100 protein-coding genes and 4 pseudogenes are annotated in these 115,343 nt (G+C 61.3%); 41 read left to right on the forward strand and 63 right to left on the reverse strand.

Annotated elements, in window-relative coordinates:
* The first annotated feature begins 134 nt into the window (after nt 1-134).
* The gene (locus SB659_RS06620; RefSeq protein ID WP_410549874.1) at nt 135-368 is read left to right on the forward strand and encodes a hypothetical protein; all 234 of its coding nucleotides are present in this window, start codon (nt 135-137) and stop codon (nt 366-368) included.
* Nucleotides 369-581: 213 nt separating this feature from the next.
* Here the strand turns inward: SB659_RS06620 and SB659_RS06625 are convergent, their stop codons facing one another.
* Both SB659_RS06625 and leuA read right to left on the reverse strand, forming a co-directional pair.
* Nucleotides 582-953 carry a hypothetical protein gene (locus SB659_RS06625; protein WP_410549875.1) on the reverse strand — a complete coding sequence of 124 codons (372 nt, stop codon included), beginning with the start codon at nt 951-953 and terminating at the stop codon, nt 582-584.
* Between the two features lie 132 nt (nt 954-1,085).
* The gene (gene leuA, locus SB659_RS06630) at nt 1,086-2,819 is read right to left on the reverse strand and encodes a 2-isopropylmalate synthase (RefSeq protein WP_410549876.1); all 1,734 of its coding nucleotides are present in this window, start codon (nt 2,817-2,819) and stop codon (nt 1,086-1,088) included.
* A gap of 1,302 nt (nt 2,820-4,121) precedes the next feature.
* Between leuA and SB659_RS06635 the strand changes: the two genes are divergently transcribed.
* The 10 genes from SB659_RS06635 to SB659_RS06680 all read left to right on the forward strand — a co-directional run bounded on the left by SB659_RS06635 (nt 4,122) and on the right by SB659_RS06680 (nt 16,519).
* On the forward strand, nt 4,122-5,120 hold the full coding sequence (locus tag SB659_RS06635) for an NAD(P)H-dependent flavin oxidoreductase (protein ID WP_410549877.1): 999 nt from the start codon (nt 4,122-4,124) through the stop codon (nt 5,118-5,120).
* Nucleotides 5,121-5,345: 225 nt separating this feature from the next.
* Nucleotides 5,346-6,131, forward strand: coding sequence for an enoyl-CoA hydratase/isomerase family protein (locus SB659_RS06640; protein ID WP_410549878.1), 786 nt, complete (start codon nt 5,346-5,348; stop codon nt 6,129-6,131).
* A 799-nt stretch (nt 6,132-6,930) separates the two neighbouring features.
* Entirely contained in the window at nt 6,931-7,443 is a 513-nt protein-coding gene (locus SB659_RS06645) for a hypothetical protein (RefSeq protein ID WP_410549879.1), read from the forward strand.
* A gap of 121 nt (nt 7,444-7,564) precedes the next feature.
* Nucleotides 7,565-8,458: an oxygenase MpaB family protein gene (locus tag SB659_RS06650; protein WP_410549880.1), complete on the forward strand. Its 894-nt coding sequence runs from the start codon at nt 7,565-7,567 to the stop codon at nt 8,456-8,458.
* Entirely contained in the window at nt 8,445-8,930 is a 486-nt protein-coding gene (locus SB659_RS06655) for a hypothetical protein (protein ID WP_410549881.1), read from the forward strand. The genes SB659_RS06650 and SB659_RS06655 overlap by 14 nt, the downstream gene beginning before the upstream one ends.
* The gene (locus tag SB659_RS06660; RefSeq protein WP_410549882.1) at nt 8,927-9,934 is read left to right on the forward strand and encodes a hypothetical protein; all 1,008 of its coding nucleotides are present in this window, start codon (nt 8,927-8,929) and stop codon (nt 9,932-9,934) included. The genes SB659_RS06655 and SB659_RS06660 overlap by 4 nt, the downstream gene beginning before the upstream one ends.
* Before the next feature lie 486 nt (nt 9,935-10,420).
* Nucleotides 10,421-11,452 carry a DUF4192 domain-containing protein gene (locus SB659_RS06665; RefSeq protein ID WP_410549883.1) on the forward strand — a complete coding sequence of 344 codons (1,032 nt, stop codon included), beginning with the start codon at nt 10,421-10,423 and terminating at the stop codon, nt 11,450-11,452.
* 621 nt (nt 11,453-12,073) lie between these two features.
* Nucleotides 12,074-12,412, forward strand: a complete 339-nt coding sequence (locus SB659_RS06670) for a hypothetical protein (protein ID WP_410549884.1) — start codon at nt 12,074-12,076, stop codon at nt 12,410-12,412.
* Entirely contained in the window at nt 12,409-15,972 is a 3,564-nt protein-coding gene (gene mobF, locus SB659_RS06675) for a MobF family relaxase (protein WP_410549885.1), read from the forward strand. The genes SB659_RS06670 and mobF overlap by 4 nt, the downstream gene beginning before the upstream one ends.
* A 19-nt stretch (nt 15,973-15,991) precedes the next feature.
* Entirely contained in the window at nt 15,992-16,519 is a 528-nt protein-coding gene (locus SB659_RS06680; RefSeq protein ID WP_410549886.1) for a hypothetical protein, read from the forward strand.
* Nucleotides 16,520-16,586: 67 nt separating this feature from the next.
* On the opposite strand, the gene SB659_RS06685 is transcribed toward SB659_RS06680, so the two are convergent.
* The 9 genes from SB659_RS06685 to SB659_RS06725 form a co-directional block, all read right to left on the reverse strand.
* Nucleotides 16,587-16,868, reverse strand: a complete 282-nt coding sequence (locus tag SB659_RS06685) for a hypothetical protein (RefSeq protein ID WP_410549887.1) — start codon at nt 16,866-16,868, stop codon at nt 16,587-16,589.
* 98 nt (nt 16,869-16,966) lie between these two features.
* Nucleotides 16,967-17,473: a single-stranded DNA-binding protein gene (locus SB659_RS06690; RefSeq protein WP_410549888.1), complete on the reverse strand. Its 507-nt coding sequence runs from the start codon at nt 17,471-17,473 to the stop codon at nt 16,967-16,969.
* Nucleotides 17,474-17,525: 52 nt separating this feature from the next.
* Nucleotides 17,526-18,674: an ArdC-like ssDNA-binding domain-containing protein gene (locus SB659_RS06695; RefSeq protein ID WP_410549889.1), complete on the reverse strand. Its 1,149-nt coding sequence runs from the start codon at nt 18,672-18,674 to the stop codon at nt 17,526-17,528.
* Between the two features lie 85 nt (nt 18,675-18,759).
* Nucleotides 18,760-19,260 carry a hypothetical protein gene (locus SB659_RS06700; RefSeq protein WP_410549891.1) on the reverse strand — a complete coding sequence of 167 codons (501 nt, stop codon included), beginning with the start codon at nt 19,258-19,260 and terminating at the stop codon, nt 18,760-18,762.
* Nucleotides 19,257-20,834 carry a type IV secretory system conjugative DNA transfer family protein gene (locus tag SB659_RS06705; protein WP_410549892.1) on the reverse strand — a complete coding sequence of 526 codons (1,578 nt, stop codon included), beginning with the start codon at nt 20,832-20,834 and terminating at the stop codon, nt 19,257-19,259. Before SB659_RS06705 ends, SB659_RS06700 begins: the two co-directional genes overlap by 4 nt.
* A 221-nt stretch (nt 20,835-21,055) precedes the next feature.
* The gene (locus SB659_RS06710) at nt 21,056-22,273 is read right to left on the reverse strand and encodes an ATP-binding protein (RefSeq protein WP_410549893.1); all 1,218 of its coding nucleotides are present in this window, start codon (nt 22,271-22,273) and stop codon (nt 21,056-21,058) included.
* A 239-nt stretch (nt 22,274-22,512) separates the two neighbouring features.
* Nucleotides 22,513-23,988 (reverse strand): SCO6880 family protein, encoded by a 1,476-nt coding sequence (locus SB659_RS06715; RefSeq protein ID WP_410549894.1) that lies wholly within the window; start codon nt 23,986-23,988, stop codon nt 22,513-22,515.
* A complete protein-coding gene (locus SB659_RS06720; RefSeq protein ID WP_410549895.1) occupies nt 23,981-25,396 on the reverse strand; it encodes a type IV secretion system protein in 1,416 nt (471 codons plus the stop codon). Before SB659_RS06720 ends, SB659_RS06715 begins: the two co-directional genes overlap by 8 nt.
* Before the next feature lie 6 nt (nt 25,397-25,402).
* Complete coding sequence (locus tag SB659_RS06725; RefSeq protein ID WP_050684098.1) at nt 25,403-25,702, reverse strand: hypothetical protein; 300 nt, start codon at nt 25,700-25,702, stop codon at nt 25,403-25,405.
* Nucleotides 25,703-26,109: 407 nt separating this feature from the next.
* On the opposite strand from SB659_RS06725, the gene SB659_RS06730 reads away from it, so the two are divergent.
* Nucleotides 26,110-27,609: an alpha/beta hydrolase domain-containing protein gene (locus SB659_RS06730; protein ID WP_410549896.1), complete on the forward strand. Its 1,500-nt coding sequence runs from the start codon at nt 26,110-26,112 to the stop codon at nt 27,607-27,609.
* A gap of 851 nt (nt 27,610-28,460) precedes the next feature.
* Here the strand turns inward: SB659_RS06730 and SB659_RS06735 are convergent.
* From SB659_RS06735 to SB659_RS06755, 5 genes are all read right to left on the reverse strand, one after another.
* Nucleotides 28,461-28,751: a hypothetical protein gene (locus SB659_RS06735; protein ID WP_410549897.1), complete on the reverse strand. Its 291-nt coding sequence runs from the start codon at nt 28,749-28,751 to the stop codon at nt 28,461-28,463.
* Entirely contained in the window at nt 28,748-29,827 is a 1,080-nt protein-coding gene (locus SB659_RS06740; RefSeq protein ID WP_410549898.1) for a tartrate dehydrogenase, read from the reverse strand. The genes SB659_RS06735 and SB659_RS06740 overlap by 4 nt, the downstream gene beginning before the upstream one ends.
* Nucleotides 29,828-29,857: 30 nt before the next feature.
* Nucleotides 29,858-30,868 (reverse strand): phosphoglycerate dehydrogenase, encoded by a 1,011-nt coding sequence (locus SB659_RS06745; RefSeq protein WP_410549899.1) that lies wholly within the window; start codon nt 30,866-30,868, stop codon nt 29,858-29,860.
* Nucleotides 30,869-30,916: 48 nt separating this feature from the next.
* Nucleotides 30,917-32,287, reverse strand: coding sequence for a cation:dicarboxylate symporter family transporter (locus SB659_RS06750; RefSeq protein WP_410549900.1), 1,371 nt, complete (start codon nt 32,285-32,287; stop codon nt 30,917-30,919).
* A gap of 94 nt (nt 32,288-32,381) precedes the next feature.
* Nucleotides 32,382-33,548: a mandelate racemase/muconate lactonizing enzyme family protein gene (locus SB659_RS06755; RefSeq protein WP_410549901.1), complete on the reverse strand. Its 1,167-nt coding sequence runs from the start codon at nt 33,546-33,548 to the stop codon at nt 32,382-32,384.
* Nucleotides 33,549-33,770: 222 nt separating this feature from the next.
* Here SB659_RS06755 and SB659_RS06760 point away from each other — a divergent pair, with 222 nt between their 5' ends.
* Entirely contained in the window at nt 33,771-34,472 is a 702-nt protein-coding gene (locus SB659_RS06760) for a GntR family transcriptional regulator (RefSeq protein WP_410549902.1), read from the forward strand.
* 132 nt (nt 34,473-34,604) lie between these two features.
* On the opposite strand, the gene SB659_RS06765 is transcribed toward SB659_RS06760, so the two are convergent.
* Together SB659_RS06765 and SB659_RS06770 are read right to left on the reverse strand one after the other, a co-directional pair.
* Nucleotides 34,605-36,065 carry an MFS transporter gene (locus tag SB659_RS06765; RefSeq protein WP_410549903.1) on the reverse strand — a complete coding sequence of 487 codons (1,461 nt, stop codon included), beginning with the start codon at nt 36,063-36,065 and terminating at the stop codon, nt 34,605-34,607.
* A 509-nt stretch (nt 36,066-36,574) separates the two neighbouring features.
* Nucleotides 36,575-37,951: an MFS transporter gene (locus SB659_RS06770; RefSeq protein WP_410549904.1), complete on the reverse strand. Its 1,377-nt coding sequence runs from the start codon at nt 37,949-37,951 to the stop codon at nt 36,575-36,577.
* Nucleotides 37,952-38,196: 245 nt separating this feature from the next.
* On the opposite strand from SB659_RS06770, the pseudogene SB659_RS06775 reads away from it, so the two are divergent.
* Nucleotides 38,197-38,346 (forward strand): annotated as a pseudogene (locus SB659_RS06775) (MerR family DNA-binding transcriptional regulator); the annotation flags it as partial.
* A 277-nt stretch (nt 38,347-38,623) separates the two neighbouring features.
* Here SB659_RS06775 and SB659_RS06780 read toward each other — a convergent pair.
* Both SB659_RS06780 and SB659_RS06785 read right to left on the reverse strand, forming a co-directional pair.
* Nucleotides 38,624-39,178 carry a VOC family protein gene (locus tag SB659_RS06780; protein WP_410549905.1) on the reverse strand — a complete coding sequence of 185 codons (555 nt, stop codon included), beginning with the start codon at nt 39,176-39,178 and terminating at the stop codon, nt 38,624-38,626.
* 22 nt (nt 39,179-39,200) lie between these two features.
* The gene (locus SB659_RS06785; RefSeq protein ID WP_410549906.1) at nt 39,201-39,872 is read right to left on the reverse strand and encodes a GntR family transcriptional regulator; all 672 of its coding nucleotides are present in this window, start codon (nt 39,870-39,872) and stop codon (nt 39,201-39,203) included.
* Between the two features lie 148 nt (nt 39,873-40,020).
* Here SB659_RS06785 and SB659_RS06790 point away from each other — a divergent pair, with 148 nt between their 5' ends.
* The 4 genes from SB659_RS06790 to SB659_RS06805 all read left to right on the forward strand — a co-directional run bounded on the left by SB659_RS06790 (nt 40,021) and on the right by SB659_RS06805 (nt 46,931).
* Nucleotides 40,021-42,237 (forward strand): thiamine pyrophosphate-dependent enzyme, encoded by a 2,217-nt coding sequence (locus SB659_RS06790; RefSeq protein ID WP_410549907.1) that lies wholly within the window; start codon nt 40,021-40,023, stop codon nt 42,235-42,237.
* A gap of 26 nt (nt 42,238-42,263) precedes the next feature.
* Nucleotides 42,264-43,577 carry a dihydrolipoamide acetyltransferase family protein gene (locus SB659_RS06795; protein ID WP_410549908.1) on the forward strand — a complete coding sequence of 438 codons (1,314 nt, stop codon included), beginning with the start codon at nt 42,264-42,266 and terminating at the stop codon, nt 43,575-43,577.
* A 61-nt stretch (nt 43,578-43,638) separates the two neighbouring features.
* Nucleotides 43,639-45,324 carry a thiamine pyrophosphate-dependent enzyme gene (locus SB659_RS06800; RefSeq protein WP_410549909.1) on the forward strand — a complete coding sequence of 562 codons (1,686 nt, stop codon included), beginning with the start codon at nt 43,639-43,641 and terminating at the stop codon, nt 45,322-45,324.
* A 104-nt stretch (nt 45,325-45,428) separates the two neighbouring features.
* Nucleotides 45,429-46,931 (forward strand): NAD-dependent succinate-semialdehyde dehydrogenase, encoded by a 1,503-nt coding sequence (locus tag SB659_RS06805; RefSeq protein ID WP_410549910.1) that lies wholly within the window; start codon nt 45,429-45,431, stop codon nt 46,929-46,931.
* Between the two features lie 96 nt (nt 46,932-47,027).
* Here the strand turns inward: SB659_RS06805 and SB659_RS06810 are convergent, their stop codons facing one another.
* Together SB659_RS06810 and SB659_RS06815 are read right to left on the reverse strand one after the other, a co-directional pair.
* Nucleotides 47,028-47,567, reverse strand: a complete 540-nt coding sequence (locus tag SB659_RS06810) for a nuclear transport factor 2 family protein (RefSeq protein WP_410549911.1) — start codon at nt 47,565-47,567, stop codon at nt 47,028-47,030.
* A gap of 238 nt (nt 47,568-47,805) precedes the next feature.
* Complete coding sequence (locus tag SB659_RS06815) at nt 47,806-48,522, reverse strand: NADPH-dependent F420 reductase (RefSeq protein ID WP_410549912.1); 717 nt, start codon at nt 48,520-48,522, stop codon at nt 47,806-47,808.
* A 152-nt stretch (nt 48,523-48,674) separates the two neighbouring features.
* On the opposite strand from SB659_RS06815, the gene SB659_RS06820 reads away from it, so the two are divergent.
* Entirely contained in the window at nt 48,675-49,025 is a 351-nt protein-coding gene (locus SB659_RS06820; protein WP_410549913.1) for an ArsR/SmtB family transcription factor, read from the forward strand.
* Here SB659_RS06820 and SB659_RS06825 read toward each other — a convergent pair.
* The 7 genes from SB659_RS06825 to SB659_RS06855 all read right to left on the reverse strand — a co-directional run bounded on the left by SB659_RS06825 (nt 49,013) and on the right by SB659_RS06855 (nt 57,160).
* Nucleotides 49,013-49,555, reverse strand: a complete 543-nt coding sequence (locus SB659_RS06825; RefSeq protein WP_410549914.1) for an NUDIX domain-containing protein — start codon at nt 49,553-49,555, stop codon at nt 49,013-49,015. The genes SB659_RS06820 and SB659_RS06825 overlap by 13 nt on opposite strands.
* 35 nt (nt 49,556-49,590) lie before the next feature.
* Nucleotides 49,591-50,130, reverse strand: coding sequence for a flavin reductase family protein (locus tag SB659_RS06830; protein WP_410549915.1), 540 nt, complete (start codon nt 50,128-50,130; stop codon nt 49,591-49,593).
* A gap of 75 nt (nt 50,131-50,205) precedes the next feature.
* Complete coding sequence (locus SB659_RS06835; protein ID WP_410549916.1) at nt 50,206-50,955, reverse strand: SDR family NAD(P)-dependent oxidoreductase; 750 nt, start codon at nt 50,953-50,955, stop codon at nt 50,206-50,208.
* A 386-nt stretch (nt 50,956-51,341) separates the two neighbouring features.
* Complete coding sequence (locus tag SB659_RS06840; protein ID WP_410549917.1) at nt 51,342-53,042, reverse strand: flavin-containing monooxygenase; 1,701 nt, start codon at nt 53,040-53,042, stop codon at nt 51,342-51,344.
* Between the two features lie 246 nt (nt 53,043-53,288).
* On the reverse strand, nt 53,289-54,440 hold the full coding sequence (locus tag SB659_RS06845; RefSeq protein WP_410549918.1) for a MaoC family dehydratase N-terminal domain-containing protein: 1,152 nt from the start codon (nt 54,438-54,440) through the stop codon (nt 53,289-53,291).
* Nucleotides 54,437-56,563 (reverse strand): acetate--CoA ligase family protein, encoded by a 2,127-nt coding sequence (locus SB659_RS06850; protein WP_410549919.1) that lies wholly within the window; start codon nt 56,561-56,563, stop codon nt 54,437-54,439. The genes SB659_RS06845 and SB659_RS06850 overlap by 4 nt, the downstream gene beginning before the upstream one ends.
* The gene (locus SB659_RS06855) at nt 56,564-57,160 is read right to left on the reverse strand and encodes a VOC family protein (RefSeq protein ID WP_410549920.1); all 597 of its coding nucleotides are present in this window, start codon (nt 57,158-57,160) and stop codon (nt 56,564-56,566) included.
* Between the two features lie 118 nt (nt 57,161-57,278).
* On the opposite strand from SB659_RS06855, the gene SB659_RS06860 reads away from it, so the two are divergent.
* Nucleotides 57,279-58,100: an IclR family transcriptional regulator gene (locus SB659_RS06860; protein WP_410549921.1), complete on the forward strand. Its 822-nt coding sequence runs from the start codon at nt 57,279-57,281 to the stop codon at nt 58,098-58,100.
* On the opposite strand, the gene SB659_RS06865 is transcribed toward SB659_RS06860, so the two are convergent.
* The 4 genes from SB659_RS06865 to SB659_RS06880 all read right to left on the reverse strand — a co-directional run bounded on the left by SB659_RS06865 (nt 58,086) and on the right by SB659_RS06880 (nt 62,030).
* The gene (locus tag SB659_RS06865) at nt 58,086-59,648 is read right to left on the reverse strand and encodes a CocE/NonD family hydrolase (protein WP_410549922.1); all 1,563 of its coding nucleotides are present in this window, start codon (nt 59,646-59,648) and stop codon (nt 58,086-58,088) included. The two genes, SB659_RS06860 and SB659_RS06865, sit on opposite strands and share 15 nt — an antisense overlap.
* A 40-nt stretch (nt 59,649-59,688) precedes the next feature.
* Nucleotides 59,689-60,945 carry a M24 family metallopeptidase gene (locus SB659_RS06870; RefSeq protein ID WP_410549923.1) on the reverse strand — a complete coding sequence of 419 codons (1,257 nt, stop codon included), beginning with the start codon at nt 60,943-60,945 and terminating at the stop codon, nt 59,689-59,691.
* A 15-nt stretch (nt 60,946-60,960) separates the two neighbouring features.
* Nucleotides 60,961-61,098: a hypothetical protein gene (locus SB659_RS06875; RefSeq protein ID WP_410549924.1), complete on the reverse strand. Its 138-nt coding sequence runs from the start codon at nt 61,096-61,098 to the stop codon at nt 60,961-60,963.
* Between the two features lie 95 nt (nt 61,099-61,193).
* Nucleotides 61,194-62,030 (reverse strand): crotonase/enoyl-CoA hydratase family protein, encoded by an 837-nt coding sequence (locus SB659_RS06880; RefSeq protein WP_410549925.1) that lies wholly within the window; start codon nt 62,028-62,030, stop codon nt 61,194-61,196.
* A gap of 172 nt (nt 62,031-62,202) precedes the next feature.
* Here SB659_RS06880 and SB659_RS06885 point away from each other — a divergent pair, with 172 nt between their 5' ends.
* The gene (locus tag SB659_RS06885; protein ID WP_410549926.1) at nt 62,203-63,078 is read left to right on the forward strand and encodes an oxaloacetate decarboxylase; all 876 of its coding nucleotides are present in this window, start codon (nt 62,203-62,205) and stop codon (nt 63,076-63,078) included.
* A gap of 168 nt (nt 63,079-63,246) precedes the next feature.
* Here SB659_RS06885 and SB659_RS06890 read toward each other — a convergent pair whose 3' ends face one another.
* The 12 genes from SB659_RS06890 to SB659_RS06945 all read right to left on the reverse strand — a co-directional run bounded on the left by SB659_RS06890 (nt 63,247) and on the right by SB659_RS06945 (nt 74,541).
* Entirely contained in the window at nt 63,247-64,062 is an 816-nt protein-coding gene (locus tag SB659_RS06890) for an enoyl-CoA hydratase/isomerase family protein (protein ID WP_410549927.1), read from the reverse strand.
* 208 nt (nt 64,063-64,270) lie between these two features.
* Nucleotides 64,271-65,893: an FAD-dependent monooxygenase gene (locus SB659_RS06895; protein ID WP_410549928.1), complete on the reverse strand. Its 1,623-nt coding sequence runs from the start codon at nt 65,891-65,893 to the stop codon at nt 64,271-64,273.
* Entirely contained in the window at nt 65,890-66,804 is a 915-nt protein-coding gene (locus tag SB659_RS06900; RefSeq protein ID WP_410549929.1) for an SDR family NAD(P)-dependent oxidoreductase, read from the reverse strand. The genes SB659_RS06895 and SB659_RS06900 overlap by 4 nt, the downstream gene beginning before the upstream one ends.
* Nucleotides 66,797-67,426 carry a nuclear transport factor 2 family protein gene (locus tag SB659_RS06905; protein ID WP_410549930.1) on the reverse strand — a complete coding sequence of 210 codons (630 nt, stop codon included), beginning with the start codon at nt 67,424-67,426 and terminating at the stop codon, nt 66,797-66,799. The genes SB659_RS06900 and SB659_RS06905 overlap by 8 nt, the downstream gene beginning before the upstream one ends.
* Nucleotides 67,427-67,429: 3 nt before the next feature.
* Complete coding sequence (locus SB659_RS06910) at nt 67,430-68,620, reverse strand: acetyl-CoA C-acetyltransferase (protein WP_410549931.1); 1,191 nt, start codon at nt 68,618-68,620, stop codon at nt 67,430-67,432.
* A 42-nt stretch (nt 68,621-68,662) separates the two neighbouring features.
* The gene (locus tag SB659_RS06915) at nt 68,663-69,406 is read right to left on the reverse strand and encodes an NADPH-dependent F420 reductase (protein ID WP_410549932.1); all 744 of its coding nucleotides are present in this window, start codon (nt 69,404-69,406) and stop codon (nt 68,663-68,665) included.
* Between the two features lie 76 nt (nt 69,407-69,482).
* Nucleotides 69,483-70,406, reverse strand: coding sequence for an SDR family NAD(P)-dependent oxidoreductase (locus tag SB659_RS06920; protein ID WP_410549933.1), 924 nt, complete (start codon nt 70,404-70,406; stop codon nt 69,483-69,485).
* A gap of 42 nt (nt 70,407-70,448) precedes the next feature.
* Nucleotides 70,449-71,207: an SDR family NAD(P)-dependent oxidoreductase gene (locus SB659_RS06925; protein ID WP_234752179.1), complete on the reverse strand. Its 759-nt coding sequence runs from the start codon at nt 71,205-71,207 to the stop codon at nt 70,449-70,451.
* Between the two features lie 17 nt (nt 71,208-71,224).
* Nucleotides 71,225-72,175, reverse strand: a complete 951-nt coding sequence (locus SB659_RS06930; RefSeq protein WP_410549934.1) for an oxaloacetate decarboxylase — start codon at nt 72,173-72,175, stop codon at nt 71,225-71,227.
* Nucleotides 72,172-72,693, reverse strand: coding sequence for a cupin domain-containing protein (locus SB659_RS06935; RefSeq protein ID WP_410549935.1), 522 nt, complete (start codon nt 72,691-72,693; stop codon nt 72,172-72,174). The genes SB659_RS06930 and SB659_RS06935 overlap by 4 nt, the downstream gene beginning before the upstream one ends.
* A 35-nt stretch (nt 72,694-72,728) precedes the next feature.
* Nucleotides 72,729-73,931, reverse strand: coding sequence for an LLM class flavin-dependent oxidoreductase (locus tag SB659_RS06940; RefSeq protein ID WP_410549936.1), 1,203 nt, complete (start codon nt 73,929-73,931; stop codon nt 72,729-72,731).
* A gap of 73 nt (nt 73,932-74,004) precedes the next feature.
* A complete protein-coding gene (locus SB659_RS06945) occupies nt 74,005-74,541 on the reverse strand; it encodes a flavin reductase family protein (RefSeq protein ID WP_410549937.1) in 537 nt (178 codons plus the stop codon).
* Between the two features lie 324 nt (nt 74,542-74,865).
* Here SB659_RS06945 and SB659_RS06950 point away from each other — a divergent pair, with 324 nt between their 5' ends.
* Nucleotides 74,866-75,849, forward strand: coding sequence for a helix-turn-helix domain-containing protein (locus tag SB659_RS06950; protein WP_410549938.1), 984 nt, complete (start codon nt 74,866-74,868; stop codon nt 75,847-75,849).
* Here the strand turns inward: SB659_RS06950 and SB659_RS06955 are convergent.
* The gene (locus SB659_RS06955; RefSeq protein ID WP_410549939.1) at nt 75,846-77,639 is read right to left on the reverse strand and encodes a glycoside hydrolase family 15 protein; all 1,794 of its coding nucleotides are present in this window, start codon (nt 77,637-77,639) and stop codon (nt 75,846-75,848) included. The genes SB659_RS06950 and SB659_RS06955 overlap by 4 nt on opposite strands.
* A 68-nt stretch (nt 77,640-77,707) precedes the next feature.
* On the reverse strand, nt 77,708-77,857 hold the full coding sequence (locus tag SB659_RS06960; RefSeq protein WP_230116551.1) for a hypothetical protein: 150 nt from the start codon (nt 77,855-77,857) through the stop codon (nt 77,708-77,710).
* Nucleotides 77,858-78,185: 328 nt separating this feature from the next.
* Here SB659_RS06960 and SB659_RS06965 point away from each other — a divergent pair, with 328 nt between their 5' ends.
* The 10 genes from SB659_RS06965 to SB659_RS07010 all read left to right on the forward strand — a co-directional run bounded on the left by SB659_RS06965 (nt 78,186) and on the right by SB659_RS07010 (nt 88,519).
* Nucleotides 78,186-79,232 (forward strand): helix-turn-helix domain-containing protein, encoded by a 1,047-nt coding sequence (locus tag SB659_RS06965; RefSeq protein ID WP_410549940.1) that lies wholly within the window; start codon nt 78,186-78,188, stop codon nt 79,230-79,232.
* A 283-nt stretch (nt 79,233-79,515) separates the two neighbouring features.
* Nucleotides 79,516-80,979 carry an MFS transporter gene (locus SB659_RS06970; protein ID WP_410549941.1) on the forward strand — a complete coding sequence of 488 codons (1,464 nt, stop codon included), beginning with the start codon at nt 79,516-79,518 and terminating at the stop codon, nt 80,977-80,979.
* A gap of 127 nt (nt 80,980-81,106) precedes the next feature.
* Nucleotides 81,107-81,334 (forward strand): hypothetical protein, encoded by a 228-nt coding sequence (locus tag SB659_RS06975; RefSeq protein WP_410549942.1) that lies wholly within the window; start codon nt 81,107-81,109, stop codon nt 81,332-81,334.
* Between the two features lie 314 nt (nt 81,335-81,648).
* Nucleotides 81,649-82,734: a sugar ABC transporter substrate-binding protein gene (locus SB659_RS06980; RefSeq protein WP_410549943.1), complete on the forward strand. Its 1,086-nt coding sequence runs from the start codon at nt 81,649-81,651 to the stop codon at nt 82,732-82,734.
* 175 nt (nt 82,735-82,909) lie between these two features.
* Entirely contained in the window at nt 82,910-84,007 is a 1,098-nt protein-coding gene (locus tag SB659_RS06985) for a sugar ABC transporter substrate-binding protein (RefSeq protein WP_410549944.1), read from the forward strand.
* Nucleotides 84,008-84,088: 81 nt separating this feature from the next.
* A complete protein-coding gene (locus tag SB659_RS06990) occupies nt 84,089-85,657 on the forward strand; it encodes a sugar ABC transporter ATP-binding protein (protein ID WP_410549945.1) in 1,569 nt (522 codons plus the stop codon).
* Nucleotides 85,654-86,670: an ABC transporter permease gene (locus tag SB659_RS06995; protein WP_410549946.1), complete on the forward strand. Its 1,017-nt coding sequence runs from the start codon at nt 85,654-85,656 to the stop codon at nt 86,668-86,670. Before SB659_RS06990 ends, SB659_RS06995 begins: the two co-directional genes overlap by 4 nt.
* 58 nt (nt 86,671-86,728) lie before the next feature.
* Entirely contained in the window at nt 86,729-87,493 is a 765-nt protein-coding gene (locus SB659_RS07000) for an SDR family NAD(P)-dependent oxidoreductase (protein WP_410549947.1), read from the forward strand.
* Nucleotides 87,494-87,554: 61 nt separating this feature from the next.
* A complete protein-coding gene (locus SB659_RS07005) occupies nt 87,555-88,103 on the forward strand; it encodes a hypothetical protein (protein ID WP_410549948.1) in 549 nt (182 codons plus the stop codon).
* Nucleotides 88,088-88,519: an alpha/beta hydrolase gene (locus SB659_RS07010; protein ID WP_410550068.1), complete on the forward strand. Its 432-nt coding sequence runs from the start codon at nt 88,088-88,090 to the stop codon at nt 88,517-88,519. The genes SB659_RS07005 and SB659_RS07010 overlap by 16 nt, the downstream gene beginning before the upstream one ends.
* Before the next feature lie 698 nt (nt 88,520-89,217).
* Here SB659_RS07010 and SB659_RS07015 read toward each other — a convergent pair.
* From SB659_RS07015 to SB659_RS07045, 7 genes and pseudogenes are all read right to left on the reverse strand, one after another.
* A pseudogene (locus SB659_RS07015) lies at nt 89,218-90,120 on the reverse strand (IS982 family transposase).
* Between the two features lie 125 nt (nt 90,121-90,245).
* Nucleotides 90,246-90,992, reverse strand: a complete 747-nt coding sequence (locus SB659_RS07020; RefSeq protein WP_410550069.1) for a PfkB family carbohydrate kinase — start codon at nt 90,990-90,992, stop codon at nt 90,246-90,248.
* Nucleotides 90,993-91,804: 812 nt separating this feature from the next.
* The gene (locus SB659_RS07025) at nt 91,805-92,524 is read right to left on the reverse strand and encodes a FadR/GntR family transcriptional regulator (RefSeq protein ID WP_410549949.1); all 720 of its coding nucleotides are present in this window, start codon (nt 92,522-92,524) and stop codon (nt 91,805-91,807) included.
* Nucleotides 92,525-92,911: 387 nt separating this feature from the next.
* The gene (locus tag SB659_RS07030) at nt 92,912-93,919 is read right to left on the reverse strand and encodes an alpha-ketoacid dehydrogenase subunit beta (protein WP_410549950.1); all 1,008 of its coding nucleotides are present in this window, start codon (nt 93,917-93,919) and stop codon (nt 92,912-92,914) included.
* Nucleotides 93,919-94,914, reverse strand: coding sequence for a thiamine pyrophosphate-dependent dehydrogenase E1 component subunit alpha (locus SB659_RS07035; protein ID WP_410549951.1), 996 nt, complete (start codon nt 94,912-94,914; stop codon nt 93,919-93,921). The genes SB659_RS07030 and SB659_RS07035 overlap by 1 nt, the downstream gene beginning before the upstream one ends.
* Before the next feature lie 7 nt (nt 94,915-94,921).
* Nucleotides 94,922-95,164: a lipoyl domain-containing protein gene (locus tag SB659_RS07040; RefSeq protein WP_410549952.1), complete on the reverse strand. Its 243-nt coding sequence runs from the start codon at nt 95,162-95,164 to the stop codon at nt 94,922-94,924.
* A 167-nt stretch (nt 95,165-95,331) separates the two neighbouring features.
* Complete coding sequence (locus tag SB659_RS07045) at nt 95,332-96,327, reverse strand: NAD(P)-dependent oxidoreductase (RefSeq protein ID WP_410550070.1); 996 nt, start codon at nt 96,325-96,327, stop codon at nt 95,332-95,334.
* Between the two features lie 211 nt (nt 96,328-96,538).
* On the opposite strand from SB659_RS07045, the gene SB659_RS07050 reads away from it, so the two are divergent.
* The 4 genes from SB659_RS07050 (at nt 96,539) to SB659_RS07065 (ending at nt 99,293) form a co-directional block, all read left to right on the forward strand.
* Complete coding sequence (locus SB659_RS07050) at nt 96,539-97,060, forward strand: PCC domain-containing protein (RefSeq protein WP_410549953.1); 522 nt, start codon at nt 96,539-96,541, stop codon at nt 97,058-97,060.
* Between the two features lie 272 nt (nt 97,061-97,332).
* Complete coding sequence (locus SB659_RS07055) at nt 97,333-98,079, forward strand: MFS transporter (protein ID WP_410549954.1); 747 nt, start codon at nt 97,333-97,335, stop codon at nt 98,077-98,079.
* Between the two features lie 66 nt (nt 98,080-98,145).
* Entirely contained in the window at nt 98,146-98,655 is a 510-nt protein-coding gene (locus tag SB659_RS07060) for an MFS transporter (protein ID WP_410550071.1), read from the forward strand.
* Nucleotides 98,656-99,125: 470 nt separating this feature from the next.
* Nucleotides 99,126-99,293, forward strand: coding sequence for a hypothetical protein (locus SB659_RS07065; RefSeq protein ID WP_410549955.1), 168 nt, complete (start codon nt 99,126-99,128; stop codon nt 99,291-99,293).
* Here SB659_RS07065 and SB659_RS07070 read toward each other — a convergent pair.
* The 4 genes and pseudogenes from SB659_RS07070 to SB659_RS07085 all read right to left on the reverse strand — a co-directional run.
* Nucleotides 99,224-99,415 (reverse strand): annotated as a pseudogene (locus SB659_RS07070) (transposase); the annotation flags it as partial. The gene SB659_RS07065 and the pseudogene SB659_RS07070 sit on opposite strands and share 70 nt — an antisense overlap.
* A gap of 74 nt (nt 99,416-99,489) precedes the next feature.
* Complete coding sequence (locus SB659_RS07075; RefSeq protein WP_410549956.1) at nt 99,490-99,783, reverse strand: Dabb family protein; 294 nt, start codon at nt 99,781-99,783, stop codon at nt 99,490-99,492.
* 86 nt (nt 99,784-99,869) lie between these two features.
* Nucleotides 99,870-100,406: pseudogene (locus SB659_RS07080) on the reverse strand (SDR family oxidoreductase); the annotation flags it as partial.
* A 120-nt stretch (nt 100,407-100,526) separates the two neighbouring features.
* Nucleotides 100,527-101,261 (reverse strand): NADPH-dependent F420 reductase, encoded by a 735-nt coding sequence (locus SB659_RS07085; RefSeq protein WP_410549957.1) that lies wholly within the window; start codon nt 101,259-101,261, stop codon nt 100,527-100,529.
* 141 nt (nt 101,262-101,402) lie between these two features.
* Here SB659_RS07085 and SB659_RS07090 point away from each other — a divergent pair, with 141 nt between their 5' ends.
* Nucleotides 101,403-101,762: an ArsR/SmtB family transcription factor gene (locus SB659_RS07090; RefSeq protein WP_410549958.1), complete on the forward strand. Its 360-nt coding sequence runs from the start codon at nt 101,403-101,405 to the stop codon at nt 101,760-101,762.
* Nucleotides 101,763-102,739: 977 nt separating this feature from the next.
* On the opposite strand, the gene SB659_RS07095 is transcribed toward SB659_RS07090, so the two are convergent.
* Entirely contained in the window at nt 102,740-103,447 is a 708-nt protein-coding gene (locus tag SB659_RS07095; RefSeq protein ID WP_410549959.1) for an NADPH-dependent F420 reductase, read from the reverse strand.
* Nucleotides 103,448-103,493: 46 nt separating this feature from the next.
* The gene (locus SB659_RS07100; RefSeq protein WP_410549960.1) at nt 103,494-104,117 is read right to left on the reverse strand and encodes a TetR/AcrR family transcriptional regulator; all 624 of its coding nucleotides are present in this window, start codon (nt 104,115-104,117) and stop codon (nt 103,494-103,496) included.
* 184 nt (nt 104,118-104,301) lie between these two features.
* Here SB659_RS07100 and SB659_RS07105 point away from each other — a divergent pair, with 184 nt between their 5' ends.
* From SB659_RS07105 to SB659_RS07120, 4 genes are all read left to right on the forward strand, one after another.
* Nucleotides 104,302-105,780, forward strand: a complete 1,479-nt coding sequence (locus SB659_RS07105; RefSeq protein ID WP_410549961.1) for an MDR family MFS transporter — start codon at nt 104,302-104,304, stop codon at nt 105,778-105,780.
* Between the two features lie 61 nt (nt 105,781-105,841).
* The gene (locus tag SB659_RS07110; protein WP_410549962.1) at nt 105,842-106,330 is read left to right on the forward strand and encodes a flavin reductase family protein; all 489 of its coding nucleotides are present in this window, start codon (nt 105,842-105,844) and stop codon (nt 106,328-106,330) included.
* Between the two features lie 3 nt (nt 106,331-106,333).
* Complete coding sequence (locus tag SB659_RS07115) at nt 106,334-107,662, forward strand: NtaA/DmoA family FMN-dependent monooxygenase (protein WP_410549963.1); 1,329 nt, start codon at nt 106,334-106,336, stop codon at nt 107,660-107,662.
* Between the two features lie 83 nt (nt 107,663-107,745).
* Nucleotides 107,746-109,068, forward strand: coding sequence for an NtaA/DmoA family FMN-dependent monooxygenase (locus SB659_RS07120; RefSeq protein WP_410549964.1), 1,323 nt, complete (start codon nt 107,746-107,748; stop codon nt 109,066-109,068).
* A gap of 514 nt (nt 109,069-109,582) precedes the next feature.
* Here SB659_RS07120 and SB659_RS07125 read toward each other — a convergent pair.
* The 3 genes from SB659_RS07125 to SB659_RS07135 form a co-directional block, all read right to left on the reverse strand.
* Entirely contained in the window at nt 109,583-110,719 is a 1,137-nt protein-coding gene (locus SB659_RS07125) for an IS30 family transposase (RefSeq protein ID WP_410549965.1), read from the reverse strand.
* 1,802 nt (nt 110,720-112,521) lie between these two features.
* On the reverse strand, nt 112,522-113,319 hold the full coding sequence (locus tag SB659_RS07130) for a C40 family peptidase (RefSeq protein WP_410549966.1): 798 nt from the start codon (nt 113,317-113,319) through the stop codon (nt 112,522-112,524).
* Between the two features lie 1,067 nt (nt 113,320-114,386).
* Nucleotides 114,387-115,283 (reverse strand): sigma factor, encoded by an 897-nt coding sequence (locus SB659_RS07135; protein ID WP_410549967.1) that lies wholly within the window; start codon nt 115,281-115,283, stop codon nt 114,387-114,389.
* Nucleotides 115,284-115,343 lie beyond the last annotated feature (60 nt).

Here is a 115,343-nt window from a genome sequence, read left to right on the forward strand (position 1 = left end):
TGAGACAATAAAAAACGCGGCCTCAGCCACGTAAGAAAATATCAACCCCAGCTGTCAACTAAACCTTCAGCAGTCCCATTCGTCCGGAATCGCGTGGGACTGGAGCAAGACGACACAACATCACGGCACGATACTTGTTCAATCTCAGCGCAGACGGAACCTTTCCCCGGAAGCTCAGCGTAGTACGCCGCAGGCATGGATCCCCTTATCGGGCATCCATGGCAACCAGCGGCGCGGGCCTGGTCCTCAACCTAGTAGTCGCGGTTGCCGGTCTGGCTGCTATCGACCTGTGCGCTGCTTCCCTCGGGATCTCGAGCTTTGTTATTCTGGGCGTCATTTTGGTGGCCGGCATTGCCGTGCCGCTCTAACTCCGTAGGCACGGCCTAAGTCATACAGTTTGGAGCAGAGTGGTCTTTCCTGTTCTGGGAATCCTCGGGATGGTGACTAGGCTCGTTCTGGCAGCACTGAACTTCACAGCCCTTTTCGGAGGCTCATCAGTACTTAGCGCCGCTTTGATGACATTGATTGTGGGTCTTTTCGTTCTAGGATTCGTCATGGCCGTCTCTACCGCAGTACGAAGCCTAAAACGTACAGCAAGATCGGCCGGCAGTGACAGAGCCCGCATGGTCCCAGTCATGTTGCCACAGTGCCTTGTGGCTGATGCAGGCCCCTGTGCCTGTGGTGAAAGCAGTTCGGTGCCTGTTGCCTGTCAGTAAGGGGTGAAGGAGGTTTGCGAGGGTCCTGTCGATTCCGATGGTGGGTTTGCCTGTGCCGGTCTTCGGCTGGCCTGTGTAGTAGCCCGAATGGTTATCGCGTTTCGACGCTTTGGTGATTCTTGCGTCAGGCACTCGTGCTGCCAGATCGATGTAGGCAATTTGGATGGCGGGTGCTTCTCCGAGGCTGGTTCCTGTCGTGACGAGGAAATGCACGAACGTTTTGTGGTTTTCGTCCATGCCATGGAGGAGCAGACAGATCACAAAGCTGGGCCTAATGCAGTGACCGAGGTCGAGGGATTCCGGACACGACGGGAGGGAGTCCTGCCGTGTCCGGAAACACCGACGCCGTCGATGGACGCCGTCGCAGCCCTAAGCGTCGCGGATGGCTCGGTTCACGGCGGAAACAACAGCCTTGAGTGCGGCCGTGCTTGTGTTGCCGTCGACTCCGACGCCCCACAACACACGCTCCCCCACTGCGCATTCGACGTACGCTGAAGCCAGCGCGTTACCGCCCTCTGAAAGGGCGTGCTCGGTGTAGTCAAGCACCCTGAGGTCCACACCGTCCTCCCGCAAAATGTTCAGCAGGGCAGCAATTGGACCGTTGCCTGCGCCGGTGCGCTGAACCTGCACACCGTCCACGGTGAGTGAGGCGTGTAGCGTCGTGCCGCCGTCGTCATCCGTTTCCGTTTTAACATTGCCCAGCGAATAGCGGCCCCACTGCCCATCACCCCCGCTGGAGGGCAGGTATTCGTCTTGGAATATCTGCCAAAGCTGCTCGCCGCTGACCTCCCCGCCCACGGTGTCCGTGCGGCGCTGGATTACGCCAGAGAACTCGATCTGGGCACGGCGCGGCAGATCCAGGCTGTGCTCGGTCTTAAGCAGGTAGGCGACTCCGCCCTTGCCGGACTGGGAATTAACTCTGATGACCGCTTCATAACTGCGGCCCAGGTCCTTGGGGTCGATAGGGAGGTACGGCACCTGCCAGGTGAAGTCGGAAACATCCTTCCCCGCAGCGACCGCGTCCCGTTCAAGTGCTTCGAAGCCCTTCTTGATGGCGTCTTGGTGTGATCCGGAGAACGCTGTGAAGACGAGGTCACCACCGTAAGGGGAACGTTCCGGGACAGGCAGCTGATTGCAGTACTCCACCGTGCGGCGGACCTCGTCGATGTTTGAGAAATCAATCATCGGGTCGATGCCCTGGACGAAGAGGTTCAGGCCCAAGGTAACCAGGTCCACGTTTCCGGTCCGCTCGCCGTTGCCGAACAGGCAGCCTTCAATCCGCTCGGCGCCGGCCATGTAGCCCAGTTCCGCCGCAGCAACACCTGTTCCACGGTCATTGTGTGGGTGCATGGACAGAATAATGCCTTCCCGAGGATGCAGATTCCGGCTCATCCACTCGATCGAATCGGCATAGACGTTGGGAGTGGCCATTTCCACGGTAGCCGGCAAGTTTATGATGACCTGCCGGTCAGCGGAAGCTTCGAAAACATCGGCCACGGCATTGCACACCCGAACCGCATACTCCAGTTCGGTACCCGTAAAGGACTCCGGCGAGTACTCATAGATGATGTGAGTGTCAACGAGCGTTTCCTCGTACTTCTTGCACAGCCGGGCGCCCTGCAAAGCAATGTCCAGAATCCCATCCTCGTCCTGGTTGAACACCACTCGGCGTTGCAGCACGGAGGTGGCGTTGTAGAGGTGGACGATTGCCTGCTTGGCGCCGACCAAGGATTCGTATGTTCGTTCAATCAAGTGCTCGCGCGCCTGGGTGAGGACCTGGATGGTGACGTCGTCCGGGATGTGATTGCCCTCGATGAGCTGGCGGACAAAGTCGAAATCCGTTTGGGAGGCTGAAGGAAAGCCGAGCTCGATCTCCTTGTAGCCCATGCGGACCAGCAGGTCGAACATCTTCATCTTGCGGGCCGGACTCATGGGGTCAATCAGCGATTGGTTCCCGTCGCGCAGATCGACGGCGCACCAGCGCGGTGCCTTGGTGATGATTTTGTCCGGCCATGTGCGGTCGGGCAATTCGACACTGATCTGGTCCTGGAAAGGCAGGTACCGGTGAATAGGCATTCCTGAGGGTTTTTGTGCGTTGCGCATGACGTGGGGCCTTTTCTCTAATCTTGGTGGAAGATTGGCCGAGCATAGCTAACCCCGCGGCGAGGATGGGCCTTGCGCTAGATCGCGCCTGAGGCCTCGCCGCGGCAGCTAAGAAGAAGGAGCTCCGCACGCACCTTTGGAGTGTAGCACGGGTGTTCAAATGAAAGAGCGGTGCTGGACGCGTCGAGAATTGCCTACCGTCGCCAACACCAGCCGACCCTTAGTTCCGGCCCACTATGGAGGACTGCACTGCTGTCGTTCCTTGTGGTTTGGGGGAAACTTATCCGCCAGGGCGCCATTTACCGGTATCGGTGTGGACTTCGATTAGACGCCGCGCGACCGTTTCAACTATTTCTGCAGAAGCAGCCCTTGGGTACGAGAGCACGCCACAAAAGGAGCCCAACGGGAATCAACCAGCGAAACTGCTTATCCCGGAGCAGCGCACCCGCGGCACGCTCATGCACGAAGGCGGGGAAATGATTCAGGAATCTACTAAACAGGCTCGTCAAACCCAAAACTCCTGAGCTGGCGGCACCACTCCACGGCGCTCGTGGAAGCCCTCCACGCCACGCTCCTAACAGGCTTTGAGCACAAAGACACAGCGGCGTCGACCGTGGTACCGCCATCATCCGTCCGTTACCCGAGCCACCCCACAAAGCCGTTTTCTCAAAGCCCGCAACGCGGCGGAGCGGCTCCCGAGCTCCAAGAGCTGTCAGCCAGATGCTGTTTGCCCCGAGGACGGCTCCTCCTCTGCAGGTAAGTGCACGAGTTTGTCGGCGCGGGTTGTCAGGGCTCTCCACTGTTTCAAGGTGTTGAAGTTCCGTTCGACGACATTGCGACCTTCTTAGTCCTCTTTGGCGAAGCCCGGGGGCCACCCGCCAGCGAATCCTCGCCGCCTCCGGTGACCGATCTGATCGGACTCTGCGGGATAACAGCGACGATGCCACGATCGCGTAGATGGGTTCTGATGGCTCCGGATGAGTAGGCCTTGACGCCCCGAACCCGGTCCGGGCGGGTGCGCGGCCTGGACGGACCGGCACGGCTGACCTTCAACTGTCCCTTCAGGCAGGTGAACATCGGCCCGCATGTCTGCCAAGGTCAACGTATTCCATAAAGGGAGCGGCTTACGAGGCCGATTTGCCACTGACCACTGTTTTGGGACTGTGCCAGTCAAGCACTACGGCGGTCCACCTAAAACTAACTTACTTATTGACTCACAACTATATGGTCGTATGCTTGCTATCTCAGCAGTGAGAATCGAGATCGCCGGCCAAGTTCTTGGTCGAAAGAGCAGAGGATTACATGTCACTGGATCCAGCACAAAGTAGCTCGCTTGTTCTTCCAGTCGTGTGTGCACCTATGGCAGGGGTGTCCGGACCGGACTTGGTTCGGGAGGCATGCAAGTCAGGAATCATGGGCGTTTTGCCTCGACACAACGCCGTGGACATCGCGCAATTCGCGGATTGGCTCCGTCAGATCCGTAGAGATGTTGATAAGCATAAGGAACGATATCCTGCTGCGATCATCGGTCCTCTGGCAGTGAATTTCTCTCGACGCTGGGCCGCTGATGAAATGAGAGCAAACCTTGATCTCTGCGCTCGGTACGGTGTGGAGGTCATCGTCAGCGCTATGGGCGATCCCACCGAACTCACCCAGACTGTGCACGGGTGGGGCGGCAAGGTCTTTCACGATGTCACGAGCATGCGTTTCGCTGAGAAAGCGATCTCAGCCGGCGTTGACGGCCTGACGTGCATTGTGGGCGGAGGAGGTGGCCACTCCGGGCTACTCAGCCCGTTCGTCTTCATTCCGCAGGTGCGAAGTATGTTCGATGGCACTGTCCTGTTGGCCGGAGCCATTTCAACCGGCGCCGCGATTAGGTCAGCCGAGATCCTCGGTGCAGATCTTGCATATTTGGGGACTCGCTTCATTGCAACAAAGGAGGCGAATATACCTCCGGCCTATCGGCGGATGCTTGTGGAGGCGAGGTCGACTGATCTGATCTACACGAGCAGCGTAACTGCCGTTCCGGCCAATTGGTTGAAGCCCTCGCTGGCCTCAGTCGGCTTAGATCCTGAGGACCTGCCGGTCTCCTCCGGCCGCGGTAATTATGACCACCTGCCGCCCAACACCCGACCATGGCGTGACATCTGGAGTGCCGGCCAGGGCATTGACCTCATCGACGATGCTCCTTCCGTGGCGGAATTGGTTCGACGCCTGCGTATCGAGTACCAAGCGGCCTGCCAGATTCCCGAATTTCGCTCATTCCATGAGACTGGGGGTAGCTATGCCACTGGAGCTTAGCGATTTGGAAGCTGTGTGGGGGCTAAAACATGACGCGTTCGTCTATGCCGAAGTAGCACCGAGGATTTATTCGGCGGCGTGGATCGCTCCGACCGCGGCGGCCGTCCCAGGTGCGGACCGCCTACTCGGCAGCGGCGATCGAATGCGTAGTCGGCTCAGTTCAGCCGTCGGATTTCACCACTACCCGAACCACGTCGAGCGACGCTCTCTTTTGGGAGTGCAGCCATGACAGAGCTCAGGACCGACCACCCAGCACCGGGGGTTCTCCGCTGCCGGTTGGACGGGGTGGAGACTTTGAACGCGCTTGATGCTCCAGTCAAGCGTGCCTTGTTGGATCAAATTCTCCGGTCGGCTTCAGACCCGGAGGTCCGGGTGCTGATGCTGACGGGTGCTGGCCGCGCGTTCTGTTCCGGTGGCGATATTCGAGGCATGGGGCAACGCACTCCAGCCGAGATGAACCAAGTGCTGACTTATGGCCGCCAGATCACCGAAGGCCTGTACAACCTGCAGAAGCCGGTCGTAGCCGCCGTGAATGGCATCGCTTCGGGAGCTGGTTTCAACCTTGCCCTCGCCTGCGATGTCATTCTGGCCGCCCCGCCGGCCTGGTTCCAACAATCTTTCGTAAAGGTGGGACTCATGCCGGACATGGGGGGAACTTATTTTCTCGCCCGATCCATAGGGCTACATAGGGCCAAGGAGGCGGTGCTGAATATGCGCAGATTCTCCGCGCAAGAAGGCAAAGAGCTAGGTTTCGTTGCCGAGGTTCTGGAGGGTGAGTTTTTCGACGATCAAGCCGTGGCTTACTGCGCAGCGCTCTCCCGACGAGCCCCTCTGGCCCTGGGACTTACCAAGTTCCTTACCAACCGCTCTGTGGACGGCACCCTCCGCGATGCACTGGACCGTGAGGGTCTTGCGCAGGGAGTCCTGGCTGCCACTGACGACCACAAACGTGCCGTTAGCGCTTTTCATAACAAAGAAGACCTCGACACCATCGAGTTCACAGGTCACTGAAGCAACACTGGTCCCCGTCTAGAGGACAACGGCACTCCTCGTCCTCCATCGACCCGAAATGTGATTCTCAACAGGCCAAAGGCGTCCAATTCAGGTGCAGGGCGTGCCCTTGGAAGAGTTTTTGCGGGCCTGGGAACAACTCAGCAGCAGGACCCGGCCGGGAAGACAGACGATGCCTGTCCCCGACTGGGACCACTCAGGTACGGATGGTGGGTCCTAAAGATTCGAGACCGCTTGCGGTAGCTATGGTCCGTGGGTGTCCGTTAAGATCTCGAGCACGTTCTTTAGCATGGGTGGTGGCATCTTAGGGCATGCTGCCGATGCCCTTCGTGGTGGGTCTGGCGGTGACAGGTTCCCGCAATTGGTCGGTGTCGCCCGATGCGAGGGCTAGGAGGGCGTCCCGAATGAAGGGAATAACCGCCGTCGACCGGCACTAGAGCGCCTGTCACATAACGGACGGCGTCTAGAGCAAGGCGGTGGTCATCATCCACAGGCTTGCGCGAGGCGGGCTGCGGTTTTGTGAGCACCGCAAGGGATTTCAATCCGCTCAGGGGACTCATACAAGTCCCATTGGGATTTGGTGCACGTATAGGTGACATCTGTAGTGCCTGGTCAGACGCTCTGGGCTCGAAGGAAATCTACTATGACCACGACGAACCCGACGGAATTCGTTGATAATGTCGTCCCGGGTCGCTGCCTTCACCCAAAGTGATCGCAACCGTGGAACTAAGCCCTGACCGTGCATACCTCGGCACAGAACAATGCTGACTATCTCAATTAAAGCTGGGAAAATGTACCCATGGTCGCTCGCCTCTTTAACCTCAACTCCGTCTGGTTGCTCCCAGCAACACGAGAGGAAGTGTGGGCGATCATCGCAGATGCCGACATGAGCTGGCCGCAGTGGTGGCCGGGCTGCAGCCACGCCGCACCCATCGTGCGTGCCGATGCCGTATTGACATCACCGCAGGATATTCTCAAGGCAACAACCGCCTTCCTGAATTTCAAAACATCCTTGGGCTACACGCTCACCATCAGCGTCCACCCAACTGTCGTCGTCAGACCCCGGGAAATCGAGTTCGAAGCCAGTGGTCATTTGGAAGGGACAGGACGTGTCACCCTCACCAAGGAAGAGAATGGCGCAGCAACCCGAATGGACATCGAATGGCGGGTTCGACCCACCCAGCGCTGGATGCGCCATCTCACACCAATCGCGGCACCGGCTTTTACAGCCGCACACGCAATCATGATGCGCCATGGAGAAAGAGGGCTGGTCAAGGCCCTAGCAAGAACAAGTACCTCATCCCGCGAGTAGACCCGTCTACAGTTTCCCTAGCCACGCTACCGCATGGGTCTTACCATTTAAGTGGGAAGCATCGCTCGAAGCATAGCCTACGTTCCTGACGTGAACTTCGACAGGACGAACGGGGGCAATCTTGAAAATTAACGACACCCTCGCCATGAGCCTTCGCGGGCAGCAAACAGCCCCTCCAAGTGAGTGGGAATCCACATTCCGCCAGATGGTTCTCTTCGACCTCGCCGCAGATACGGAGCTCGGGTTCTTTCTCGCGTATTATCGCAACTTCGCGATCCCGAGCATCGCCGCAACTCTATGCGCGAATGCCGAGATACAGCTGCGCCCGATGAAGCGCTCCTACGATACGGCGATCGTCATCTATGAGCTCATCTCCTGTGGTCTCGACAGCGACCGCGGCCGAACCATGGTCGAGTTGCTCAACCGAATACATCGTCATGTACCCGGAAGCACGGATGACTTCCTCTACGTTCTCCTTACTCTCCTGGTCGTTCCTATTCGTTGGATTCGGGAACACGCCTGGCGCCAACCCACAGCATCCGAACTCGCAGCAGCTCATCGTTTCTTCATGGAACTGGGCGTCCGCATGAATATGACATGTTTGCCGGCTAGCTACTCTGAAGCCGAGGACTTTTTCGACCTCTACGAAGCCACTCACGTCGCTTCCTCCACTGAAGGCAGACTCCTCATGGCTAGCACGGTCCGAGTTTTCCGGAACCGGCTACCAGTTCTCCTGCGCCCCTTGGCGAAACAGCTCATCAGCACAATGCTCGACGACGACCGGCTCACCGACGCGCTCGGCCTCCCCCACGCGAGCCCGGCGTCCCGGACAATCCTCAGAACCGGGCTCACCGCACGCAACGCCATCCAGCGACGTCGTCGGCTGAAAACCAAGCCACATTTCGCTCCCGGTTTCTCCGGGTCATCACTGTACCCCCGCGGATACTCCCTGGAGCGGATCGGGCCTGTCAACGTTCCACCCTTCCCTATGGCGTCCGGCAATGAACTACCGTGAAGCCCGCAAGATAGCGAGGAGGGCGGAACACGCGTTCAGGTTGCCGCACGACGCCACCATCCAGCTCATCCATGAAAAGCTGGAGCGAAAGCGCGGCAGGACGATCACAGTGGCGGAGCTACCCGAATTGGCCGGCGAAGAGATCTGCGGGATTTGGCTTATCTGTAAGGACCGCGACATCATCCTCCACGCTCCGACCCAATCGGACTGGCATCGGCAGCACATCATCCTTCACGAATTCAGCCACATGATCCTCGAGCACGATGCCGATGGTCAGCGCAGCGAGATGACGAAAAAGCTCCTCCCCGACCTCAATGCAGAAGACGTTCTGCGCGTCCTCGCACGCAGCAGCTACACGGACAAAGCAGAACTGGCCGCTGAAGCGCTGGCGGACCAGCTCGCGACGCGCATTCTCAACAGCGATGCGGGCACGCCGCCGGAGCCGCTGGCGTTCCGCAAAGTGTTCGGATGATGGAGTACCTGCCGGCAGCTACTCTGTGGGTATTGACCATATTCCGGCTGCCCGCAGCGCTTGACCCACACCGGGGCAGCGTCTTCCGTGCCACCATCTTCGCTGCAATCGCCTGCACCCTGTACATTCCGAGGATTTACTACGGCCTCGATCCAGTGGTGGGCGGTCAGAATCACATCGGTCTTGTCACGCTTCTGTCGCTTCTGCTCGGATTCTGGCAATTCCGGACTGCCATCCTGCTCGCAGCCGTTGAACAGGCTGAAGCACGACGTCGGCAACTCGCCCTAGGTCGGTGGGTCGCGATCATTTCGTGTTGGGCAGTGACTGTAGGATTTCTCACGAGTCACGTACCAGCCACAGACCCCAACTTACCTCTCACCTACGGCGACCAACCAGGGATGGCAGTGTTCCTTTGGAGCGGGTCCGGGTTCATTATGTGGATCTGCATCGACATAGCGCGGGCGTGCCGCAATAACGTCCCTCGTATGAGGGCGCGCGCCTTCCGATCTGCCTTTGTCCTTATCGCCGCGGGATGCATCCTCTTTGTGCTGGTCCTCATCGACCGTCTGGTCTACGGAGTCCTAACAAAGGTCAATGGCGAGAACAGCCCACCTGCGGATTTTCTGACCGTCGCATATGGAGGCGGTGAAGCGTTCGCGGTCCTGCTTGTAAGCCTGGGGCTACTCCTCCCCCGGCTTGAAGGACGACTTACTCGCGGAAAATTCCTGCTCCACGTCCGGCTGTTGCTACTTGAAATCACGCCAATCTGGAACCGTGTGACTTCTACCCATCACGACCTAATCCTTCAAAAGTCGCGGACCCGTGCGCTCACAGTCCTCTCCCGCCACGCCGAAACACAACTCCATCGTTGCCTGGTCGAGATTCGCGACTGTGAGATGGTCACCAACGCGTCCAACGTGCGCCTCAATCCGCACGATCGTGCCGTTGTCGAACGGGCCGAATCCGCACTTGAAAGGCGCTCCGGGCCGCGGCTCACAGGATAGTTCAACAGTAGCTTCATCATGACGGCGGCCACCGAAGAAAAGCAGTCAGCTTTCGTGGACTTTCGATCGTTTCTGGACCTTCCCATGCTGCGATCCGACTTGGTTGCAGCTGTGACCGATCACCACACCAATACTGGCTTCCACCGACCGGGCGCCCACGCCGCCTTAGCCGGGGCTGCTTTCAACAACTGGCCAACCTGCACATCGGGGGACGACCCGGTGCGTGGAAGCTTGGGTTCAGATCAGTGATTCTTCGACGCCATCCTATTCCGATGCGCCGAATCCACTTGCTGCCCCTTCGAGGGGCCAGAATCCCGTTGGCTTCCGAATCGTCATGCGGCGGAATCATCGTGACGACATGAACAGACCGTAAGCAAACATCTGTTGTTGGCAATCTAATACTCACCCACGTCGGTCCCTCATCCCAAGGGCTATTAGACCCAACGACTTAAGGACATGCTGACAACAGCAACGAGGAAGCCGACAATGAACACGCTCACCATCAAGAATCCCGCCGACCTGCTTAGTTTCATCGGGCACACTCTCGGTTTCTGGCCCCGAGAAAGCCTAGTCTGCGTCACCCTCGACCACAACAAAGTCGGCGCCACGCTTCGCATCGACCTCCCCCGTCAACCAGGCCAGGAACGCCTTTACGCCCGAACAGTGGCCAGCTACCTCACCCACGACACAAATACGACCAACATCGTCTTCGCGCTCTACACGTCAGCCCAGGCTGAGCAAGGACAGCCAAGGCCTCACGCAGCCACCGTCGCGGCACTCACCGCGGTTCTCTCCGAAAACAGCATTACCATCCGCGATGGTATCTTCGTTGGCGGGGAGTCCTATGCTCCTTATGACGTCGACCCCGACCAAGATATTTCACTGCCGGTTAACGACACCGAGTACAGCCAGGTGAACGCCGAGTTTATTTACCGAGGCAGCACCATCGAGCCCACTAACAAGATCGTTCTTCCCCAGCGAACGCACTTGGCAGAAGAAGCCCTGGCAGTTGAAGAATTCTTAAGAGACCTCAGCACAATGCACCCTGAAGAGGCGATCGAGCAAGCCCGCCGTTCCTGGACCTCCTTGCTGGACTCCAAGGATTACCCAACCAACAACGACATCATCACGCTGATTGCGTATTTCCAGATCCCTCAAATCCGCGATCGACTGATGGCCTGCATCCCGGGAATCGACGAGCCACCCCACAGTGTCCTCTTCGCTCAAACCCACAGCGCTCCGCAGTGGTCTCGAATCGAATGGGCCCAACAGCTGCTCCTGCACGCTTACACCCGAACCAGCGTCGAACACTCGGCACCCATCCTCACCGCTATCGGCTACATCCACTGGTGGGAAGGACGCGGCTCCAAGGCTCACCAATACCTACAACTTGCCCTCGACGCAGACCCGGGCTACAGGTTCGCTAGGCTCAGCGACCATATGCTCGGAGCAGGCATCATCGCGGGCTGGAACACCGACCGCAACACCGCCTACAAGACCGCATGGGACCTACCTTAGACCGCAGTGCTGGGGCCATACGCGCGAGCAGTGCTGAGTGCCCTTCAAGGCAACTGCGCTGCAAAACCTCCCACCTCACGGAGCGCGACCGCCCATGACGGCTGAACCGATCCGTGACGCCCACCGGTTGATATGACAGGCAGACACCGTCCCCCAATCGATGCACCTCCGATAGCGTGACTGGCGTCAACCAGAAAGAAAACGGCGGATGCGGTCATCCGGTTTCAACCAGGGCGACGAGCTCGTGGTCACCCGACTCGAAGGGCTGGGGATGGCCTGCCGTGAAGCTACGAGATGCCAGATTGCGTGCGTTAGCGCCTCACGGTGACGGGCATATCTCGATCAGTTCGAGCTGGCGTGGGCACAGGTAGATCTGAGCGAACAATCCGAACACATCGGCTCCAGGTCGTTATCCTGCGCAAGAAGGCCTCCCACGTCGGCTCGCCGTCGTCCTTCATGGCCAACCACACGCGGCGGCCTAATTCCCTCGCCCAAACTAACCCAATAACCCCAGGGCCCCTCAACGCCTTCACACCTTCACACCTCTGGCATCCAAGGCCAGCATGGCCCGTAATGAGCGTGCTGTCATGCTGAAGTGCAAGATCGCCTCCATGAATAGCTGTGAACCAAAAGACCGCCGCAGCGTGCGACGTCAGGTGCCATCAGTGCCTGACCAAGATCGACCGCCTAACAACAGAACTCAGATCCCAGGCCTCTGAGCTCGAACGACTCCACGCGATTTACGACGAACTCGAAATCAAGAACAGCCTCCTCCACAACGAGGTCCTGCGGCTGAAGCGTGCCCAGCGAACAAACATCCAGGACTTGGCACACGTAGCGGCAGCTCTCGTGCACGTATCAAAAGTGAAGGGTGTCGCCCTCGACCCGACAACCGTCGGCATCCTCCGCCGCCGAGGCTGGCTGCCCAGCAAGAGCAGAACCGGGGCGCTTCGTGCATGACCATGTCCATCGCCCGACTGTCCGTGAAGTCCGGGCTGAAGTACCTGTTCAAGTCCACAATGTTGGACGACGCCATGCCCACTCCCCCGGACACCATCAGCTACTACATCACAGCGGGAAGTCCGCAAGGCCGCTGGCTGGGCAGTGGGCTAGCCGGAATAGGCCGCCAACCCGGTGACGAGGTCACTGATTCTGAGGCCAAGGCTGTCTTTCAAGACGCCGAACACCCCGACACTGCAGAACCGCTCGGAAGGTCCCACGGTCAATCCACAGTCGCGGAACAAGCCATTGGTCAGAAGGACACCAAGCACGCTGTCGCCGGCTTTGACCTCACCTTCAGCGTCCCCAAATCCGTCTCAGCACTCTGGGCTCTTAGCCCGCGCCAACTCCAGGAGCAGATCCTCCAAACCCATCACGAGGCCGTCAAGGCCACCCTCCGCTGGCTCGAGGACTTAGTCGTCAACACTCGCGCCGGTCGCAATGGCATCGCGCACCTCGGCACGCGCGGAGTCATCGCCGCGGCGTTCGACCACTGGGAATCAAGGGCCGCCGACCCACAACTCCACACCCATGTCGTCGTCGCCAATCGCGTCCAGCGCATTACGGACAACGCCTGGGTCACGCTGGACTCGCGAAGCCTTTATAAGGCCGTTGTCGCGGCCAGCGAACACTACAACGGACTCCTCTTCGATGCCCTGCAACAGAGCCTGGGCACTGACACGGACCTCCGGGTGCCGGCACAGAACACTCACAATCCGAGCCAGCAACTTACCGGCATTGAAGACGCCCTCACCCGCGAATTCTCCAACCGCGCCAGGCTCATCGACGTCGAAACCGACCGGCTCGTCAAACAATGGATCATCGAGCACGACAAACCCCCATCGGCCACCACCGTCGTCAAACTCCGTCAACAGGCAACGCTCTCAACCCGATCCCCCAAAGGTTCAACTCCGTCTCCCCTGCGCTTGCTCTCAGCTCACTGGAAAGAACGCGCAAAAGCCAGAGGCTTCGACCCTGAAACAGTCGTCGCCTCCACCATCCAACGCTCGCGATCTCGTCCCTTCCGTATTGGTGACATGGCCCCTGACTGGATTGCCGCCGTCGGACACGTCACCCGTCAGCGTGTCGCCGCAAAGCGATCCACATGGAATGGCTGGAACCTGATCGCCGAAGGAGAGCGAGTGTGCTCCGAGATACGGTGCGCCTCCCCTAAAGACCGCGACGCCATGATCGATGCCGTCGCCCGTGCGGCAGAGAGCCAGTCAGTCCCGCTCAACGAATACCGTTACACCCTCCCGGCTGATTCCTCAGACGATCTTCGCTTCGCTTGCCGCAGCGTCTTCGACTTTCACGGATCGCGCCTTTACACGGATGAAGGGACGCTCGCCTTCGAGGAAGAGGTACTGGCAGCGGCGAACTACGACGGCGGTCCCGCCGTCTCGGTTGGCCTCGCCTTCGAGGCGCTCACGTCGTATAGGAACGAGCAAGGGGCCGAACTTCACGAGGACCAACGTGCGGCTGCGTCTAACGTCCTACTGGGTTCCAGGGGCTTGGATGCGATCGTAGGCCCGGCCGGCACCGGGAAGACAACGACTCTGGGAGCTGTCAAGGCCGCTTGGGAATCTGCATTTGGTGGGGACAGCGTGGTTGGGCTTGCCCCGGCGGCTGCGAGCGCAGAGGTTCTTGGGCTTGAGTTGGGGATGGATACGGAGAACGTGGCTAAGTGGTTGCATGAATCTGCCGGCCAGGGAGCAATCGACAGGGCCGATCAGTTCTTCGCGACGGAAGCTAGGCTCAAGACCGCGGTTTCGGGCACTAATGTCAGGGCGTTGTTGGAGCAGAGGGTGGCGCGACTGGCCGCCGAACAGTGCCGATGGCATTTTCGGCCCAATCAGTTGGTGATCGTCGATGAAGCTTCCATGGTCTCGACCCTTCAATTGTGTGCCCTGGTCCGCCAAGCCCAAGCGGTTGGTGCGAAGATCCTCTTGGTAGGCGACCCGGCCCAGCTCGACTCCATCGACGCTGGTGGGGTACTTGGATGGCTCGACCGCGGGGGGAAGGCCGCCCATCTCAGCACCATCTGGCGTTTCAAGCAGGAATGGGAGAAGTCGGCTTCTTTGGCTTTGCGCGGAGGCAATCTGTCTGCGCTCTCGGAGTACGAGCAGCACGGGCGGATCAGCCACGGGAACTACCTGGAAATGGTCGATCGCGCATACTCCGCTTGGCACACCGACGTTCATGCGGGGAAGGTCTCCGTGCTGATTGCTCCTGATAACGAGACGGTCAGGATACTCAACGAGCGAGCCCAAGCTGACCGAATCAGCCTCGGGCAGGTCGATGCTGAACACACTGTCGGCCTTCGAGACGGGCTCCGCGCTGGGCGCGGCGACGTTGTCATCGCTCGACGAAATGACAGAGCCACTCGCGATGAACATGGCACGTTCATCCGCAACGGGACGCTGCTGGAAGTCACTGCACTTGCCCCGCGCGGCGGAAGTCTGTGTGCGGTCCGCAAGGACACGGGGGCAGCCGTGACGCTGACGCGCGAGTACGTGGAAGCCTCCCTTGAACTGGGCTATGCGACAACAGCCCACCGCTCTCAAGGCCTAACAGTGGATACTGCTCACACTGTTGCCACGCCTGGTCGGCTGACACGGGAGCTTCTGTACGTCAGCATGACCCGAGGCCGAGACTCCAACATGGCATACGTCAGTGAGAACGATCCTGACGAAGACGAGATCCTGGACCCAAGCTCACGCTCGGGATGGCGATCAATCCTGGGCGAGATCCTGGCCGCTGAAGGTGCCGAGCGCGCAGCCCACGAAGCCCGTGACTATGAACGCACTCACGCCGACAGCCTTGAGCGATTGAGCCGCGAGTATGACTATCTGGCCCAAATCGCAGCGAGGCTGGATCTCGCAAGGACCCTCGAAACCATGTCACCGGACCGCGCTAACTCAATGCAGGTCTCACCTGCATGGGGAGCTGCGGTAGCCGCATGGCGCCGAGCGGTGAACGCCAATCGCCCTGGAGCGCAGCGGGTACTCGTCCAAGCGCTAGAGTCAGAAGCCACCGCTGAAGACCTCGCCGCCGTCGTGCACTCCCGCCTTCGGCGCTTTAATTCCCTCGTTCCCGAAGTTGCTATTAACCCCTTGGCAGAAAGGCTGATCACCGAACGGGCGGACCTCAGGTCTATGATCCAGCAAGTCCGACGGCGGATTGGGAACCGGACAGAGCTAGTCGCCGGGGCGGTGCTACTCGAAGAGCCTGAATGGAAGACGGCGCTGCTCGATGAACTCGGCACTCAAACAGACGGGTTCGAAAACGCAACCCTGGTCCGCGAAGTAGCCATCTTTAGGGATCGTTGGGGTATCCATGAATCCCCGCTCCCGCTGGGCGCGGCCCCACCCGAGTGGGAGCGGGAGCAGAACTCGCAGCGGAGGCAACTCCTCGATGCCATCCGATTTGCATCCCACCCACACCCTGAACAACCTGGAGTTGGCGACTTCATCGGGTTGTCAGTTCAAAAAAACCTTACCAGCGTGGACTGGCAGCTTTAAACTGGGAATGGAGCAAAGCATGCAGATAAACCCAGTCCTAAAACCGAAGGTAGCCACACCCGCACTGATAGTTGCGAGCGCCGTGGCACTGGCTCTTGCCATCGTGCTGTTGCCACTTACCTTCACCTCTCCTTCTTCCGGCTGGGCTCTCCCGGCCTTTGTGGCTGCTGGTCTTGTGCTGCTCTACCTCTGGTTCGTGCGGCTGCGCGCCCTGCGCGTGTGGCTGCGCGCCCTGCGCGTGTGGCAGGCTGCGACCAATGCACAATGGTCACGACTCGAGTCCCTAAAGCACTCTGGTGAGACGACCACTGAGGTAACGGTGCTCAGCGTTGACTCACCTCAACCAACTGGAGCCTGGATTACGCTGCGCTGGAACCACTTTGACTACATTCAGCAGGCGTGGATCGAAGCACTCCCGGAGCCGATCTGGCCCGGGTTGGTTCTCCTTATCCGGCCGGATCCTGCTGAGGTGCGTCCGGGGAGTCCATGGCCCGCCACCTACCGTCTGGTGGCTGATCACGTTCTGGCTTGGGCGCCGCAGATCTGATCGAGAGGCCATCCTGCTCGAGCCGGAAGCCTTGCTTGCCGGCCACCGAATCAATGCGCAGTCAAGCCTAGAGTGGGCGGCCCCTCCATGAGTCTTGATCCACTCGCTTAATCTGTCCCGCCGGGAACCACTGAACGTGATAGGCCCGCTGCTCGTCAATCCATTCAACGAGCCCATAAGTCCGGGTGTACTTGATGGCCCGCCCGTAGATCTCAGTAACCCTAACTAGCGGCTGGTTGCCCCTGTCAAGATCGATGATCTTGCCATCGTCCCGCTGGGGATGATTGTCGTCGGCATCCGCCTGAGCCATCATGCGGGCGAACGCTGTGGAGTCTTGCTTCGGTCTCATAGAACAAGATTAGAACATATATTCGAATACGTGCCTTAGGCATGAGGAAGCCCACGTCACCGCGAATGGGACGTGGGCCGGGAAACGTACAGCAGGGGTCAGATAGTCATCTCATTTCCCCTACCTTGACCGAAAGGGGGCGTCACCACCGGACTCTTGGTGGTGACATTGAAAACAGGCCACCCGTCGGCGGTCGTCACTTGCGGGCCGCTGGCCTCAACCTGTGATCGGGGTTCGGCCACCGCTCGGGCTGAGCGTTGGTACGTAGCAGTTCCAAAGCGAAGATCCGGACCGATGGTATCGGCGATGATTCTTCTGGCCTCTCGACGCTCGCCATCCTTATCGTATGAACGGAACTCAAGCTCACCCGATACAGTGACCGGGTCTCCCTTCTTCAATGACGTAGCCGCATTCTCGGCGAGCATGCGGAAGGCAGAAACGTTATGAAAGACCGGCTCTCCGTCCCGCCAGGTTCCGTCCGGGTTCTGGATTCGCTGGTTCACCGCAACCCGCAGTTTCGCATGTGGAGTCCCGGACTCACCAATGGTGAGCTCGGGGTCCACAACCAGGTTCCCGGCTATGGTGATGGGAATTTTTGTGTTCATGGTCCTCTACCTTCCCAGCCGACAGGTCTCTCCCGTCGGACAACTGCTGAGCTCATGGCCCTTTCAGCTCCGGGCCGCTCATGGAGGCGCCCGGGCCAGGGACACCGGCGTAGGTAGCGCTGGCCGATAAGGGTCGGTCGACCGTCACGGCCGCGAATTTCCCTCCAAGTCCCGGAGGATCTGACATCGCCAGAATGTCCTTGGCCGCTGCTGTCACTCGCCCCAGGACGGACTTGGCGATTTCCACGCGCGACGCCGGAGCCAGCCCGACACGCTGAATGTCGTGCTCGGTTCTAATCACGGCGTCAGCCCATCCAGCAAGATAGGTGGCGGATTGCGGCCCACGGTCGATGCCATGAGCACGAAGGACTGTGTAAGCCACAGATTCTGCTTCCACTTCGGCTAGCCCTCGGTGATTCGCACTGCTGCCGTAAAGCCGACCAACGTTGTCGGCGGGCCCATGCAAGAGAACGTGTCCCAGCTCGTGGGCGAGGACTGCCACTCGCTCCTCGTGGTTCATCCAGAGACCGACTTGAATTCGACGGGCGTCAAAGTCGGTGTACCCACTCGTGTAGCCGTACTGAGATCCTGTTACCTCAACCCGGAAGCCGTGTTCTTTTGCCACGTCACGTAAGGAGTTCCACAAATCGTCCAGGTTCGCCGCCGTTTGAGCACCCGCCCGCGGCACGAGGATTGGCGTTCCCTCCGTTTGGGTTACGTCGAAGACAGCTTGTCCCCGCCACCCGGTGATGATGTTCTTCTTACCGATACGCGTAGCGCCAACCGGCACGGCCTGGGTTACCGGCAGCAGCTTCCGCTCGCCGCCCGCCAGTTTCAGTTCCTGCATAGTGGCGGTCCGGGGCGCGATCACCCAGAGTGCGTGCTCGCCCCGCAGAACCGTTCGCCCATGACGCGCCCATTCCTTATATCCGGCCACCAAAGTTGGCTCCTCAACACCACGCTGGGCCATTTGGGTCATCAAAAGGGCGACGTTGCCTCCTGAGTAGCGCCAGAGAGTGGCAGAGGTGTCGAGCAAAACCTGCCAGCGGGCCGGTGATTCGATTGCCTGCTCAAGGGCAGCGTGGAGTCCCTCGGTGAGACTCGCAATCCGCTCCTCCGGTGACATCCGGACGCTGGGCCCGGGGCCGCCGTCGTTAGTCACGCGAGATTCGCGAGTGTTCGATTCGGCTTCTGCAGCCACGACAGCCATCCTTCGTACCTCTGAGTCAGCCCTGACAAAGGGTTACCTATCCATGTCAGGATGGCGCCAAGACGTCATGACCCGATCAGCTTCCGAACTGGTGCGCACTGAACTTCCATTGGTCGAAGGCCGGTTCCGCCGGGACGATCCTCGGAGCCGGTTCCTTGTGACTCTGCAGACCAACGCACCCTGCAGCTCGTGTGTGGGTCCGAAGGCGCTCGACGCCGTGTGGGAGCCTTTCGTGGAATGCCAATGGGCCAAAGCCCGCATCGTCCGACGTGTAAGAAGCCATTTCGGCTCGCTGCAAGGCATACAGCTCGGCTACGACCTCCGAATGCCGCCACCAGCAGTCCGGCACCACTGAAGTCGTGAGCTGATAGGTAGCTACAAACCACCGGACCCATTCAAAGAGGCTCTGCCAGACAACCCGGGCCTGGTCAGGCGACATGTCCCGCCAGCGGTGAGTGACCCCAACAGCGCGGAGTGGTGACTGAAACGACGAGCGAAACAACTCGGCAGTTAGTTCGTCGTCCAAATCCGGAACACGGCCGACTTCGAAGTCGGAATCGTCAGCACGTGTGCTCATGACTCAACCTCACTGTTCGCTTCCTGCCGGTTCAAATGACCCGCAGCCAACTCCCGCTCTGTTTCAGCCTTGGAACGACCAAGTTCCGCCGCGTCCTTGCGGTTGTGCCAGTCGCGCAGGTCCAAAAGTATGGGGCGGGTTCTCCGTCCAAGCATGAGGGCGGTGCCGACCGGGAGCCGGCGGATCTCATCCAGGCGGATCACGGGGCTCTCACGTATTTGTTCGCCGTCCTGCCGGCCTTGGGACGACCACGATCTGGTGTTCAAGACGAGGCTTCGCTCCCCAAGCAAACCCGCCAGCGAGCGCAGATCACGCTCGTCAGAACCGCCTCCGAAGATCACCTTGATGATTGCTGAATCCCAAATTGTCGCCGCTTCCTCGATCGACCAGCCGCTGCGCGCTTGGGAAAGTGATTGAAGAACCACCAACGTCGATATCCCGATCCCTCCGCCGTCCGAAAGGACAACGGGAAGACCTGGCCACGGGGACAGGTTGGCGATCTCATCAAGGATCAGGGACAACGGAGGATCTAGCCGTCCACCCGGGGACACGAAGGCCATCTCGCGGGCGGCGTTGTCAATGTCGTCAATGAGGGCGGAAAGGTATGGCCCTGCGGCCGCGGCTCCTGATCGAGTGCCTATCAGGTACAGAGTCCCTCGGTGCTTGATGAAGGCTTTGGGATCGAATTCCTGAGCTTCATCCTGTGGGTTCAGTGCTGCCATCACCCGTGGGGATGACAGAGGCGCGACCGCAGCTGATACGCCAATCCAGGAGTTCGAGGTGTTGCGCGGACCGTCTTCCAGTATCCCCATCAAGTCGGCTTGCCATCCAAGGGCCGCTCCTGCGTTGCCGAGAATATCGAGCGCTTCCCGCGCCAAGACCGGACTGCATGACCATCGTCGGAACGCAGCGATCCCCTCCCCCGATAACGCCGCAGCGTGGAGAAGGCATTGAAGGATGATCAGAGACCGCTTCTGCCAGGCCGCGTTTTCGCCCTTCATTTCGGTGTCTGCTGTGATCACCAAAGCTCGACGAGTTGCGACATCCGGATCGCCACAACCGCGGACAGGTGACCATCGAAGGGTCGAGGGTAGTCCCGACATGCCTTGTGGGTCGAAGACAGTCACGGGTCGCCCTTCACTCATCCGTGCCCGCATCGTGACTACCAAGTTGTCGGCGCGAGTCGATGTGGTCACCACGGCCCCCGGCGCGTCGAGGATCGCATTGATGACGACGTATAAGCCTTTGCCCGACCGCGGCGCACCCTGGATGACCATCGATTCTTCTGTCGAAACATGAATGGTCACTCCCCGCGAGCGCCCGAGCGTCCAGGAGAGCTCATGGATGCTTGGCTTGCTGAGGCCAGGGCGAGTGTACTGTCCCCGACGTCGGACTGCCCGCGCGCCGAAGTCACGAACTATTTCCGCCCTCCCGGCAATACCGTCCCTGTTGAGGATGTCTTGCCGTAGCCACGCACCGGATTGTTTCCACATCCGCCAGCCGAGCACGCCCGCGACCACGATCGCGGCGACTACAGCAAGAACGCCACCCACGAGCCACCACAGTGCAGTCATGTCGATTACGCATCCTGTGGAGCGTCGTGTAATCCAGTCCGAACGGCCGACTACCAGCCCAATACCGGCTGCGGGATTGAAGAACGACGGCGGTCTGCTGCCACACTGCCCTGGTGCGGTTACGGTCGCAGACAGTTGTACGAGGAAGCAGAAGGCCACATATGCGGCGGCCGACCAAAGCCCGAAGGAGACCATCGGGCTGGTAACACCTGACCGGGTTTTCACAGGTGCATCCGATCGTCCGTACCGAAGACCTCCAGCTCGTCCGTCGTTACGCGGTTAGCGACGATGAAGGAGCGATTCCCCACCTTCCAGAGCCCGACGCCTTTGGGCAAGTTCTCCACGTGATCGCACTCAGCTTCGGTCAACCCCAATGCTTCCTTGGTCAACCGCATCGCGTCGTGCTTCTGACGGTAAATGATGCGAGTGTCCGCCTCGGTCAGCAGCCCAAGTGCCTTCTGCCTATGACCGCTCGTGCTGTCACCAATCTCATTGAGATCGGCCACTTTGTGCATGATCAGCAGATTGGCGATTCCATACGTCCGTGCGAGCCTCCACTGCTCGCTCATCTTCGCCAACATGTATGGATCCGCGAGCATCCGCCAACCTTCGTCGTAGACCACAAGACGCTTGCCGCCGTCGGGGTTTGTTACCGCGGCCTCCAGCCAGGTGGCGCTGCAAGCCGCAGCCAGCGACAGCGCCTGTTCGGATGCACCGATTAGTGCTGACGTGTCCATCACCATCATTGGCGCGTCCGCGTCGAAAGCTACAGTGGAAGGGGCGTCGAACATCCCTTCCAAGTCGCCGGATACCGTCCTGCGCAGTGAATGGCTAACCGCAGCACCTCCGTCTTTGCCAACAAGCGCCAGCGTCTCCGGGGACGGATTCAGCAGATGATCCAGCACCATGGGCAGCGTCGGCGTCGAATTTTCCGCGACCGTCTCCATCAGCGCCATGTCCAAAGCCGTGTGCTCAACCGGGTGCAGCGGGGTTCCCTGGCGCATCAGCGACACGAGAGCCACGACCAGTTGCCGGCGCCGTTGCCGCACGACGGCCTGCCATTGGGTGTCCGTCAGCGAGATCGGCCTCGGCCCAGCGTCCAGTGGATTCACTCTCGCCGAACGGCCTGGGCCAACGGAGATGACCTTGCCGCCCACAGCCTCGGCCACGGCGACCCACTCGCCCTTTGGGTCTGAGGCAACCGCCGCTTTCCTCCCGAGTGTGATCGAGCGAGCCACCAGTGACTTGCCGCACATGGACTTACCAGTACCGACGGTGCCGATGACAACTACTGAAGGCCCACTGATAATTCCTTTGTCGTAAAGGATCCACGGATCGTAAGAGAACGCGCCGGAACCAAAGACGTCAGTTCCTATGTAGGTTCCTTCGTGACCCAGACCTGACTCCGTGATGAACGGATAAGCAGCCGCGAACGTCATCGTCGAAGCGCGATGCGGAGCTGGCCGCAGACGATGAGGACCCCACAATGAGTGGGCTTCCCGACTCCCCCAGTCACCGCGAGTGCGCTCGCGGTCTTGGTTATCTACTCGTTTGTCCTTATCGCCGTGGAATAGTGTCCTTCTCGGCGCGGATCCACTTCTTTGCAGCGCTCGTTTGGCGTCTTTCCGCTCCGTGCGAGTGCCCGACGGCGTATAGGTCACCTCTTGGTTCTTGTTACTCATCGCACTCCCCTGCCCAAAGGGAGCCCACCGGCAATGAAAGCAGCCCACTGCTGGCCGGCCAGCAAACGCAGTTCAACGAATGCACCGGCAGCGGCAGACTCAAGTTCATGTCGATGCCGGGCTAAGTCCTCCAGCGACTCGGCCGTAATGGTGACGAAGGCTGCGGGTCTAACGTCTCCATGACCTGCAACAATTTCCTCTTCCCGTTGGGCAACCTCTTCTTCCTCGGCACGTTGTTCCCTAGTGGTCGGCCGATCGAAGCGTGCGTTAATCCGCCGTCGAGTTTCATGCGCTTCCTGCGCGGACCGGATGTCACGCAAGGCTTCGATAGTCGGTACAGCGCGAATCACCTGCGTTACCGTATGGCGGAAGTTCCCAACATAGACGAGCGGGTGCAGGAAGCCCGGATACACCTTCTGGCGCGGCCATTCAGCCACCCAGAAGGTCTGGTGGAACCCGGAATCTGTTCGAAGATAGGCCCAATGTTCGTCGACGGCCATAGGGCCAGAACCCTGCCGACCCGGCTCCTTGAACTCCTCGCGACGGTTTGCTTTGGCCGATCTGCGCGCGAGCGCTTCCGGGTCGAAGGCCCCGCGGAAGACGTCAAGGAGCGAGGACTCGGACAGCCACTCCTCGACCTTCACACCGTGCGTTGCCAACGATGTAGTAATTGCAGCAACTTCGAGACGCAGCACGCGCTCGATTCCATTCTTCCCGCCGCCGGACTCCTTGATCCGTCGTCGAGACTTCGATGTGTCCACGACCAACGACAACAACACATCGTGGCTCATCGCCGAACCCGCAGCCGAAATCAGGTCCTGATAAGCCACCTGCCCCCACGAACTGCGCTCGCCGTCTACTGCTGCGACGGTTCGATCGTAGAAATCCTGGAGCGCGGACGACGGGTAGGGAACCGTGTAGTCCTGGACAGCGATTCGGGCGATGTCCGATCGCTGGGCAAGCCCAGCTTGTACTCTGGACCACGCTTGCGCAGCCCAGGCTTTGTCGTCGTCGTCGAGCAACGCAAAGGATCGAGTGCTGCAGCGGAGCACTATGATGGCCTCTCTCCCCGGCGCATCAAGAATCACGCATTCACCGCGGGATAGCGGCTGGACTTTGAGGTTGCCCAGTCCTCCGGGCAAGGCGAGCTTTCCAGCCTTGATCGGTCGCTCCGGACGAACCAGATACCTGTTCTGCCCCACGACACTCCGCACGAAAAACAGGAAAATGAGGCTGCCCCAAATCGGATATGGAATCCGTGAGTATTGGAGCACTCCGATCAGAACAAGTGACAACCACAAGGGAGCTGTCACCACCAGACCGCCGGGGCCTCCCGTGGCTGAGGCAATAATCGCCATAAGGACACCAACGGCTACCAGTAGGAGCTGATACCACTTCAGCCCCATGAAGATCCCGCGGCGTTCGTATCTGGGAAACTTGACGGGTTCCAGTGCCCGCGATTCATCACTCATTGGACTTGTCTGGGGGTAGAGGCAGCGGCCTGTAGCTGTCTTTGTGTCTGATCGGCGGGAGCTCCGTCGAGGGCAAGGCGCTGTTTGGAGCTCGCACTTCTGGTGGGCGCGGGGGCAGCGTCTGGCCAACCCTTGATTTTGAGACTTGGCCGCCGGCAGCACGGTTGTTCGATGATGGACGCGTGGGGCCACCGGTGTCAGTGACCACTTGACCCATCACCACAGAAGTACTCGAATCGGAACTACCCGACGGCGACCCCTCCAAGAGGGCGTCATCCCCTCCCAAAGTGCGCACCTGCGTCGTACTTGAAAGGCTTTTCGGCAACGGAACAGGAGGCGGCAAAACTCTAGTGGGGATGTCCCGACGGCTAGATGGTATAGGCCGCGCAATTGATGAACGGGCGATCATGGACGCGATCGTCAAGCGACCACCGAGCTGGCGGCTAACCTGACGCGATGCAATGCTGCTACTGCGGGATAGAACGTGTCCGCCGCCGGCGTTCTGAGCCGCAGCCGCGAGCTCTCCACCCGCGAAACTGACAAGCCGAAGCGCCATCAAAGGCGCTCCGCAGGCCAGGACCATGCCGACAGTACCCGCGGCGAGCCCCGCGAAGGACTTCGAACCTGCAAACAGCTTGATGGCCGTCGCCAGGACGGTCGCTGCCAGCGGTTTGGCAAGAAGAAGTGCGACGACGATTTCGCACCACCGCCCAGACCACGCTTTGGACTTCTCCCACGGCAACATCATGAGGGCGACCGGTGCTAGTGCAGCGAGGACTGCGAGGGCGAAGGTCCGGAAAATCATGGAGCACATAAGGATGAACGCCAAAATCCAGACCACAACGACCGCCATGGCCGTAACGATCGCCCCAGCGACCGCTCCCCCTTGGTTACCGGGGGCCAACGCGACGACATTCCATTCGCGACCTGAGCCGGCGGCGGCGCGTTCGAAGCCGAAGAGCCGCATGAATACGACGTAGGGGTCTGTTCCGATCGACTCGAGAAGTGCAGCCGAGGCCTGGTCGCTGACTCGGGTCAGCTGACGGACGACGTACACGGCCGCAGCGACGAGAGGCACCGCCAGCGCTCCCCCGATCAGTGCCCGCAGGATTCGCCGTGGTTGCTGGCTGACCAGGCCGGATAGGAGCTGGATAATCATCACCACGACAAGCGGTGTCATCATGAAGGTGACCCACCAGTTGGTCAGGCCACCGATGGCCGCCCACTGCGAGTCGTCGACGTCAGAAACCGTGAAGGCGCCCGTGATGAAGCCCCACATCCATGACGCGATGTTTTGAAGGACGTTGGCGAAGATGGATGTGATGGAGCCCTGGATGCCGTCGTTCGCTTGTGAGACGAGCCCACAACCGGGTGGCCACCAACCGTTGAGGTCGCAATCAACAGGCATGGCAGCTCAGAAGCCGAGCGGGAACGCCGTCTGCGACCAGAGGATGTAGCCATTGATCCCGCCCAGGATGGCCGCAACCGGACCAGTCCACAGCAGAATCACGCCACCACCGGAAGCGAGCCTCGATGATTGGCTCAGTTTGCCGGCCAGGAGCATCGCCGCTCCGATGATCGCCACGATGGCTATGACGATGAAGGCCCCGACAAGGATGCCCCCGCCGATCTGCTTCAAGGACTCAAGAAAAGGGAAATTCGCGTTTGGTGTGATCCCGGGATCCACCGCTGCCAGTACCATCTGGTGCTCCATCCAGTCGTCTTCCAATGGAATGAGCTGATTGAGCTCACGACTTCATGGATGTGGAGCGTAGGAGCGACATGACGGCCGAACTCGCTTGCCCCAACCGAGCGAGATCCACGGATTGACCACGCTGGTTAAGAGCGCTCATACTCGCGTCGGGCTGACGACCCAGCGATTCAACGTGAAATCCAGAGTACACCTAGGCCTGCCCGCGTCGCCCTCCTAAAACCGCGACGTACCTGGCGTACATTCCCAAGTGAACGGCGTTGATTGCCGTGCCGGGCTCGGGCGGCCCCAACTTAAGTTTAAAGCCTGCGCAAGCCCGGCAAAGAAGCCGGACTCTTCCGCGGGACACAGGTCATTCAACAGCGAGCGTGCCCGTGGCGGCAGCAGCCTTTAGAAAGGAGCCCATTGGAATGTTGGATTTCAAACAATCCGAGGGGGAAGCAGTTGGAATGTTGGGTTTCAAACAATCCGAGGGGAAAGCCGGTCCGATCGAGGGTGGGCAGCACGGCTTCCCGTTTCTTGAAAGCGTGACGCCGCTCGCATCGCTGGGCTACAGCGAGGAAGAGTACTTCTTCTCCGGACAGGCAACGTCATACACGGCCTCGCAACCGCTCGGCACGAATGGTCGTTGGGAGGTGCGGCCCGCAGACACAATGCCGTACACGTCGCGGCTGCTCGTGCGGCGGCCCGCCGATCCGGCGAAGTTCAACGGCACCGTGATCGTCGAGTGGCTCAACGTCAGCTACGGCCACGACGTTGCAGTCTCGTGGACCCACTCGATCGATCATCTACTCCGTGAGGGCTACGCCTACGTCGGGGTGTCGGCGCAGGAGGCTGGCGTAGAGGGACTTCCCGTCGGCACCCCGGATCGCAACAACGGCGCTCTTAAGCTCTGGGACCCCGTTCGGTACGCACCGCTCGACCATCCCGGCGACAGCTTCTCGTACGACATCTTCACGCAAGCGGCGCGTGCGATTCGCGGCGACGACGGTGTCCGCCCGCTCGGGGAGCTTCGCGTCAAGCACCTCGTCGCCGTCGGCGCGTCTCAGTCGGGGATTCGCCTGAACACCTACATCAACGCGGTGCAGCCGCTGAAGAACGCCTACGACGGGTTCATCGTGCAGGTCGCGTTCGGCCTCGGCGCTCAGCTGTCCCAAGCGCCCCAGCCGGCCGTCTCGGCCCCAGACGCGTTCCAAGTCTTCGGCGTTGAGTATAGCCCGCTCTTCCTCCGAACGGATTTGCGTGTCCCGGTGCTCGTCATCGAATCCGAAACTGAAGTCCTTGGCTGGCCCCCGCTCGGCGACTCCTACCATCGCCGCCAGCCCGACACCGACCTGCTGCGCCGTTGGGAGATCGCCGGAGGCGCCCACGGCTCCGCGCAAGGTAACATGGTGTCCGTGGCCGACGTCGCCCACGCAGACCCGGCGCTCCCCGGTGCCGATGTCAGCGTCTTCCTTGAGTGCGCCAGGCCGATCAACAGGGGTCCGGTGACATACGTCTACAACGCCGGATACGAAGCAATGCGACGCTGGCTGGGGCCACATCCGATCGCTCCGACCTCAGCGCTTTTGGATGTCATCCCGGGCACCACCCTGACGGTGGAGAAGGACGCCGTAGGAAACGCGCTGGGGGGCGTACGGTCGACGTTGCTCGACGTGCCCACCGCCGTCTACAGCGGGACCAACAAGCCGGGCGCCTCCGGCGCCGGCAACCCCCTCGGCGGCAGCACCGTGCCGCTCGATGACGCCACGCTCCGCAGCCTGTATACGACCCACCAGGACTACGTTGAGAAGGTTGCAGCAAGCGCCCGTAAACTCGTCGACGAGGGCTTCCTCGTCCCTGATGACGCGACGCAGCTCACCCGCGAAGCCATGCGCTCTGACATCGGGTTTCCCGCAGGGCGACCATGAACCCGGCGCGTAACTACTTGCCTCTGGCAATAGCCCAGGTAGCTGGAGTGATGCATCCCTGAATGGCAGGCGTTTGGCTCTAGACGGTGGCCTCCACCCTTCCGATACAAAGGTGGAGGCCACCGTTTTTCGAACTGTAGGCCTAGGTACGCCACCCATATCGATCTGCACGAGATTGACGAATGGGTGGGGCTCTTCACTCAAGACGCGGTCTTCGACGAGAGAGAATTCGATAGTCCGTTGTTCTTCACCGGTAACGAATTTCGCCTCGTCGGAGGCGAGGTAGAGCATACCGTAGGCGGTGTCCGAAGCATCCCCGACATAGGGTGGCAGAGGAACGGCGTCGGTGTTCGCTGACCACCCGCCAGGTGCCGAGAAACAATATCCGAGGTGCGGCGATATGCACCATCACACTCGGTATAGACGGGGACAGCGGACAACGAAGAAGATGCTCGGAGTATCGGAAGCAGGATCGCAAGACTCGCCGTTACGTCCGGCATCAACGTTCTCGCCAACTCCCCCGGCCCCGAAGCGCTGTCGGAGCTCGTTACCGAGCCCGGTGCAAGGAGGCGCCTACGTGGAGTACTTGTTGGCCACCGCATCGCGCTCGTCCGACTTCCCGAAGGAACCGACTGGGACAGGCGGCGTCCCCCGAGGCCGTAGTTACTTCCTACACGACTGTCGTCGTGCATGGCCAGGGTAAGGAAGGCCACCGCGTCGGCGTCATCGGCCTCTGCGCACTGGAATGACAGGAGCGAGGATCGCCGCAGTGAAGGGCGCGACGGTCTACGGCGCCGAGCCCAAAGATGATTCTTGGGAGTTCGCTCGCCACCAGGGTCTCCAGAAGGTTGTCAAGGACGTGTCTGAGCGAGTCGGTCTTCGGCTACACTTGCTTCTGCACATACCTCGATCGCTCGTACGGTTCCGTACATGGTGCGTGGTTGTGCGGCGTCGCCTGCGATCCAGAGTGCTGTGGAATCTGCCATGGCATCATCGATGGTTCCGGTGCGGATGATTTGGCCGCGCTGGCGGATCTGGTCGGTCGCTCCGATAAGCCGGCGCCAATGGATGTATTCGCGGAGCATGATCCGCTCGCCGTAGGCTGGTGCCTGCTGTCTGCTGGAGCCGGTTGGTCGGGTCATGGTGAGGTGAGGGCTGCAGCCACTGCTTTGCCCAGTTCCTCGGTGGTGGAGTTGCCGCCCATATCAGGTGTGAGGGCTAGTTGCTCGTGGGCGAGCACGGTTTCCATGGCGGTGGTGATGGCGGCGGCGGCTTCGGGTTCTCCGAGGTGGTTGAGCATCATCGCGGCGCACCATATTTGCCCGATGGGGTTGGCGATGCCTTTGCCGGCGATGTCGGGGGCGGAGCCGTGGACGGGTTCGAAGAGGCTGGGGAACTTGCGTTCGGGGTTGATGTTGCCGCTGGGGGCGATGCCTATGGTTCCGGTGCAGGCCGGTCCGAGGTCGGAGAGGATGTCGCCGAAGAGGTTGCTGGCGACCACGACGTCGAACCAGTCGGGGTGCATGACGAAGTTCGCCGCGAGGATGTCGATGTGGTACTTGTCCACGTCGATTTCCGGGTAGGTGGCGGCCATGGCGTGCACGCGTTCGTCCCAGTAGGGCATGGTGATGGAGATGCCGTTGCTCTTGGTGGCTGAGGTGAGGTGTTTCTTGGGCCGGCTTTGAGCCAGGTCGAAGGCGTATTTGAGGATGCGGTCCACGCCGGTGCGGGTCATGACGGTTTCCTGGAGCACGGTTTCGCGGTCGGTGCCTTCGAAGATCTTTCCGCCGATGCTGGAGTATTCGCCTTCGGTGTTTTCGCGTACGACGTAGAAGTCGACATCGCCGGGGACCCTGCCGCTCAGGGGGCTTGGGACGCCGGGGAGGAGTTTGACCGGGCGGAGGCTGACGTATTGGTCGAAGTGGCGGCGGAACTGCAGAAGGCTGCCCCATAGCGAGATGTGGTCCGGGACCACATCGGGCCATCCGACGGCGCCGAAGAAGATGGAGTCGAACTGGTTCAGTTCCTCGAACCATCCGGCGGGGAGCATTTTGCCGTGCCGGGTGTAGTAGTCGGCCGAGGCGTAGTCGAAGTGCTCGTATTTGAGGTTTAGGTCGAAGGCTGAGGCTGCGGCGTCCAGGACGCGCAGCCCTTCGGGTACGACTTCGGTGCCGATTCCGTCGCCGGGAATGACTGCGATGCGGTGGGGTTTCGACATCTGGGTTTCCTTCTTGTCTTTGTTTCGGGGTTAGCGGTCGACCGGGTGTGCCGGTTCGCGGTTCTCAAGGACGTCGATGACGGCGTGCGCGGCCGCCAGGCCGGCCCGTGCCCGTGCCTCGATCGTTTGTCCGGCGAGGTGGGAGGTGATGAGCACATTCTCCAGGCCGCATAGGGGGCTGTCGCCGGGCAACGGTTCGCTCTCGAGCACGTCCAGCGCGGCGCCGGCGATGGTGCCGTCGGAGAGTGCCTTGGCCAGGGCCTCTTCATCCACGAGTGAGCCGCGGGCAGTGTTGATGAGCACTGCGGTGGGCTTCATCGCGTGCAGCCGGGGCGCGTCGATGAGCCAGTCGGTACCCTGGCCTGCGCGCGTGTGCAGGGAGAGGTAGTCGGCGTTGCGGATGACGGTGTCGAGATCTGTGAACAGTACCGCGGCATTTTCAGGGTCGCGGTGGGCGGTGCTGACCAGGACGTTCATGCCGAGGGCGGCACCCAGTTTTGCCGTGGCCCGTCCGCCGGGGCCATAGCCGATGATGCCCAGGGTGGATCCTCGCAGTTCATGGCCCGCTTCGCGGGGCCACTGGCCGTTACGGACGGCGGTGGTGACCTCCAAGAGGCGGCGTGCGGCCATGATGATCAGTCCGAGGGTCAGTTCGGCGACCGAGTGGTGGTTGGTTCCGGGGGCGTTGCAGACCCTGATTCCCTGTCCGGCGGCGGCCTGGACGTCGATGGAGTCGTACCCCACGCCGCTGCGGGCGATGACTTTCAGCGACGTGGCATGTGCGAGCATGTCGGCGGTGACCGGTTCGCTGGCGAGGATCGCGCCGGACATGCCGTCGAACAACGAGCGACGTCCCGCAAGAGGCCTCGGGCCGCGGGCTGGCGAATGGACGGGCTCCAGTCCGTGGCCTCGGAGGAGCTGGTCCACGGCGTCTCCGGGGTGGAGGTAGTCGGTGGTGATCAGGATACGGGCAGCCATGGTGCGAGTGGGTTCCTCTTTTTGCTGTGCGGATGCGCGGCCGTCTGCGGTTGTACGGTTCATGCTGTTAGGGCCGCCGCGTAGTGCGCGGCGGCCCTGCGTGATGCGGTGTTAGTGGACCTCGACCTTGTCCGCTTCTACGGAGGCCGGTGTCTTTGACTCGATGGCAGGTTTTTTCTGACCGGAGGCGTGCAGGGTTTTGCGGGCTTGTTCCGGGTCGAAGTCCCTCTCCCATTTGCCGATCACGACGGCCGCGAGGACGTTGCCGATGACGTTGATGAAGACGCGGCCTTCGTTGAGGAGCCGGTCGACGCCGACAATAAGGGCAAGTGCAGCGGTGGGGATGCCGCTTACGGCTCCGAGGGAGCCGGCCAGGACGATGAAGGCCCCGCCCGTGACGCCTGCGGTGCCCTTGCTGGAGATCATCATGATGCCCACCATGGCCAGTTGTTGTTCCCTTGAGAGGTGGATTCCAACAGCCTGGGCCAGGAACACGGAGGCCATGGTCAGGTAGATCGCGGATCCGTCGAGGTTGAAGGAGAACGCGGACGGGATGACGATGCCAACGGTGGGCTTGCCGACGCCCATGTTTTCGAGCTTCTTCATCACCTGCGGGAGCACGGCCTCGCTTGAGCACGTGGCGAGGGCGATCAGGAGTTCGTCTTTGAAGTAGCGCATGACCGTGAAGATGTTCAGTCCGCAGGACTTGGCAATGATGCCCAGGACCACGAGGACGTAGACGATGCAGGTAAGGGTAAAGAGCAGGATGAGGTACCCGAGTTGCTGAAGGCTGATGAACCCGTATTTGGCAACGACGGCGGCGAGGGCGCCAAAGGTGCCGAAGGGCGCGAGCCGCATGAGCCAGCCAACGATCCTGAACACCACCGTGGACAGGGCCCGGATGCCGCTGGTGAGCACGGCACCTGATTCACCCGAGAGGTTCAGGGCTGCACCGAAGACGATGGAAACCAGGAGCGCGGCCGGGATGGCGCTGCCTGTCAGGGCGCCGAAGAATGAGGTGGGGATCAGGCTTGTGACGAACTCGAGGCCGTCAAAGCTCTTGCCGGCGCCCGGGATCTTGTCGCCGTTCAGCTTGGAGACGTCGATGTTCATGCCGTCGCCGGGGTGGAAGACGTTGGCGACGACGAGGCCGATGAGCATCGAGATGAGCGAGAGAACAATGAAGTAGCCAAGGGCCTTGATGCCGATGCGCCCTGCCTTGGGCAGGCTGTCCATGGAGGCGACACCGAGGGTCACGACGCAGAAGACGACCAGGATGATGATCATCTTTACGAGTGCGATGAACCAATCGCTCAAGGGGGTGAGTTGTTGGCCGACTGACGGCAGGAGGAAACCGACGAGGATTCCGAGGACTCCGCCGAGGAGCACCTGGAACCAGAGTTCACGCAGTAGCTGGCCGAACCGGGATCGCTGCTTGGGCGGGGCGGAATGTTGCGGGTTCTGCATGGTGTGGGATGACATCTTGGGTGCTCCTTTGCACGACAGACAGTGAAAGCTGGAGGGGTGCGGTCCCGGGCAGTGGCGCTGCCCGGGACCGGGGCACTACCGGATTGGTTTAGTTGTGCAGTTCGCGCAGGACTTTGTAGAACTCGGCCTTGTCTTCGAGGCCGATGCCGGGCAGGTCGCCGGGGGCTACGCGGCTGTTGACGATGACGGCGTCGTCGGTGAAGCCGCCGGTGGGCTGGAACTCGCCCGGGTAGGATTCGTTGCCGCCGAGCTTGAGGGCTGCGGCGATGTGCAGCGAGAACTGGTGTCCGCCGTGGGGGATGCAGCGGCGGGAAGACCAGCCGTGCTGGGCGAGCATGTCCTGGATTCGGCGGTATTCGGTCAGGCCGTAGCTCAGCGCCGGGTCGACCTGGATGAAGTCGCGGTCCGGGCGCATCCCGCCGTAACGGACCAGGTTCCGTGCGTCCTGGAGCGAGAACAGGTTCTCTCCGGTGGCGATCGGGTTCCTGTAGTGCTCGGAGAGAGTGGCGTTCAGGGCGTAGTCCAGCGGGTCGCCGACTTCCTCGTACCAGAACAAACCGTACTGGTCGATGGCTTTGCCGTATTCCAGTGCCGTCTCCAGGTCGAACTTGCCGTTGACGTCCACCATCAGGCGGGAAGCGTCACCGTCGAGGACCTCGATCACGGCTTCGATGCGGCGGAGGTCCTCGGCCAGGTCGGCCCCGCCGATCTTCATTTTGACCACGTTGTAACCCTTGGCGAGGAAGCCGCGCATTTCGTTCTGCAGGTCCTCGAGGCTCTTGCCCGGGGCGTAGTAGCCACCGGCTGCGTAAACGAAGACGTCCTTGTCCGGGTTGCCGTCACCGTAGTGGTCCGAGATCCACCGGTACAGCGGGACGCCGGCGATCTTCGCGGCAAGATCATGCAGGGCCATGTCGGCCACGCCGACGGCGACCGAGCGTTCGCCGTGTCCGCCGGGCTTCTCGTTGGACATCATCAGGTCCCACGCCTTCTCCGGCGAGAGCTGGCCGTCCTCATCGAGAAGGTCCTCGGACGGAGCATCCATGATGCGCGGAAGAATGCGGTCCTTCAGGATGCCTGTCGCGTTGTAGCGGCCGTTGGAGTTGAAGCCGTAGCCAACCAGCGGTTTTCCGTCGACGAACACGTCGGAGACGAGCGCGATGATCGTGCAGTCCATCTTGGTGAAGTCAATAAAAGCGTTCCGGATGGAGGAACTGATGGGGATGGTGCCGACGTGGGCGGAAACGATTTTCATCTTTGAATTTCTCCTGAGGGGTGGTCTTATTTCTTATAAGGTGCGGGTTGAGGACAACCCGAGATGGCGAGGGCAGCAGCCCTTCGAACGAATATCTTATAAGAACTGACTCAAGGCTAGCGGCGGGTGACGGGGCACACAAGTCTTAGGACGGAATTTCTTATAAGATGTCTCAAGGGAGCGAGGCGGCCCCCATCTTCAGTAAGAGATTTGGAGCGTCAGATGAGCACCACGAACGTCTTTTCCAGTAAGGGCAGTCTGGCGTACAGCGAACTCCGCCAACTGATCCTCTCGGGCGGCCTTGCCCCCGGCTCACGCGTCTCCCAATACGAACTGGCGGACAACATGCAGATGAGCATCACTCCCCTGCGGGAAGCGATCCGCCGACTCTCAAGCGAGGGCCTGATCATCATGGATACCCACCGGGACTCCCGTGTGGCTGACGTGAGCGCTTCCGAGGCCCGCGAGCTGCTGGAGGTCCGCCTCTCGCTGGAGCCGTCAGCGACCGAGTTGGCGGCACACCGCAGGACCGAAGCTGACATCGTCGCCATCCGGACTGCAGCGGAGAAACTACTGCCTGTCACCAGGGTCTGGGGCGAGGACGCCATCACGGCACACCGCGAATTCCACCGGGCCGTCTACACCGCCTCGCACAACGCCAGCATGATCAAGCTCCTGGATGACCTGTGGGACAAGTCAGACCGCTACCGCCGCCTCGGCCTGGAACTTCCATCAGGTGATGAACCCCGGACCATCGACCTGAACCAGCACCACCAGATTTTTGAACTCGTAGCCGCCGGCGATGGTCCCGGCGCAGCCGAACTCGCCCGCACCCACGTCGCCAACAGCCTCACAGCCTCAGTAACCGGAGCCCTGCAGGAACGCGAGAACGTCCAGTCGGTAACCATAGAGAAAACCGCCTAGTACCCTGCGCCGACAGATTTCCTCCGGTCATCACGACGCCGGCCACTGTCACCGTATGGGCTGCTAATAGATCGACGGAACATCGGCGGCGGTCCGATTCGACAAGTTCACAGATCTACAGAGCCAAGGATTCTAACCATGCGCGGAGGCCGCACCGGTCTCGACCGATGCCTCAAGGGTGTTGCCCTTGGCTTCGACCGCGGGCATCGCGATAACGGCGACTACGGTGAGTATGGCACTGATCAGTACGGCCACGAAGACAGCAGTAGTCGCAGACACAATTGTGTGCGGGTCAGAATCGCCGCCGGGGACGCCGGCATATATCGAGTTAGCTACTGCCCCGAAAACGGCGACGCCGATGGAGCTTCCAATCGAACGGGCGAAGAGATTAGTACCCGTGACGACGCCGCGCTCATTCCATGCGACGCTTGACTGGGCGGCAATGAGGATCGGGGTCGCTACCAGCCCCAGTCCCAGTCCGACGACGAAACAACACGCCGCCACAACTGGAACGTTGGGGGAAGAGGCCGTGAGCGTAAGGATGGATGTACCGATGACTGCGACCATGACACCGATGAGTGCCGTCCTCCGATAGCCAATCCGGAAATAGAACCGGCCAGCCTGTGAAGCACTGATCGGCCAGCCGATGGTCAATGCTGCCAGGGCGAGCCCTGCCAGAACCGGGGAGGTCGAGAGGGATCCTAAGAGGAACGTGGGCACGTAGGAAGTAAGACCGAACATGATTGCACCGATGCCGAAAGAAATCATCGACGTCGTGGCCAGCAGACGCCGGGACACTACCCACGGCGGCAGCACCGGCTCTGCTGCCCTCCTCTCGACCAGAACGAACACCGCGAACAGGAGCGCCCCGACTCCAAACACGGAGATGCTGGTGAGGGAGTTCCAAGCCCATGCCACGCCGCCCTCGAGAGCCCCGAGGATCAGCAGGCTAAGGGAAAGAGTTAGCAGTACCGCCCCTAAATAGTCCACCCGGTGCTTGGCGCGCTCGATACGTTCGTGGAACGCTCGGATCAGCATCCACCCGGCCAGGAGGCAGAGCGGGATGTTTAGAAGGAAGATCCCACGCCAGATGCCGAGCGACGCGAACAAGCCGCCTAAGGTTGGGCCCGCGACTGACGAAAGTGCCCACACGCTGGCAAGGTAGCCTTGCACCTTAGCCCGTTCAGTCGGCGTGTAGATGTCGCCGACGATAGTCATCGCCGTCGGCAGGACTGCTCCGGCACCCAGGCCCTGCAGCACGCGGAACGCAATGAGGGCCGGCATGCTCCAGGCCACTCCGCAAAGGATCGAGCCGAGCAGGAAAAGAGTGATACCGCTAAGAATTATCGGTTTACGGCCAACGACGTCCGAGAGTTTCGCGTATACGGGCACGGAGACAGCCTGCGCCAACAAATAAGCCGAGAAAAGCCACGGAAAAGATGTGAAGCCCCCAACATCTTGCACGATCGAAGGTACGGCCGTCGCCACAATCGTCGAATCAATCGCCACGAGGCCAGACGAAACCATCAGGGCAATAAGGATGGGCCCCCGCCGGGACCGAAACCCGACACCGTCGACAGTCGCCGTCGTCACAACCAGTTCACTTTCTCCAGGGTTGTGCCGTACGGTACTTTTTCGCTCAAGCTGACGGTAAAGGTCTCTGGGCTGCTACGCGTCACCAGCATGCCCTGCCTCCGCAGTTTTACGTTTTTTAGAAGCTTTCCAACGGCATTATCGAGCCGATGCTCCAATTCGGAGCGTCGCTGGATTGTCAATGTAATGGAATTTTCGGAACTGTAGTCCATTGCCGTCGAATACCTTCGCAGTGATGTGCTCTTCAAACAGAGCATGGGGTTATGGCAGAACGAACGGCGCGGGGGCATGTGATCCTGGCCGTTCACAACAAGCGCTGCTTTGCTGGCGGTGCGAGGGTTGTCCCGCTGAGCCTCGTTCTCAAATAAGGCTAATCGCGGGCTGTACCGGCGGACAGAGGTATCCACGCCAACAACGCCGGAATACGCGTCACGCTGGGCTTGGGCCCAACTCCTGGGCCAGGCTCTGCCCGCTCCTGGCGGGCAGAGTCGGTGACAGCTGGCTGACGGTCAGTGAGTGAGGTCTCGCCCCGCGGTTTCCGTCAGGAAGAATACGCACGCTGCTGTGATAAGCCCGGCGATGACGAGGTAGATGGCGACTGACCAGGAAGCCAGAGTTGCTGCGTACAGGCCGGTCGCGATCAGGGGCGAGAATCCGCCACCCAGGGTCTGTCCGAGCTGGTAGCCCATCGACGCACCGCTGTAGCGGAACTTGGTGGCGAAGAGCTCACTGATCAAAGAGGCCAGCGGGCCATAAATCATGCCACTTAGGGTAAGGGAGACGGCCATTGCCACCACGATGAGTACGGGACTCTTGGTGTCGACCATGGCGAACATCGGAAATGCCCAGACCCCGTAAGCAATTCCACCCGTGAGGATGACGGGGCGTCGACCTACCCGGTCGGAGATCGCAGAGCTCACCCAGTCACTGATGCCATAGAAGACATAGCCAATCACCAAGGCAATCAACCCCAGGCCCGCGCCAACCTTGAGGTCCACAGCGGTGTAGCTCAACAACCACCCCAGCACAACGTAATTGAGGGTGCCGAATCCGAAACTGATTCCCGCGGCCAGGAGAAGTTGCTTGGGATTGGTCTTAATCACTTCAAGGATGGGTTTACGGGTGGTTTTTCCCTTCACCTCTGCGTCTTTGTATACCGGCGTCTCCTTGAGCCGAAGCCGGATGATAAGGCCAGTCACGACGAGGATAATCGATAGCAGGAACGGGATTCTCCAGCCCCATGCCTCGAAAGTTTCCGACGGCAAAAGACTCACGGCGAAAAGTACAACTGTCGAAAGCACGCCGCCGAGCGCTGATGATGCCGGGATGAAGCCTGTGTAGAAGCCCCGCTTTTCCCGGGGGGCCGTCTCACTCACCATCAAAATGGCGCCTCCGTATTCTCCGCCGAAGGAAAAGCCCTGAACAAAGCGCAGTATGACGAGGAAAATTGGCGCCCAGATTCCGATGGCAGCGTAGGTCGGAAGAAGCCCGATGGCCGTAGTCGAAATGCCTGCGATGAGCAGCATGGCCACCAGGACGCGCTTTCGACCATGGAGATCACCGACATGCCCGGCTACCAGGCTGCCGAGCGGTCGGGCAATAAATCCAACGGCCTGGGTCGTGAACGCCGCAAGCAGGGCCACAACCGGGTCGAAGCTAGGAAAAAACAGTTTTCCGAAAATTAGCGCCGCCGCCGAGGCGTACAAGGCGAAATCGTATTGCTCCATGATGTTGCCTACAGCACTGCCCGCGATGGTCCGGCGCAACAGTTTCTTCTGCTGCGGGCCAAACTCCGTGGGTGTTGCGGGGGGTAAATCGGTGGCGGGCGTTAGTTGCCCCGCCGTCGGTTCAACAGCCTTTACGGCCTGCGACTTCGTTGTCCGCATTGTTCTCCTGAGCGCGCTATGCCAGCGCCAAGGGCAGCTGGGATGCATGGGATGACCGCCCGAATCGTAAGTTCGGGGTCGGTATGCCGACAGTACTTACGCTTCGGGCTCTGCGTCAAGGAAAACTTTCAGACTAATAGCAACACTTTCGTCATCCGAGCGTTGCGGACCGCGACTTATTGTTGGGTTGTCGCTAGTGCTTACGTCAGGCCGGAAAGACGACGGAGGAGCGCTATGCGCTCGGAGAATTGGCACACCGGTCAGGGGCGCCGGCCCGCATGCTCAGGTATTACGAAGAGCAGGGGCTGGTGGTGCCGCGCCGGCTCGACAACGGCTACGGCGTCTATGACGACCCTCTCGTGGACCGGGTGCAGAAAGTCCGCGGCCCCGATTGATGCCGGCATTCGGACGAGGATTATCAGTGAGATCCTGCCATTCTTGGACCAGCCGCAGGAGATTGTGATCGCGGACCCCGACCCTAAACTTCGGGAGCTGCTGATTATGAGCGGGAGCGTATGTCACAGAAGGTTGATCTCCTCATCCACAACCGCGATTCAATCACGCGTTAATCCAGGCCCTGGACGACGCCGCCACCCGCTCGCAGAGACTCCGTGCGGGTTAGGATCAGCTGGTCTGCGGTGCGACTGGACCCGGGATTGGAGTAGCGCCTTTTTAGGGCATCCAGAGCTGCAGTGAGCTCTGCGATTCGTACGCTTTTCCTTGTGGAAAGGAGACGAGTTCGAATTGCATCCCCCATGGCGCCAGGAAATAGACCCAGCGCTGGCCCTCGCTGGCGCCTGAACTCGAGGTCGGTTCTCCAAGGACTTCGATCCCCTGTCTTTTGAGGTAATCCACGGCTACATCGAGATCCTCGACGTAGAAGGCGAGGTGATGCCCCCCAATGTCGCTGTTGCGGGGCTGTTCCCGCCGTTGATCAGGGGAGGAATAGTTGAAGACCTCAAAATTCGACCCGTTAAAGCAACGGTAAAAGCGTATCTCCGCCAGCGTCGCCTTTGGGTGGACGTTGAGTTTGGTCCGCATCAACTCGGGATCCTGCGGGTAGGGGCCCAGGGAGTAAACGTGCTGGCACCCTATGACATTGACGAAGAATTCGTGAGCTTGTTCCATGTCGGGCACGGTGAACCCGATGTGGTCCGTCCCACGGATACCCGGCAAGCCTCGCCGTTCCCTGAGGGCAGTGTCTTGCTGTCCGGCGTCCTGGTTCATGTATTTCTCCAACCAAATGTCTCTAGCGATCGAATATTTCAGGGTGGTCAAGCAAGGCAACGCGGGTTTTGCGGACATGCATGGCCAACAATTCCTCCGCAGAGCGGGTGTCACGGCGCCGGATGGCCGCCAGGATGAGGCGGTGTTCCAAATTTGTGTCTTCGAGCCCCTCGGGACCGATCAGCTGCACGTACGCACGCCGGTAATGCTGGGTGGTGTTCCAGAGCCTCACCACCATCTCCAGTAAGGTCGGCATGCCCGCGTCCCGGAAGCTCAATAGATGGAATTCACGGTCCAGTTCGACGAAGTCCTCTACCACCTGGCAGTTCTCCATGTCACTGGCCAGCTGGCTGAGCCGATCCACGGTCTCCGTGCTGACGTTGCCGATGGCCTGCCCCAGCGCGAGCGGCTCAATGCGTTCGCGGATCAGATACGTCTCCTGGCACTCAGCGAGGTTCATGGAGCTGACCCAGGCCCCGGAGGACGCAACAAGTGTAACGAGCCCATGTGATTCGAGGATGCGCAACGCCTCACGAATCGGAAGTCTGCTCACGCCGAATTCTTCCGCTATCTGCTCCTGTCGGATCCTCGTGCCGGGCGCGAGGTCCCCGTCGAGGATCCTCTGACTTAGTTCGTCTGCGATGCGCTGGCTTGCAGCGCCCGACTTCTTCAACAGCACAGCTTCCATTGCCATGCGTACAGCATACGGACTCGCCACGAATGGATCCATTCATAGAACTATGGCGTGCAATACCGGGTAGTTTTGCTTGTATTGGATCCATTCGAAGTCCTATGGTGGGACGAACGCATAAGCGATGCACGTACGCCCTTGGGAGCCAAAGATGTCAACCACTACGCCCTTGACCTACTCGACAGAGTGCACAGAGCTGCATACAACCCGCGAAGACTGGGACGCAGCAGCTCCCGAGTTGCTCGAATCCATGCTGGTGCAAATGCACACCATCCGGATTTTTGAGGAAATCGTCCTGCAACTGGCAGCAGAAGGCCTGGTACACGGCCCCGCCCACTCCAGCATTGGCCAGGAGGGAGCAGCAGTGGGATCCGTTTTGGCGCTGCAGGGAGCCGACGGCGTCAACGGCACCCACCGCGGCCATCACCAATTCCTGGCAAAGGGTCTTGCCTATCTGTCCCCGAACGGTATGTCGATCATCGACGGTATAAAAAACGACCAGGTCACGGAATTCATCCGACGGACGATGTCCGAGATTTTGGGCCTCAAGGCGGGCTTCAGCGGCGGCAGGGGCGGCTCAATGCACCTGCAGTGGCTTGAGGCCGGAGCTTTGGGGACAAACGCGATCGTGGGTGGCGGAGTGCCACTTGCCGCGGGCAATGCCTGGGCCCAGCGCCATGACGCAGAAATCCAGGGCGACGGCGGGCAGGCAGGCGGAATGGGGGTCACGGTGACCTATTTCGGTGACGGCGCCTCGAACATCGGGTCAACGCTGGAGACCATGAATCTGGCTGCTGCCTGGCGTCTGCCGCTGTGCTTCTACATCGAAAACAATCTCTACGCTGTCTCGACCCATGTTGCCGACGTTACCGGTGAACCTCGGCTGGCCGCTCGTGGCCCGGGCTTCGGAATCAGGTCCTGGCGCGTGGACGGCATGGATCCCCTGGCGGTTTACCTCGCCCAAAAGGCAGCCGTGGAGCACATGCGCGCCGGCGAGGGAGCAACCCTCATCGAGGCCGACACCTACCGCTATTTCCACCAGAACGGTCCCTTCCCCGGCAGCGCCTTCGGCTACCGGACCAAGGAGGAGGAGAAGCAATGGCGTGACCGCGACCCTTTGGCCAAACTGGCGGCAGAAATGACCCGGCGCGGCCTCCTCACGGACGAACAACTGAACGATCTCACCTCGCACATCACCGAGCAAATCACCCGGATTGTGGACGAAATCACGGAGAAGGACCCGGAGAGCGCCAAAGGGGCCCGCCGGATCCGCCCCATTCTTTGGCCGGATCCCGCTGCCGTGGATACGGACATCAGGAGCGAACCGGCATTGACCGGCACAGCACCTGACCAACAAACCGAAGACGGCACGGTGGAACGCCGCTTCGTGGATGCCATTGCAGATGTACTCGGGCGCCGGATGGACATGGACCCGGGCGTGCTGGTCCTCGGCGAAGACGTGCACCGGCTCAAAGGCGGCACCAACGGGGCTACGCGCGGGCTGAAAGATGCTTATCCAGACCGGGTCCTGGGCACTCCGATCAGCGAAAATGCCTTCGCGGGCCTGGCGGGCGGCCTGTCCATGACAGGCCGATACAAGCCAGTGGTGGAGTTCATGTACTCGGACTTCCTATGGGTCGCCGCTGACCAGATTTTCAACCAGATCGGCAAAGCCCGGCACATGTTCGGTGGCCAGTCCTCAATGCCTGTGGTGCTCCGGTCCAAGGTGGCAATGGGAGCCGGCTATGGCTCGCAGCATTCCATGGATCCGGCGGGGATCTTTGCCAACAATCCGGGCTGGCGCATCGTAGCGCCGTCAACACCGCAGGACTACATCGGGCTGATGAACACGGCCTTGGAACTCCAGGACCCGGTGCTTGTCCTTGAGCACGTAGACCTCTACGGGACCAAAGGAGACATACCCGCGGAGAATCTCGACTACCAGTTGCCGGTGGGCAAGGCTGCCGTGCGGCGGGCGGGCGAAGGCGTCACTGTCCTGAGCTACCTGAACATGGTGGATGTCTCGCTTCAGGCCGCCGAGCGCCGTCTTGATCTCGATCCCGAAGTCATCGATCTGCGGTGGCTCGACCGGGCATCCCTGGACTGGGAAACCATCGGGGCCTCAATCCAGAAAACCAACAACGTGCTGATCGTCGAACAGGGTGCCCGCGGTACTTCATATGGCGGATGGCTCTCTGATGAGATCCAGCGCAGATTCTTCGATTACCTCGACCAGCCCATCCAACGCGTTACGGGCAAGGAAGCCGCGCCGAGCATCTCGAAAGTCCTTGAGGCTGCAGCCAACGCCGATCTCAACGACGTCCTTGCCGGCTTCGACGAAATAGCCCGCAATCTCGGCCTTTCCTGAACCGGATCCATCGAAGGACATTCATCATGGCAACCATCATCACCATGCCGGCCGTCGTCGCAGACGCCACCGAGGCAGCTCTACAGGACTGGCTCGTAAAAATAGGCGACACCATTGCAGCCGGTCAACCTATCGCCGAAATTGAAACTGAGAAGGCCACCGTTGAACTGCAGGCTGAGTTTCCCGGAACTGTCGGGAGACTGCTGATCCGGCCGGGAACCTCCGTGGGTGTCGGCGAGCCCATTGCCGTGCTCGTCGAAGCCGGAGAGGACGAGGCGTCCATTGACAAGCAGATTGCCTCCGCCGGCGGTGCTTCGCACAGCCTTGCAGAGCATCCCGTGCCCGAGGACAGTGAAGCACCAACAACCAGGCGTGATACACGACTTGCGGCTCCGGACGCGAGCCAGGAGCCGTCCCGCAACGCTCAGGGACGGGACTCGCGGATATTCGGGTCACCCTTGGCGCGAAAGCTCGCTAAAGAACTTGGCCTCGACCTTTCATCCTTAACGGGCTCGGGACCCAACAGCAGGATCCTTCGCCGGGACGTCGAAGCCGCCCGCAGGCAGCACGCAGCAAGTCCGGAACGCGTCTCCAAGGCGGAAGAGCTCCTCGCCGCTGCCCCAACAGCTTCGTCCCAAACTACCGCCGTGCAAAACTTCCAGGACGAACCGCTCTCCGGCATGCGCAAGGCCATCGCCAGGCGGCTGACCGAGTCCAAGACAACCGTTCCCCATTTCTATGTCTCCATCGACGTCGAAATGGACGCCCTCATGGCTTTACGCAAGCAAATTAACCAGGACTCGCTCCCTGCAGGCCTGAAGGCAACAGTCAATGACCTCGTCCTCAAAGCCCTGGGAGGAGCACTTGTGGACGTGCCCGCCGCAAATGCTTCCTGGCAAGGAGACGCCATCCGCCGCTATTCCACGGTGGATGTCTCCGTGGCCATCGCGACCGCGGACGGCCTGCTGACGCCGGTGGTCCGCGGCCTGGAAAACCTCTCCCTCAGTTCCCTGGGCAGGACCATGGGCGACTACAAAGAACGCGCGGCCGCGGGCCGGATCCGGCAACAGGAACTCGACGGCGGGTCCTTCAGCCTCACGAACCTGGGAATGTACGGGACACGGGAGTTCTCCGCTATCCTCAACCCGCCCCAGGCAGGGATCCTGGCCGTCGGGGCGGCCGAGCAGCGCCCGGTGGTGCGCGACGGCCAGTTGGCAGTTGCCACGGTCATGAGCTGCACCCTCTCCGCAGACCACCGGGTAATCGACGGCGCAGTAGCAGCACAATTGCTGGCCGCTTTCAAAGCGCGCATCCAGAACCCGCTCAGCGTTCTCCTGTAACCGCGTCCCCCACTGAATCCTGTTGCGCAACGACGCGGCATCCAGCGAAAAGGTTTTATCCATGACTCAAGTAACAGCCGCGCAAGACGAGCTGCCAGGGGATCTGCTGCCGATATCCCGCAAGTCCGCGGGGCACGTCATCGTTGATACGCTGGCCGCCCACGGCATCAAGCGGGCCCATGTGGTGCCGGGTGAGAGCTTCCTTGACGTCCTTGACGGACTTCACGGCTCGTCCATAGAAACCATCGTGTGCCGCCACGAGGGTGGGGCCACGTACATGGCCGAGGCTGACGGCAAGATGAATCAGCTGCCCGGCATTGCGATGGTCACCCGAGGTCCTGGCGCAGCCAACGCCCACGTCGGCCTGCACACTGCGTGGCAGGACTCCACGCCCATGGTTCTGTTCGTGGGGTTGATTCCCTTCGCCCACCGGGATCGCGAGGCCTTCCAGGAGTTCGACATCAAGGCCTGGTTCGACACCGGCGCCAAGCGGGTGATGGTCCTGGATCACGCCTCACGTGCCTCCGAAATTGTCGCGGAAGCCCTGTTCGCGGCGATGAGCGGACGGCCCGGTCCCGTCGTTGTTGGCCTGCCCGAAGACGTCATCCGCCAGCAGATCCCCGCCGCACTACATCCTCCCATCCCGGTCGCCACGGGTGGGATGACCACTGTGGATGCGGCCGCGCTGGCCGATGCCCTGGCCGCATCCAGCAAGCCGCTGTTTGTCACCGGCGGAAACGACTGGACCCAGGAAGCAGCCGACCAACTCACACGCTGGCTGGAAAAGCACCACATCCCGGCCGCAGCCGAATGGCGCACCGAAGGCACCATCCCCTTCGATTCGCCCTCCTATGTAGGTCCCATTGGTTATGGGCGGCCCCGCCCCACCTACGACCTGCTGGAAGAAACCGACCTGCTGATCTTTGTGGGCACGGTTCCGGGGGATGTTATTACCGACGGATTCCTCTGCCGCCAGGACTGGACAAAGAAGAACTTCCTCGTCACCATCGACCCGTCCCTCCGCGGCCGCTCCGGGCCCGTCTCGTACCAAATCCTCGCAAAGCCGGACGTCTTTATCCGCGACCTGGCCAAGATCGACCTTCCTGTCAAAGACGAATGGACGGCCTGGACGTCGAAGATGCGCGCCGAGCAGGTTGCCTTCGCCGCGCTGCCGTCGGCGACGCCGTCGCCTGGTCCGGCACGGATGGACACGCTGATGGCCAACCTTGTCCCGACCCTCCCCCATGACGCCATGGTCACCCTTGGCGCCGGCGAGCACACCAACTGGGCCCACCGCTACTTCCCCACCCAGCGTTATGCCTCGATGATCAGTGCCCGGAACGGCTCCATGGGCTACTCCGTCCCCTCCGCTATCGCCGCGTCACTGGAATACCCGGGCAGACGGGTGGTGACCATTGCCGGTGACGGGGAATTCCTCATGAACGGCCAGGAACTGGCCACCGCGGCCCAGTACGGCGCCACTCCCCTGGTCATCGTGATGGACAACCAGGAATACGGCACTATCCGGACCCACCAGGAACGGCACTACCCCCAGCGGGTCTCCGGCACTCAATTGAAGAACCCGGAGTTTGCGCTCATGGCCCAGGCCTTTGGCGGCTTCGGCATCAAGGTAGAACATGACGCGGACATTCCTGCCGCTATCACAGCAGCGCTGAAAGCCATCGACGAGGACCGCGTGTTCGCGCTCATCCATTTGGTGGTTGAGCAGAGGGTCAAAGCCTACTAACCCACCCCCACCAGCCTCCGGCCCGGTTGAACCCGCCCACGCCCCGGCATCCGCTAACGGTGTTGTGCCTGCCGAACCCCTACAACTGCTAAGGACTTCCCTTTATGACTGTCTCCGCGCTTTCCCCTGCCATTTCACCCGAACGTGAAGCTGCATTGCTCGCCGCTGTTCCTACCGGCCTTTTGATTGGCGGGCAATGGCGGGCGGCGTCCGACGGCGGCACGTTTGACGTGCACGATCCCGCCACCGGGGAGGTGCTCGCCACACTCGCCTCGGCGACCAGCGACGACGCGGTCGCCGCCCTCGACGCCGCCGCCGCCGCCCAGGCGTCCTGGGCGCGGACCGCACCCCGGCTGCGGGCCGAGATCCTCCGCCGGGCCTTTGACCTGGTCACCGAACGGGCCGAAGACTTTGCCCTGCTGATGACCCTGGAAATGGGCAAGCCCCTGGCCGAAGCCCGCGGCGAAGTCACCTACGGGGCGGAGTTCCTGCGCTGGTTCTCCGAAGAAACCGTCCGCGATTACGGGCGCTACCTCCCTACGCCAGAGGGCAAGAATAGGATCCTCGTCCAACACAAACCGGTCGGGCCGTGCCTGCTCATTACGCCCTGGAACTTCCCCCTGGCGATGGCCACCCGCAAAGTAGCCCCTGCCGTCGCCGCCGGCTGCACCATGGTCCTCAAACCCGCCAAACTCACGCCCCTCACCGCCCAGTACTTCGCGCAGACCATGCTCGACGCCGGGCTGCCCGCCGGAGTCCTCAACCTCGTTCCCTCCTCATCCGCCTCCGGCATTTCCGGGCCCCTGCTCGCCGACCCGCGGTTGCGCAAGGTTTCCTTCACGGGCTCCACCCCGGTCGGCAAACGCCTGATGGCCGACGCGGCGCAGAACGTGCTGCGCACCTCCATGGAACTGGGCGGGAATGCCCCCTTCATCGTGTTCGAGGACGCCGACCTTGATAAAGCCGTCGAAGGTGCCATGGCCGCCAAAATGCGAAACATGGGCGAAGCCTGCACCGCTGCCAACCGGTTCCTTGTCCAGGAATCCGTCGCCGCCGAGTTCACTGCCAAGTTCGCCGCTGCGATGGGCGCCCTCACTACCGGCCGCGGCACCGCACCCGCTACCCAGGTCGGTCCGCTCATCGATGCCGGCGCAAGAGAGGACGTGCACGCTCTGGTGAGTGCCGCCGTCGACGCCGGAGCCACCGCCGTCACCGGCGGCGCACCCGTCGACGGTCCCGGGTACTTCTACCAGCCCACAGTCCTGGCCAACGTGCCCAACGATGCGGCGATCCTGGGCCAGGAGATCTTCGGTCCCGTCGCCCCCGTCACCACCTTCAAAACCGAGGAAGACGCCATCCGGCTCGCCAACGCCACCGAATACGGCCTCGCTTCCTACCTCTACAGCCGGGACTTCAACCTGCTCCTGCGCGTTGCCGAGCAGATTGAGTTCGGCATGGTCGGATTCAACGCGGGCGTCATTTCCAACGCCGCAGCACCCTTCGGCGGCGTCAAGCAATCAGGCCTCGGCCGCGAAGGCGGCTCAGAAGGCATCGCCGAATACACCACCACCCAATACATCGGCATTGCCGACCCCTACGTGAACTAACCCGCCTAGCAGCCAAAAGCGCCTGCCAGCCCCGTAAATGGGGCTGGCAGGCGCTTCACTGTTGGTTCAAAAACGCGAGCCGTTGCGGGTGCAGGGCTACCGGGAGAATTCCGTCGGCGGGCTGTCCACCCAGTCCTTGTAGATCGGGTCCTCAGGATGCCAGGCTCCCCAGTGCGAGACCCGAGGGACATTCACAACGTCCCAGTCCGAGTTGACGGGCCGGACGTCGATCCAATCCCAGATGCAGGTCCTATGAAGGACTTTCCACACGCCATCGCGCTTCTCACACAAGTCGCGGTAGCGGCCAGCCTGGAACATTGTCACCTCGGGGTCCTTGAACGGGACCACACAGATAAACATGCTTTCGCGCTTGGCCCGGTTGCCGTCAATCTCCGACAGGACATTGGAAATGTGGTGGCTGCAGCTATGGATCTTGTCGTGCCAGGTCATGGCAGCATCAGCCCACTCCTGGCCGTTTCCGACGTAGCCGCCGTGATCATCAAATGAATCGGGCCAGTACGTGGATTTCATCAGCTCGCGGTCGTGCCGGTCCGCGCCCCTCGCATACAGCATCAGGTTGTCGTGGAGGGCTTGCTTGTCATACACCTCAGTCAGTTGAGCATCTGTGAGGGACATATATCCAGCCTTTCTACTCCAAACGCCAGGCAGCGTCCTTGCTGCCCTCGTTAGAAACAACGCTAGAAGCCGGAGTTGCTGGACGGGTAGCATCTTGGGCGCCAGGCAGTTAAGAAGCAACGCCAGGTGCCGGGCACCGGGACCGCCTCCATTGGCACCTTGCAAGAGCCTGTATGCCCCGCTGGCCTTAGTGCCGCCGTCAAAGGCTTGACCCTAAGACCAGCAAGCTGGAACCGTTTTAGAAGGTGCGCGCGGCAACCCGCACCGGTTCGGCACGTTTCAGTGCGTCGCTCAGCCGCTCAGCGGACACAGGTGCGGCGGGAGCTTCCAGCATGCGGTCGTCCGGAGTGGCGGCGTCCGCCAGGTAAAGCCTGGTGTAGGCACCGGCTTCCGGCTCGAAACGCCAGCTCTCAGCCAACGAACCGGCGTCCACTGCATCGAAACCCAGTTGCTCGATAAGGCTCATGACCTTGGTTTTGGCGGAAGCGTCATCGCCCGCCACCGGCAAGGCGGTGCGATCAGGTGCGCCGGCGGGGCGCGCCAGCTGGGGGATGTGGTGCGCGAGGATGTTGTTAAAGGCCTTCGTCAGGCCGGCTCCTTGAAAGTGCCGCAGCACGAGCTCGCTCGTAGTCAGCCTTTCCTCGTCGAGCTCAGACACCCTTCCATCCCGGAACGGGTAGTAGTTGGTGGTGTCGAGTACGGCCTTCCCTCCCAGCAGGGATGCGGGAATGGCGGTATGCGCCGTGAGCGGCACGGACAGCACAACAACCTCTCCGGCCGCCGCGGACTGTTCAATGGTGCCGGCGGAAGCCAGGGATCCCAACTCTGAGACGAGGCCGGCGAGTGTCTCCGGGCCTCGGGAATTGGACAGCACTACAGGGATGCCAGCATTTACGGCGAGACGAGCGATGGCAGCACCGATGTTCCCGGTGCCAATGATTCCAAGGGTAGGCATTTTTTGTTTCCTCAGTCGAGAGTTGTGGATGGGGCGGGAACCTGAAAGCTACGGCCCGTTGATGGCACGCACTGGTGGGTGGGCCTGGCGTTAAACGTATCCTATGTTCGCGTCAGCGTAAACATAGGCGGTTTTAGCGATAGACTGGGCACATGGCGAGCCGAACTTCCAACCCCCTCACGCACCCTGACGTCAGTGAACTGGACCTGTTCCGCCTGATGGCGGCTGTGACTGACCCGGTGCGGCTGGGGATCGTCATCAAGCTGGCTGGCAGCCGCGAGGACATCCCGTGCACCGACTTTGCCCTGCCAGTGACAAAGTCTGCCGGGACGCGCCATTTTCGGGTGCTGCGTGAGGCTGGCGTGATCCATCAGCACGACGTCGGTGTCCGCCGCATGAGCCGGCTGCGTAGCGATGATCTGGAAGTCCGCTTCCCCGGCCTGCTGAAACTGATCCTCCAGGAGGCTGTCCACTTCAACCCCGGGGATCGTCAGGCCTCCTGACCTGGAGCGGCACCCAGGATCCATCCCGGGGATGCCCCGGGTTCAGGTGCCGGAACGGTACGCGGGACATGACCGGTGGCATCGAGTACGTTGTCCAGCCAGTCCACGCGGTTAGCGAAACGCTTGGCCTTGTGCGGAGCGGTCCACCGGTAGGCGTCGTTTTCCCAATTGATCTTCAGCCGCCGTCGGGACGTCAGGGCAGTGAAGGTATGGATGAGCCACGGATTGCCCAAGCCGTCAGCCACCACCAAGTCCGGTCCCGGCACGAGTCCCAGGAGGTCTTTGGTTTGCAGACCTGCTTCTTCAGACAACTCTTCAAGAGTCTGCTGTTCAGGGGTGGCCCCGGCTTCCATAAAGCCTGTGATGCAGTGCCAAAGGCCACGGTCGTGGCCAAGGTCCCCACTCCTTCTAAACAGGGCAATCTTGTCCCGCCACTGGATGACGGCCGCTATGACGGTGCGCTCCGCGGGGATGTCATGCGCAGCGCGCGAGGGAAGCCTCCCGCCGGACGCCGCATCAACGACGCTCATATTCTCCTTCCAGCGCACAGCAACCGCTATGTCTGCTACACGACGTCGATCGACTGGGCGTTGACGAGCTCGCGGAACTTGGCGCCGTGCCAAATGAGCGGCTCGTTTTCGCCCACTCCGAGCTTCTTCACTTCAAGCAGCGCCATCCAGTGATCGCCAGCCTCTGAAACTTCGTGGACCGAGCACTCGAGCCACAACGCCGCATCTTCTATGAACACTGCCCCGTCTTCACCTACGTCGATAGCAACCTGCTCAAAGCGTGCAGCACGGTCCTTGCCTGCGAGCTTGCGGGTGAGATTTCCCTGCCCCTTGCCAAAGATCGAAACCCCGAGTGAGGCGGCATTCTTAATCTGCTCCCATGTCTCCGATGACTTCTGCACCGCTACCGCGACGAGGCACGGTTCGAGCGACACGCCAACCATGAACGATGACGCGACGAGTGCATGCTTCTCGTCGCCGGTTTCGACCGCGAGCACCGCCACTCCTGACGGAAATTGCGCAAATGTGCTTCTCACCAGCAAGGGGTCGTTGCCGAATGCAGTGACCTTCGGCCGGGTCATAAATTTTTGGGACATAGGTTTTCTTCCTCTCGGTGCCTTGGTGGGAAAGATCGCTCTTTGACCATTCCCGGGCGGAATAAGTCTGGACGGTTATGCAGCGGTCTGGCCGCCGTCGATAGGCAGCGCGACACCGGTAATGTATGAAGACTGCTCACTGGCGAGAAACAGGACGGCATTGGCTACTTCTTCTGCGGTTCCGACACGACGTGCGGGAACCATATTGATGAGATAGTCCGCGGCGGCAGGGTTTTCCGCCAGGGCCTCTTCCATCATTGGAGTCCTGATGGGGCCAGGGCAGATGGAGTTTGCGCGGATATTCTGCTCCGCGTATTCGAGGGCGATGGTGCGGGTCAGCCCGAGGAGGCCTGTCTTGGCAGCGCTGTAACTGCCGTATAAAGGCGTTCCCATCAAAGCTGCAGCTGAAGCCACATTAACTATCGATCCCCCGCCACGCTCCAGCATGGCCGGAATGGCAAACTTCATCGTGAGGAAAGCACCCCGGAGATTCACGTTGATCATCTTGTCGAAGTCGGATTCCAGCGCCTCATGGTGCTGCACCATCGGAGCATTGGCGCCCGCGATATTGCACAGAATGTCGAGTCCGCCGAATTCGCTGATGGCCAGGCTGACCATGGCCTTCGCGTCTGCGGTGTTTGAGATGTCAGCCTGGATGGGCACGCTGCGATCTCCGAGCTCCACAGCCGTTTTCTTCTGGGCCCCCGAGAAATCCGCCAATACGATGTTCGCGCCCTGCTGGTGAAACAGGCGGGCAGTTGCCAAACCCATGCCTGAGCCGGCACCGGTGATTATTGCGGTCTTGCCTTCGAGTACGTTGCTCATCGTTTTTCCTTCATGTCCTTGTAGATGTGGGCATACCTGCCGGGCGCGGGCAGGCCTCGCGTCACCGGAGGGATGAGGGTCTTGGACTGGGGATGTTGACGGGATCTCCTTTGATCTCAGTGCGGAGGCTTTCCCTGCCAACTTCGCCCACAATCAACGCTAAGAGCGGGCGGGACTGCACCGGGATGGCCATCAACGCCAACATGGAATGAAACTGCGCCAAAGTGTGTCCTCCGTGAGGGCAAGTCATTAGAGCTGGCGATGTACTTCGGCGAACACGCTGCAGCCAGGAATAAAAGTGCTCCCCGGAAGCTGGAACTGAATGACAGTCTGGCTTCCGGGGAGCACTACACCTCCCGAAACAAAGGGGAATGGCCGGTGGCTATTTACTTGGCCGCAAGAACAGCGTCAAGGCTCCGGTTTTCGTTCGCGCTTTGCCCTGAATTGCCAGGTGCGAAAGCCTTAGTAAACACGAAGCCGCGGTAGTCGTCGGAGACAACTTCTTCGACCTTCTTGACGTACTTGTCGAAGCCACCGGCATACGGGATGAAATAGCGCGAGCCGTCGTATTTGTTGACGTGGACCATATAGTTGTCCACGGCCCGACGCAGGAGCGGCGCCGCGATCTCATTGCAGTGGTCGCCCCACTCCCGCTCTGCCTCAAGGCTGGCCTCAATGCGAACGGCGCCCTTCTTATCGGCGTGCGCAATGATATCCGCCACAAAGTCAACGTGTTGGTTGTTCCCCGCGAAGAAGTTTGCAAGCACACTTGGGCTCTGTGCGCCGGTGAGCATAAACAGGTTCGGGAATCCATGCGTCATGACCCCCAGATGGGTCTGCGGCTTATGCTTCCACCGGTCGCTCGGCTGCCGGCCGTGCTCGTTGCGGACGTTGGCCTGGTCCAGGGCGCCCGTAAAGGCCTCGAAGCCGAGGGCAAAAACGATCAGGTCAACCTCGTACTCATTGTTCCGGGTCTTAATCCCCGTCTTGGTGATGCGCTCCACCGGATCGCTTCTCAGGTCAACGAGACTGACATTGCTTTGATTGAAAATTGGGTAGTACCCGGTATCAATGCAGAGCCGACGGATGCCAATCGGGTAGGAGGTAGGCATCAGCTTCTCGGCGGTCTCGGGATCGTCGATCATGTCGCGGATCTTGCCGCGGACGAACTCTGCGACGACGTTGTTGACATCGATGTTCGTCCCCTGGTCGGAGAAAGTTCCGAGCAGGGTCTGGCCCCCGAACGCCCATCTGGACTCGAGAATCTGCTGCTGCTGTTCCTCGGAGAAGTCTGAAGCCTTACCGGCAAAGCCCTGCATGACGTAGCCGACCGGGGAGTTGTAGGACTCGTCACGCAGTTGCAGAACCTTTTTATTGAGGCGCGCCTTCTTCCTCCTGTCCGCCGGCCCGTTGTGTGCAGGGATCGAGTAGTTCGGGGTGCGCTGCAGGACATAGAGGTGCCCGGCTGTTTTGGCGATCTCCGTGGCAGCCTGCACACCCGAAGATCCTGTTCCAATGAGGGCCACGCGCTTGCCGGCAATCTCAACGGGGGTCTGGGGCCAGTGGGCGGTTTGATGCCACTCCCCCTCGAAATCATCGAGTCCCGGGAAGTCCGGCTTCCGCGGCTTGGAGAGCTGTCCCGTCGCCATCACCAGATAGCGGGCCCAAACCGTCCGCCCGGTATTGGTCTTGATGAGGTATTTGTTCTCCTGGGGCTGCCAATCGGCGGACGTCACCCAGGTGCTTAGTGAGAGGTTGCGGCGCACATCGAGGCGGTCCGCCACGTAGTTCAAGTACCGGAGGATTTCGGGTTGTGCGGCGTACCGCTCGCTCCAGTCCCATCCCGCGTAGAGCTCGGGATCAAACATGAAGGCGTAGCTGTGGCTCTCCAGGTCCACGCGGGCACCGGGATAGGCGTTGTGATACCAGACGCCCCCGACCCCGTCTGCTCCCTCGAAGCCGTGTACGTCGTGTCCCAGGTCTGCAAACCGGTGGAGCGCGTAAATGCCCCCCATGCCCGCGCCGATAACAACGACGGAATATTCCTCAGTCTCACCCGGGGGGTTCTGGATGTGGTTGTTCGACATGGCTTCGCTCCCTGGACGCGCGTCTTCACTGGTCACTGGCGTCACCACTCGTTGGATGGAACAACCCATCCTGGTTCCGTACTTTTGAAAAGCCCACCGGATCTCCTTTGATGTCAGTGCGTCGGCTGCTTCGCCGATCTTCGTTCACAAATAACGCTAAGAGCCGCCGGGTAATGACCGGCATGGCAATGGACGCCAATAAGGCGGGAAAATGCGTCAGTTATTCACACTTCGCCCGTGCGCGGGTCAGCTGCTCCGGGTCTCGGCCAGCGACACGACCGCTACGGCACTCGTGGTTTCCACACCTAGTTGGTTGATGGCCTTCATCGTGACTTCAGCGCACGCTCCGTGGTCCTCGTCCCGGAACACGCGGGTGACCTCGCCTCCGATCCACTGGGTGTCACCGAAGACACCTGGCTGCTTGATGCGCACCGAAAGCGACACGAGATCCGCATCGTCCCCCATCCAGTTGGTCACGCAGTGTGCCATCCACGAGACGCGCTGGTTGCCGTTGTCGTACGCGCCCGGCATGCCGATCGCGTGCGCCATTGCAGCATCCTGGTGCCCCAGGCTCGGAAAGGGCTCGGAGAGGAAGTGCTCGGGACCGAGGTTCGTCGGCGCGCTTGGGTCCCCGTTTCTCACCCGCTCCTGCTGGCGCACGCGGGTTTCGACGCCGCGGTAGCCGGCGGTACCAATTGCTCCGGCATAGTAGGCGGTCATGGTGATGAGGTCGAGCGGACCCTTGACTACCTGCGGTACAAGGTCGCCGACGGACACCGTCTCCGCAAAGCGCGTGCGCTGGCCGCGGATCTCCTCAGCCAGGATCGCGGCTCGGATCTGTTCCTTCTCCTCATCCGTGTAGACATGGGGGTCGCGCGGTTCGTGCATCCGCTGGCCCTCGGAACTTCGGGCCACGCAAACGATCGTATTGCGGACGATCCCGACAAGTTCCTCGCCGACGAAGTAATCGGTGCGCCCCACCTGCTCCACCAGGCGGCCGGAGCGGCGGCCCACGCGTTCACGGACGTCTTCGACGAAAGCCCTGGCGCGGACCCGCTCACCCAGGCGAATCGGCCGGCGCAAGTCGAGGTCGGCACCGAGGTGGATAGCCTGGATGCCCTCCGACATCCCCATCGCGACTTCGGCGTCACACACGGAATAGAGGAATGTGGGTGGCGCGATCCGGGTGCCGTACCGCGTTGTCTGCGCGTACGAATCGGACAGCCACAGAGGGTTCTCGTCACCGATCCCCCAGGCGTAGTGGCGGATGGAGTCGGTGCTGGCTTCCTCATTCCATTGCACAACAACGGCTGACTTACCGATGAAGCTCTTGATGTAGGAGACGTCTTCATCGGTGATCTGCTTTGCAGGTACGCCAGCCGCAGTGGCGGTGGTCATGGTGTTGGTCCTGACGAGGTGGTGTGGACCGATACAACAGCATCCACGACAGTGACGGTTGCTGTTGCCGGGTCCGCGAGGATCGGATTGAACTCGAACTCGTGGATGTTCCCCTGCTGCTCCGCCCAGCCAAGAATGTCCATCACTGTAGTGGTGAGCGTGTCGAGGGTCTCCCCGCCGGCCTCCCCGCGAAGGCTGGTGGCCACGACGCGCGCGTCAGAGATCGCTTGGCGGACTTCCGGCCGGGACACTGGCAGCGGAAGGATGCTGATATCGTCAATCGCCTCAGTCATCCCGCCTCCCGCGCCAATGACGAGGACTGGACCGAACTCTGGATCGCGGCGGAGCCCTACGAGGACTTCGGTCTTCCCTGGCGCCATCGCCTGGACGGAGATCGTCGCGGCCTCCCCCTGGATGGAGGTGAGCTGGGAGGCTGCCGCGCGGGCGCTGTCGGCGTCATTGACGCCGATGAAGACACCTCCGGCGTCTGCCTTGTGAAGGATCTCGGCATCATCGATTTTGATCGCTACCGGGAAGCCGATCTCCTCGGCAGCCCGGACGACGCCATCGACATCACGGACGGCGCGGCTTGCCGGTACAGGAACGCCGGACTTGGCCAGGGATTCGGCCACGTCCCGCCACGTCAGATTGTACGTCCCGCCCGTTGTCACCGCCTTCAGCGCCGCCCCCACCAGATCGCCACGGTTGGCACGGGTGCGTTGGACCTGCGCCCAGGAGGATGCGGCCGCGACGGCATCCAGTGCCCGCCCGGCTGTGGGCAGGGACAGGACTCCTGCCTTGCGCAGGATTCCGGCCTGGGCCGCGGTGACCCGGTCGTCCTCGGACAGCGGGACCACCATGACACGTACTTCCGCCGGTATGGTCATAGCGGCGATACCGGCCGCCAGCTCATCGAAGTCGTGCGCGAGCCGGGTCGCCGTCACAATAACCCACCCGCCCGGCGTCGTGGTGAGAACGCGCTCAACGATGCGCAGGTAGTCCCCGGTCGTTGACTGTACTCCGACGTCGATGGGATTGCCGAGGTGATTGCTGCCCACCGCGTCACCTATTGAGTGGAGCGCTTCCGGTTCAAGATCGCGGAACGCCAGGCCACGGTCGTCGGCCAGGTCGTTCCACAGCCCCACCTGGGCGCCGGAGGTGGTGACGACGGTGAGCTCCTGGTCGCGGTCCGAGAGCCGCCCGTGGAAGACGTCGAAGGTCTCGGTCAGGTCAAGGAGTTGCTCCGGCGAGGTGCACACCATTCCGAATCGGTGGCGGAGGACGCTTAAAGCGACGCGGCCGCTGCCTGCAAGTTTGCCGGTATGGGACTGGGCACTCATCGCGCCGCGGGTGGACCGCCCCAGCTTCAGGACGATGAGCGGGATGCCGCGATCCCCCGCAGCGGTTGCAGCGGCCTCAAGATCATCGTTTGCGCTGAAGCTCTCGACGATGCAGGTGAGGACATGCGTGTCCGGATCAGCGCCCAGCCACTGTGCCCAGTCGGTAAAGCCCGTCGAAATCTCGTTCCCCGAGCTGGCCCAGGCACTCAATCCGCTGGCACCGCGTGCCGCGAGGGACTGCATGAGCGCATTTCCCAGTCCACCGCTCTGGCTGAACATCGCCACGTGACCAGTCGGAATCTCGCCGCGTTGCAGAACTGATGAGAAGGTTGCGGTCAGCGACCGGCCCACGTGCATAAAGCCGATGCAGTTAGGGCCGATAAGGCGGGTGGTGCCCTTGGCCAATTCCGCACGGAGCAGCTCATCGCGGTCATGCCGGCCGGTCTCACCGAAGCCGGCGGCGAACGCCACCGCGAAGGGGACGCCGAGCGCCACGCACTCACGCAGATCCTCGATGACCCTGTCAGCGGGTCCCACGAGGACGGCAACGTCGGGCACCTCAGGGAGGTCGGAGAGCGTCTCCACCGTGGGTACACCCAGCACTTCCTTGTGCACACTGCTCACCGCGTAGTACCGTCCCTCGAATCCGAGGCGGGAGAGGTAGTCGAGTGTCCGCCCCGAGGTCTTCCCCGGGTCCCGCGAGGGCCCAACCACGGCCACGCTCTCTGCTTTCAACGGGTTATCGATGCGTACGGGGCTTATAACAGCCTTGCTTTCCAACATTTACATTCCTCCAGTCCGTCGCACGGTCGCCGGCCTTCGGATAGCCGGAATTTCTATTGCCTCGACCACCACGCCGAGGTCACGGTCAGTGTCAAAATAGGCGAATCCGCCGTCGCCGCCCTGGCCATAACCGCGCGCTGTTTGCGTGACCCGGTATCCGGCTCCCTCCATCAGCGTGATCGCGGCGTCCAGGTTGTCCACGAATACACCCAGGTGGTGTAGGCCGTTGCGACCCTGCTCGGTGAACTCGTGGTAGATGCTTGGTCCGGCCAAGGGCTGGATGAGTTCGATCTGGGGATTGGAACCGCCCATGGCGAGGCGCATCGCGAAAGCGCCTTCCTCGGAGCCAAAGCGGGACCAAGGCATGAACTCCTGGTCGTAGTGGTAGCAATTCCACTCTTCGATGCCGAAGGCGCGTCCGTACAGGTCGATGGCCTCGTCGAGGTCGGGCACAAGGATCCCCACCTGCCCCACGCTTCCGATCGGCAAAGGACCTGCGGGATGGACCTCCGGGTGGCTTCCAGCGTCCTCCGCAGCACGGGGAGTGGCACCGTTGCCACTATCCTCGAACTCTCTTTTTGTGATAGTTGCTTTCATAATGTAATAACTACGCTACCCTTCTGGCTACTGTCAACGGTGAAGTACTGCCCTGTAGGCCGGGACCCTTCTCGTGGGCCTGGTGGCCCTTCTTTCGCCATGTGCATATGATTTCCGCATGGCAAGTACAGCTAAGTCAGTCGATAAACCGTCCACCGACCCTGAAGCACCCAAGGACCTGGTCCAGTCCGTTGCCCGCGCGCTCAACATCGTTGATGTGGTTGCGGCGTCCAAGGAGCCGATGCGGGCTCAATCCATCGCCAGCGCAGTAAACCTGCACATCGCGACGACGTCGCATTTGCTGGCGACACTTGTACATGCCGGTTACCTGGAACGTAACGAGCGCACTTACAAACTCGCTGCCGGGAAAATCCTGGATCTGAGTTCGCGGGTGGAAGAGGACTGGCGTCCCTCTCCGCTGGCGCTGCGTCTCCTGAAAATGGTGGTTGAGGCTACTGGCGAAAGCGCCTACTTGTCCGCATGGCAGGGCGGCACCGTCACCGTGGTTGCCGTGGAGGAAGGCAGCCACGCCGTCAGGGTGGCGGACCTGCGGGTCGGTGTTTCCGGCGACATTCATGCACGCGCTTCCGGGAAGGCTCTCCTCGCTTTCGGTCCGGAATCTCAACTGGAACGGGTCCGCTCCGTCGATGGTGAACTCACCAAACGAACCGAACACACATTAACCACCCTTCCTGAATTTTTGGCCGACCTTGAGTTGACCCGGTCACGTGGTTACGCGCTGGACCACCAGGAATACGTCGTGGGCGTCTGCGGCATGGCAGTTCCAATCTTCGAAGGATCACAGCGCCCCCGCACCGCCTTGTCTATTACGGTCCCGCTTCATCGCTTTACCGACGAGCAACACTTCCAGCAATGCCTCGATGCCCTGATGGAAGCCCGCCGCCTGGACGACGAAGAAGGCGACTCAACCGAGCCGTAGAACGTCAAGTTCCAGGACTGGCCCCTCGTCCGCGCAAACGTTCAAGATGTTCCGGGTCCCGTCCTCCAGTCGGGGGAAATCCGATGTGGCAACGTAGGCGCACAAACGCATGCCTTTCGCCACCCGGACCGCAGTGGAACCAAGATCCACGCTGATTGACTCCGCGTTTTCAGCGCCCGTCCTGCTGTATGAGGATCCCTCGCACAGCAACTCAGGAGTACCAGTACTGTCGAGCGTTGCCAGCTTGACGACGACCGGCGTCGGGCCAGCTGCGGTCACCGTGAGTCGGCACGTGACAGTGCCCAGGATGTCGATATCGCCAGCCAGTGGCTCCGAAGCGAAGGCATGCACGTCATGACGGGCATGCAATGCCTCCAACAAGCGCGGACCTGAGTTCGCACCGACTTTGTAGCCAGGGAGAAATGTCCGCCCGCCGATCGTCGGGACGGGAGAATCCAATAACGGCGCCGTCCGGGCATCAATACTTTCCGTGGGATGGTCTATGTTGCCGGGGCGCAGTCGAAGGTGCACCCGCTCCGCGCCCTCAGGCGGCCAGCTTGAGAAGCACCGCCATTCATCAGCTCCCATGGAGAAAACCCTTACGGGATACTCCGATTGGTTGAGGCCGTCACGCACTTCCTCCAGCCAACCGAGTTGGAGCGACGTCGGGTCGAGGCCGTCGAAAGAGGATGCCGAACCGAACGAGCGGGCCGGGAACCAGCCGCCCATGAGCCCATGGGCCCAGGGCCCGACCAACAGGCGATCATGGGCATTCCTCGTGCCGGCGGCCTCCCGCCGAACAAAACTCGCAACCGTTCCTGGAAGGAAAATGTCGAACCAGCCTCCGATGACGAAGGCCGGCACTGTAACTCGACCAGCCAACTCTGGATCGACCAGGGAACGGCTTCGATCCCGCCAATCCTGCAGATAGGGCGCGAATTCCCCGGCTTCCTCGACCAGATGCCGGAAGGTGCGGATGCGCCCCTCTGCGACGTTCCGCTCCAAGGCTGCGATGCGCGGTCGGCTTTCCTCGTCCATTCCGCTGCTTGCCAAGAGAATCGATACCCAGTGCGCAAGAAATCCCAACACCACATTGTCGTCCTCATAAAGCCAGCCCGAATGGACGTCGTCGGCGGTCACAGCGGGAACAATACCAATGAGGCCTTCAGGATTCCTCGCTGCCGCCAGCCATTGGCTGATCCCTACGTACGAGCCTCCCGCCATACCCACGTTCCCGTCCGACCAGGGCTGTTCGCGCACCCACTGGATAGTGTCAACACCATCATCGGCTTCATTCACAAAAGGTACGAACTGGCCCTCGCTTCGGAACCGGCCCCGTACGTCCTGAACCACCACCACCCATCCGCATTCCACGGCGCGCAGGACATTAATCCACGTGTTGGCATGCGCTGGGTCATCTTTGCAATAAGGCGTCCGTATCAGCACTGTGGAGCGGGGTTCCCCCTCACTTGGCCGATACACATCTCCGGAGAGAGTAACGCCGTCGCGCATTGCGATAGGGACGTGCTTTTCAACTATGAGGTTCATGGCAACCTTCGCTGTGTTGCTTTCGCATCGGCTGGGATGCTCACCCGGCGGTTTGGACCATGTCGAGGCGCGGGTAGTGGTCAAGCAGTTCCGCGCCATTGGCCGTGACCACGACGAGGTTCTCGAGACGTACACCTCCGACCCGGTGCTCCCCTTCGATCCCTTCGATGGCAATGACCATGCCTTCTTTGATCTCCTCAGGATGGGCAAGCGACCACGAACGGGTGATAGTCGGAGGGTTGTAGTGGATTGCCCGCGATCCTGCGTTAACGAGTCCGATGCCGTGCCCGAGTTCGATGCTGAAGCATTCCGCCTCGGACGGAAAGCCGAGGTCTTCCGCCGGTGCAAGGACGGCGGCCACGTCAGCTGTGCTGGCGCCTGGTTTCATGAGCGATATCGCCAGATCCAGACGGTCCGTCAGCTTTGTGTAGGAGGAGCGCTCGGCTGAGGTTGGAGCACGTCCGACGACGTACTGGCGGTATAGGCACGCCGTGTACCCCATGTAGGAAGTTCCGCAGGTGAGCAGGTACGCGAGATCGCCATGCTCAACGATGCGGTCTCCGCCGCTGATCCCCCGGGGGAATGACAGTGGTCCTGAAAGCAGCCGGGCCGCTCCCACTTCCGCGCCGGCATCTTCGATGGCGCGACGGGCCATCAAAGCAATCTGGGCCTGCTTGGTTCCGGGCCGCAATGCGGCCCGGGTCGCCTCGAACCCTGCAGTACTCAGGCTCGCCGCCATCGAAATACAGGAGATTTCATCGGCCGTCTTGATCGTTGAGCATTCGAGCAACAGCGGGAGCCCCGGGATCGTCTCGATTCCCGCATCGGCCAAAGCATTCATACCTGGCTCATCAATCTCGCTGACAGCCAGCCGTTCGCCCGCGAGGGAACGTGCGGCAAGCTCATCGCGAATCTGTGCCGCAAAAACAGCTGATAGTTCGGCAATGGCAGAACTGGGCGCCACACCGCCAAGCCAGGAGATGGCTGGGCGCCAGTGCTTGATCCAGGGCGCCTGGTCGGGCATCTGCTGGAGGGACCCCGCCGGTGCGAACACAATTGGTTCGTCGTCTGCGAAGAACAGTGCGTAGCCGACCTGGAGCGAGAATTCCCCCCACCAAAAACCGGTCAGATAACGTACATTGTCCGCGCCCGTGAGCAACAGGGCCGGTATACCCTTCGAACGCATCAGTGCCCGCATACGGTCAGCGCGCTCACGTCGCATCCGCTCGAGATCAACGCCTACGTGCAGTTCTGTACGCGCCGGTCCAAAGTGCAATTTCTGGTGGTTATCGGGCATCGTTGCCTTGGCCTTTCATGTTTTTATACTGATCCGTGGTCCCGCGGCTATCGGGGCGTCGTCCGCGGCGATGCGGTCGGGCCTTCCGGGAGCCACGGGCATCCCGTAGAAGTTCGGGAAGCCTACCGGGTGTCCGTTGAGGTCAGTGATCATCCGACGTTTGTTCTGAGATAACGCTAAGAGCGGGCGGACCTTGAGCGACACGGCATAGGACGCCAATGACGTAGGAAGCCATGCCAGAATCCTGATTACGGTGCTTCAGGGGCCCGCGTTGCATGTGCAGCGACGACCCAGGCCGGGTCGCGCCGTTCCACAAAAGCCAACGCACCCTCACGTGCTTCCGGTCCGCTTCGTAACGGTGCAACGATTTCTTCCTGGGCAGCGAAACGCGCCTCGGCCGCCGCATAGCGCGACTCCGAGATGATGCGCTTGGCGGTCTTCATTGCAACGGGTCCGTTGAGCTGGATTTTCCCGGCGAGTTCGAGCGCGGTATCGAGCGCTTTGCCCGGGGCGGTCAGCCTGTTGATGAGGCCGAGCTCGGCGAGGCGTGCCGCAGTGATTGGCTCCCCCAGCAGCGCCAGCTCCATGGCGATGTGATAGGGCATACGGTCCGGCAAGCGGAGCAGCCCTCCGCCGGCTGCGATGAGTCCCCGTTTTACCTCCGGCAGGGCAAACGACGCCGTTGAGCTGGCGACGATCAAGTCGCATGCAAGGGCAAGCTCAAAGCCCCCTGCGTAGGCGTAGCCTTCGACGGCGGCAATGACAGGTTTCACCGGCGTCCGGCGGGTGATGCCGGCGAACCCGCGTCCCTCGATGACCGGGACATCCCCCGCTGCAACCGACGCGAGGTCGGCGCCTGCGGAGAAATATCCGCCAGCGCCGGTGAGGATGGCGATACTTGCAGAATCATCGGCATCAAATTCATCGAACGAGGCCGCAAGCGCCAGGGCAGTGGGACGGTCAATTGCGTTGCGCTTATGCGGACGGGTGATCGTTATGACGCGAACTCCCCCCGAGTTGCTGACGTGAACGCTTGGCTCACTGACGTTGTTGCTTACTGCGTCTAGGGGCTTGGTCTGTTGCATGGTCATCCTTTAGGTCGTACTGATGAGGAGAAAGCAACACGATGCTGACTCCCTTGTCGGCTACTTTTCAAATAGTGAATGTAGTTAGCGTGATACGATAGTAACACTGCTACGTTCCGCGAAAACTCTTTCCGTCGTAGCCATAAACTCCGACGAAAAGAAGGGAAAGCCCATGAAACCCGCCCAAAGACTCCGGGAACTGCTTGCGGACTCCAAGATGATCATCGCGCCGGGTGCCTACGATGCACTCTCGGCGAAAATGATTGAGCAAGCCGGCTTCGACGTCGTGCTCATCGCCGGGGGCACCTACTCCAACTTCCACTACGGGGTGCCGGATAACGGCTTTATTTCCCAGGGAGAACTCATCGAGGCCGGCAGGCGCATCACGGCAATCACCGATCTGCCACTCATTCTCGACTTCGATGATGCAGGAGGATCACCTCTCCAAGCATTCCGCGGCGTCCAACTTGCCGAGCAAGCCGGCGTCGCAGCCCTGCTGGTCGAAGACATGGTGCCTGCAACGAAGCACTTTTGGACACCCAAAGACGGCGGAGAGCGCTGGAAGCCGCAACTCAAACTTCGCAGCGTCGAGGAGATGAGCAACATCATCCGTGCCTGCGTGGAAGCCCGGACGTCCCCGGACACGGTCATCGTTGCCCGCTCGGATGCCAGCCGCTTTGGCTTCGACAATCTCGCTGAGCGCATGGCCGCCTATTCTGCCGCCGGCGCAGACATGCTCTATCCGTGCGGCTACCCCCTTCTCGACTTGCCCAAACTCTCGGCAGTCGTCCCTGGCAAGTACGTCATGGTAACCGTGAAGAATCCAACCCTGGAGGAGCGCCAGGAACTCGAAGACGCCGGCATAAAGATGCTGCTGGTCATTAACACTGTGAACGGGGCCGTGGCAGGCTTCCGCGAGAATCTGTCCCTCCTGGCGCGTGGTGAGTTGCTCGAGGGTGAAGCAGAAGGCGGCGCTTACCTGCCCATCATGGAAGCAATCGATGCGGCAGAATGGGCCCGCCGGGCCCGCCACTTCGGTTATTCCTGAAGGATCTTCCAGACGCAACCGTTCCTGGCCGGGCCTTGGTTCCTGCCAGGAACGGTTTCGCCGTTCACAGCGATTCGCGTGGTGAACATCAAACGCCCTTGGCCAGGGCAGTTAAACAAGAGCAGAAAGCGCCGACGACATCTCAAGTCGTCGGCGCTTCCGTTTGCGTCAGGCGGGCGTCTTGACGCCTGCAGTGAGTTCCGGTCCGGTGAGCGGAGTCGGATTCCAGCCTTCGCCCATGGCAACAAGACCCTCGGTCATCATTCCGTGGCTGACCGCGTCATTCATGGTCTTCTTGAGCTCGTTCACCATCAGCATCCGCGTGGAGCGCAGCGTCAGCGTAGGCTTCGCAGCCAGCATCCGTGCAAGTTCATATGCCCTGGTGACTACCTGATCCTTGGGCACCACTTCGTTCACGGCACCCCATTCGTAGGCCTGCTGTGCAGTGATCTCCTGGCCGGTGAGGTGGAAGTACCGACCGCGGTTCAAACCAATAACCAACGGCCAGATAATCTGCATCCCGTCGCCGGGAATGTTCCCCTGGGAGAAGTGTGCATGATCGGCGAACACAGCATCCTCAGAAGCGATGACGATGTCGCAGAGCAGCGCCTGCTCATTGTGGTACCTTGCAGGACCGTTTACTGCGGCAATCATCGGAACTTCAATGTCCAGGTGGCCGAGCACGAGGCGCTTGGCGTCGTGATGGAGGCCGAGCCAGATCTCGGGAGTTACCCAGTTCTTGTTGTCAATCGGGGCTTCCTTGTCGATGAAGGTGTCGCCCGCCCCGGTGATGATGACAACGCGGTTCCCCCGGTCCCTGCTGATGTCGTCCCAGAGCGATGAAACGTTGTCATGGACTCCTACACCCCAGACGACGTCGCTGCCATCGGTGTGGAACGTGACCAGCAGAATGCCGTCTTCATCACGTTCCAGTTTGATGTGCTGGTACTTGTCCTTGTAGTCATCAAACGTTATCCACGCCATCGTGAATCTCCTTATTTCTGTGATTGAGCAATGAGTTGCGGCTACATCACGACTTTGTCCGGCCACCGGCCGCACTCTCGTAATATGAACCCTATATACAAATAGCGCAAGTTCTCAATAGTAGAGATCGAAAATAGCGCCGGGACTAGCGATGTGTTCGGGCTCTGTCATCTACCTCCCGGCGGGGGCAGGTCGAGTTCCACCGGAATCATGGAGTTGGGGTCCGGCCGGCGTAAGCAAGGAGGGCGCGGTCCACGGCGCGGGGGTCGCTGCCGTCCAGGCGGGCAAGCACATGGCCGTCGGGCCGCACAAGGATGGCTTCGTCCCCGCTGACGCCATAAGCAGCCGCCCATTCAGCCTCTGCAGCAACGAAGTCCCCCAAGTGCCCGAACGTCACCAAGCTGTATGGAATGCCGTGGATCCCTGCACGCCGCGCTGCCTCCCGTGCAGGCTCCGAACCGGAGCGCGCAAGGATAGTCAGTTCACGTCCGAACAAGTCAAGCGTTGAGACAGTGGCCTCAGCGTTGAGCCAGACATGCGGAGCGCGTTCACCCACGGCGGCAGTCGGAGTGAAGGTTCCCACCGGCCAGCCAGCATCCGGCGCCGTGGCTCCGGCAACCGCTCCACGGTCGTAGCGGAATCCGATGTCCAGGCCGGGGTGCACAAAGTTTTCCGGCCGGAAGGAGCGCGGGCCTTCATCGGCGTTTCCCACAATGGACCGGAAGTTGCGGACGGCTTCGGCCATGTTGAACTGTGCTACGGGCCGCCGTTCCACTTCGTAGGTATCGAGGAGGGCAGGATCCGCCCAGCCCTTGAGGACGGCCGCCAGTTTCCAGGCGACGTTGTGGACGTCCTGAATGCCGGTGTTCTGGTTGAACCCGCCGTAAGGAGGCATGACGTGCACCGCGTCTCCCGCTAGCAGGACCCTGCCGGACTGGTAACGGTCGGCGACCCACGCGCCCACGGTCCAGGTCCGGGCGTCCATCAACTCCACCGACTCGTGAGGATCGCCGATTGCGTCGCGTATTTCCGTCGTCCAATCGATGTCCTCGAAAGGCAGCCTGTCCATCACCAGCGGACGGCCCAGCATCGCCACCCGGTCCGTCGCATCGACGGGAGCGATCACGACAGCCCCGATCGTGTCCGGATTATCAAGATAGATAAAGCTCGACGGATCGCCGGTGCGGCGCTGGATAACAGGCGAACGGAACAGCACGCTCACCGCCGTCTGCAGGTCCTGATCCCCCGTGGTCCCGATCCCCAAGGCAGTGCGTACCTGGCTCGCGGCGCCGTCGGCCGCGATCACATACTTCGCGGCGACATCTTCCGGGCCACTGTCACTGGTTACGGATACGAGGACTTCTGACCCTGTGTCGCTTACCGTCGACACCGTCTTGCCAAACTCGATAGTGACGCTTGCCTGGGCCTGCGCCGCGTCAACGAGGATGGGTTCGAGCACGTCCTGGGAGCACAGCACCACGTCCAGGGTCTCCGGACCGAGGGTGGTGTCCACGGGTCCATTCGCAGTCCCGTTGCTGGTGACCACTGAGCGCCAGGGCGATACGGCATCGCTGCCTAGGAGGCGGCGTGGTCCGCCGGGAAGCGCGGCTGCCCGCACTTCGTCAGCGAGGCCGAGTTCGCGAAACACCTCCATGGTGCGGCAACTGACCGCCCTGGACCGGGGGTGCCGCGACCGCTCGGTCCGTCGCTCAATCACGAGCGTGCTGACGCCGAACCGTCCCAGGAGGACTGCCGCCGAAAGCCCGACCGGACCTGCTCCGATAATCACGACGTCGACACTGCGCTCGGCGGGTTCGTTCCGCTCGTTCACTGGTTGGCTCCTGCAAACTCAATCAGATCGGGAGATGGGGAGTGGGAATCCGTGTAGATCAGTTGGCCGGACGGCTGCATCTTGGCGCGAAGCACGTCATCGAATGCGGCGTTGACGTCACGCGGGGTCCAGGACTCGCGAGTGAGGGGAGCGTCCAGGATGCCGGGGTGGGACAGCAGCATCAGGTCACGCCCGTTGGCTAGGCGTACCACCTGGCCGTTCACGCCTTCACTCAAGTCCGACAGTAGGTAGAGGACGACGGGAGCATTGGTCGACGGCGGTGGTGCGACGGGGCTGCCGCCGAAGAACTTCGTGTATGCCTCGGTGCCCGCCGTCATCATCGGGGTGTCGGCATGGGGGGCCATAGCATTGACTCGGACCCCTTTACCGTCGAATTCCGTGGCCCATGCGAAGGTGAGAGAAGCGATCGCCGCTTTGGCCGCAGCGTAGGCGCTCATCATCCGAAGACCTGCGACAGCTCCAGAGGTCACGTTCACGATCGACCCCCGTCCCTCCATGGCTGCGAGGCCGTGGACCGACATGAAGTAAGTACCACACACGTTGATGTCGACGTGGCGGCGAATGTGCTCTTGGGTCTCCTGCCCGGCAGTCACCGTCTCCAGATAGCCGGCATTGTTTACCAGGCCGTCCAGCTTCCCGAAGCGTTCCACGGCAGCAGCGACCAGCCGCTGGCAACTGTCCCAATCGGTGACGTCCGCAGCGACGGCTAATGCTTCGCCGCCCTCGCGGTTGATTGACTCGGCCACTGCCTCAGCGCTTTCGGCATTGATGTCGGAGACGACCACGCGGGCGCCTTCCGCTGCGGCCGCGCGTGCATACGCCTCGCCGAGGCCGCGGCCGGCACCGGTGATGAGGACGTGCTTTCCAGCGAGGATTCGATCGCTAGTCATGGAGATGCTCCTTTGCATTCGTAGTCTGGACCGGGGATGCTTTTCCCCAATCCGTGGCATAGCTCGGATCGCGCGGATAGCGGTCACCGAAGTTGGACGTGGGCGGGATGCCGAACAGCTCGGCGACGTCCGCTTCCGGGGCGAGTCGCTGCGCCCCGTCCCAGACGCAAGTCCTCGCGAGCACCTTCCACTCCCCCTCGCGCCGCTCGCACAGATCCCGGTAACGGCCCAAAAGCAGGTCGGTCGGGCCGCCGTCGGCCGGCAGGGCCAAGTAGATAAACGCCGTTTCACGCTTGGCCTGGTTGCCGTTCAGTTCAATGAGCATGTTGGTGACGTAGTGGCTGGCCTTGTGGGAGGACTCCCGCCGCATGGAATACACCCAGTCGCAGAAGTCATGGGACGGGCCCACGAACATGCCATGATCCTCAGTCGCATCAGGCCAGTAGGTGGACTTCATCAGGTCAAGGTCCTTGCGGTCCATGCCGCGGCAATAGCGGATCATGTTCTCGTTCAAATCCTGCTTGGCAACGAGGATCCGCAGTTGCTCCAGTTCGCCGGCCCAGTCCGCGGGGTTGCCGGTGTTCGTCGGAGCCTCCTTCATGGGTTCAAATACTCCAGTCATCTATCAGCTCAGGGACAGGAGCAGTGCCTCGCCCTGCCCGCCTCCACCACAGAGCGCCACCGCAGCCTTGCCCCTTCCGCGGCGCTGGAGTTCGTAAACAGCCGAGACGACAACGCGTGCCCCGGAGGCACCGATGGGGTGTCCGAGAGCGATGGCACCGCCGTTGACGTTGACCCTGTCCATCCGGATTCCAAGCTGCGCCGCCGAGTGGAGCGCCACGGAGGCGAACGCTTCATTGATCTCCACGAAGTCCAGCTCCTCCACGGTCCAGCCTGAGGTTCCGAGCGCCTTCGCAATGGCCTGGGCTGGTTTGTCTGGCAGTGATGTGTCCGGGCCGGCGATCTGTCCATGTGCCCCAAGTACCGCCACGACGTCTAAACCGTGGGCTTCCGCGTAGCCGCGCGTGGTCAGGACGACGGCGGCAGCGCCGTCCGTGAGCGGCGAGGCGTTGCCTGCCGTCACGGTACCCGCGGGGGAAAACGCCGGCTGGAGCTTGCTGAGGGACTCCTCATTGCTGTCCGGCCGAACACCCTCGTCGCTGCCTGCCAGTTCAGGCGCTCCCCGACGACGCGGCACTTTGACCGGAACTATTTCCGTGTCGAAGTACCCTGCGTCCTGAGCCGCTGCTGCCCGGCGGTGGGAGTCTGCAGCGGCCTTGTCCTGCTCGGCACGCCCGATGCCGAGCAGGACATTGGCACGATCAGTGTTGAGGCCCATCGACTCGTGGTCGAAGGCATCGGTGAGTCCGTCCTGGGCAAGAGCGTCCGTCAGCACGGCGTCCCCGTACAAGTGCCCGGCGCGGGAACCGGGAAGCAGATGCGGGGCATTGCTCATTGATTCTTGTCCGCCAGCGATGACCACTTCCGCTTCTCCCAGCTGGAGCAGCCGGCTGGCTTCGATGATCGCGCTCAGCCCGGACAGGCACACCTTATTAACGGTGACAGCGTGGGCAACGAGTGGTATCCCCCCGGCTACTGCTGCCTGCCGTGCAGGATTCTGGCCAGCCCCTGCTTGGATCACCTGGCCCATGACAACGCAGTCAATAACATCAGCACTGATGCCTGCCCTGTTCAGTGCCGCAGCGATTGCAATGCCGCCCAGATCGACGGCAGAAACCGTCGCGAGCTGGCCCATCAACCTGCCCTGGGGAGTCCGGGCAGCTCCCACGATGACTACATCTTCCTTACGGTTCACTTCTGCTCCTTGGCCTGGGGCCGACGGTGAATTGTCACGGGTTCAGCTGTAGATGGCCCGATGAAGCCGGACAAGGTAGTCGGCGGTGACTTCCGAATAGTCCGGGAACCGTTCTGTGATGGCGGCAAGCGCGATGTCCCGTCGCTGCGGGAGCCGGGCCTTATCAGCGGCAGCAAGGGCCCCGGGCAGCTCCTGGCGCGTAAAGTCGGTGCAATAGCCGGGCGCTCCGGGCTGCTGGCGCCAGGAGTCCGCCAGAGAACCGGCGTCGACCGCGTCAAACCCGGTCTCCTCGACGAGGGCCATTGCTACCGCCTTGTCGCGATCGCGATCCGCGGCCACAGGGATGGCAATCCGGTCGGGATCCCCATCTTTTCTTCCATAGGCCTCGAAGGACTCGGCCGTGATGGCGTTCCAGGCCTTCGCAATCGGGCGCCCGAGCTGTTCGGTAATCCAGGCACTTTCGACCTGCCCGTCTTCCAGGGCTTCCACCCGCCCATCACGCTGGGGGTAGTAGTTGGACGTATCGATGATGACGGCGTTGGCCGGGAGTTCGGTGATAAGGGTTTTGACCTCGGGCATCCGGCTGAGCGGCATGGACGTGATGAGGACATCGACGTCCCTGACAGCGCTGCTTGCCTCTACTGGTCGGGCTCCCGCTGCCACAATGTCGGAACTGATGGTTTCGGGGCCGCGGGAATTCGCAACCTTAACATCATGGCCTGCCCCGCTCAGTTTGCGGGCGAGTGTCGCGCCTATCGAACCTGCTCCTAGAATGCCAATCTTCATGAGAATCCTTGTTTTGAGTTGAGAGCCAATGTTGGCCGTGACTTTGCCGCTGAGAGACGGTTATGCAGCGTCGCCCTCACCTCGACACATCTGCTGCGTCGGCTGGGAGCACCGCGTCCAGTTCGGGCGCCAAGTACACCATCTGGTCGCGGAACGACTCACTCGCGTTGCGGAATGCCCGCAGCTCGCCGTCCTTCATGAGCGCCTCCCCGCTGTCGGCCCAACTCTCGGGCGTGGGGGCTTCGACCTTCATACGCGGCATGCCGGCAATCGCCACGCGACCGGCTGCGACTCCGGCGATCTCGAACGTTTCTCCGAAAACTGTCGTGTCCTGGTGTGCTAGCCACGTGACGAAAGCAGACACCGAGCTCGCCGGAACATTCGTGCGCATGGCGTCCTTGACGACGGGATTGGGGAAGGCGTCCTCCGTCATCGGTGTCAAGGCAACCGGCATCAGGGTCGTGACTTGAACTCCGACCTCGCGGGCCTCTGCCGCGAGGGTGATACCAAGACCCCAGATCGCGGCCTTGGCAGCGTTGTAAGCCGAGTCCGTCGGCACACCCATGACACCGTTAGACGAGATGTTGATAAGCCGGCCACTGCCTGAGGCAATGAGGTGCGGCATGGCTGCGCGCGAGACTCCGACGACGCCTTTGACGGCCACGTCGAAGATGCGCCACCACGTATCGGCTTCCATCTCCCAGAAGCGGCCGAACGCATTTATTCCGGCGTTGTTCACCACGATGTCGAGCTGCCCGTAGGAGTCGAGTGCGGTCTGGACGATGTCAGGCGCCTCGGTGACGACGTTATGGCTGTCCACCACTGCGGTGCCCCCTGCGTTGGCTATTTCAGCCACAGCTTCGGCCGCGTTCGCCGCGTTGACGTCGTTGACGACCACCCGGGCCCCGCGGGAGGCAAGCATCTTTGCGTGCTCGCGGCCCATTCCCTGTCCCGCGCCCGTGACGATTGCCACCCGGCCCTTGAAATCAAGATTAGTCATTTTCAGTTGCTCCATTTCTTTTGAACCGGATGGCAGTGCCACTTACTTTCCGGCCAGCCAGCCGCCGTCGACCGCCAGGGAGATTCCGGTAACCATGCGGGCCTGGTCAGAGCACAGCCACACAACGGCATCTGCCTGATCCTCGGGTTCGGCCAGCCCGCGCATCGGAATCGCCGACAGAATCCTTTCCCGGAATTCCGGCGGGTTCTGCTCGAATGCGTTCTTCATCATGGGACTCGTCGTCGATCCCGGTGTGAGGGCGTTGATACGGATGCCCAGGGGGCCGTAGTCGATCGCCGCGTTCCTCGTAATCCCGACAACGCCGAATTTCGAGGCGGTGTACGGGGCGTTGTTGGCGATACCGATCAGGCCCGCAGCAGAAGCAGTGTTGACAATCGCACCGCCTCCGGTCTTCAGCATGGCGTTGACTTCGTGCTTCAGGCAGTAGAAGGTGCTGTACAGGTTCACCTTCATGACCCGGTCCCAGGTCGCGCTGTCGGTCTCCCCGATGGGTGCGAAGACACCGTTCATCCCGGCATTGTTAAAAGCGAAGTCCAGCTGCCCAAAATTCGACACCGTCGCATCGACAAGGGCCTTGACCTGCTCCTCGTCGCTGACATCGCACTGGAAGAAGACAGCCTTCCCACCAGATGCTTCGATGATCTCCACCGTTTCGCGCCCGGCTGCCTCATCAATATCGGACACCACCACGCGCGCGCCGTTCTTCGCGAACGCCAGGGCACCAGCCCGGCCTATGCCCGAGCCTGCGCCGGTGACGAGTCCGGCTTTGTCTTTCATCATCAGTTTCTCCTCATTCATTAGTAGCTCTCTCCAACGTGGACGTTGTTGTCATAGTTGCGGCGCGATTCCTGCGGGAGGAACCTGTCCTCGGTTTCACGCACGTAGTCGGTCAAGGGACGGCCGAACATTGCGCCCCAGCCGATACTGTCGGGGCCATCGTTCAAGTGGTCGATGTACTCACCGATGGGTGTGGCCTCGCCTGATTCCTTGACCTGCATCAGCAAGTTCCAAACCTCTTTGACCCCGGGCAGCACGAAGGCCACGGGCTGGATCGCCTGGCCGATTTTTGTCATCTCCGCGACGGTCTTGCGTCCGATCAGCGGAACCCCGACGGCGTAGGCTGGCCCGGGAGTCTCCTTCAGCGCGAGTTCGGCCTGCTCCCAGGTATGGAATCCCTCGTAGAAGATGACGTCCGCACCGGTCTCGGCTTTGTAGAGCTGGGCCCGGCGGATAGCCTCGTCCACGCCGCCGCCGGCGGCACCGTAGCCGTCGGTACGGGCAACGATGACGAAGTCGCTGTCCAACTTGTCCCGGGCATCGACGGCGGCGTTCAGTCGTCCGATCGCCTCGGCGTCCGACACCAATTCGATCCCGGCCACGCCACCTGATTTCTTGGGTTCCCGCTGATCCTCGATGTGGATTCCGGCGACGCCCGCGTCAATGAACTCAGACACCGTGCGCTGCACGTTGATCGGCGCACCGAAGCCGGTGTCGGCGTCGCAATAGATGGGAATGTCAGCGGCGCGGGCAGTGCGCTTTGCATGCTCGACCACCTCGGTCAGGGTCAGCCATCCCGTGTCGGAGACACCCTGCCACCAGGCAGACATGCCGCCGGAGAGCTGGAAGGCGTCGAAGCCCGCGTGCTGGGCCATCTGTGCATGGAGCGGCAAGGCGCCGAACGGCACCAGCGCGGTTTGGGGACTGTGGAAGACTGCTCGCAGTGCCTTGCCGGGTGAGGTCAGGCTCATGACGCGACCTCTGGGGTGTTGAAACCGACCGTGACCACGACATAGACGCAGTCCTCGTCGTATGGATTCTTCCAGGCATGGGGAACCCCGGCCATGACGAGCAGGTCTCCCGGAACGAGGGTGCGCTTCTTCCCGCCGGGGAGTACGAGGTCCACCTTGCCGGAGATGACCACCTCGTAGTCGATGGTGTCGCTCGCATGCATCCCGGCGTCACCGTCATCGTCGGTGGCGCTCATGCTTTCGTCCAGGGTCGCCGCGTCCACCTCCCCCGAAGAGTGCGCGGGGAAGCTGCTGATACCGAAGGTGGATCCATTGGGTCCCGCAAGGGCGACCTTGCTTGGCGGGGCACCGAAGTTCGTTTTGCTGTGGCCTCCGTCCACGGCCCAGTAAAAGGCACCTGCTGCCACGCCCGGGAAGTCGAATTCGGCGGCCGGGCCGACGTCGAGGAAGTCGGCTTCGCCGGACTCGTTCGGTCCCGCGACGACGAGTTGGAATTTCTTGGGATCAGGAAAAGTCATCTGTGTTCACTCCTTTCTGTTGGACGCTTTGGTCGTCAGGCACGCAGGCCCGCCTCGCGCATCAGCGGGAAGACCTGCTCGTTCAGCCGGTCGAGGCCCTCGTCATAGTCGACGAGGCCGGTGCAGATGCCGGTGATGCCCGAGGCCTGCAACTTCTGCAGCTCCTCGACCACCATCTCGGGGGTGCCCGTGATCGGCATGAGCGCCGCGCGGCCAAAGGCCCTCACGGACTCGTCACGCTTGTAGTCCTCGGACTGCTTGTACTCATCCCAGTTAAAGCTCTGGGTGCCGCTGCGGATGATCTCGCGATAGCGAAGCGCGCTCTCCCAGTCGGTGTTCTCTGTCACGTAGTCGGCATAGGCGCGTGCCTCCTTCTCGGTGTCCTTGACGATGATGTGCGCGCCCGCCCACAGGCCGAGGTCCTCGCGACCGGCCGCGTCAGCCTTCTGCCTGATTTTCGGCGTGAGCTCGCCGCTGTGCTCGACGCTGGCAACAGACGCGAACAGGACGTTTGCGTGCTTGAACGCGAACTCCTGCCCTGCGGGGCTTGAACCGGCGCTCATCACCATCGGGCGGGGGGACTGCACCGGCTTCGGGTACGCCTGCGCACCCTTCAGATTGAAGAACTTGCCGTCGAAGTCGAACTCCTGCTCCTCATTCGCCCACAGACGCTCGGCGATCTCAATCCACTCGTCGGCAAGCTCGTAGCGCACGTCGTGCTCGGGGAGCTCCACGCCGAAAATGTCATACTCGGGCTTGAAGTAACCCGCGGTGACGTTGAGCCCCATGCGGCCGCCGCTGATGTGGTCAATGGTGGTCACCATCTTCGCGCCCATCACGGGGTTCATGAACTGCACGTTGCAGGTTGCGATGATCTGAATGTTCTGTGTCACTGCGGCGAGTCCTGCCGCCCAGGTGAACGTCTCGAACTGACGGCCCCAGGGCCGGTCGGGACCCGCGAGCCCCTGCCAGCGCGCGATGGGGATGAATCCGTCCACTCCGAACCGGTCCGCCTTCTGCGCAAGATGCTGCACCTCGCCCCAGTTGCCAAGCTTGATCGAGTTCTCCGCGAAGTTCAGGCCGCCTTGCCCAGTGGACACGTTCGCCCCGAAGATCGCGACCTTGAAAGCGTTGTCGCCTCCGACCATCGGGCCTTTGTCCCGCTCGACTGTATAATCCGCGACGAAGTCGCGATCAACGGGATGGTCAGTGGAAGTTTCGTTAGATGCGATGCTCATAATCGCCGTCCTTTCGGGAGATGAAAAATTGGGTGGAGAACGGGTTGGAATTCTTTGACCAGCAGGTCACCGTTCAGATCTCGGATGCATTCCCAAGGGTGTGCCAGCGCCGGTTGTGATAGACCAGCGGGTCTCCGGGTGCCGCGTCGCCTGACAGTGCCGGTGACGCTTGGAGCGCCTCGACGGCCACGATGGACGAACCACCGGCGGCCATCGAGTTGATGATCCTGCCCCGGATCCAGGCCCGGGCCTGGACGAAGTAGGGCTCACCGGTCTCCAGGCGCGACCACAGAGAGGTGTCAGCAAAGCGGTCGATCCCGCTGGTGGCGCAGAGCTTGGCAATGTCCACTTGCTCAGCGCCCAGTAAATGCACGACGATGGTGTCCGCGCCGAGAATGGTCGGGGTGCTGGACGAAAATTCCGATACTGAGAATGCCAGGATCGCAGGTTCGGCACTGGCCGAAATGACGGACGTTGCTGTCAGGCCGACCGGCCCATTGCCCGCATCAGCCGTGATGACAGCGACGCCACCGGGGTGGTTGCGGAATGCCGCCTTGAATTCGTCGGCAGTGATGGCCGGTTCAAGACTTTGGGTGATGGATAAGCTCACCGGATCTCCTTTGATATCAGTGCGCCGGCTTCACTGCCGGCCCTTGCTCAGGGCTTCAACGTTAGGGGCGCAGGTGAGGTAAGCGGCATGGCAAGACATGCCAAAGAGATGGGAAACCGCGTCATGCTCGGGCCACTTGTGAATACATGGCGTGGGATGCAAAGCTGGTGACGTGCTTCACATGCCGGGCCGCCGCGACTCGTCGCACTGACGCCCTGAAACGCTGGAGCGCCTCTTCCTCAACGGTGAAAGGAGGCAGCAGTGAAACTAAGCTCTTATCAGAATCTGCGACTACCCAACTTCAGTGTTCACGGACTATGCGCAGTGTTGAAGGACGCCGACCTTGATTGGCAAACTGCACTCACAAACGCAGAAATCGACCCCGACGCGATTGACCGCCGGGGAGGTACTATTCCGGCGAAGAAGGAGCTGGCCTTCCAACTGGAGTTCGTGGCTCTCACCAAAGGTCGTGTCGACCTCTGGGTGAAGGCCGCACAAGCGTACACACTGGGATCCTTTGGCATTCGCGGATTGGCCCTCGCTACCGCGCCGACCATTGCGGCCTGGGTAGAAGCCGGCAGCTCAACAGACTATGCCCCCGGCCTGATGGAGATTACGCCTCTCCGGACGTTGGACGGCACGGTAACCGGTATGGAGTACACCTACCCCGATACCCCTGCAGAGCTCATCCCGTTCAGCGTCTACCGTGACTTCTGCGTTATCGCCCGAACTTTCACCTGGATGTTCGGCGGCCCTTTCCCCTTCACCCGGATCGAGTTCCCTCTCGCAGAGGCCTCCCCTGAAATTATCGCCTTCGTCCCTTGCGCCATCGACTGCGGATCAGACGCACTGCGGCTCTGGTGGGCTCCGGAAACATCGGCGCACGAGCTCCCCTTCGGTAACACCTTCCAACACGAAGCCTGGCTCAAAGCGGATCACCAGATTCTTGACAATCTCAGGGCAACCGGCGACTGGCCCGACACTGTCATAAAGACCATCAGGGCTGCGCCGGAGCTGAACCGCAAACTGGCGAATGTGGCCGCAACACTGCGCGTCTCCCCGCGCACCCTGCAACGCAAGCTCGAACTCACCGGTGACGACTTCGCCCAGCTCAGGGACAAAGCCCTGCGTGACCTCGCTGCCGACTTGCTCTCGAAAACGGATCACTCCGTCGCACGGATATCCCGCACTCTGGGCTACACAGATCCAACAAGCTTTACCATCGCCTTCAAACGGTGGAATGGGATGCCACCGACGGCATACAGGGAAGCATCCCGCTACAAGAACAACGCGAGATCCAAGGCTTAGACGCCCTCGCTGTTCATGGCGTCTGCGGCCCGTATCAGGGCAAGGTGGGAGAAGGCTTGCGGGAAGTTTCCCGCCATCCGTTTGTCGTTCATGGAGTATTCTTCGCTGAGCAGGCCGAGGTCGTTGGAAAGTCCCACCAGGGCGCCCATTAAGTGCTTGGCGTCTTCCCGCCTGCCCGAGCGTGCGTACTGTTCCACGAGCCAGAAGGAGCAGGCCAGGAAGGGATGCTCCCCCGGCGCCAATCCGTCGACGCCGGTCTCGGTGCGGTAGCGCAACAGCAGGCCCTCAGCGGTGAGTAGCTCCTTCTCCAACTGGGCGACTGTTCCCAGCATCCGCTCATCGTCGTACGCGAGGAAGCCAACCTGCGGCAGGACCAGAAGGGCTGCGTCCGTCTCCTCACCGCCGTATGTCTGGGTGAAGGAGTTGAGGCTTTGGTTGAATCCGAGATCCGCTATTTCTGCGGCCAGGCGATCCCGATGCCGCTCCCAGTGGTCGAGCGGCCCAGGCAGTCCGTGGTCCCGAACAGCCCGTACTCCGCTGTCATAGGCTGCCCACATCATGACCCGGGAGTGCGTGAAATACCGCGGTGCGCCCCGCATCTCCCACAACCCCAGGTCTTTGTCTTCGAAGTGTTTGTCCACTGAGCCAAGCAGGGCGCGCTGCAGGGCCCACGAGAAATGGTCCTCCTTGCCCCCGGCGAGTCGAAGCCTCTCAAGTACCACCATCACCTCCCCCACAACGTCTGCCTGATGCTGGAAGACGGCTGCGTTTCCGATTCGAACGGGTTTGGCGTCCTGATAGCCGGGCAGATGCGGGAGTTCCTTTTCCGTCAGGTCGCGCTCGCCCCCCACGCCGTACATTATTTGCAGATCTTCCGGATCACCCGCGAGCGCACGCAGGAGCCAGTTGCGCCACTTCAGGGCCTCGGATTCGTAGCCGTGAGTCAACATGGCTTCGAGTGTCAACGATGCGTCGCGCAGCCAACAGTAGCGGTAGTCCCAGTTGCGGGGTCCGCCAAACTCCTCGGGCAGGGAAGTGGTGGGAGCAGCGACAATGCCGCCCGTCTCATAGTGGGTTAGAGCACGCAAGACCAGAAGTGAACGTTTGACCGCACTCTGATAGGGCCCCTCGTAGCGGCAATTACCCGCCCACATGGTCCAGTAGTGGATGGCGTCGTCCAGGGCTGCGTCGATGTTGATGGCCGGCGGCACGTCCTGATAGGAAGGGAACCATGTCAGGTGGAAGTCCACATTCCGTCCCTGCTGAACCGTGAACTCCCCCGCGTGCCGGTGGTTTTCGGCCTGTGGAAGAGGGGTGCCCCGCAAAGACAGAGCGTCCGGACCGGACATGGCGAGAAGTATTTGCGCACCGGGGTCTGTGCTGTCGCGGATCCTGCTCACCCAAGGCAGGACGGTGGCGTACTGGGGCCGAATCCTTATCTCGTGACGCATTGGGACCGTCCCGCTGAGTCCGGTGACCCGCCGGACCAGTGATGGCTGGGCGGCCCCTACCGGCATAAAGTCCGTCACCAGGACATTGCCCGAGTTGGTCTGCCACGTTGTTTGGAGAACGAACGTCGAGTCCATATAGTGACGATCCACCACGACGGCCTCCGGCCGAGCCGGGGCTAACAGCCACCGGCCGTGGTCTTCATGTCCGAGCAGGGAGGCAAAGACCGAGGGCGAGTCGAAACGCGGGAAGCAGAGCCAGTCCACACTGCCCTGCCGGGAAACAAGGGGTCCGGTGTGGAGATCCGAAAGCAGCGCATAATCCTCAATCGGGGCAGCCATGCTTCACTCAACCACAAGATGAAAGATCCCCATAGGCCTTGCGGCTCTGGTCAGGAACTTAGGGCAAATTACCGTGCTTGTGTGTTGCGTTGGCCCGGTGTGCAGACAAAGAACTGCGGCTGCGCGACCGGTGCAAACGGAACGATGAGCCACTGGCTTCCGTAGAGCTCCACGTAGGAGTCGGAAGGGCAAAGTGTGAACGCTTCTTCGCGTGTCATCTCGTTCCCTCTCCTTTTTGCGTTGTTTCGGCTCCACCGTGGAGCCCTGTTTAGCTTCAACGTTAGGAGCCTGCAGCGCTGGAGCGGCATGACAAGCAACGCCAAGTGGATGGGAAACTGCGCCAAATGTCCCCGTTTGTGCCTCGGAGATCCGCCGGGGATGCAAAGCTACTAGCGTGACTTCACGAGCCTTCTGATACTCGGATTTGCCGAGGCGCTTTCGAGCAGGAGCCCGTCCCTCCACGAAGAAGAGGAGTGCGATGCATCCCCGAACCGGTCCTGGACTTACTGAGGCGCCCCGCTATGCCTGCGGCAGAGGGTGGCAACGGTGAAAGGCGGAACCTATCAGAACCTGCGGGTACCGAACTTCAGCGTTCACATACTGCGTGGACTGCTTGAGGAAGCGGACCTGGATTGGCAGACTGCGCTGGCGAATGCGGAAATAGACCCTGACGCGGTGAACCGCCCGGGAGGCACTATTCCTGCCAGGAAGGAGCTGGCCTTCCAGCTTCAGTTCGTCGGTCTCACAGAAGACCGTGTCGATCTCTGGGTGCGGGCCGCGCGTGCCTACTCACTGGGCTCCTTCGGGGTTAGAGGCTTGGCCCTGGCTACTGCGCCGACCATTGAGGCATGGGTAGACGTTGCAAGTACAACTGACTATGGCCCTGCCCTGTTCGAGCTGGCATCGCTGAGGACATCGGATGGCACGGTAACCGGGATGGAGTTCACCTACCCCGATGCTCCGGAAGAGCTGATCCCGTTCAGCGTTTACCGGGACCTTTGTTTCATTGCCCGGAATTTCACCTGGCTCTACGGCAGCCCCTTCCCCTTCACACAGATTGAATTTCCTCTCGCGGAAGCTTCCCCCGAACTTTCGGCAAACGTCCCCTGCAACATCGACTGCGGCACCGACACGCTGCGGCTATGGTGGGACCCCGCAACGTCAGCACAGGAACTTCCTTTCGGCAACGCTTTTCAGCACGCGGCATGGATCAAAGCGGACACGCAGATTGTGGACACCCTCAGGGCGACCGGAGACTGGGCCGACACTGTCGCGAAAACCATAAGGGCGGCCCCCGAGCTCAACCGCAAACTGGCAAATGTGGCCGCAACACTTCGGATTTCGCCGCGAACCCTGCAACGCAAGCTTGAACTCACTGGGGACGACTTCGCCCAGCTCCGGGACAAGGCCTTGAGTGACCTCGCCGCCGATTTGCTCTCGAATACGGATCTTTCGGTAGCGCGGATATCCCGCAAACTTGGCTATACAGAGCCCGCAAGCTTCACCATCGCCTTTAAGCGGTGGAAGGGGATGCCTCCGTCGGCCTATCGGGAAGCCTCCCACTACAAAGCCAACGCCAAATCCAGGGCCTAAGCCTGACTACACCGCACTCGTAAACCACGACGTACGTTGGCGTACATTCCCAGGTGGACGGCGTTGATTGCCGTACCGGGCTGGGGCCGGCCGAACTTAACGTTGAAGCCTGCACAAGCCTGGCAAAGGCGCCGGATTTTTCCGCGTGACACTGCCTAGGGCGTGGCCGCCGTCGACACATCTAACTAATGATGCGCGCCGGGTCCCTCCGGTCCCATGCACTACTCTCCGCGGTCAGGAACGACTCCAGCAGCTGCTGGGGATAAACAAAAGGTGGTCAAAGATGACACAAATAATATCGGTCGAGTCCCGCACCGACCGAAGCACACCGATAATTGCGCTACTCCTGCTGTCCGGTGTAACGCTCGATATCCAGTACGGCATCCTCGCTCCTCTCATTGGCGTAATTGCGACTGAATCAGGCCTGTCGGGTTCGGAAATCGGGTGGGTCCTTAACGCGATGATGATTGGCAGTGTGATTTCCGTCAGCCTGACCGCCCGTATGGGAGACATTTTCGGGCATCGCAGAGTTCTCCTCGCGCTGATCGTCTTGGCACTGGCGGGATGCGCACTCGGTGCGACCGCCAATGGGTTCTGGCCTCTGGTCGCGGGCCGATTCCTCATGGGCCTCGCTACCACGATTCCACTCAGCTGGGGGCTTCTGCGCCCGCGGGGTACCGCTCGGCAAATCCGACAGGTCTCGTTGGTGCTCTCAACAGTGATGGCAGTCTTTGGACCGCTGGCACTTAGTGCTGGCGGACTCATCGTTGGATTGGGATTGCCCTGGCAGACCGTCTTCTGGCTGACTTTCGCTTTGTACGCGGTGATGCTGGTCCTCGCCCTCATCTCACCTGAGACGCCCGTCGCCGCCCGTGCCGAGGTGCAGTTGGACTGGTTCGGTGCGCTGGGGCTCGGCGTGTGGGTCACCGCACTCCTGATCGGAATTGCTGAAGGTCCCGGGCAGGGCTGGACCTCTCCTCTGGTCTTTGGTGCCTTCATCGTGTGCGCAGTAACTCTGGCTGCCTGGATCATTCAGCAGCAACGCGCTCAGGAGCCTCTGGTGTCATTCCGCAACATGGATATCCGCCAGGCGGTCATCGGCTACTCCGGAATCCTCCTGATCAGCCTAGTTGGCCAAGGCATCTTTATCGTGCTGCCGGCGTTGCTGCAGACCCCGGCTTCTTCCGGGTATGGTCACGGCCTCTCTGCCCTGGAGTCCACGTATGCCTACTTGGCGATGATTCCGGGGGCGGCACTGGGATACCTTTGGACCCGATGGGGCCTTCGGCGCCTGGGACCGAGAATCGTCCTGGTAGTTTCTGGCGGCGCTGGCATCTTCGTCTTCCTCGGACTCGCGTTGGTGCACGATCAAGTGTGGTTGTCGTGGATGTGGGTGTTCCTGTACACCCTCACGATCGTCAGCTGCCTGACCACCGGGTACACTCTCGTTGCCGCGGCTGGCCGCCAGGACAATATGGCGACGACCATTGGCATGCAAACAATCATCCAGTTCGTCGGAGCGATGATAGCCGTTGCAATTATTTTGAACGTGCTGGTGCCCGGCCCCGACGGATTCATCCCAGAGGCAACGTTTGCCGGCATCTACATCGCATCGGCCGTGATTATCGCTTTCTTCGTGATCGTCTGGGCGGTGCTGGCACCCAAGCGCATCACCGATCTGCATGCAGTCGACACAGAGACCGATCCCACGAAGGTCCATGTTGCCAGCCACTATAAGGACCTATAGCTGATCCTGGCGGCGTGCCGCCAGAAGGCGAGCCCCGTCGTCGGGGCCGGTGAGTAGTTCGCCCACTAAACCGCGGGTTGCTCACCGGCCTCACTAGCCGTAAAACAACTACTCAACGGACACCGGAATGATGTACCACAAACAGGATGAGTGGCTTCCCCTTGTTGGGGAAACCGTACAGATAAGACAGTATGGCCGGTTTGTCCGGACAGGGATGGTCGACGCCGTCACGGCCGACGACAGGATCCTTTGGCTAGGGGCGGACGGTGTGAACCAGCGTCAATTGATCAGCAAAGCCGAAGGATTCGAGGTCTGGATGACCTACAAATGGGAGACCGCCAACGCCGGAAGGTGACTTTCCACCGTTAGCCCCGCCTTAAGCCACCAGCAAGCAGTAAACCCCTGAGCAAGCATGACTGGATGGATAATGCATTTTTTAGGTGAATCGTTTAGTAGTTCGTATTACGAGAGTGACTTACAAATAGCGCGAGTTTTCTCTTGACGGGTGACCTATGACACAGTACCGTCGGCATAGCACCCACCAGATCGCCAAGCAAAGAAGCTGGCGGAAAGCCATCCTGTATCCCGGTCGTCAACGACGCCGGCCGAATCCAGGGGAGGCCCGGGGACGCACGCTTGTGAACGTGCGAAAGAACCGCAAGGAGAAAAATGCGAACAACGAAGTCGCGAATCATGTGGACTGCAGGATCGACCGCGGTGCTGCTGGCCCTGGCTGGTTGCGCTGAAAGCGCCAGCAGCCAGAGCCCCAGCGACACTGTCGCGATCGACGTCGGCAAAAACATGAAGGTCAACCTGAAGACCGGCCCCAACCTCAAGGTCGCCGTTTTTATCCCCGGTGTCGCCAACGCTTACGGGCAGGCGCAGGAGCTGGCCGCGAAGGAGACCGCCAAGCAGCTGGGCATGGATATGACCTTGTTCGACGGCGGCTACAACCCCAGCCAACAACTCAACCAGATGCAGACGGCGCTGGCCTCAGGCCACTACGACGCCGCCGTGGTGCAGGCGCTCGACGGCACGGTGGTATGCAAGACCATCACCGAGGATTACCCCAAGGCAAACATCCTTGTGGTGGACAATGTCACGCCGTTGTGCGAGTACGGCACCAATCAGACCGGCAAATCGGTTGACGAGGTCTGGGCGCCGGGCACTATGAACTTCGTCGGCAGCAACAATACCCGCGCCTACATCGACGGCTGGTTCGCTGCTGCGGCGAAGGCGAACCCCGGCAAGCAGAAGGTGGTTGCTGTTCTTGGTCCCGCAGTGGCCGCGCAAACTCGCGTCATCGAAGTTGCCTTAGCGAAATTCTCGTCGGACAACCCGGACTACACGGTCGACAAGATCTACACCGACTACACGACGACCGGGGCGTTTAACGAGACCCAGACGTACCTCCAGGGCCACGCGGACACTACCCTCATTTTGTCCATGTACACGCCGGACATCTCTCAGGGCATCGTCAAAGCTGCAGAAGGCGCCGGCCTTCTCGGCAAAATTCACATCGTGGATCAGGGTTTCGGCGAGTTTTCGCTCCAACAGATAGCGTCAGGAAATATCCAATTCTCTACGCTGTTTTTCCCTTACAACGGGATAAAGGTATCGCTTGAGGCCATTGCCTCGGCTCAACGCGGGAATGCAGGCCCCCGCTTTGTCGATGACTCGGTCATCGGCACTGCGAAGAGTCCTTTCACTGTCACGAAGGACACCATCACCGAGCTTCCCGCCGAACTGCGGTAGTCCCGGAATGCAAGGAGGCGGGCGCGCCCTCTCACGGCACGTTGCCCCCGTCGGCGCGCCGTCACTCCCCAGTAGCGTCGGCACACCACAAGACATCACGATCGCGAAGCAAGAAGCCCGCGACACATCACATCCCGGCTGCCTAAGGCGCCGGAACGAGGTAATCAGGAGAATTATGCGTACAACGAAGTCGCGGGCCATGCTGGCTGCGGGATCCACGGCAGTGCTGCTCGCCCTGGCGGGTTGCGCTGGAAACACCGGCGCTAACCCAGGCAATCAGGGCCCAGCCGGCACGGTCGCAATCGATGTCGGCAACGACATGAAGGTCAACCTCAAGACCGGCCCGGGCCTTAAGGTCGCAGTTTTCATCCCCGGTGTGGCCAATGAGTTTGGCCTGGAGCAGGAGCGGGCGGCAAAGGAAACTGCCCAAGAACTCGGTATGGACATGACCTTGTTTGATGCAGGCTATGACCCGAACAAGCAGCTCAACCAAATGCAGACAGCGATGACATCCGGTAAGTTCGACGCTGCGGTGGTAATGGCCCTCGACGGCGTGATGTCCTGCAAACTCCTCACCCATGACTTCGCCAAGGCCAATATCCTTACGTCGATTTCAGGCTCGCCCCTCTGCGACGACGGCACAAATAAGGCCGGCAAGTCAGTTGACGACGTCTGGGCCCCCGGCACGTTGAACTTCGTGGGCAGCAACACCACCCGCAATTACGTCGACGGCTGGTTGGCGGCCGCAGCAAAGGCCAACCCGGGTAAGCAGAAAGTGCTTGCTGTTCTTGGCCCGGCGGTCAACACCCAGACGCGTGTCACAGAAGCCGCAATGGCAAAGCTAACGGCGGACAACACCGACTATTCGGTTGACACGATCTACACCGACTGGACGACCACTGACGCCTACAACAAGACCCAGACCTTCCTGCAGGGCCATCCGGACACCACCCTCATCCTGTCTGCGTCCTCGCCCGACCTCACCCAAGGGGTCATCCAGGCTGGAAAAGACGCCGGTCTTTTGAACAAGATCCACATTGCGGACGTCGGTTTCGGCAAATTCCAGATCCAACAATTGCAAGCCGGCAACGTCCAGCTCTCAACAATGCTCTTCCCTTACAACCAAATGAAGGCAAACCTCAGCTCCATCGCTGCCGCCCAACGAGGGGACGCAGGCGCCCGCTTTGTGGATGACTCGGTCATTGGCACCGCAAAGAATCCCTTTGTGGTCACAAAGGAAACGATCTCCAACCTGCCCGCCGAGCTACGCTAGCGCCGCAGTTCGCCCAACCTCGGGCTGGCGCGGCGCTCGCTCGAACGCCGCCCCAGCCCAATAGAGAAAGTAGAACTGGCAATGGAGCCTTCGCAATCGGACCCGGTTATCGCCGTCGCGCTTAAAGCGGTGTCCAAGACCTATGGTGCCACCCGGGCATTGATTGATGTGGACGTCGAGATCCAGGAAGGAACGGTACATGCACTGATCGGCGAAAACGGAGCGGGAAAGTCCACGGCACTGGGCACGATCGCCGGCCGCGTCGACTTTGACGGAGGTGTCGTCGAAGTCTTCGGTGAACCGCTTGAAGCGGGAAATCTTCGCGCTGCACGCCGGAGCGGCGTCTCGGCCATCTATCAGGAACTGACGATCATCCCGCACCTGGATGCAGCAGCAAATGTATTTCTTGGATCCGACCTGTCCCGGTTCGGAGTTCTCTCCAGCCGCGAAATGCGTCGCCGCTACGAACAACTGTGTGCCGAGCTGGACGTCCAGGTCATACCTGCCGGCGTTCCCGTTGGCACCCTCTCGGTGGCAGAGCAGCAGCTGCTCGAGATCATGCGGTCCCTCGTGGTCGAGCCTCGCGTCATCCTCTTCGATGAGCCCAGCGCTTCGCTTGCCATCGAGGAACGGGAGGCGCTCTATAAGGCGATCGAAGGGTTACGCAAGCGCGGTGTCACCATCGTGATCGTGAGCCACAACTTCGACGAAATCGAACGGCTCGCCGACTGGATAACGGTCTTCCGGAACGGCCGCGCCATCACCACGAGCAGGCGCGGGGAGAAAACCCGGGCCGAACTCGTGCGTGCAATGCTCGGTGACCAGCGGGGTGACCAGACGCTTAGCCGGGTACTCATGGACAAGCCCGTGGAAATACACTCCAGGCCCGTCGAACCAGCCATTGCGCCGATTCTTGAAGTGGTTGGGCTCACCGTTTCGGGAGCCATTGAAAGTATCGACCTGGAAGTGAGGCCCGGGGAAATACTTGGCATCGCCGGCCTGGTGGGTTCTGGCCGTTCGACGTTGCTTAGGGCGATCGCTGGCGCGGAACCCACTGCACGGGGAACCATCCGCCTGGCGGGTGCCGAGCCTGCCTGGCCGCGGACCGTGCGCGCCGCGCGCAAACTAGGAATCGGGTTGATCCCCGAGGACCGCAAGGGAGAAGGGCTCGTCTTGCTCCGCAGCGCCGCGGACAACATCGCACTCTCCAACCTTGGCTCCGCCTCATCCGGCGGCGTGATCGGGCGAAGGAAACTCCGTGCCAAGGTCGCCGAGGCAGCCTCCAGGCTGAACTTCCCGGTAGCCCGGTTAGGGGAACGCAGCGACAGGTTCTCCGGCGGCAACCAACAGAAGCTGCTGATGGCACGGTGGCTGTACGACCGACCCCGAGTGCTCCTCGCCGACGAACCCACACGCGGCATCGACGTCGGCGCCAAGGGCGAGCTCCTGGAGACTTTACGCGTGATGGCAGCCGATGGCGTTGCCGTGATCATGGTCTCGTCCGAGCTTGAAGAAGTGTTGGCGGTGTCGGACCGGGTGCTCGTAATTGCCAAGGGCCGCAGCATGGGGCTCCTTGAGCGGACCGGCGATCAGCAGATCGCCATGGAAGACGTACTGCAGGCAGCATTTGGATTGAAGGAGCACGCATGAGCGCCACCATCGACCGGGATACCACTCCGGAACGAACCGTTACTCCCGCTATGACAGCAGGCAAAAGGCTCAACCTGCGGGAGAGAGTAGCAAGCCTCGGGATGGTCTGGGTGCTCATCATCCTCGTCATCACGGCGACCATCCTCAACCCCCGATTCCTCAACCCGGGAAACCTGGTCAACATCCTGACCCAGAACGCCCCCGTCGGCATCATCGCCGTCGGGATGACGTTCATCATCATCGCCGGCGGCTTCGACCTTTCGGTCGCCGCCGTACTGGCTATCGGCGGAGTGTCCTACGCAACGCTGTCCCACATGATGCCCGCGGGGCCAGCGATACTCATCACCCTGGCGATCGGATTCCTCCTCGGCCTGATCAATGCCCTCCTCATCACCAAAGCGAAAGTGAACGCGTTTATCGCAACTCTCGCGACCGCCTCATTGTTCAGCGGCCTGACCTTGCTGTACACCAACTCCAAGCCCGTGTCCATGGCAACGGGCGGCTACGACTTCCTCTCCGCCCAGGACTTCCTCGGAGCCCCGCTCTCCGTCTGGCTTCTTGCGGTCCTCGTCGCAGCAGGATGGTTCGCACTTTCCAAGACCGTCTACGGCCGGGGAATCTACGCGATCGGCGGCAACAACGAAGCCGCACGACTGGCCGGACTGCCCGTAACCTCACTCCGGGCAAGCACCTACGTGCTGACAGCCATGCTCGCCGCACTCGCGGGAATCGTCCTGGGATCGGTCATCGGCGTCGGACAGCCAGGCGTCGCCGTTGGAGTCACACTCAACTCGATCGCGATCGTCATCATCGGCGGAACTTCCCTGCTCGGCGGAGAAGGCGCGATGTGGCGAACGCTCGTTGGCATCCTGATCTTCGGAACGATCAACAACGTCTTCGACATCCTCGCATTTCCGCAAGCCACACAAGAGGTCGCCCTCGGCGTGATCGTACTCGCCGCCGTATCGCTCGACGCCTACACCCGGTCACGGAAGCGCTCAGGAGAAGCCTGACCTGTCTCGACAACGGCAGCTTTGCTGAAGAATCCCCTATCAGAAAAGGAAGATGAATATGTCACGATTGGCCGGCAAGGTCGCCATCATCACGGGTGCAGCCAGCGGACTGGGGCTCTCCGCCCTCAAGCTCTTCGTGGCCGAAGGGGCCCGGGTAGTGGCTACGGACATCTCCGCGGAGGCACTGCAGCAGGCGGTCGAAGAAGTTACGGCTGACGGTGGCGAGGCAATCGCCCGCACTCACGACGTCTCTTCCGTTGAGGACTGGAATCGTGTGGTGGATGACGTCCTGGCGGAGTGGGGCACGATCGACATCCTGATCAACAATGCTGGCATTGCCCTGCCAAAGGGTATTCTCGACGCCGAGCTGGAGGACTGGAACAAGGTCATGGCCATCAACGCCACCGGACCCTGGCTCGGGATGAAGAGTGTAATCCCCACCATGCAGGCCGCCGGCCACGGTTCCATCGTGAACGTCTCGTCGATCGCCGGGATTATCGGTGGTGGCGCCGGGGACGGCGGCGGCGCGGCATATTCCGCCTCAAAGGGTGCGGTCCGGTCCCTGACAAAGCACGCTGCCCAGTGGTTCGCAAAGGACAGCATCCGGGTAAACTCGGTGCATCCCGGTCCGATCGACACCGGCTTGACTCGTGGCTACGGGTTCACCAGGGAATCGCTGGCCAACCCTGGAACCGTTCCTTTGCCGCCCCATGCCGGGGAGGCCTCCGACATCGCGTACGGCATGCTCTACCTTGCCTCGGACGAGGCAAAGTTCATCACCGGTAGCGAGCTCGTTATCGACGGCGGATTCATCTCTCAATAGTCGAACCGCTTTCCCACTAAGACCTGGGGAAGAAGACTTCCCCTCTGCTGAAAGGATCATAATGACGCGCTCCCCCGAAACCGAACTTGGCCTGGCTGATGACCGCCACCAGGCCCCAGATGAGGATTACCGGAAAGAAAAGGAATACCAGGATGACCTCATGATCCCCAGCAAGGATGCTGAGGCCTATGTCCTCGGCGATGACACGAAGCCGATCTATTCGCTGGGTCCAGATTCCGAGCGTCAGCCTGGAGCCCCTCGCGGCAAGCTCACCAAGGGACGTCACACAGGGCGAAGCGTTTACCCTGGCGTCGAACGGGACTACTACGTCTACGTCCCCGCTCAATACACGCCCGACGAGCCCGCCGCCTTGGCCATCTTCCAGGATGCAAACCTGTACCTGGCGCCGAAGGCCAACGCTGATATCGTCCTGGACAACCTCATCAACAAGGGCGAGATCCCGGTTACCGTTGCAGTATTCATCGAAGCAGGCGAGCAGGGTCCGGGATATCCCTTTTTTGGTGGGACAGACAACCGCAGCATTGAATATGACTCCGTCAACGGCGACTATGCCAGGTTCCTCACCGAGGAATCCTGCCGGATGCCTTAGGGGATCTCAATGTCTCGACCGTTCCTCGCGATCGAGTGCTTGTAGGGATCAGCTCGGGCGGCAATTGCGCGTTCACTGCAGCCTGGTCTCGCCCTGACGTCTTCGGCAACGTCATCTCCCATTGCGGCAGCTTCATCAATATCCGGGGTGGCCACAACCACCCGTCGGCAATCCGGCAGAACCCGCGAAAACCCATCCGGGTCTGGCTTCAGACGGGAGCCCGGGACCTTGATGTAATCTTCGGCAGTATCCCGATTGCCAATCAGGACATGTTCGCAGCCCTTGAGTATCGACGCTACGATGCCAAGTTCGTCTACGGCGAAGGCGGACATTCACTCATACACGGTGGTGCGGTCCTTCCCGAGACCCTGAGGTGGATTTGGCGCGATCATCCGGACACCGCCGGCGTGCAGTAGCCGGAATGCATCTCCAAGTTGCGGGGGAAGTCCTGTCACAGGACTGATGGGATCCTAACCTTGTCCGCGAACGCGTCGAACGGGGGCTCCCGAACCGCTGGTACGGAAGCCCCCCAGATGCATGCCGATAATCATTTGTCTTTTCATAATGTCCTCTTTCCGCGCAACGATCCGAGCTGATCGTGCTGTCCACTGCGCGCTATGCGGAGATTTCTCCGCCGCAAATCCGATGTGTGAAAGCCAAAAAGTTGAAGTCGCTGTTTGCGACGCTTCGCGGCCTTCGCGGCTTTTTGCAGGCTTGGGTTGATCCTCGTGCGGACAAAGCGCTCTGAGACGTGATGCTCGAGGTCGAGCTCTTCAGCATGGAATTTGCTCCCTGCACAACTGGACGGAGGTGAAGGGCGCCACCTTGGATCCATCCGGCTCGTGAATCCTGACGGCCCGGCGCGCCTAAACGTACCCAAGTTGAATGACTCTGACCGCAGCAAAGCACCGTGAGCACGACCCGTGTTCCGCCTTCGAAACAGCTGAACGAGGATAGGAACCCTGCCAAGATGGCACCGCCGGTGGCCACGGTCGCGGCCCCGACCGTGGGCAGCAGTGGCAGATCCACGGAGAGGGCCGCGAGAGGGCAGGAAGGACAGCGATAATGATGAGCTCCCCAGTCCGGACGCTAGATGATTAAGTCCTATTGGGTTTTAGTGGTCGTAGGCGATGAGCGAGCGCTTGCGGGGTGCGTTGATGCGCCAGTTGTGCCAGATGCCGGCGGCGAGTGCGAGGAGTCTGGTGGCCACTCGGGCGTAGACGCCGGCCAGGGTCCGTCCGCCGTGGTTTTCTAGTCCGAGTTGGCCTTTGAGGGTGTCGAAGACGGATTCGATTCATTGTCGGATGCCGCCGAGTTTGCCGAAGCGGGGTTTCTCGTCCTTGCGGTCGGGTCGGATCAGTGTCGCGCCCAGGTCGTGCGTGATGAACGCTTCGAATTCGCGCCCGGCGAAGCCCTTGTCGCCGAGGATCACCTGCCCGGCCCGGATGAGGTGGTGGTCGTGCTCAAGGAGTGCCTGGGTGGCCTCGCGTTCGCCGATTTTCGGGTTGGCCAGGCCCCAGATGACGGGCATGCCGTCGGGGGTGCTGATCAGGTACAGCCGGAAGCCCCAGAAGAACCGGGAGTGCGAGGCACAGTAGCCGTAGCCGGCGTGTCCGGACAGGTCGGAGCGTTTGACGGTTTCCCGGGACATGCCGCACGGGACGGGGGTGGAATCGACCAGGCGCAGGACCTCGTGCCATGACGGTGTGTCCCGTGCCAGGGCGGTGATCTCTGCCGCGATCAGGGGACCGGCGGCCCGGAGACGTTTGTTGTAGCCGGATTGGTGCCGGATGCCGGGGAACATGCCGGACAGGTGGATCCGGGAGTACGGGATCCACCTGCTCTCCGAGGAGAAGCCGAGCAGGTGTTGGGCAACGGCAAGGCAGAGCAGCTCGGCGTCGCTCAGAACCGGTTTCCGGCCCGGCCGGCGGTCCCTGGACACACCAAGGTCCGGCAGGACATGCTCATCCAAATAGACGTAAAGTGTGGTCAGGAGAGTGTTTAGTTGAGTGTTCACAAACCCGGCGTAACACTCTCCGCCTTACTTTAAAAGCTCCCGCGCCCCGCCGAGGCAATAGGACATACTCATCTAGCGGGCAGGGCGTTCCTTCCCTCAAATGCGGATAACCTGAGCACAGATTTTCACTGGCCGCTGACAGGGGCGAGGTCTCCCTGGAATTTGCGGACGGCAACGTCCGTGGGCATTCCAGATGATGCACCGAGGGACTGCGTCGAGAGGGATGCCGCGCAGACAGCCCACATGGCCGCATCGAGGAGGGATTCGCTGCGGGCCAGCGCGTTGCCCAGCGCTCCCACGAAGGTGTCGCCGGCCCCGGTGGTGTCCACCACCTTCACCGATGGCGCCGGGATCAGGGTCGCCTCTCCGTTGGCCCAGATCAGGGCACCTCGGCCTCCGAGGGTCACGACGAGGGAAGCGGGCGCCTTTCGACGGGCAAGGATCTCTCCGAGCCGGGTCGAGTCCTCTGGCACGGGCTGGCCGAAGACGATTTCGAACTCGCCTTCGTTGACAACCATCACGTCTACGAGCTCCAGGATTTCCGGGTCCAGTGGGCAGGCCGGCGCGGGGTTGAGCACGAAGATCCCCTTGGACCGCTGCGCGGCTTTGCGAATCACCTCCAGCGGCACTTCGAGCTGTGCGAGCACTACGGCTGCTTCTTCGACGGCTTCGGCTGCTTCGGTGATGTTGCCGGGATTGAGAGTCGCGTTGGCCCCGCTGATGACGACGATCGAGTTTTCGGCGGCCTCGTCGACGAGGACGACTGCCCGGCCGGTGGGAGCGGCGTTGTCCACGGTCAGGTGACTCACATCGACACCGGCGACCATGAGTGCCTCCCGGACCGTTCGGGCCGCCGTCCGAGCGGTGACCAGTCATCGAAGTGCCCAGCAAACTGCATCCATACAATCCAATCCACAGTCGGCATACCTCTGTGGAGACTACAGAACTCATCGTCGACTGCTGTCCGGAAGGGCACACCCCAACCTGACACAGGAGGCGTCGGCTTGGGCTCCAGAATCAAGGACTTAAACCTTGGGTCCGCTGAGAGGCTCGGTCCGGCCGCCGCCCACACCCGGGGACAATTCCTATGGTTTATCCACCGCTACTGCTGCAATGGCAGCTACCCCAATGGCTCCCCACTTCCAGCCGTGGATAACCCGAATCGACAACAACTGTGGACGGAATGGAGTCACCACGGTCCGACCTTTATCAAGTTGACGAATTATCGATTTTCAGCGTTTCGCGAAGTCAGGCCCGACACATGGATTGCATCGCTGAGCCAATCCGCATTTGATTTCGAGCCTGCTTATTCAGGCGCCACCAGAGGTCTTAGTCGGCCTGAAGGCAAGACGCTCCAGGCGTGGTTAGGTCAGCGCTCGGACCCGGGTTTGCCGAGACCGGACGCTGACCACGGGACGGATGCGTCGGGCATTGGGGTCGCCTGTGCCTGACGTTCTGTGCCGTGTTGCTCGGGGGTGAGCTTGGCCTGGGATCTTCCAGATCAAATGCGCCCCTGAATTAGCACCTTGACCAGCCGCCAGACACGGGCAAGGTGAAGTCGGAGTTGGATAAGGCCTGCATTGGAACACGAATGACCGAGGCATCAGGAACCGAAAATGGCTCCTGCGTGAGGTGGTCTGCCGACCAATGTCAGGCGTTGGCTGGCTTCAGCCGCTAGACCGGGCTACCTGGAGGCCGCCGTGTCCGTCACTGCAGCTGGGCTGTGTTGATTTTTTGCGACAAGCTCCTCAAGCCACAGGAAGTGCTCGTCGATCGCCCTCATGGACGAGGCCGGGTCGCGGAGTGATACCGAGCTGTAGATGGCGCGGTGCAGTTTTCGCATCTGTATGCGGTCGTCCGAGAGCTCGAGATGCTGGAGCGTCCGTGACAGGACCCCTTGAAGGACGTTGGAAAAGAAGATCAGCGCAGGCGACTCCGAGGCTGCGAACAGCGCTCGATGAAACTCGATGTCCGCGTCATAAAGCTCCTGAGTATCGTCGCTTGCATCCATCCGGTCGACGGCGACGGCCATTCTCGCGACTTCGACGTGGCTGACCCTCTGGGCGGCCTCATAGGCGGCCTGCCGCTCGAGGGCGAAACGTACGGACCTTAGTGATGCGACGGTCAGTTGTGAGGCTACAAGGCCGAGCATCAGGGACTCGCTGATGGACTCCGGGCGGAGGCCCCTCACAAACGATCCTGACCCCGTCCGCCGTTCCAGGACGCCCATCGACTCGAGGCGTCCCAGTCTGTCGCGCAGAGCAGTCCGGCTTACTCCCAGTTCCTCAGCCAACCCACGTTCGCTCGGCAGCCGCTCCCCTTCGGCCATGCTCAGGATGCGTCGGGCCAGCGTTGCCAGTAGCTCGTCATCGAAGAAGTCAGCCGTCACGGTCTCGTCATTCATTGCTACATGGTACGACCGCAAGGGAAGATTGGTTTGAACACCGGCGATCTCAGGCTTAACGAGGACTGTGGTTTCCAACCGCCGCTGAACTTTCTACCCACACTTTGTGGCCCCTCTGACTTTTCAATGATCCGTCGGAAACCTCCTGGAGGAGTGAGCCAGAGAAGGGAGGAATCGTGAAGTGCGGCGTCAACGACACCCGTAACAAACGATCCGGGACCGAGTTGGACGTGGACTTCCATCCCGACTGGGTACCGCCAGTCGTTGAACCTTCTTCTTGACGGCATGGCGTTCTTCTTCCTTCCTATTTGCACGAAACTCATGTGTCCGCATCACGGGGATCGGACGGTGAATGGACCATCCTCTCCCCGTGATGCAAGAGGGCGTCTAAGCTGATTGGCTCACCGGCGTTTTCAGTACTGCCCGGATCTCTGCACCTAGGGCGGCAGCGGTCGGGACTACAGCCTTTTCCAGTTCCTCGCTGTAGGGAATGGGTGTGCGTGCGGCGCCTAACCGGCGGGGCGCGGCATCGAGCTCGTTCCAGCATTCCTGCACCGCATTGCTGAGGACTTCCCCGCCCCACCCGAAATCACGCACGGCTTCATGAGCGACGACCAGATGGCGGGTCTTCCTCACCGAGGCGTAGATGGTCTCCATATCGAGCGGGTGCAGGGTCCTGGGATCGATGACTTCCACGTCAATGCCATCCTCGGCCAGATGCTGGGCGGCTTCGAGCGCCCGATTTACCATGAGCTGGGTTGCAACGACGGTTACGTGCTGTCCAGGGCGGGCGACGCGAGCCTGCCCCAGGGGTATGTGTTCCTTCGTAACAGGCCCTTTGTCGTAGTAGAGGCCCTTGTGTTCAAGGAAGATTGTCGGGTTGTTGCTCTTTATGGCAGTGTGGAGCAGGCCGTAGGCGTCATTGGGCGTGGAGGGCACGACGACTTCCAGACCTGGAACGTGGGCGTACAGCGTTTCCAGTGACTGGGAGTGCTGGGCGGCCTTGCCGATGCCGGATCCGCCGTTAGTCCTCAGAACGAGGGGCGTGGAGAACTGCCCCCCGAACATGTAGCGTGCCTTGGCGGCCTGGTTGATGAGGCCGTCGGCTCCCAGGAGGCTGAAGTCGGAGTACATGATTTCCACGATGGTCCTGGTCCCGGCCATGGCGGCTCCGACCCCTGCGGATATGAGCGCTTCTTCGCTGATGGGCGTGTCCCGTACACGGTCCTTTCCGAAGCTGTCTGCCAGTTTCCGGGTGACGCCGTAAATGCCACCACCTGTGCCCCAGGTGGTGATGTCTTCGCCCATGATCATCACGGACGGGTCTTCGGCGAATGCATCGTGCAGTGCTGTATTCAGCGCGCGCCAGATGGTCAGCTGCTGTGGCTGGTTCATTAGTCTTCCTCCATGACGTCGGTGAAAGCGTCAGCCACATCCGGGTAGGGTGATGCCTTGGCGAAGGCTTCGGCTGCGTCCACTGCGGCCGCGGCCTCACGCGATATGTCGTCGATTTCGTTCTGGGTGAGGACGTTCTGGGCGAGGAGCCTTGCGGCCAGGGACGCGATGGGGTCGCGGCCCTTCCATGCTTCGACCTGTTCTTTGGTGCGGTAGATTTCCGTGTCGCCGGCCATGTGGCCGAGGTACCGGTACGTATCGGCGACGATGAATGTCGGTCCGTCGCCTGCGCGCGCTCTGGCGACGGCGGAGGCGGCGGCCTTATTCACTGCCTCTATGTCCATTCCGTCGACGTCGATGGAGGGAACCCCGTACGCTTCGCCGCGTCGGCGGAGGTCCGATTGCGCCACCATCTGCTCCAGGGTGGCCGATTGCGCGAAGTGGTTGTTTTCGCAGATGAAAATCACAGGGAGGTTCCATATGGCCGCGAGGTTGAAGCTCTCGGCGAGCACTCCCTGATTCGTGGCACCGTCGCCGAAGTATGCCACGGCGACATCGCCGGTGCGCTGCATCTGGGCGGCCAATGCCGCCCCGGTGGCTAGACCGATTCCGGCCCCTACAATGCCGTTCGTCCCGAGGATGCCCAATTCTTTGACCCCGATATGCATTGAGCCGCCCTTCCCGCCGCAGTAACCGTCCCGCCGGCCAAGAATCTCGGCCAAGGTCCTGCCCGGGTCGGCTCCTTTGGCCAGACAATGTGCATGTCCGCGGTGGTTACTGGCTATGCTGTCGGCAGCCCTTAAGTTTCGCGAGACGCCGACGGCGATAGCTTCCATCCCGACTGACGGGTGGGTGGATCCGCGGATCAGGCCATCCTTTGAATATTGAGGGAGGCGGGATTCGAATTCACGGATCGCAGTCATTGCTCTCAACGCCTCGACCCCGTCGGTGTCGAGGTCGAACGTCAGTTCGGGGGTTTGGAGGGTGTCTGTCATGACGGGATCACGCGATCCTTGCGATGACGGCGCCGGGTTCGATGACGTCGCCTTGTGCTGCGAGGAGGGTGATGACGCCGGCGGTCGGGGCCGTGACTTCGACCTGGACCTTTGAGGTTTCCAGTTCTGCCAGTGCTTGTCCCTGGTTCACTTGGCTGCCTTCTTCAACGAGCCATTCGCTGATGTCGGCCTCGGTTTCACTGCCGAGAATTGTCTGATCGACGACAACGTCCACGGTTGTCCTTTCCATAAATGTTCCGGCGCGGTTTCTGGCCGGTTTGCGGGAGTTCCCGCGAGGGTTTTCTGCTGTGCGTGTGGGGCTGCCGGTCGCGGACTGCGGTGACTTCGGCAAGGTGAGGGGATCCGTTTCTCCCGGGATTACGGCCCTGGCGGTCCCGCTTTGCCCGCTTCGATCACTTATCCGGCAAGGGCGTCAGAGGCCGAACGAAGAACGGCTTCTGACGTCACGGAGTGGTGATCGGGATGCACGGCGTAGGTTTCGATGATCGCTGTGTCGTCGTAGCGTCCCAGTCCCATCTCCACTGCCTGCTGCCACTGCTGGCGGACAACTTCTGCCACAGGTGCAGGGAAGCCAACGGCTTCCGCAGTCTCCACGACGAGAGCGGCGTCTTTAGCCAGAATCTCAAGGTAGATCGACGCGTCCAGCCTCTCTGAAGCCGGCCCCACAAGGCGACGTCCGCGATCACTGAGCATCCACGATGCCGCGGTCCCGTTCGGCAGCACGTCAAGGAGTTGCTCACGGTCGAGTCCAAGCCTGGAGGCAAACGCGAGGGCCTCTGCAGCGGCAACGAGATTCGTGACCGCCAACATATTGTTGACCATCTTGAACGATTGACCATCGCCGGCGCGGGTGCCGCAGACGACGAGGGCACCAACGGGCGAGAGAACAGGGCGAAGATTGTCTATGACGTCGCTGGCGCCGGATACGAACAAGGTAAGGTCCCCGGACTCGGCACGGTCCACACCCCCGGTCACAGGGCAATCGACCAGAACAACACCGCAGCGGCGCGCAGCCGGCTCGGCTTTGCGAATTGCCGCCGGCCCAATGGTACTGACGACAACAAACAGGGTTCCCGCCATCCGGCCGGAGACGAACGGCTCTTTTTCCAGTACCTCCAGGACCTGGGAAGGCTTGGCCACAACGACGAAAACAACATCGGTACCGACAAGGTGTTCGGTGTCAGTGGCAGTTTCCAGGCCGCGGCTTCCCGCTTCGGCGAGGCGTTCCTGTGCCACGTCGACCACAACGACCTTGAATCCAGCCTGACTGATCCGGGTAGCGATTGGAAGCCCGATTCTGCCTGCACCGATGAGCCCGACTTTTAAATCCCCGGCAAGGGTTTGGTCCTCCAATTTGGACCTCCATCTTCCTTGATGACGAAAAACTGGTATTACCGGTTTCTACATTGGCATGACCGTTCACTTCCCGTCAAGGCAATTTGCAGCGCCAGGGAAAGCTGCGGCCGCCCATTGACTATGACGCGCGTGGAGCTACGATTGTGTCGCCGGTCATACCAATTCGACCAGCGATCATACCTATGCTGCATTTGGTCCACTACCACACGGCCTCGTGCCAGCGGCGGTTCTAGAAGATTGGACGAAGATGATTATCAGCAATGACGCTAAAATCCTGAGCCTCCGCCTGGGTCCCGGGGAAGACCTCCTTGCCGGGCTGGCGGGGGTCTTAGACGCCCAGGGAGCTGACGGCGGCGCCTTGGTGGCCGCGGCCGGCAGCCTCGAGCACCTGGCTTACTCGGTCGTGCGGGTGGAAGCCGACAACGTGCCGCGCTACACACGTATCGTCGAAGAGACCGGAGCCATTGAGATCACCGGGCTGCAGGGACATCTTGGCAGGGAAGCTGACGGCAGCGCGACCACGCACGTCCATGGAACTTTCGCACTGGAGGACGGCAGCGTGCGAGCCGGCCATGTTTTCGCGGCCCGGGTCCTCGTCACCGTGGAACTCACCGTGATCTTGACGCCTGATGTGGCCTGGCAGCGCTCCAGTCTCCAGTATGGTGCCGGAAACCAAATGCCCGTTTTACTTCCCTCCCCTCGGACACTGGCCCCCACTCATCACAAGAACGTTCTTGACGGCGATAAATTGGTCATGCCAAAATTGTGATCGGTATCACCACTTTTCGCAGGTAAGTCAGGGGAAAGCCGCTCCCCCTTACTTGTTCCCGTGGACACGTCATTCAAGCCAACGGTGCAGTGCTGTGGATGACCTAAGCGCTCCCGCGGAAACGTCAACGACCTGGTGAACGTGCTCCGCCTGAAAGGACCAAAATGGTCGGCAACGTTTGTCTGTCCTTACGCTCCCTTACCTCCCAAGCACGGCAGTAAGAAACTTGAACTATTAGCTAGCCAAGGACGGCTAAGCGCGAAAAGAGAACTATGAGTAACAAGCTTGGTGTGAAATCGAACCAAAGCGTCAAGCCGCAGACCATGAGGCGTGTAGCGTTCGCCAGCTTCGTGGGCACGGCCATCGAGTACTACGACTTCTACATCTACGGCACGGCAGTTGCCCTGGTATTTCCACGCGTATTCTTTCCCGAGATGACCCCACTACTGGCAACGCTTGCATCTTTTGCCACGTTCGCGGTGGCGTTCATCTCCCGACCGATTGGTGCAGCCATTTTCGGGCATTTCGGTGACCGGCTGGGGCGTAAGAAGACATTGGTCGCGACACTGCTGATCATGGGCTTGTCGACGGTGGCCGTTGGCCTTGTCCCGGATGCAGCCACCATCGGGATCGCAGCTCCCATCATTTTGCTGACCCTGCGCGTACTGCAAGGATTCGCGGTCGGCGGCGAGTGGGCGGTTTCGGCACTTCTCAGCGCGGAGTATGCGCCAGCGGGGAAACGCGGGATGTACGGAATGTTCACCCAGCTCGGAGTGGGAACCGGGTTAGTGCTAACCAACCTTGTCTTCCTAACGGTCAACGTCACTATCGGTGAACAGAACGAAGGTTTCATGAACTGGGGCTGGCGACTGCCGTTCCTTTTCAGCGCGGTGCTTGTCATCGTCGCGCTCTACGTTCGTTTGAACATCGAAGAAACACCCGTCTTTCGCGAGGAAAAGCAGAAGCGGACACTCGCAACGAAGGCACCTCTCGGTGAACTCTTCCGAACCAGCCCATGAAAGTAGCGCTTGCATCCGGCTGCATGGTCGGCGTGTTTACGCTGAGCTTCATGGGGGGGAACGTACCTGACAGGATACGCAAGTTCCCAACTGCACCACCCAAGGACACTGATCCTCTTCGTCGGCATCCTCGGCGGTCTCGCCATGATGCTGTTCACAGCACTCTCAGCGATACTCTGTGACAAGCACGGCCGCCGGAAGATCATGCTCATCGGATTCTTCATAGGCATCCCCTGGTCATTTGCCGTCATCCCCCTGATCAACACGGGCTCTCCTGTCCTGTTTGGGCTTGGAATCGTCGGGACCTTCGGCATCCTCGGCTCGTTCTACGGACCGCTGGCTTCCTTCATTCCTGAAATCTTTGCGACCCGCTACCGCTACACAGGGGCAGGCCTGGCTTTCAACCTGGGCGGAATCGTCGGCGGGGCCGTGCCTCCCCTCCTGGCCGGTGTTCTTCTCGCCTCATTCGGTAGCTGGACCATCGGATTGATGATGGCCGTCCTCGTGATGACAAGCTTCGTCTGCACCTACGCTCTACCGGAAACAAAGGACCACAGGCTACAAGACGCTGGCTGACTGCGGGCTGCCGCGAAAACAAAAATGAGGGCGGGCCGAAAAATGATCTGGTTCCCGAAAGCTGGACTGATTTAGTAATAACCAAGGACGCTAGGGCCTGAGCACGGTAATTCACCGGCTCAGGCCCTTTAGCTTTGTGGAGATTCTTTCGTCGTTGTACCATCAGATGCTTCGTGAAGGGCCGCTTTCTTTTGCGGCGGACTAGAACTTGCGAGGCTCGGAAGAACTGAAACAGCAGTCCCGTCCACCTGCTGAGCTGGAACGATTGAGCCAATGATGCCGGAGTCAACCACCGCACCAACGACCTGGTTTGCTGTCAAGGGACGACAGGTCCGAAGTTTTATCCAATGGTCCTGTCGCGCCGCCAATGTGGGTTCCTGGCAGTCTGAACTACATCCTGACCCGACAAAGTTTGAGGTTCGTCTTGACTTCCAGAGACGAGCCAAGAAGTCAACCTGACGGGTTCAGGGTTGGAGGCAATCAGTGGCCGGACAGCGGATCGGGTAGTGCGGGTCAGCACGCTGGACCAGAACGAGAAGCGCCAGCTCGAAGGTCAGGTCCTGGACCGTGCTTGCCGGTTCGCTACGTATTCGATGGTCGCTGGATCGAACGCCATCCTCGTAAGAGCAACCATGTGAAGGGCTTTGTTCAGGGTCCTGTCGCCGCCGCGGTTGAGCCTGGGACGGACGGCATTTCCAGATGAAGCGGGAATTGGGTCGACCCCAACCAGGGAGGCGAAAGCCGCCTCGGAACGTATTTGGATCTAAAACCCATCTCGTCTGCCATCGCCTCGAGCGGGGGCTCCCGAACCGCTAGTTCGGGGGCCCCGCGTTGTTAGATCTCGACGTCGAGGATGGCGATGTCGGTGTTTCTCCGGAACTCGAGGATGAACATGGCCACCTCCATGTGGGTGGGGTCGGCCGAGAACACTTCCAGTGCGGCGCGGTCTTCGAGTTCGGCGACGAGGCCGAAGGCGAAGTTGCCCTCGATGCCAATGTCGATACCTGCCTTCAGAGAGCGCAGGCCGGGGATCACGCCGACGAGTGCTTCGAGGCGACCGACCGCCTCTTGCAGGCGCTCCGTCGGTGTGCCTTCGATGACGCGAAATAGTACGATGTGCCGGATCATGATGTCTCCTTTACTGAGCGGCGTGGCCGCCGTCGATGATGATGTCGGTGTCGGTGTCGGTTACGAACAGCGCGGAAGAGCACGCCTTAGGCGATGTCGATCGGGTCGGCGGCGAAGTCCATCGGGCTCTTCGAGAGGACCGCGTCGGTGGTTTCCTTCGAGAAGGCTTCAATTATGGGGGTGCGGATGAGGCCCGGGTAGACACTGTTCACGCCAACGCCGACCTTGGCACGTCCCATCGACGAATACGTCGCCGAGCCACCGCTGACACCGCCCACGAGACCGGCCGCAGTCGAGATATTGACGATCGAACCCGTGCCGTTCTTCTTCATCTCGGCATCGCAGCTTCCGAGCAGCGTGCCGAGGATCCTGACGTTGAGGATGCGGATTGTCTCGTCGGGGTCGATGTCCCACACATCCTCACGTATCTGGCCGGGGATCGCGGCATTGTTGATCAGGGTGTCCACCTTGCCGAACGCCTCAACGGCCTTTGAATCGACGTCGGCCCAGTCGCTCTCCGTGGCGATGTTGTGCTTGAGCCCGATGACTGCCTCGGATCCAATCGCTTCATTTGATCTCTGCGACCGTCTCCTCAACAGCCCACCGTTGACGTCTGTGGCTACGACCTTCGCACCCTAAGGGCGAAGAGCTTAACCTCTACGTTGCCTTGTCCGCCGGCCCCCTGTGATGATTGCGGCCTTGCTGTATGGACGTCCCCTGAGTTTGCCCTGTTTTGGCAGATGCTAGTTGTGTGCTGCGCGGTTGATCGCGACAGTTTCGTCGAGCGAGGGCATCTTCTCGAAAGAGCCGAAGTACTCGATGAGACGGTCACGCGTGATCGGGGCCTTGTCTTTCTCCGCCGAGGCAAGTGCCCTGCCGAGGTCCTCAAGGCCCAGCTCGGTGCAGTATGCCGGGGTGCCCGGCTGCTGGCGCCACGACTCGGCGATCACACCGGCGTCGAAGGGATCGAAACCGGTGTCGTCGACGAGCTGCATAACCGTTGCGCGAGCGTCGGCGGAGTCCGCAGCGACAGGGATAGCAATTCGGCCAGGAGATCCCGCGGGGAGCCCCTTGGTCTGCTGGGTACCGGCGAGTGCTGCATTCCACGCCTTCACAACGGGACGACCAAGCTGTTCCTGGCTCCATTCGCTTTCGACCTGTCCGTTGTCTACTGCCTCAACTGGGCCCATCATGTAGGCGTAGTAGTTCGACGTGTCGACGACGATCATGTCCTTAGACACACCGGCCAGGAGATCGGCGAGATCCGGTTGTACCGAGAACGGGATCGCCAGCACGATCACGTCGCGGTCCGTGACCGCGGCGTCCACCTCGGCGGCACGGGCGCCCGCGGCGAGGACTTCTTCAGCGACGACTTCCGGTCCGCGGGCGTCAGCGACGAGAACGTCGTGTCCTGCTTCGCTGAGACGACGTGCGAGGTTGCCGCCGATAGCTCCAGCGCCGATAACAGTGATCTTCATAGGTGTTTCCTTCGTACGTTGGTCCCACACGACAGGTGCGGATTGGATGTACACTTATTCGTGTACAAGAAGCCTAACCCATGTACACGTAAATGTGTACATCTTGGTTTTGATGGATCACCCGAGGATAGGACAACCACCATGGCCAGTCGCTTGGCGAATCCGCTTACAATCCCGGCCGAGGAGGATTTCAACTTGTTCGCCGTCATGTTCGCGCTGAGCGATCCCACCCGGCGCGCGATCGTCGAGTTCATCGCCGCGGAGCCCGGCACCGGGTGCAGCGGCTCTGACTTCGGAGTGTCGAAATCGGCCCTGACACGGCACTGGCGCGTCCTCCGCGAGGCCGGAATCATCAAACAGGAAGCACAGGGCAACCGGCACAGGAATTGGCTTCGCCGTGAGGAGCTCGACCGCCGCTTCCCCTCCCTGATGGAGCTTGTCCTGCGGGAACACCAGGCGGCTATCGGACAAGCCAGCCAGGCAGACCCGGACGTAGTCTGACCTCTACCTACCTGCAAACTATCAATTCGGGGCATAGCCGAACCTACGAGCACGTGTAGCGACGACCAACGATGGGTCGGTGCCCAGGGTCTGCAAGATCGAGCGGGCGGAACCCAGCCAGGGGTCTTGGCCCCCGCCTACCCCGCTGGGCTTTCCGTCGCCCTCACCGACCAGCTCTACTTGATCCGTGGCCCCGGCACGGTTCTGCTCCCTGTGGGCGTCGTCGCACTTGTTCCCGGGCCGGGACCTGGCGGCATAGCCAGTGATGTCCGCTACCCATTAGGAAAGGACGGCGGAGTGTCTTCGTCCGCGGGCCGGCCGGCGATTAGCTCAAGCCGATGCAGCCAGCTGTCACCCAAGGCGTCCCCCGCTGCAGCCGTGTTCGCGACCAATGGCCCTTTTAGAGCGAACACGTGGAGTAGTCCATCGCTGCCACCACCTGGACGGATACGGGCTCCCACCCGTGGCGTATGCCTGACCAGCCGGAGTTCGGCGGTTACCCCGCCGCTCGCTAAACGGTACGGGTCGCCCAAGGGTACGGCGCCTTGTCCTTGGTTTCGGACACTCTCCGACAACCAGGTGGGCCTTGGATGTAGTGCCGTGGCTTGTGTACCAAACTTTGCTCACAATTAACGCTAAGAGGGGCTTGCGCCGAAGCAGCATAGCCATCAACGCCAACAAGGCGGAAAAAGACGCCAAAGTCAGTTTTCGTGTTGCGCTGACTCAGCCTCGCGAGGTGACTCCGGATAGGTGTTCTAGTTTCGCTGCTGGACCGCTATCACGGGACTGCCCCCGGTTTGCTTTGACTCCTGAGTTGTGGGGATTCACTCCTTGCGTCGAGGACGAGTGCCAGGAGTCCGGGAAAGCGTAGATCGAGTTGTTCGCGGCGGAGTCAATTTGGGTGTCTGTTTCCCTGCGCCTCCTGCCTGACGAGACCTGACTCCCGCAGAATGCGCCAGTGCGGGGGCGAGTCGCGGTCAGAACTGTCGCGCGGCGACGTCGGGGCGGTGTGAGGCGGCGAGTAGCTCCCGGAGGCGTTCTGCGGAGACAGGCGCTCCCGGGTCGGCGAGGTAGTCCCGCTTCATGCCTTCCAAGTCGGCGGCGTAGATCGGCGTGTAGGCACCGGAGTCCGGTTCGAAGCGCCATGACTCAGCGAGCGTTCCGGCGTCGACGGTGTCGAAGCCGAGGGCGTCCGCGATCGCCGCGACCCGCGTCTTGGCCTCGTCGTCGTCACCGGCGATTGCCAGTGCGGTCCGGGGAGTGGAGTGTGCGAGGTTCGGGATGTGGTGGAAGAGGATGTTGTTGAAGGCCTTGACGATCACCGTGTCCGGAAGGAGCGACTGCTCGTACTCGGCGGTCGTGCTCTCGAGGGAGTCCAGCTGCTCGATGCGGCCTTCGCGGTGGGGGTAGTAGTTCCCGGTGGAGAGGATCGTCTTCCCGGCGAAGGCCTCCACAGGCAGGTTCGGGTAGGCGGCCAGCGGCACGGCCAGGACCGGGATGTCACCGAACTCAACTGCGGCGCGGACGTCGCCGGCCCGCGCCCGAGGGCCGAGTTCTTCGATCAGGCCGGCAAGTGTCTCCGGTCCTCGCGAGTTTGCGATGAGGACATCGTAGCCGGCCGCTACGGCCAGTCGGGCTACGGCGGCTCCGATCGATCCGCTGCCGATGATTCCGATTCGGTTCATGGTGTTCTCCTTAATGATGTCTATCCATCCCATATGGTGTGGCGTTCTAGTCTGCGGTTGTCGCTGACACCCCGCGTATCTGGGCCGGGTTCAGTTCCCACCCGTTCCTGGTGATACCGGCCAGGGCCGCGGCGGATGCGCCATCGGCCAAAGCCGCTCCGCGGACCCAGCTCGTGGCCAGTGCCACCAAGAAGAGATCCCGTGCCCGAATCTCCTTCCGGGCACTTCCATCTCGTTGTGCGGCGTGCAGGAAGTCCTCGGTTGTTGTGATGAATCCTTCGCACGTAACTGCGAGCGGGGATGTGCTGGTGGCCGCCGCAGCGCGGAGGGGGTCGGGCAGCCCGTCGAACGCGCCTGCCCACTCGGTCAGCGCTTCAAGCCAGCCGTCGAGTGCGTCGGCTGCGTTAGCCGCCTTAGTGCGGAGCTCGTCCCGGCGGGACATCAGCGCCTCATCGCGCGCGGCGAGCAAGGCCGCGAGCAGAGCTTCCCGGTTGGGAAAATGCCGGTACAGGGTTCCCGCGCCGACGCCTGCTTGTTTCGCGATCGCGTCGAGCGACCCGCCCACTCCGTGCTTGGAGAAGTACTGCTCGGCGGTGTCGAGGATGTGATCTCGATTGCGCCGGGCATCAGCCCGCGGGGCGCGGGCGCTGCTCGTAGCGGTCCTGGACATAACGGTTGCCTCACTTTTGACAAAACGGGGAGCGTCTCCGTATAGTCGTACGCCTAGGAGGAGACACTCTCCACTATAGACCACACTGCGGGCGACCGATCGTGTGTCGCCACACTCCGGCTCGGTTGACCCACCGTGACCTGGTGCCGCCCCCAATCAACCTCTCAATGAACGGAAAGCAGCTATGTCAGATACCTCCACCGCATCCCTTCCCCAGGCGGCGCATACTCATCGGCAGGAGGTCGACGCGCGCAATCGCCTCGCGATCGGGGTACTGCTCGCATCAACGTTTGTCGTCATCCTGAACGAAACGATCATGAGCGTCGCACTTCCTCACCTCATGGACGACTTCGACATCGAGGCAAGCGTGGCGCAGTGGCTCACCACCGCCTTCCTCCTCACCATGGCGGTCGTGATTCCGATCACCGGCTTCCTGCTGCAGCGCGTCAGTACGCGCGCGATCTTCATCAGCGCCATGTCGTTGTTCAGTGTCGGCACACTCATCGCGGCCCTCGCGCCCGGCTTTGAGGTCCTGGTCGCCGCGCGTGTGGTGCAGGCCTTGGGTACAGCGATCATGATCCCCCTGCTTTTCACCACCGTGTTCACCCTCGTCCCCGCAGAGCGACGCGGACGCGTGATGGGCAACGTCTCGATCGTGATCTCTGTCGCCCCCGCGGTCGGCCCGACCGTGTCGGGCCTCATCCTGAGCGCGCTGACCTGGCGCTGGATGTTCATCATCGTGCTGCCGGTCGCCGTACTTGCTCTCGTGGTCGGGGTCCTGCGCATTCCCAACGTCAGCGAGCCGCGCAATACCCCGCTCGATTACGTGTCGGTCGTTCTTTCGGCCATCGGCTTCGGCGGGCTCGTTTTGGGCCTCAGTCACATCGGCGAGACCGAGGCAGGAATCTCCAGCCCGACCAGCTGGGCGCCCCTCGCCCTTGGCGCAGCAGGCATCGCGCTCTTCATCCTGCGCCAGTTGCAGCTGCAACGCACAGACCGCGCATTGCTTGACCTGCGCACCTTCACGAGCTCGGGCTTCACGCTCGCTATAGCGGTGATCGCGATCTACACGACCATATGGTTTGGCACTCTCACCCTGCTGCCGATCTACACGCAGAACGTGCTCGAACTCGATGCCCTGACCACCGGCTTGCTGATGCTGCCCGGCGGACTTGTGATGGGGGTCCTCGCGCCCTTCGTCGGGCGCCTCTATGACAAAGTCGGCCCGACCGTGCTCGTTGTTCCGGGCTCGATCATCGTGAGCGGTGCGCTGTGGTTCATGACAACGCTTGGCGCTGGTTCGAGCATCGTCACGGTCCTCGTCGCCCACATCGTGCTAAGTATCGGCCTGGCCCTCACATTCACCCCGTTGTTCACCTCGGGGCTCGCATCCCTCAGCCCGCAGTTCTACTCCCACGGCAGCGCCACGGTCAGCACCGTGCAGCAGCTCGCCGGTGCGGTCGGCATCGCGGTGTTTTTCACGGTGATGACCGCGACATCGACACGGCGAATCGAAGACGGGGCCAGCGTCGTCGCGGCCACGGCCGACGGCATCCACGCCGCGTTCGTCTGTGGAGCGGTCCTCTCGCTTATCGCAATCCCGCTCGCATTCTTCATCCGCAAGCCCGCATCGAGCGGTGACCCGGTGCCCGTCGGGCATTGAGCATCACCCCCTGCCGTTGCTCCGAAACAACCTCGATCATCTGATAGGGAAGATATCGACAGTGCAAACCTCGTCAGCCGCTACTATGCGTCACTCCTTCGCCGCCTACCCCACCGGGATGGCACTTATTGCGGCCGAGGTCAACGGCCAGAACGAGGCGATGCTCGCGAACTCCTTCACCAGCGTTTCTCTGGACCCGCCACTCGTCTCCATGGCCTTTACCCATACCTCGACCACCTGGCCCCGGCTTCGCCAAGCGCAGGAGTTGGGTATCACGATTCTGGGAGAGTCCCACTTCGCCCTCGTGTCTCAGCTTCGCCTGTCCGGCCCGGCCCGGCTCGACGGCATCGCTCTAGATCACGCCACCGCCCAGGCACGCACCCTGCCGCAGGCGGCAGCCACCTTTGTCGTTCGGCCCCACCAGCACGTTACGGCTGGTGACCACGAACTCGTTCTCTTCGAAGTCATCGACCACGAGCGCTTCGACGACGTGGGCCCCTTGACCTTTTACAACCGCCAGGTCGCTGCGATCCAGCGCGAGAGAGAGTAGACGATGTCCGGTAAGAAGATGCATCTGGCCGCAGCAAGTGGCACTCCCTACGGCGCCAGCCCTTACGCGTGGTTGGATTCCGGGGTCGATCCCCAGGATTACGACAACATTCACGCCCTGGTGCGCGGCGCCCAGGCCGCCGAACGTGGGCAGTTCGATTTCCTTTTCCAAGGCGACTTCCTCGCGCAGACCCAGCGCAGTGAGGCGCACGCGCCGAACCAGACCCTCGAGCCGACCATCGTGGCCACCGCCATCGCCCTGGCTACCGAGCGGATCGGTCTCGTCACCACGGTCAGCGCCACCTTCCAGGAGCCCTACAACATCGCTCGCGTGCTCAAGTCACTCGACGTCGTTTCCGGCGGACGCATGGGCTGGAACGCCGTGACCACCTCCTCACCTCAGGCCGCCGCGAACTTCGGGCGCGCGATCGAGGACCGTGACACCCGCTATGCCCGCGCCGACGAGGTCGTTCAGATCGTCCAGGCTCTCTGGGGGAGCTGGGAAGAGGATGCCTGGATCGGCGACCAGCAGTCCCGGAGGATCACCGACCTGTCCAAAATCTCGCCCGTGAACCTCAGAGGAACTTACGTCTCCTCCCGCGGCCCACTCGAGATCCCGCCGTCCAAGCAGGGCCAGCCGGTCATGGCCCACGCCGGCGCGAGCCCGCACAGCCTCGCCTTCGCCGGCCGCTACGCCGACATCCTGATCAGTGAGGTCTTCACTATCGAGGAGGCCCGGCACCAGCGCTCAGCAGTGCGCCACGCCGCCGAATCTGCCGGTCGCAGCCCTGACGATGTCAAGTTCTTCGTCGGGGTGATGCCCACCATCGCGCCGACCCACGCGCAGGCTCTTGCTCGACGCGGAAAGCTGATCGAACCCGACATCGCGCAGCAAGTGCGCCATCTCGGCCAGCTCCTCGGCTTGCCGTTGGGGCCAATGGACCTCGACGCCCCGTTGAGTGCGGATCAGTTGGCCGTTGCGTACGCCAATCCTGGTGACCCTCGGTCGCCCAGAGCGCTTGAAGTCGCCAAGGAAGGCTGGACGGTGCGTCAGGTACTCCACCACGCCGTCATCGACTACCACCCTTCCCCTATCGGTCCCCCCGAGGTGATCGCCGATCACCTGCAGGAATGGTTCGAAGCTGATGCCGCGGACGGCTTCTTAGTCATCCCCGGTGTTATTCCCGAGGGCATGGAGTCCTTTGTCGACGGAGTCATTCCGATCCTGCAGCAGCGCGGCCTGTTCCGCACCGAGTACGAAGGCGAGACCCTCCGCGAAAATCTCGGCATCGACCACCAGTACGGCCTGCAGCGCCGACCTCGGACTCCCTAACAACGGGTCCGCCTACACGGCCCACACCTAGAGCGCACTCGACAGCAACGACAGCTCAGATTTACACACGGAGAGAAAACATCATGACCAGACAGATGCTCATCGGCCTGCACTTGGGTAACGGATACGGAAACCTGCCTGGCGCCTGGCGCGCCCCAGGAGTCGATCCCACAAGCTATACGAGCTTCGACGCGAAAGTTCGGCACGCCCAAGCCGCCGAACGCGGAAAACTCCAATTCCTGTTCCTCCCCGACGGCCCCACCCACGTCGGCGACGTCGCCAACGAGCCACCCAACTTCAACCTCGACGTCATGGTCACCTTGGCAGCGGTCGCCCGCGAAACCAGCCATATCGGCCTCGTCGCCACCGGCTCCACCACCTTCAACGAACCATTCAACCTCGCCCGACAGTTCAAAGCACTCGACGTCCTGAGTCACGGACGGACGGGATGGAACGCCGTCACGTCCAGTGGCGAAGACGTCGCCGCCAACTACGGCCAGCATATTCCGTCCAGCCCGGAACGCTACGGAAGAGCACACGAGACAGTCCAGCTCGTGCAGGCCCTCTGGGGCAGCTGGGGCCAGACCGCCTGGGTACACGACAAGGCAACGGGCCGCTTCGCCGACCCGGAGCAGGTCGCCCCGATCAACCTTGGTGGCGAATACGTCGCCTCGCGCGGGCCCCTGTACATTCCTCCGTCCGAACAGGGGCAACCCGTAGTCTTCCACGCCGGAGGCAGTCCGAACGCCCACGAGTTCGCCGGACGCTGGGCCAACGCCGTCATCGGTGCGGCCTTCACGATCGACGATGCGCGGGCACAACGTGCCGCGTTCCGGGAAGCAGCCGAACGCGCCGGACGGAACCCGGACGAGATCAAGTTCTTCGCCGGCCTGATGACGACGATCACCGCCGATAAACGAGAAGGCCTCGATCGCCGCATCACGCTGAGCGCACGAACGTTCCCTCAACGCGCGGCGTATCTCGGGCGGATGCTCGGCCTGTACCTCGATCCCGCACGCCTCGATGAACCACTCTCCGCTGCCCAGCTATCCGAAGCTCGACCATCACCGGCCGACCCCCGCTCGATCCACGCACTGAAGATCGCGCGTGAAGGCTGGACCGTCCGCGACATACTCGCGCACGGCGTCATCGACTACCACCCCGTCATCGTCGGCCCGGCAGCCGAAGCCGCCGACCACATGCAGGAATGGTTTGAGGCAGAGGCTGTCGACGGCTTCTGGGTATCCCCGGACATCTATGACAGCGGAGTCGATGCCTTCGTCGACAGCGTCGTGCCGATCCTCCAAGACCGAGGTCTGTTCCACCGGGACTATGACGGCGCCACCCTGCGCCATCATTTGAACACCCCGGCCCAATATGGAGTCGGCCCGCACGTAACACGGTGATGCGGATCACCGCCGACTTCGCGATCGACGATTCCTTTATCGGCTCATCTATTGACATGGCATGGGAGCGGTCTGAAAGGGGGCTGGTTTCTGCCGTACTGCCGATTCATTGACCCCCAGTATGCGCCGAAGGTGGACTGCTCCTCTCCCCCACGGTGCGACTCTCAAGGGCCGCGGCCCGATGCCGGTGAGCAGAAGTTTGCGACCTATTGAAGTCTCATCGGCGCATCGACTACCTCAAAATTTGAACATTGGTGGTCACAAACTATCAGCCGGAGATGGGTAGCAGAACGACTTTGACCTGGGGAAATGTTCGAAAGTCCACGATTCTTGAGCCACAATTCTTCAACTAGTCTTGACGGAGACGGCGGTGAGATGACTTAGCCTGCTGGCCTTTATCGCCGCGTCGAGGTCCGCGCTCACCGCTCGCCGTCGTCTACGGCGAGCCCGGGCAGCAGCTCGGCGGGCTCGGGGAGGCGCTGCTTCCCCGATGAATGTCGCGAGCAGGCGGATTCTAGGGATCGACGCAACGTTCGGGTGAGTTCGGCAGTTCAGCCGGTTGCTTTTGAGTGTATCCGGAGGTGGAAGGCGGGGTGCGTTTTTCGGCCTGGAACAGTGCCCTTGGGGTGAGATAACCGAGGGTCGCGCGGGGCCTGGTGTTCAACTCGTTGCAGACGCTCCTGACATATTCCTGGGTGTGCTTCGACAAGTCAGTGCCCTTGCGGAAGTACTGGCGTGCCAGCCCGTTAAAGTTCTCATTGGCTCCCCGCTGCCAGGGGCTGGAGCGTTCTGCGAAGTAGATTTGGATGCCTGTCGCTGCAGCGAGCTCTTGGTGTCGGGCCATCTCTACGCCCTGATCCCAGGTGAGAGTCTGCTTCAGGTGCGGTGGGAGGGAAGCAAACGCGGCGGTGATGGCTACGTTGGTCCGGGCCGCGGTGTGGTCGATCGGCAGATTGATGATGATTCCGAAGTGGGTCTTGCGTTCCCGCAGCGTCACCATCGCCGAGGTCGAGCCGGGCCCGACGATTAGATCGCCTTCCCAATGGCCAGCTTCCGTCTTGGTCTCAATAGCCGGCGGGCGCTGACTGATCATCGTCATGTTCCGGACCACTGCGCCGTGGCCGGAACCGGTCCGCCAGCGGTGTCTGCGGATTTTCCGTCCGGTGCGCAGCCGGGGGCAGTATTTCTTATCCAAACCGCCGTCATCGTTGAAGAGCAAGGCCCGGTAGATGGTCTCAGGACTCAATTGAAGGCCCGGTTCGAAGGGGAATTGCAGTGCGAGCCAGCCGCAGATCTGCTCGGGCGACCAGTGGCGATTGAGCTTCCGCTGCACGATCGCGCGAAGTCGCCGGTTCTGTTTAAGCTTCCGATCCCGTGGCCGGCGCCGCTGCTGGCTGGCGCTGTGATCGGCGGCGTGAGGAGAGTACCGGCCGTAGCCGTCGCGGTGTCGGTCCAGTTCCCTTTTGATCGTTGAGGGGCAGCGTCCGAGTTCACGCCCGATGCGCCGGAGTGAGCAGTCTAGCCGGAGCAGGTCAGCGATCTGAATCCGTTCAAGCAGGGACAGGTACCGTCCCGACCCTTGAACGGGAACCCTTGTATGGCTCTGTTCTGCCCGTTGGTTCCTAAGTTTCGTTCCGGCGCGTCTGCTCATACCCAACATCCTGCAGGCCTCAGCGTTGCTGGATCCGGCATCCACCAGGTCCCAGTACCGTGTCTCCGCCAGATCGCGACGAGCCTTCGCTGGGGAGATCGTCTGGGCCGCCCGTGCAGCGAAGCGAACACTCGTGTGTCCTGGATTCCGGCACGATGAGCCTGCTCGAGACGCTCCTTCGCGACGGGCCAGCTCCGTCTTCAATCTCTTCTCCCAGCTCACGGCCGTGCCCGGCAGAAGCCGGAGCTCGCTCCGGACCCTCGCCGGTCCGTTCGATGCCCGCAACAGAGTGAAGCGATTGTAGAGCCAGCGGTATCCGGTCGCCCGGCTTACTCCCGCACCCTGCGTTGCTTTCGCGAGGCTGGCGCCTTCTTGGTATGAGGCCCAGAACGCTGCCTCCACCTCCGACCCGACCTGGAAATGATGGCGCCCGTCGTCCTGCTGGAATCTGCGCTCCCACCCGATCACTCGTGAAGAAGAGAACCCAAGCCTTGCCTGAGCGGCATCGATGCCAAGACCCGAGCCGCGCAACTGAATGAACGCTTCGCACAGCCATCGGTAAGCTGTTTCCTTCCCGACACCCGCTGCGCGGGCTGACGGTTTGAGACCCTTTCCCTCACAAATCAGAGCAAGAAACCGCGCGCCCTCAGGCGAATCCAAACGTCGATACATAGACACAAGCCCTAATGCAGGCGTTGCTTCGACCGACAGAATCTGGGCGCACTTATCAGGAACCCCCTGGCTCGTGTCCCGCCGAAGATTGCTCACGGCTGGGTACGGGCCGCCTCCAGGCCTCGTTCGCCTACAGGCGGATCCAGCTCTGCCCGATGACCCCTCGGAAATGTGGCTGCGGAAAGCCACAACCACCATGACGTAAAGTGGTACCCACGCCGCCTCCTCTCAAGCGGTTGTCCCCAATATCATGGCCCAACGCAACAGTTCCGCGGCTCCGGCTCTTGGTAAAAACATATAGGCGAGGGCGGGCCCACGGTCGGCCGACTGCCCGGCTTGCACTGACGAAGTAAGCTGTGATCGTTCATCTGTCTAAGCCGGCAAGACGGAGAAGGTCTGGCACACCGAGGGTCGAAGGAAGCATTAACGAAAACCGGGCAATTGGGACCCGTGCCCGAGTCCTCCAGGATAATCCGATCCTGAAGCCTGTCAAAAGTTGATCGCTGGTGCATTGCCGAGCAGGTGGCCGCCTCGATGACCATCGGAGATCGTGCTGTCGAGTCGGAGGACATCGTTAGGTAGTCCTTCGAGAAGTCAAGGAAAGGCCGTCGCAGGTGTGCTCGCTATTTGGTTGCAGATCGGACTTGCCGTCGGCCGACGGACTAGGTGGCGGCGGCGTGGTGAATCCGGCATAGGACAGCAACCCACTAGCACCCCCGTTCGTGACTGGATGCGACAGGGCACCGCATGAGCAGCGTGCCCCGAGACGGGCCTGGTTCGCTGCCGACACTCGATCACGCCGTCTGCATGCATCACCACGTAGGCCTCTTGGACGACAACAGGATCTTGCCGCGACCCGCCACGAAGGCCATCGCACGTCATCGACCACGCGTAGAAAGTTGGGAACCTGACATCTCTGTGAGATGAGTGGGCGCTGAAATGTTGCAGGACGTCATTGGCGACCGCCCTGCATTCGGCTCCAAAGATGGTGTCAGTGCTGGTCGAAATGTGAGTCGTCACAACGGCTCAGTTTTCGACCGTCACCGACAGATGGAGTTCTGCCTCTCAGCGTCTCGCAATGGCCTAGTTCTCTGACGACTAGAAAGAGGACCAGTCCGTGCTCAGTCAGATTACTTTTCCAAAAGGTCGAAGTATGCAGTTCCATAGTTCCAATCGACTGGGTGCAATAGCGTTCCCGACGACGGATTCAGGGCACTGTACATCATGCCGTTGCCCGCATAAATCCCGACGTGACCCCAGTTGTACGGATCCTGAGGGTTCTGCACCACGAGATCACCGATCTGGGGGCTTTCCGTCATCCGCCCGACTCGCCATTGCTCCACCCGTGGGAGCTCGATTCCAACCTGTCTGTATACCCACTGAACGAATCCCGAACAGTCCCAGGCTTTAAACGCGGTACCGCCCCAAATGTAGCTGCCGCCCACACCCATCTTCGTGAAACGGAGAATGTCTTGGCGGATCTGGCTCAAACCCTTAGCCGACATGACACCAGGCCCAGTCCCTTGGTCATTATGGCAAGCAGAGTCTGGCCCCGCACCGTCTAGCGCCTCCACAATGGCCGTCGCCTCCGGCTCCCACCGAGCGTACAGCTCCGGAAAGGCCGACACCTGTACGGCCTGTGCTGCTTGTCCCTTGTTCATAGAGACCCATCCCGGGATGTCGAGCAGCCCCCGAGGGCTGCCATGGTTCGGCCCCGACGGCCCTCCATAAAACGCTCGGGCGTTGTACGCGACATCCATCAGCTCCTGCACACTCCCCCATCCTGCCGCAGGTCGCTGCTGCGCCGAGCCAACGGAGTCTTGATCACTACCAACCCCGTCGTGTGGGTAATTGAAAGACTCAGGAACGTTCGGGTTGGCCAGCATCCTGAGGCTGGATTCTTGCAGCGACATCATGATCGCGATCACCGTCGCCTCGCGGGAAAGACCTAGACTCTTGCCGACCGAAACGTAACCCTTTGCGACACTTATCTGCGCCGGCGAGAGCCCCGCAACTAGGGAACCTGCCGGTAAAACCGATGCGTCAGTGGCGTGGCCGACATACGCGCTAGCGCTAGATAAACAGGTGGCTGTCGCCGTAGTACGACCTCCCACCAACACGACAGCAACGGCACTTACGACGACGCCCAACACGAGAGCCACCGCAGCGATGAACGCTCCGGCCAGCCTGAAAATGGAGCGTCGCCGAGCGCGAACTACACGGAGTCTAAGACGGGGCATCAATAAAGGATTCGCTCTGCGGTCGCGTAGAAAGCGACCATGACGCATCGATCAGCCGGAGCCGTCGCCGCGGGTGGGCAATTCACCATGACGCTGACGGGTGCCGAGTATGAGTTCGTACTGGCGGTTGTGCTGTCATCAACGTGAAGCCGTACCGTGCAGACATGAAGCCCGACCCACGGAGCAGGTCTTTCACGCACCTTCACGAGCTGCTCATCGCAATTCATGGACTGCGCTTTGGCTTCACGGAAGGCGCCTTGGCCCGCAAGAGTTGCGAATGATCCAGCGTTGACCCCGGTCGCCTCGAACTCTTGAACTAGTACAGTCCATGGATTGGATCCATTTGGCAGCAGAACCCACAGATCGCGAAGCCGCGCGTAAACCTCTGAATACGACGAACTGCGTGTGTCCCACGAATAGATGGCTTCGGCGGCCGCTGACGCAACCGCCCGAAAGTCAGTCGACTGGGGTACACCAGACCCAGCTCGCGGACTTGTAACTGGTGCTGGCCTTGGGGTGACCGTGGAGTGGGCACTGCTCTGGCTTGGCGCCGAAGCAACAGGCACAGTCGACGTATGCGTCGTGCCACTAGGGGGCTCCTTCTGCGCCCACGTGCCCAGTAAAGCCAAAGAGCCGACAATCAAAAACATCATCAACCCCGACGTCCACCGACGCCGCCTATTCGTACCAACGCCAGACGCGCCCACAGTCGCCTCCTCTAGAAGTGGGATGCGACGGCCGAACCGCCGTCGCAATCAACCCAAGCTGGCCGACCTACGTACTGTGCGCCAGGCAGCCTGGTAGAGCCGCCGAGCTGTGCCGATCTGTACCGCGACGTACCGCTCACTGACACCAAGATCTCGCGCCAACCCAGCAATTGCCTCGTGCCGTTCGGCTCCGTGGATCTCTGGAAGGACTATCGCCTCGGCAACAGCTCTCAGGAGCGCGGTCGGTAGACACTCAACTGCGCGCTGACACAGCTGACCGATATCTCGGATACTTCCCGGAGACACGTCAAGCGCGTGGCTCACGGTCTTGGCCGTCAGCCGGACAGCGGTTACGGCGTTCCACCGACGGCGGTCCTGAGCTGACGGAAGCGCGTACTCGCGAGGCACAGAAATGCTATTCACGGCCATCTGCCACGTCCGGGCGGAAACAGCCTCCCGCGTCAATGTCAGCACCATCATCGCCCATTCACGGTCGATGATTTCCTGGGTTTCCGGATTCTCCCGGGCGATGAGGACGGCTGTCAGCTGTCCCCAAGACCCGGATACTTCATCGCTGGTGGGGTCGAGCAACAAGGGCAGAGTCTTGTGACTTAGCTCCCGACGTACATGGGCCGCGCAAATGTTCGACGCGACGCCCTGTACCCACGCTTCAAACGGAACCCCCGGTAGTGGGCGATAGTGCCCTTTGGCCACGCCATCCCAGACAGCAACGCGGATGTCCTGCAACACATCGTCGACATCACATGAACGGCCGATATGAGACAGGTGCGACACCACGTATCGCCGCACGCCCTCAACTGCTCGCATCATTTGGTCCACGGAGACAGACAACGTGTCTGCCGGCGGCCTCGTCAGGGAGATGTCTACGGTTCCGAGCCGTGTGGGTAATTCTTCAGCGTGCTTCGCCCTTTTGTTCAGGCTCATGGCCCTCACCGCTTCGAATAGCTACTGTTCTGGAACGTCCGCCATCCGGCGGTTCGGTTG

This window comes from Arthrobacter sp. SIMBA_036 (assembly GCF_046535135.1).
Lineage (GTDB): Bacteria > Actinomycetota > Actinomycetes > Actinomycetales > Micrococcaceae > Arthrobacter.

Coding starts and splice junctions, on each gene's coding strand:
- SB659_RS06625 (WP_410549875.1), bottom strand. CDS start 953: ATGGACGAAAACCACAAAACGTTCGTGCATTTCCTCGTCACGACAGGA.
- leuA (WP_410549876.1), bottom strand. CDS start 2,819: ATGCGCAACGCACAAAAACCCTCAGGAATGCCTATTCACCGGTACCTG.
- SB659_RS06635 (WP_410549877.1), top strand. CDS start 4,122: ATGTCACTGGATCCAGCACAAAGTAGCTCGCTTGTTCTTCCAGTCGTG.
- SB659_RS06640 (WP_410549878.1), top strand. CDS start 5,346: ATGACAGAGCTCAGGACCGACCACCCAGCACCGGGGGTTCTCCGCTGC.
- SB659_RS06645 (WP_410549879.1), top strand. CDS start 6,931: ATGGTCGCTCGCCTCTTTAACCTCAACTCCGTCTGGTTGCTCCCAGCA.
- SB659_RS06655 (WP_410549881.1), top strand. CDS start 8,445: ATGAACTACCGTGAAGCCCGCAAGATAGCGAGGAGGGCGGAACACGCG.
- SB659_RS06660 (WP_410549882.1), top strand. CDS start 8,927: ATGATGGAGTACCTGCCGGCAGCTACTCTGTGGGTATTGACCATATTC.
- SB659_RS06665 (WP_410549883.1), top strand. CDS start 10,421: ATGAACACGCTCACCATCAAGAATCCCGCCGACCTGCTTAGTTTCATC.
- mobF (WP_410549885.1), top strand. CDS start 12,409: ATGACCATGTCCATCGCCCGACTGTCCGTGAAGTCCGGGCTGAAGTAC.
- SB659_RS06680 (WP_410549886.1), top strand. CDS start 15,992: ATGCAGATAAACCCAGTCCTAAAACCGAAGGTAGCCACACCCGCACTG.
- SB659_RS06685 (WP_410549887.1), bottom strand. CDS start 16,868: ATGAGACCGAAGCAAGACTCCACAGCGTTCGCCCGCATGATGGCTCAG.
- SB659_RS06690 (WP_410549888.1), bottom strand. CDS start 17,473: ATGAACACAAAAATTCCCATCACCATAGCCGGGAACCTGGTTGTGGAC.
- SB659_RS06700 (WP_410549891.1), bottom strand. CDS start 19,260: ATGAGCACACGTGCTGACGATTCCGACTTCGAAGTCGGCCGTGTTCCG.
- SB659_RS06705 (WP_410549892.1), bottom strand. CDS start 20,834: ATGACTGCACTGTGGTGGCTCGTGGGTGGCGTTCTTGCTGTAGTCGCC.
- SB659_RS06710 (WP_410549893.1), bottom strand. CDS start 22,273: ATGACGTTCGCGGCTGCTTATCCGTTCATCACGGAGTCAGGTCTGGGT.
- SB659_RS06715 (WP_410549894.1), bottom strand. CDS start 23,988: ATGAGTGATGAATCGCGGGCACTGGAACCCGTCAAGTTTCCCAGATAC.
- SB659_RS06720 (WP_410549895.1), bottom strand. CDS start 25,396: ATGCCTGTTGATTGCGACCTCAACGGTTGGTGGCCACCCGGTTGTGGG.
- SB659_RS06725 (WP_050684098.1), bottom strand. CDS start 25,702: ATGGAGCACCAGATGGTACTGGCAGCGGTGGATCCCGGGATCACACCA.
- SB659_RS06730 (WP_410549896.1), top strand. CDS start 26,110: ATGTTGGATTTCAAACAATCCGAGGGGGAAGCAGTTGGAATGTTGGGT.
- SB659_RS06735 (WP_410549897.1), bottom strand. CDS start 28,751: ATGACCCGACCAACCGGCTCCAGCAGACAGCAGGCACCAGCCTACGGC.
- SB659_RS06740 (WP_410549898.1), bottom strand. CDS start 29,827: ATGTCGAAACCCCACCGCATCGCAGTCATTCCCGGCGACGGAATCGGC.
- SB659_RS06745 (WP_410549899.1), bottom strand. CDS start 30,868: ATGAACCGTACAACCGCAGACGGCCGCGCATCCGCACAGCAAAAAGAG.
- SB659_RS06750 (WP_410549900.1), bottom strand. CDS start 32,287: ATGTCATCCCACACCATGCAGAACCCGCAACATTCCGCCCCGCCCAAG.
- SB659_RS06755 (WP_410549901.1), bottom strand. CDS start 33,548: ATGAAAATCGTTTCCGCCCACGTCGGCACCATCCCCATCAGTTCCTCC.
- SB659_RS06760 (WP_410549902.1), top strand. CDS start 33,771: ATGAGCACCACGAACGTCTTTTCCAGTAAGGGCAGTCTGGCGTACAGC.
- SB659_RS06770 (WP_410549904.1), bottom strand. CDS start 37,951: ATGCGGACAACGAAGTCGCAGGCCGTAAAGGCTGTTGAACCGACGGCG.
- SB659_RS06780 (WP_410549905.1), bottom strand. CDS start 39,178: ATGAACCAGGACGCCGGACAGCAAGACACTGCCCTCAGGGAACGGCGA.
- SB659_RS06785 (WP_410549906.1), bottom strand. CDS start 39,872: ATGGCAATGGAAGCTGTGCTGTTGAAGAAGTCGGGCGCTGCAAGCCAG.
- SB659_RS06790 (WP_410549907.1), top strand. CDS start 40,021: ATGTCAACCACTACGCCCTTGACCTACTCGACAGAGTGCACAGAGCTG.
- SB659_RS06795 (WP_410549908.1), top strand. CDS start 42,264: ATGGCAACCATCATCACCATGCCGGCCGTCGTCGCAGACGCCACCGAG.
- SB659_RS06800 (WP_410549909.1), top strand. CDS start 43,639: ATGACTCAAGTAACAGCCGCGCAAGACGAGCTGCCAGGGGATCTGCTG.
- SB659_RS06805 (WP_410549910.1), top strand. CDS start 45,429: ATGACTGTCTCCGCGCTTTCCCCTGCCATTTCACCCGAACGTGAAGCT.
- SB659_RS06810 (WP_410549911.1), bottom strand. CDS start 47,567: ATGTCCCTCACAGATGCTCAACTGACTGAGGTGTATGACAAGCAAGCC.
- SB659_RS06815 (WP_410549912.1), bottom strand. CDS start 48,522: ATGCCTACCCTTGGAATCATTGGCACCGGGAACATCGGTGCTGCCATC.
- SB659_RS06820 (WP_410549913.1), top strand. CDS start 48,675: ATGGCGAGCCGAACTTCCAACCCCCTCACGCACCCTGACGTCAGTGAA.
- SB659_RS06825 (WP_410549914.1), bottom strand. CDS start 49,555: ATGAGCGTCGTTGATGCGGCGTCCGGCGGGAGGCTTCCCTCGCGCGCT.
- SB659_RS06830 (WP_410549915.1), bottom strand. CDS start 50,130: ATGTCCCAAAAATTTATGACCCGGCCGAAGGTCACTGCATTCGGCAAC.
- SB659_RS06835 (WP_410549916.1), bottom strand. CDS start 50,955: ATGAGCAACGTACTCGAAGGCAAGACCGCAATAATCACCGGTGCCGGC.
- SB659_RS06840 (WP_410549917.1), bottom strand. CDS start 53,042: ATGTCGAACAACCACATCCAGAACCCCCCGGGTGAGACTGAGGAATAT.
- SB659_RS06845 (WP_410549918.1), bottom strand. CDS start 54,440: ATGACCACCGCCACTGCGGCTGGCGTACCTGCAAAGCAGATCACCGAT.
- SB659_RS06850 (WP_410549919.1), bottom strand. CDS start 56,563: ATGTTGGAAAGCAAGGCTGTTATAAGCCCCGTACGCATCGATAACCCG.
- SB659_RS06855 (WP_410549920.1), bottom strand. CDS start 57,160: ATGAAAGCAACTATCACAAAAAGAGAGTTCGAGGATAGTGGCAACGGT.
- SB659_RS06860 (WP_410549921.1), top strand. CDS start 57,279: ATGGCAAGTACAGCTAAGTCAGTCGATAAACCGTCCACCGACCCTGAA.
- SB659_RS06865 (WP_410549922.1), bottom strand. CDS start 59,648: ATGAACCTCATAGTTGAAAAGCACGTCCCTATCGCAATGCGCGACGGC.
- SB659_RS06870 (WP_410549923.1), bottom strand. CDS start 60,945: ATGCCCGATAACCACCAGAAATTGCACTTTGGACCGGCGCGTACAGAA.
- SB659_RS06875 (WP_410549924.1), bottom strand. CDS start 61,098: ATGATCACTGACCTCAACGGACACCCGGTAGGCTTCCCGAACTTCTAC.
- SB659_RS06880 (WP_410549925.1), bottom strand. CDS start 62,030: ATGCAACAGACCAAGCCCCTAGACGCAGTAAGCAACAACGTCAGTGAG.
- SB659_RS06885 (WP_410549926.1), top strand. CDS start 62,203: ATGAAACCCGCCCAAAGACTCCGGGAACTGCTTGCGGACTCCAAGATG.
- SB659_RS06890 (WP_410549927.1), bottom strand. CDS start 64,062: ATGGCGTGGATAACGTTTGATGACTACAAGGACAAGTACCAGCACATC.
- SB659_RS06900 (WP_410549929.1), bottom strand. CDS start 66,804: ATGACTAGCGATCGAATCCTCGCTGGAAAGCACGTCCTCATCACCGGT.
- SB659_RS06905 (WP_410549930.1), bottom strand. CDS start 67,426: ATGACTGGAGTATTTGAACCCATGAAGGAGGCTCCGACGAACACCGGC.
- SB659_RS06915 (WP_410549932.1), bottom strand. CDS start 69,406: ATGAAGATTGGCATTCTAGGAGCAGGTTCGATAGGCGCGACACTCGCC.
- SB659_RS06920 (WP_410549933.1), bottom strand. CDS start 70,406: ATGACTAATCTTGATTTCAAGGGCCGGGTGGCAATCGTCACGGGCGCG.
- SB659_RS06925 (WP_234752179.1), bottom strand. CDS start 71,207: ATGATGAAAGACAAAGCCGGACTCGTCACCGGCGCAGGCTCGGGCATA.
- SB659_RS06930 (WP_410549934.1), bottom strand. CDS start 72,175: ATGAGCCTGACCTCACCCGGCAAGGCACTGCGAGCAGTCTTCCACAGT.
- SB659_RS06935 (WP_410549935.1), bottom strand. CDS start 72,693: ATGACTTTTCCTGATCCCAAGAAATTCCAACTCGTCGTCGCGGGACCG.
- SB659_RS06940 (WP_410549936.1), bottom strand. CDS start 73,931: ATGAGCATCGCATCTAACGAAACTTCCACTGACCATCCCGTTGATCGC.
- SB659_RS06955 (WP_410549939.1), bottom strand. CDS start 77,639: ATGGCTGCCCCGATTGAGGATTATGCGCTGCTTTCGGATCTCCACACC.
- SB659_RS06960 (WP_230116551.1), bottom strand. CDS start 77,857: ATGACACGCGAAGAAGCGTTCACACTTTGCCCTTCCGACTCCTACGTG.
- SB659_RS06970 (WP_410549941.1), top strand. CDS start 79,516: ATGACACAAATAATATCGGTCGAGTCCCGCACCGACCGAAGCACACCG.
- SB659_RS06975 (WP_410549942.1), top strand. CDS start 81,107: ATGATGTACCACAAACAGGATGAGTGGCTTCCCCTTGTTGGGGAAACC.
- SB659_RS06980 (WP_410549943.1), top strand. CDS start 81,649: ATGCGAACAACGAAGTCGCGAATCATGTGGACTGCAGGATCGACCGCG.
- SB659_RS06985 (WP_410549944.1), top strand. CDS start 82,910: ATGCGTACAACGAAGTCGCGGGCCATGCTGGCTGCGGGATCCACGGCA.
- SB659_RS06990 (WP_410549945.1), top strand. CDS start 84,089: ATGGAGCCTTCGCAATCGGACCCGGTTATCGCCGTCGCGCTTAAAGCG.
- SB659_RS06995 (WP_410549946.1), top strand. CDS start 85,654: ATGAGCGCCACCATCGACCGGGATACCACTCCGGAACGAACCGTTACT.
- SB659_RS07000 (WP_410549947.1), top strand. CDS start 86,729: ATGTCACGATTGGCCGGCAAGGTCGCCATCATCACGGGTGCAGCCAGC.
- SB659_RS07005 (WP_410549948.1), top strand. CDS start 87,555: ATGACGCGCTCCCCCGAAACCGAACTTGGCCTGGCTGATGACCGCCAC.
- SB659_RS07025 (WP_410549949.1), bottom strand. CDS start 92,524: ATGAATGACGAGACCGTGACGGCTGACTTCTTCGATGACGAGCTACTG.
- SB659_RS07030 (WP_410549950.1), bottom strand. CDS start 93,919: ATGAACCAGCCACAGCAGCTGACCATCTGGCGCGCGCTGAATACAGCA.
- SB659_RS07035 (WP_410549951.1), bottom strand. CDS start 94,914: ATGACAGACACCCTCCAAACCCCCGAACTGACGTTCGACCTCGACACC.
- SB659_RS07040 (WP_410549952.1), bottom strand. CDS start 95,164: ATGGAAAGGACAACCGTGGACGTTGTCGTCGATCAGACAATTCTCGGC.
- SB659_RS07050 (WP_410549953.1), top strand. CDS start 96,539: ATGATTATCAGCAATGACGCTAAAATCCTGAGCCTCCGCCTGGGTCCC.
- SB659_RS07055 (WP_410549954.1), top strand. CDS start 97,333: ATGAGTAACAAGCTTGGTGTGAAATCGAACCAAAGCGTCAAGCCGCAG.
- SB659_RS07075 (WP_410549956.1), bottom strand. CDS start 99,783: ATGATCCGGCACATCGTACTATTTCGCGTCATCGAAGGCACACCGACG.
- SB659_RS07085 (WP_410549957.1), bottom strand. CDS start 101,261: ATGAAGATCACTGTTATCGGCGCTGGAGCTATCGGCGGCAACCTCGCA.
- SB659_RS07090 (WP_410549958.1), top strand. CDS start 101,403: ATGGCCAGTCGCTTGGCGAATCCGCTTACAATCCCGGCCGAGGAGGAT.
- SB659_RS07095 (WP_410549959.1), bottom strand. CDS start 103,447: ATGAACCGAATCGGAATCATCGGCAGCGGATCGATCGGAGCCGCCGTA.
- SB659_RS07100 (WP_410549960.1), bottom strand. CDS start 104,117: ATGTCCAGGACCGCTACGAGCAGCGCCCGCGCCCCGCGGGCTGATGCC.
- SB659_RS07105 (WP_410549961.1), top strand. CDS start 104,302: ATGTCAGATACCTCCACCGCATCCCTTCCCCAGGCGGCGCATACTCAT.
- SB659_RS07115 (WP_410549963.1), top strand. CDS start 106,334: ATGTCCGGTAAGAAGATGCATCTGGCCGCAGCAAGTGGCACTCCCTAC.
- SB659_RS07120 (WP_410549964.1), top strand. CDS start 107,746: ATGACCAGACAGATGCTCATCGGCCTGCACTTGGGTAACGGATACGGA.
- SB659_RS07125 (WP_410549965.1), bottom strand. CDS start 110,719: ATGAGCAGACGCGCCGGAACGAAACTTAGGAACCAACGGGCAGAACAG.
- SB659_RS07135 (WP_410549967.1), bottom strand. CDS start 115,283: ATGAGCCTGAACAAAAGGGCGAAGCACGCTGAAGAATTACCCACACGG.